This window comes from Bacteroides sp. AF39-11AC, from assembly GCF_003474285.1.
GTDB lineage: Bacteria > Bacteroidota > Bacteroidia > Bacteroidales > Bacteroidaceae > Bacteroides.
In genome coordinates, this window is sequence record NZ_QROH01000001.1 from 1 (window position 1) to 115343 (window position 115343).

General features: G+C 42.4%; 68 protein-coding genes (1 of these 68 running past the window's edge). 40 read left to right on the forward strand and 28 right to left on the reverse strand.

What is annotated here, in order from left to right:
- Positions 1-182 precede the first annotated feature (182 nt).
- Both ybeY and DW036_RS00010 read right to left on the reverse strand, forming a co-directional pair.
- Complete coding sequence (ybeY, locus tag DW036_RS00005; protein ID WP_118216236.1) at positions 183-593, reverse strand: rRNA maturation RNase YbeY; 411 nt, start codon at positions 591-593, stop codon at positions 183-185.
- 26 nt (positions 594-619) lie between these two features.
- Complete coding sequence (locus DW036_RS00010) at positions 620-1852, reverse strand: nucleoside recognition domain-containing protein (RefSeq protein ID WP_118460308.1); 1233 nt, start codon at positions 1850-1852, stop codon at positions 620-622.
- A gap of 202 nt (positions 1853-2054) precedes the next feature.
- On the opposite strand from DW036_RS00010, the gene DW036_RS00015 reads away from it, so the two are divergent.
- The 7 genes from DW036_RS00015 (at position 2055) to DW036_RS00045 (ending at position 16724) form a co-directional block, all read left to right on the forward strand.
- Positions 2055-4013: a sialate O-acetylesterase gene (locus DW036_RS00015; RefSeq protein WP_118460310.1), complete on the forward strand. Its 1959-nt coding sequence runs from the start codon at positions 2055-2057 to the stop codon at positions 4011-4013.
- Positions 4014-4283: 270 nt separating this feature from the next.
- Positions 4284-6278, forward strand: coding sequence for an ATP-binding protein (locus DW036_RS00020; RefSeq protein ID WP_118460312.1), 1995 nt, complete (start codon positions 4284-4286; stop codon positions 6276-6278).
- Between the two features lie 750 nt (positions 6279-7028).
- Positions 7029-8489 carry an IPT/TIG domain-containing protein gene (locus DW036_RS00025; RefSeq protein WP_118460314.1) on the forward strand — a complete coding sequence of 487 codons (1461 nt, stop codon included), beginning with the start codon at positions 7029-7031 and terminating at the stop codon, positions 8487-8489.
- Between the two features lie 25 nt (positions 8490-8514).
- Positions 8515-11601 (forward strand): TonB-dependent receptor, encoded by a 3087-nt coding sequence (locus DW036_RS00030; protein ID WP_118461111.1) that lies wholly within the window; start codon positions 8515-8517, stop codon positions 11599-11601.
- A 15-nt stretch (positions 11602-11616) separates the two neighbouring features.
- Positions 11617-13659, forward strand: a complete 2043-nt coding sequence (locus DW036_RS00035; RefSeq protein ID WP_118460316.1) for a RagB/SusD family nutrient uptake outer membrane protein — start codon at positions 11617-11619, stop codon at positions 13657-13659.
- A 22-nt stretch (positions 13660-13681) separates the two neighbouring features.
- Positions 13682-14680, forward strand: a complete 999-nt coding sequence (locus DW036_RS00040; RefSeq protein WP_118461113.1) for a DUF4973 domain-containing protein — start codon at positions 13682-13684, stop codon at positions 14678-14680.
- Between the two features lie 97 nt (positions 14681-14777).
- A complete protein-coding gene (locus tag DW036_RS00045; RefSeq protein ID WP_233560198.1) occupies positions 14778-16724 on the forward strand; it encodes a family 43 glycosylhydrolase in 1947 nt (648 codons plus the stop codon).
- 144 nt (positions 16725-16868) lie between these two features.
- On the opposite strand, the gene DW036_RS00050 is transcribed toward DW036_RS00045, so the two are convergent.
- Positions 16869-20903, reverse strand: coding sequence for a hybrid sensor histidine kinase/response regulator transcription factor (locus tag DW036_RS00050; protein WP_118460318.1), 4035 nt, complete (start codon positions 20901-20903; stop codon positions 16869-16871).
- A gap of 396 nt (positions 20904-21299) precedes the next feature.
- Here DW036_RS00050 and DW036_RS00055 point away from each other — a divergent pair, with 396 nt between their 5' ends.
- From DW036_RS00055 to DW036_RS00075, 5 genes are all read left to right on the forward strand, one after another.
- On the forward strand, positions 21300-22268 hold the full coding sequence (locus DW036_RS00055) for a family 43 glycosylhydrolase (protein WP_118460320.1): 969 nt from the start codon (positions 21300-21302) through the stop codon (positions 22266-22268).
- Between the two features lie 28 nt (positions 22269-22296).
- Positions 22297-23844: a glycoside hydrolase 43 family protein gene (locus DW036_RS00060; protein ID WP_118460321.1), complete on the forward strand. Its 1548-nt coding sequence runs from the start codon at positions 22297-22299 to the stop codon at positions 23842-23844.
- An 11-nt stretch (positions 23845-23855) separates the two neighbouring features.
- Positions 23856-24986: an aldose epimerase family protein gene (locus DW036_RS00065; RefSeq protein ID WP_118460323.1), complete on the forward strand. Its 1131-nt coding sequence runs from the start codon at positions 23856-23858 to the stop codon at positions 24984-24986.
- Positions 24987-25017: 31 nt separating this feature from the next.
- Positions 25018-25995: a glycoside hydrolase family 43 protein gene (locus DW036_RS00070; RefSeq protein WP_118460325.1), complete on the forward strand. Its 978-nt coding sequence runs from the start codon at positions 25018-25020 to the stop codon at positions 25993-25995.
- A gap of 112 nt (positions 25996-26107) precedes the next feature.
- Positions 26108-26818, forward strand: coding sequence for a DNA alkylation repair protein (locus DW036_RS00075; RefSeq protein ID WP_118460327.1), 711 nt, complete (start codon positions 26108-26110; stop codon positions 26816-26818).
- Here the strand turns inward: DW036_RS00075 and DW036_RS00080 are convergent.
- Positions 26805-27440 (reverse strand): DUF6266 family protein, encoded by a 636-nt coding sequence (locus tag DW036_RS00080; protein ID WP_118460329.1) that lies wholly within the window; start codon positions 27438-27440, stop codon positions 26805-26807. The two genes, DW036_RS00075 and DW036_RS00080, sit on opposite strands and share 14 nt — an antisense overlap.
- Before the next feature lie 764 nt (positions 27441-28204).
- On the opposite strand from DW036_RS00080, the gene DW036_RS00085 reads away from it, so the two are divergent.
- From DW036_RS00085 to DW036_RS00110, 6 genes are all read left to right on the forward strand, one after another.
- Positions 28205-29434, forward strand: coding sequence for an ATP-binding protein (locus DW036_RS00085; protein WP_118461117.1), 1230 nt, complete (start codon positions 28205-28207; stop codon positions 29432-29434).
- 123 nt (positions 29435-29557) lie between these two features.
- Complete coding sequence (ruvB, locus tag DW036_RS00090) at positions 29558-30589, forward strand: Holliday junction branch migration DNA helicase RuvB (RefSeq protein WP_118221457.1); 1032 nt, start codon at positions 29558-29560, stop codon at positions 30587-30589.
- A 29-nt stretch (positions 30590-30618) separates the two neighbouring features.
- Positions 30619-30978: a four helix bundle protein gene (locus tag DW036_RS00095; protein WP_118460331.1), complete on the forward strand. Its 360-nt coding sequence runs from the start codon at positions 30619-30621 to the stop codon at positions 30976-30978.
- A 26-nt stretch (positions 30979-31004) separates the two neighbouring features.
- Positions 31005-32450, forward strand: a complete 1446-nt coding sequence (locus DW036_RS00100) for a lipopolysaccharide biosynthesis protein (RefSeq protein WP_118460333.1) — start codon at positions 31005-31007, stop codon at positions 32448-32450.
- Between the two features lie 54 nt (positions 32451-32504).
- Positions 32505-33875 carry a TIGR00341 family protein gene (locus tag DW036_RS00105; protein WP_118460335.1) on the forward strand — a complete coding sequence of 457 codons (1371 nt, stop codon included), beginning with the start codon at positions 32505-32507 and terminating at the stop codon, positions 33873-33875.
- A gap of 16 nt (positions 33876-33891) precedes the next feature.
- The gene (locus DW036_RS00110; RefSeq protein WP_118460337.1) at positions 33892-36027 is read left to right on the forward strand and encodes a S46 family peptidase; all 2136 of its coding nucleotides are present in this window, start codon (positions 33892-33894) and stop codon (positions 36025-36027) included.
- A gap of 33 nt (positions 36028-36060) precedes the next feature.
- Here DW036_RS00110 and DW036_RS00115 read toward each other — a convergent pair whose 3' ends face one another.
- Entirely contained in the window at positions 36061-38373 is a 2313-nt protein-coding gene (locus DW036_RS00115) for a TonB-dependent receptor (RefSeq protein ID WP_118460339.1), read from the reverse strand.
- A 280-nt stretch (positions 38374-38653) separates the two neighbouring features.
- Between DW036_RS00115 and DW036_RS00120 the strand changes: the two genes are divergently transcribed.
- Positions 38654-40321 carry a tetratricopeptide repeat protein gene (locus DW036_RS00120; protein ID WP_118460341.1) on the forward strand — a complete coding sequence of 556 codons (1668 nt, stop codon included), beginning with the start codon at positions 38654-38656 and terminating at the stop codon, positions 40319-40321.
- A gap of 51 nt (positions 40322-40372) precedes the next feature.
- Here the strand turns inward: DW036_RS00120 and ahpF are convergent, their stop codons facing one another.
- The 3 genes from ahpF to DW036_RS00135 form a co-directional block, all read right to left on the reverse strand.
- On the reverse strand, positions 40373-41932 hold the full coding sequence (ahpF, locus tag DW036_RS00125; RefSeq protein WP_118460343.1) for an alkyl hydroperoxide reductase subunit F: 1560 nt from the start codon (positions 41930-41932) through the stop codon (positions 40373-40375).
- A gap of 90 nt (positions 41933-42022) precedes the next feature.
- Positions 42023-42589, reverse strand: a complete 567-nt coding sequence (gene ahpC, locus DW036_RS00130; RefSeq protein WP_007211096.1) for an alkyl hydroperoxide reductase subunit C — start codon at positions 42587-42589, stop codon at positions 42023-42025.
- Between the two features lie 119 nt (positions 42590-42708).
- On the reverse strand, positions 42709-43635 hold the full coding sequence (locus DW036_RS00135) for a hydrogen peroxide-inducible genes activator (RefSeq protein ID WP_118460345.1): 927 nt from the start codon (positions 43633-43635) through the stop codon (positions 42709-42711).
- 140 nt (positions 43636-43775) lie between these two features.
- Here DW036_RS00135 and DW036_RS00140 point away from each other — a divergent pair, with 140 nt between their 5' ends.
- Entirely contained in the window at positions 43776-44267 is a 492-nt protein-coding gene (locus tag DW036_RS00140; protein ID WP_118460347.1) for a Dps family protein, read from the forward strand.
- A gap of 259 nt (positions 44268-44526) precedes the next feature.
- Entirely contained in the window at positions 44527-46758 is a 2232-nt protein-coding gene (locus DW036_RS00145) for a GH92 family glycosyl hydrolase (RefSeq protein ID WP_187374533.1), read from the forward strand.
- Positions 46759-47238: 480 nt separating this feature from the next.
- On the opposite strand, the gene DW036_RS00150 is transcribed toward DW036_RS00145, so the two are convergent.
- Together DW036_RS00150 and DW036_RS00155 are read right to left on the reverse strand one after the other, a co-directional pair.
- Positions 47239-50808, reverse strand: a complete 3570-nt coding sequence (locus tag DW036_RS00150; RefSeq protein ID WP_118460351.1) for a glycoside hydrolase family 2 TIM barrel-domain containing protein — start codon at positions 50806-50808, stop codon at positions 47239-47241.
- A gap of 10 nt (positions 50809-50818) precedes the next feature.
- Entirely contained in the window at positions 50819-52273 is a 1455-nt protein-coding gene (locus DW036_RS00155) for an alpha-L-fucosidase (RefSeq protein ID WP_118460353.1), read from the reverse strand.
- 375 nt (positions 52274-52648) lie between these two features.
- Between DW036_RS00155 and DW036_RS00160 the strand changes: the two genes are divergently transcribed.
- The 3 genes from DW036_RS00160 to DW036_RS00170 are packed head-to-tail and all read left to right on the forward strand — an operon-like array spanning position 52649 to position 58514.
- The gene (locus DW036_RS00160; RefSeq protein WP_118460355.1) at positions 52649-55831 is read left to right on the forward strand and encodes a TonB-dependent receptor; all 3183 of its coding nucleotides are present in this window, start codon (positions 52649-52651) and stop codon (positions 55829-55831) included.
- A gap of 14 nt (positions 55832-55845) precedes the next feature.
- The gene (locus DW036_RS00165) at positions 55846-57531 is read left to right on the forward strand and encodes a RagB/SusD family nutrient uptake outer membrane protein (protein ID WP_118460357.1); all 1686 of its coding nucleotides are present in this window, start codon (positions 55846-55848) and stop codon (positions 57529-57531) included.
- A 26-nt stretch (positions 57532-57557) separates the two neighbouring features.
- The gene (locus tag DW036_RS00170; protein ID WP_187374534.1) at positions 57558-58514 is read left to right on the forward strand and encodes a discoidin domain-containing protein; all 957 of its coding nucleotides are present in this window, start codon (positions 57558-57560) and stop codon (positions 58512-58514) included.
- A 105-nt stretch (positions 58515-58619) separates the two neighbouring features.
- On the opposite strand, the gene DW036_RS00175 is transcribed toward DW036_RS00170, so the two are convergent.
- The 6 genes from DW036_RS00175 to DW036_RS00200 form a co-directional block, all read right to left on the reverse strand.
- Positions 58620-61247, reverse strand: a complete 2628-nt coding sequence (locus DW036_RS00175) for a hypothetical protein (RefSeq protein WP_147401424.1) — start codon at positions 61245-61247, stop codon at positions 58620-58622.
- Positions 61248-61364: 117 nt separating this feature from the next.
- The gene (locus DW036_RS00180) at positions 61365-62231 is read right to left on the reverse strand and encodes a DMT family transporter (protein WP_118460363.1); all 867 of its coding nucleotides are present in this window, start codon (positions 62229-62231) and stop codon (positions 61365-61367) included.
- Positions 62232-62311: 80 nt separating this feature from the next.
- Positions 62312-64267: a DEAD/DEAH box helicase gene (locus tag DW036_RS00185; protein WP_118460365.1), complete on the reverse strand. Its 1956-nt coding sequence runs from the start codon at positions 64265-64267 to the stop codon at positions 62312-62314.
- 151 nt (positions 64268-64418) lie between these two features.
- Positions 64419-65489: a tyrosine-protein phosphatase gene (locus DW036_RS00190; protein WP_118460367.1), complete on the reverse strand. Its 1071-nt coding sequence runs from the start codon at positions 65487-65489 to the stop codon at positions 64419-64421.
- Between the two features lie 102 nt (positions 65490-65591).
- Complete coding sequence (locus DW036_RS00195; RefSeq protein ID WP_118221477.1) at positions 65592-66521, reverse strand: carbohydrate kinase; 930 nt, start codon at positions 66519-66521, stop codon at positions 65592-65594.
- On the reverse strand, positions 66509-67114 hold the full coding sequence (locus DW036_RS00200; RefSeq protein WP_021967858.1) for an SIS domain-containing protein: 606 nt from the start codon (positions 67112-67114) through the stop codon (positions 66509-66511). The genes DW036_RS00195 and DW036_RS00200 overlap by 13 nt, the downstream gene beginning before the upstream one ends.
- Before the next feature lie 166 nt (positions 67115-67280).
- Between DW036_RS00200 and DW036_RS00205 the strand changes: the two genes are divergently transcribed.
- The 3 genes from DW036_RS00205 (at position 67281) to DW036_RS00220 (ending at position 74195) form a co-directional block, all read left to right on the forward strand.
- Positions 67281-68528 carry a pitrilysin family protein gene (locus DW036_RS00205; protein ID WP_118460368.1) on the forward strand — a complete coding sequence of 416 codons (1248 nt, stop codon included), beginning with the start codon at positions 67281-67283 and terminating at the stop codon, positions 68526-68528.
- Positions 68529-69120: 592 nt separating this feature from the next.
- On the forward strand, positions 69121-72339 hold the full coding sequence (locus DW036_RS00215) for a TonB-dependent receptor (RefSeq protein WP_118460370.1): 3219 nt from the start codon (positions 69121-69123) through the stop codon (positions 72337-72339).
- Between the two features lie 11 nt (positions 72340-72350).
- Entirely contained in the window at positions 72351-74195 is a 1845-nt protein-coding gene (locus DW036_RS00220) for a RagB/SusD family nutrient uptake outer membrane protein (protein ID WP_118221480.1), read from the forward strand.
- 66 nt (positions 74196-74261) lie between these two features.
- On the opposite strand, the gene DW036_RS00225 is transcribed toward DW036_RS00220, so the two are convergent.
- On the reverse strand, positions 74262-78278 hold the full coding sequence (locus tag DW036_RS00225) for an ATP-binding protein (protein ID WP_118460372.1): 4017 nt from the start codon (positions 78276-78278) through the stop codon (positions 74262-74264).
- A gap of 133 nt (positions 78279-78411) precedes the next feature.
- On the opposite strand from DW036_RS00225, the gene DW036_RS00230 reads away from it, so the two are divergent.
- Positions 78412-79953 carry an arylsulfatase gene (locus DW036_RS00230; RefSeq protein WP_118221482.1) on the forward strand — a complete coding sequence of 514 codons (1542 nt, stop codon included), beginning with the start codon at positions 78412-78414 and terminating at the stop codon, positions 79951-79953.
- Between the two features lie 122 nt (positions 79954-80075).
- Here DW036_RS00230 and DW036_RS00235 read toward each other — a convergent pair whose 3' ends face one another.
- From DW036_RS00235 to DW036_RS00250, 4 genes are all read right to left on the reverse strand, one after another.
- On the reverse strand, positions 80076-80981 hold the full coding sequence (locus DW036_RS00235) for an alkaline phosphatase (protein ID WP_118460374.1): 906 nt from the start codon (positions 80979-80981) through the stop codon (positions 80076-80078).
- 182 nt (positions 80982-81163) lie between these two features.
- The gene (locus tag DW036_RS00240) at positions 81164-81907 is read right to left on the reverse strand and encodes a DUF6266 family protein (protein WP_118460376.1); all 744 of its coding nucleotides are present in this window, start codon (positions 81905-81907) and stop codon (positions 81164-81166) included.
- Positions 81908-82514: 607 nt separating this feature from the next.
- Positions 82515-83102 carry an epoxyqueuosine reductase QueH gene (locus tag DW036_RS00245; RefSeq protein ID WP_118461119.1) on the reverse strand — a complete coding sequence of 196 codons (588 nt, stop codon included), beginning with the start codon at positions 83100-83102 and terminating at the stop codon, positions 82515-82517.
- A gap of 27 nt (positions 83103-83129) precedes the next feature.
- Positions 83130-84314 carry a DUF5009 domain-containing protein gene (locus tag DW036_RS00250; RefSeq protein ID WP_118461121.1) on the reverse strand — a complete coding sequence of 395 codons (1185 nt, stop codon included), beginning with the start codon at positions 84312-84314 and terminating at the stop codon, positions 83130-83132.
- A 63-nt stretch (positions 84315-84377) separates the two neighbouring features.
- Here DW036_RS00250 and DW036_RS00255 point away from each other — a divergent pair, with 63 nt between their 5' ends.
- The 11 genes from DW036_RS00255 (at position 84378) to DW036_RS00310 (ending at position 102895) form a co-directional block, all read left to right on the forward strand.
- Entirely contained in the window at positions 84378-85970 is a 1593-nt protein-coding gene (locus tag DW036_RS00255) for a DUF6377 domain-containing protein (protein ID WP_118460378.1), read from the forward strand.
- Positions 85971-86157: 187 nt separating this feature from the next.
- Entirely contained in the window at positions 86158-87633 is a 1476-nt protein-coding gene (locus DW036_RS00260) for a glycoside hydrolase family 30 beta sandwich domain-containing protein (protein ID WP_118460380.1), read from the forward strand.
- 20 nt (positions 87634-87653) lie between these two features.
- Complete coding sequence (locus DW036_RS00265) at positions 87654-88901, forward strand: glycoside hydrolase family 5 protein (RefSeq protein WP_118460382.1); 1248 nt, start codon at positions 87654-87656, stop codon at positions 88899-88901.
- Positions 88902-88928: 27 nt separating this feature from the next.
- Complete coding sequence (locus tag DW036_RS00270) at positions 88929-91151, forward strand: glycoside hydrolase family 3 C-terminal domain-containing protein (protein ID WP_118460384.1); 2223 nt, start codon at positions 88929-88931, stop codon at positions 91149-91151.
- A gap of 621 nt (positions 91152-91772) precedes the next feature.
- Entirely contained in the window at positions 91773-92342 is a 570-nt protein-coding gene (locus DW036_RS00280) for a DUF3575 domain-containing protein (protein ID WP_118221499.1), read from the forward strand.
- Positions 92343-92352: 10 nt separating this feature from the next.
- Positions 92353-93870, forward strand: a complete 1518-nt coding sequence (locus DW036_RS00285; RefSeq protein ID WP_118221500.1) for a DUF3868 domain-containing protein — start codon at positions 92353-92355, stop codon at positions 93868-93870.
- Positions 93871-93907: 37 nt separating this feature from the next.
- Positions 93908-95614, forward strand: a complete 1707-nt coding sequence (locus tag DW036_RS00290; RefSeq protein ID WP_118460387.1) for an Mfa1 family fimbria major subunit — start codon at positions 93908-93910, stop codon at positions 95612-95614.
- 272 nt (positions 95615-95886) lie between these two features.
- Positions 95887-96885: a FimB/Mfa2 family fimbrial subunit gene (locus tag DW036_RS00295; protein WP_118460389.1), complete on the forward strand. Its 999-nt coding sequence runs from the start codon at positions 95887-95889 to the stop codon at positions 96883-96885.
- A 2-nt stretch (positions 96886-96887) separates the two neighbouring features.
- The gene (locus tag DW036_RS00300) at positions 96888-97991 is read left to right on the forward strand and encodes a hypothetical protein (RefSeq protein ID WP_118221503.1); all 1104 of its coding nucleotides are present in this window, start codon (positions 96888-96890) and stop codon (positions 97989-97991) included.
- A gap of 43 nt (positions 97992-98034) precedes the next feature.
- Positions 98035-99642 carry a fimbrillin family protein gene (locus DW036_RS00305; protein ID WP_118221504.1) on the forward strand — a complete coding sequence of 536 codons (1608 nt, stop codon included), beginning with the start codon at positions 98035-98037 and terminating at the stop codon, positions 99640-99642.
- Between the two features lie 43 nt (positions 99643-99685).
- Entirely contained in the window at positions 99686-102895 is a 3210-nt protein-coding gene (locus DW036_RS00310; RefSeq protein WP_118460391.1) for a fimbrial protein, read from the forward strand.
- A gap of 59 nt (positions 102896-102954) precedes the next feature.
- Here DW036_RS00310 and DW036_RS00315 read toward each other — a convergent pair whose 3' ends face one another.
- Together DW036_RS00315 and DW036_RS00320 are read right to left on the reverse strand one after the other, a co-directional pair.
- Positions 102955-103917 carry a hypothetical protein gene (locus tag DW036_RS00315; RefSeq protein WP_118460393.1) on the reverse strand — a complete coding sequence of 321 codons (963 nt, stop codon included), beginning with the start codon at positions 103915-103917 and terminating at the stop codon, positions 102955-102957.
- 239 nt (positions 103918-104156) lie between these two features.
- Positions 104157-105116 carry a hypothetical protein gene (locus DW036_RS00320; RefSeq protein ID WP_118221507.1) on the reverse strand — a complete coding sequence of 320 codons (960 nt, stop codon included), beginning with the start codon at positions 105114-105116 and terminating at the stop codon, positions 104157-104159.
- A gap of 254 nt (positions 105117-105370) precedes the next feature.
- Between DW036_RS00320 and DW036_RS00325 the strand changes: the two genes are divergently transcribed.
- On the forward strand, positions 105371-105826 hold the full coding sequence (locus DW036_RS00325) for a DUF4469 domain-containing protein (RefSeq protein WP_229096667.1): 456 nt from the start codon (positions 105371-105373) through the stop codon (positions 105824-105826).
- A 114-nt stretch (positions 105827-105940) separates the two neighbouring features.
- Here DW036_RS00325 and uxuA read toward each other — a convergent pair whose 3' ends face one another.
- From uxuA to DW036_RS00350, 5 genes are all read right to left on the reverse strand, one after another.
- Positions 105941-107116: a mannonate dehydratase gene (gene uxuA, locus DW036_RS00330; RefSeq protein WP_118221508.1), complete on the reverse strand. Its 1176-nt coding sequence runs from the start codon at positions 107114-107116 to the stop codon at positions 105941-105943.
- A 164-nt stretch (positions 107117-107280) separates the two neighbouring features.
- Positions 107281-108090 carry an SDR family oxidoreductase gene (locus DW036_RS00335; protein WP_118221509.1) on the reverse strand — a complete coding sequence of 270 codons (810 nt, stop codon included), beginning with the start codon at positions 108088-108090 and terminating at the stop codon, positions 107281-107283.
- A 116-nt stretch (positions 108091-108206) separates the two neighbouring features.
- Complete coding sequence (locus DW036_RS00340) at positions 108207-110540, reverse strand: alginate lyase family protein (protein ID WP_118460395.1); 2334 nt, start codon at positions 110538-110540, stop codon at positions 108207-108209.
- Between the two features lie 18 nt (positions 110541-110558).
- The gene (locus tag DW036_RS00345; RefSeq protein ID WP_118460397.1) at positions 110559-113234 is read right to left on the reverse strand and encodes a glycoside hydrolase family 2 TIM barrel-domain containing protein; all 2676 of its coding nucleotides are present in this window, start codon (positions 113232-113234) and stop codon (positions 110559-110561) included.
- A 179-nt stretch (positions 113235-113413) separates the two neighbouring features.
- Positions 113414-115343: the 3' portion of a glycosyl hydrolase family 28-related protein gene (locus DW036_RS00350; protein ID WP_118460398.1), read on the reverse strand. The gene runs 1049 nt beyond the window's last position; the window shows 1930 of its 2979 coding nt (coding positions 1050-2979); the start codon falls outside the window, past its right edge; the stop codon is at positions 113414-113416.

Consider the following 115343-nt stretch of genomic DNA (forward strand, 5'->3'; position numbering starts at 1 on the left):
CCGGGTTGGACAGTTGCTTCGCTGTGGGAACTATTTTCACCAGGACGTGCAGAGAAGTTCTTATTGAAATAGAATTTTGATTCAATATAAAAAACATCTCCGTTTATTCAGAACACATTATCTGATTAAACGGAGATGTTTTTTATGTTATATCCTGATACAGGAATGCTGTCTTGATCTTTTTATCGCATAGCCAGAGCCTTGTTTTCTGCTTCTTCCATTATTTCACGTTCTCCAGGACCTTTGTCATTAATCCCGCATAGGTGCAATATGCCATGAATAATAACGCGGTGTAGTTCTGTTTCGTAATCGCTGCCGAACTGCTCCGCATTTGTGCGTACCGTATCAAGGCTAATAAATAAATCTCCACTAAGACGATTGCCTTCACAATAGTCGAAAGTGATAATATCTGTGTAATAGTCATGTTGCAGATATTGACGGTTTACTTCAAGTATCTTTTCATCGGAACAGAAAATATAGGCGATTTCACCGACTCTTTTTTCATAAGTTGCGGCAACGGCCTTAATCCATTCCGTTGTTTTGCTTTTTTTGATGGCGGGCATTTCTACACCGTCTGTCTGATAAGAAACCATATCAATTAAAAATTAAGAATTAAAAATCAAAAGAAGAATATGTAACTGATGATAATGGCGGCAAGGATACCTGCCAAGTCCGCTATTAGTCCGCAGGTGACAGCATTGCGTGTTTTGGTGATACCCACACTGCCGAAATAAACAGCCAGAATATAAAACGTAGTGTCTGAGGCACCACGGGCCACACAACTCATACGTCCTACGAAAGAGTCCGCACCATATTCTTTCATAGTATCGATCATTAATCCGTTGGCTCCACTACCACTCAGCGATTTCATCAGAGCAGTTGGCAAAGCACCTACAAAGCTGGTATCTACGCCGAACAATCCCACTACATAGCCGATGCCGCTTACTAACATGTCCATTGCACCGGAAGTTCGGAATACGGCAATACCCACCAGAAATGCTACCAAATAAGGAATGATGCGAACGGCAGTGGTAAATCCTTCTTTGGCGCCTTCCACAAAAGCGTCATATACATTTATTTTCTTCCATAATCCCCATACAATGAAGAGTAGGATGATACTGAATAGAATAATATTGGCAATCAATGTGGAATATGTGCCGATTTCTTCCCGACCGAGTCGCATAAACAGGTAAATCAATCCGGCAAAGAAAAGGCTGATACAACCAATGAGAATAAGGATAGGCTTGTTAATAAGGTTAATGCGTTGTGCTATACTGACCGCAATTACTCCTACAAGAGTGGAGATAGCAGACGTTATCAGTATTGGGATAAATATATCAGTAGGTTGTGTAGCACCCATCTGCGCACGATACATCATAATGCTGATCGGAATTAGTATCAATCCGGAAGTGTTGAGCACCAGGAACATGACCATTGGATTAGTCGCCGTATCCTTTTGGGGGTTCAGTTCTTGCAGTTCTTTCATAGCTTTCAATCCCATTGGGGTAGCAGCATTATCGAGCCCCAGCATGTTGGCTGACAGGTTCATAAAGATAGAACCCATAGCAGGATGTCCTTTCGGTATTTCGGGGAAGAGGCGACAGAAAACAGGGCTTAACCAGCGGGACAACGCATTAATCATACCACTTTGCTCACCAATCTTCATAATACCCAACCAGAGTGAAAGAATACCAGTCAGCCCCAAAGATATTTCGAAAGCCGTTTTTGAGGAAGTAAATGTAGAGTTGACAAGCTCCGTAAAAATTTCAGTGTTGCCCATAAACAGAAGTTTGATGAGTGCCACAATGAAAGCAATTACAAAGAATGCTACCCAAATGTAATTTAAAACCATAAAATAACGCGTTGATTTTTATGCAAAAGTAGGAATATCTTTCCATTCAGCATGATAAATGGAAAGATTATTGCATTTATTAGGGCAATAACGCTATTTCAAATATGAAATTCTGGTTATCTTTGCTTTCTGACATTGAAGCGGTTGTATATTATGAAACGGCTGTTTGCAATGCCTCTGTTTAAATCAATAATTAAATAATATGAGAAACAAATGTATTTTATTTGCAGCTTTGCTGATGTTATCCGGTGCAATCTCTGCCAAGGTTGTATTGCCACCGATGTTCTCAGATAATATGGTACTGCAGCAACAGGCGGATGCTCCTGTCTGGGGCGAAGCTAAGCCGATGAAAACGGTGAAAGTAACAACTTCCTGGGATGGAAAGACGTATGAGACACAGGCTAACAAAGAAGGTAAATGGAAACTTTCTGTCCGCACACCTGAGGCGGGTGGCCCCTATGAACTTACGCTGACCGATGGACAGAAACTGGTATTAAAAAATGTAATGATTGGTGAAGTCTGGATATGTTCCGGACAATCCAATATGGAAATGCCTTTGGAAGGTTGGGGAAAGATTATGGATTACAAAAAAGAGATTGTAGCGGCCGATCATCCTAATATCCGTTTATTACATGTAGAACATGTGACGAGTACACAACCAGAGTTCGATATCAAAGTCCGTGATAATGGCTGGCAGGTATGTTCGCCACAAACTATTCCTAACTTCTCGGCTACTGCTTACTTTTTCGGTCGTGAAATCTCAGAAAAACAGAATGTGCCTGTGGGATTGATTCATACTTCCTGGGGAGGAACAAATGTCGAATCCTGGATAAGTGGAAAAGTGTTGCAAGAGATGCCGGACTTTAGCAATGTAGTGGAGGAAGTCCGCGCTATGCCTGATAAAACTGCGATGAAAACGGAATATCTGAAAACTCTGGAAGCTTGGAATAATCGTGTGGATGAAGGCTTTTCTACCGGAAAACCGGTACGGGCAGAAGTCTCTTTGGATGATAGTAACTGGGCAAAAATGAAATTTCCCGGCATGGTGGAGGAACAAGGGCTTAATGGCTTTGACGGACTAATCTGGCTCCGCCGGACCGTTGATATACCTGCATCCTGGGCAGGTAAAAAGGTTCAAATGATTTTAGGAACTATCGATGATAATGATATTACGTATTGGAATGGTCAGGAAGTTGGACGTACTACTGGTTATACTATTCAGCGCAATTATACCATCCCTGGTAAATTAGTCAAAGCTGGACCACTCAGTCTGGCTATTCGTATTGTAGATACAGGTGGTGGTTGCGGCATGCCGAACGATCTTTATCTTCGTTCTGCCAATGGAGAGCAAATCAGCCTCGCAGGAGAGTGGAAATACCAAGTGGCGGCTGATGCCCGTAAAGAGGGGATGCCTCCGAAAGACATGTCTGAAAATCCTAATCTGCCAACATCTTTGTATAATGCTATGATCCATCCATTAGTACCTTACGGTATTCGTGGTGCTATCTGGTATCAGGGAGAAAACAACGCTTCACGTGCTTACCAGTACCGTGAACTTTTCCCGTTAGTCATTGAGAACTGGCGTAAAGATTGGACCCAGGATTTTCCGTTCTACTTTGTACAGTTAGCCAATTTTAAACCTGTATCTCCGGAGCCAGTTGATTCTGATTGGGCGGAACTTCGCGAAGCGCAAACCCGTACATTATCTGTGGCAAATACGGGTATGGCCGTAATCATAGATAAAGGTGAAGCAAATGATATTCATCCCAAAGATAAACAGGCAGTTGGTCATCGTTTGGCATTGATAGCCCGTGCCAAGACGTACGGAGAGCAAATACCTTATTCAGGTCCTATGTACCACTCCTATGAGGTAGATAGAGATAAGATTATCCTTTCCTTTGACCATACTGAAGGTGGTTTAAAGAGTGGTGATGGAAAAGCATTGCAAGGCTTTTCTATTGCTGGACGCGATCATAAGTTCCACTGGGCAAAAGCAGAAATACAAGGCGATAAGATTGTGGTAAGTTCTCCGGAAGTATCATACCCCGTTGCTGTTCGCTATGCATGGGCCGATAATCCGGTTTGTAATTTGTATAATGGTGCAGGTCTTCCTGCTTCGCCTTTCCGTACAGATGACTGGAAAGGAGTGACACAGAAATAATTTATTCGTTTGGTATAATAGAAACTCCGCTTATTGTCAATTGTAAATTATTGATAATAAGCGGAGTTCCTGTTAATACAGTTTGTTTATAGATACTATGAAAGTGAATTGTAATCCACTAACTAGCGTTTTATGTCTAAAAAATGTTTATTATATGCAATAAAAAGATAAAAATCGTCAATTCCCATGCTTTGCAGGATAGGGGGATATTTTATTTCATGCATAAAATATATCTTTATCATCCTATAATATACAACAGACAAATAGCTTATGATGAAAAAAACGATTCTTGCCTGTGTTTTTCTGCAATTGGTTTTAGGAACTGTCTTTGCCCAAACGGTGGATTCTACCCATATCAAAAACATGCATGCTTATTACAAAAAGCATTTTAGTGATCCGACTGATCCCATAGTGCTGACGGCATCGGATACACTGTTGGATATGGCTATCAGATGCAATGATACAGTAATGTCTAAAATAGCTTTGGGAGCTAAGTTAGACTATTATTATTATGGTCAAGGTGAGAATCGTACAGATAGTGTTATAGCTGGAGTCAATCGTTTAAAGAGATTTGCTCAGAGTGTTGGAAACGCTGAACTTTACTATTGGGCATGGGCTGCCAGACTGGTTAATTATTATATTATACAGGGAGAATATAATATTGCTCTTCTCGAAGCTGAAAAGATGTTGCAGGAGGCAAAAGAGGAGGGAAAGCAAGAAAGTATTGCTGAATGTTATTATGCATTAGCCAATGTCTATGCGGCGAAAGGTTTAATGAAAAAATCTCAGGAATTCATGCTTAAGGAGATAGATATTTTTGAGAATACCGATGTCGTAAGATATAATATATCCTGTCAGTACAGTGATGCCGCAAAAATATACATTGATCTGGGTGAAGAAGAAAAAGCTCCCGAATTACTTAAAAAAGCACTTAAGGCAGTCAAGTCTCCCTATCATGAAGTGACGGCAAACTTGGTTTATGTATCACTTTATCTTGCGCAGGGGGATACAGTGGCTGCCCGCCAAGCATTAGAGAAGTGTAGGCAAATGTATGCGAATGAGCCTTCTCTGAAACGCCATATACACTATTTGTATGATGTGGAAATTGATTATAACTGGAAAGTCGGTAATTACCAAAAAGCTCTTAGCGTACTGGATGAGCGGGATACTGAGTTAAAGAGGAAAAATAATTTAGCCACCTTAATGCAGCTGAGAAAAACAAAGGCGGATATTCTTTGGGATATGAACCGTAAGGAAGAGGCTGCCGGATTATACCGTGATTTTCTCTTGGAACAAAAGAAGGAGAAAGAAAGAAACGAAGAGGTTGCTACCGGTGAATTTGCTACTATGTTGAATCTGCAACAACTTACTGCTGAAAAGGGACGGTTGGAAAAGATTTCTCAAAAGAAGCAACTTCAAAATACCCGCATTATTCTTTTCTCTGTCATTGGAATTCTGTGTGTCGTTGTTGTCTTCTTATGGCAACAGAGAAAACTCAATGCCAAATTAGAGAAATCAAGGGATAAGTTGGATGAAAAGAATCGTATATTGATTGAAGCCAAAGAAGAACTGCGCAAAGCCAAGGAGGTTGCAGAACAGAGTAATTGGCTGAAAACAATGTTTATTCAGAATATGTCCCATGAAATTCGTACTCCCCTGAACTCCATTGTCGGATTCTCCGGAGTATTAGTCGATATGCTTGATGATAAAGAAGACATCGGGCAATATGTGGCATTGATAGAGAGTAACAGTAAGTTGTTGCTAAAGCTGGTAGGTGATATTCTTGACATTTCTATTCTTGATAGTGAGGTTGAAATTAAACACAATGCAGTTGATGTCAATGCTTGTTGCCAGGCCTCAATAGATGCGGCGGAAACTTTGTTCTCTTCGGATATAAAACTTATTTTTAAACCGACCTGTGATGAACTGATTATAAACAGTAATTATAATTATATAGTTCAGGTACTTGATAACCTGCTGAGTAATGCATCGAAATTCACTCATGAAGGTTCTGTCACATTGACTTATGAGACAAGGAAAGAAACGAACCAATTGATTTTTACGGTTACGGATACCGGAATAGGTATTCCCATTGACGAGCAAGAACATGTGTTTGAACGTTTTGTTAAGCTGGATAACTTTAGTCAGGGAGCTGGACTGGGCTTATCCATTTGCCGTATCGTTGCAGAAAGGTTGGGTGGTTTTCTGATTATAGATAAAGAATATACCCAAGGTACCCGTTTTATTTTCTGTGTATCGATGTAAAAGCTAAAATGAAAAAAAGATATTTGTATCTATGGCATCTATAACTACCAGTAAGCGTACTGTCATTCCTACTTCCTAATACTTTTCACCGATTTTCCAGATGATTAGTATGACTTATCAATATCCGCATTTTTATATTCTTTCAGAATACTGCAATATATCAAAACTTTATTCTAATCCTAAATTGATATCAACATGATAGGATATATAATAATGTTGTCACCAGAAAATTGGTGTCTGTCACGTCTTAATCCCATTAGAATAGCACCTCTTTAAGAGTAATTTGCCAGAAAATAACATTATTCTTCTATCTGATATATGAATCTCAATTTTGGGTGATAAATGCTAATATCTGGTCGAATAATATTATCAGATGCCATGTTGCATCTCCTATTTTTGTATCTGAACTAACGAAAACAAGATTATAGATTTATAGCGGTTGATCGTTTTCGGAAGTGTATTTCTACTTGATAACATTGCTTGTTTAAAAGTGAAATTTGAGGTAAGAGTTGGTATTGGTCAAGATTGTGATAGAGTAGGTAATAAGAGATTGTAGGGATAGTTTTGATATAATGAGGTTGTGTCAGAAATGTATGATATCGGCGGCACAGCCTCATTTTCTAACAGAATGAAACAATGGTACGGGACAGATTTACTATGCTGAGTCATATTAAAAAATAATTTGAAAAAAGAATTACCTGGTTGATAAACTATAATTCAAATTTATGTGAAACTTTAAATCTTTAAAAAATGAGACAAGTTAGAAAAAAGAAAAACATTGTGCAATTGTTTTTGCTACTGTCCTTGATTTTCTGCTCTTGTAGTTCTAATGAGGACGAGGGAGTGACTGCTTCTTATGACGCAAGTAAGCCGATAGAAATTAAGGATTTCACTCCTAAAAAAGGTGGTGGACAGATGCAAATGATTATTTATGGTAGTAATTTTGGTACGGATCCCAAACTTATTTCAGTAAAAGTAGGTGGGAAAGATGCGATTGTTATCAGCGCTAAAGGGACGAGTCTTTACTGTGTGACGCCTAACAAATGCTATGAAGGTACAGTAGAAGTATCCATACGAGAGTCAAAAGCTTCTGCTAAAGAGAAATTTATTTATGAACGGCAGAAAGTAGTGACTACTGTATATGGTCATAAGGATGAGCGTGGAAATTATGATGTCGCTGATGGTACTTTTGCTGAGTCTTTTGAAAAGAATCATGGACTATTAAATCCTACCTGGCTTTCTTTTGATCCCAACAGTGATAATAAGATATTGTATCTGGCACAGGATGGACAACCGATGCGTATTATTGATTTGGAGAATAAGAGAATCAGTACGGGCTTAACTAATACTGGTACTACTCTTACACGTATGCGTACCATTGCATGGACTGCCAAAGGCGATACAATGGTTATAGCTAATGATGGTGGTGGTCCGAATGACAGGGACGAGAATTTTGCAAGTACAGTTTTTGTTACCCGTGAAAATAATTTCCAAAAAGATGTGCAGGTATTAGCCATCGGTAAGCAATGTAACGGAGCTGCATTACACCCTGTTAATCAGGAACTGTATTACAATAACTTCAGCCGGGGAAATTTATATCGTTATGATTTTCTTACCTATGGAGCAGGTGTAGAGGCCTCCACCTTGAACCGTGAGTTTATTTGTACGATTCAAGATAGTAACTGGGAGTTCAATATTACGATGCATCCAAGTGGCAATTATGCTTATCTGGTTGTGAAGAACCAACACTATATCATGCGTATGAATTATAATTGGGAGTCAAAAACCTTCGGTACACCTTATTTGATTTGCGGTGGAGTTTCGCAGGCTGGTTGGCTGGATGGGGTAGGCGCGAGTGCCCGCTTGTCTTCTCCCTATCAGGGAATATTTGTGAAAAATCAGGCTTATGTAGCTGAAGGTAAAGAGGATCAATATGATTTCTATTTCTGCGATAGAGATAACCATGCAATTCGTGTTCTGACTCCGGAAGGTATTGTAACCACTTTTGCCGGGCGTGGTAGTACGAGTGTAGATGGAAAGCCGGAAGGATATATTAATGGAGCTATCCGTGCGGATGCCCGTTTCAATAAACCGGTTTCATTGGCTTACGATGAGAAAAATGATGTTTTCTATATTGGAGAGACCGGAAACAATCTTTTGCGTAAGATCGCTTTGGAAGAGTTGGAAGAAGAACCGGAAGAAGGAAAATAATTTTGTTCAGATTAATGTAGATAATATGAAAAACTTTATAATAATGATAGCCTTGCTATTTGTTTTCTCGATAGGAATCTATGCGCAGAATACTATAGAAGTAACAGGTATAGTAACGGACTCGAACAAGGAACCACTGATCGGTGTGAATGTAGCTGTAAAAGATATGCCTGGTCTGGGTACAATTACCGATGTAAATGGTAGATATAAAATCAAAATGGAGCCTTACCACCGTTTGGTCTTCTCTTATATAGGTTTTGATAAAGAAGAGGTATTGATTAAAGAGCAGAATGTAGCTAATGTAGTAATGAAAGAAGCATCGGACAATGTTCTGGATGAAGTTGTTATTACAGGCACGGGTGCACAGAAGAAGTTGACTGTAACCGGGGCCATCACTACAGTGAACGTACAGTCATTGCAACAGACGTCTACCGGTAACCTGACAAATGCATTAGCAGGTAATGTGGCTGGTGTGATGGCAATGCAAACTACCGGACAGCCAGGTAAAAATACATCCGAATTCTGGATCCGTGGTATTTCTACGTTTGGTGCCAGCACTTCTGCTTTGGTATTGGTGGATGGTTTTGAGCGCGATATGGATGATGTCAACATTGAAGATATTGAAACGTTTTCAGTATTGAAAGATGCTTCAGCAACCGCTATTTATGGTAGCCGTGGTGCAAACGGTGTTGTATTAATAACCACCAAACATGGTAAAGGCGGTAAGATTAATATCGATGCAAAAGTAGAGACCTCTTACAATGCCCGTACACTCACTCCGAGTTTTGCCGACGGATACACGTATGCGAATATGATGAATGAAGCCCGTACTACCCGTAATCTACAACCTATTTATGATGATACGGAGTTGGAAATCTTACGTTTAGGACTTGATCCTGACCTGTATCCTAATGTGGACTGGATGGATGTCTTGATGAAAGACGGTGCTATGACTTATCGTGCGAACTTAAACATGAATGGTGGTGGTTCTACTGCACGCTACTTTATTTCTATGAGTTATGTACAGGAAGGTGGTATGTTCAAGACAGATGATACTTTGAAGAAAGAGTATGATACTAACTGTAACGCCAATACATGGAACTACCGTTTGAATACGGATATTGATATAACCCGTAAAACTTTGCTAAAAGTCGGTGTATCCGGTTCTTTGAAGAAGTATAATGAATCCGGTTTCTCGAGTGATGCATGGCAGTCTTTGATGTATCAGAGTCCTATTAATATTCCTGTGATGTATTCCAATGGTTATGTTCCTGCTTATGGAACCGGTATTCAGGCGAATCCTTGGGTACTTGCCACGCAGACTGGCTATAAGGAATTTTGGGAAAACACCATTCAGACCAATATTACACTGGAACAGAATCTGGATTTCCTTACGAAAGGTCTAAGGTTTGTAGCTCGTTTTGGTTTTGATACTTGGAATAAGAATAATATCGAACGTATAAAGTGGCCGGAACAGTGGAGAGTACAACGCAGACGTGATGACAATGGTAATCTGGTATTCGACCGTATTTCTCCAGAATCGCCTATGTTTCAGAAAAGTAGTGCAGAAGGTAACCGAAAGGAAGTTTTTGAGGCTGAACTACATTATGACCGCACATTTAAGGGACATCATTTGGGCGGAATTGTGAAACTGAATCAGGACTCAAGAGTATTTACTGTAAATGTTGGAGACGATTTGAAGAATGGTATTGCCCGTCGGCATTTGGGACTATCCGGACGTGTCAACTATAACTGGAACTATCGCTACTTCGTTGATTTCAACTTCGGTTATAATGGATCGGAAAACTTTGCTGATGGACATCGCTTTGGTTTCTTTCCGGCTACATCTGTTGCGTGGAATATTGCTGAAGAGTCTATCATCAAGAAGAATCTGCCATGGTTGAGTATGTTTAAGGTACGCTACTCTTATGGCAAGGTGGGAAATGATGTTCTGAAAATCGGCAATAATGAATTCCGTTTCCCGTATCTCTATACTATTGGTGATTCTAAAGAAGGATATCAATGGGCAGATTTTAACTATGACAAAGCATATACCAGTAAACTTTATACAGTGCTGGCTTCTAATGATGCTACCTGGGAAATTGCTACCAAGCATGATTTGGGAGTAGACCTGGCATTATTCAACGATAAGTTCACGGCCAGTATTGACTACTTCCACGAACAACGTGATGGAATATGGTTGGAGCGTAAATTCTTACCTTACATGGCAGGAATCACTGCATGGCCTCATGCCAATGTAGGTGCTGTTCTTTCTGAAGGTTTTGACGGTCATTTTGCTTTCAAACACAGATTGGATAAAGTATTCCTGACCATTCGTGGTAACTTTACTTATAGTAAGAATACAATCCAGGAAAAGGATGAAGAATATCATGTTTATCCATATAAAATGGAGAAAGGGTATCGTGTGAATCAGGCAAGAGGTTTGGTGTCTTTAGGTCTGTTCAAAGACTATGATGATATCCGTAACAGTCCGACACAAACATTCGGTACCGTGCAGCCGGGTGATATCAAGTATAAGGACGTTAATGGTGATGGCATCATTGATGCAAATGATGAAGTACCTATTGGTGCGACTACCCGCCCTAACCTGATGTATGGTTTCGGTGTTGCTGCTAATTGGAAAGGTCTGGATGTGAATGTACATTTCCAGGGTACAGGCAAGTCTTCATTCTTCGTGGAAGGTGCTACGGTATATGCTTTCAGTCAAGGTGAATGGGGTAATATTCTCTCTCAGGTAGCTTCTTCTAACCGTTGGGTCTCTGCTGATATTTCCGGTGATCCGGCGACGGAGAATCCGAATGCGTCTTATCCACGTTTGAGTTTTGGAGGGAATGATAATAACTACCGCCATTCTACATATTGGCTGCGTGATGGTTCTTATTTACGTCTGAAAACGGTAGAACTCGGTTATACTTTGCCCAAGGAGATTGCTAATAAAATTCACTTCAATAATATTCGTTTTTATTTCAGAGGTACCAACTTGCTGACTTTCTCAAAGTTCAAATGGTGGGATCCGGAATTAGCGAGTTCAACCGGCACGCAATATCCGTTGACTAAAGCATTCTCCTTAGGATTATCTGTTAACTTATAAATTAAAATCGTATATATGAAAAAGAAATATACTTTAATGTCCGCTCTTTGTGTTTTGGCCTTTACACTGGCCTCTTGTGCGGATGTCTTGGATGCTGACCATTATTTTGAAGACCGAATGACGATTGAAGAAGTCTTTACAGACAGAGACTATTCGGAGCAGTGGCTGGCAAATGCATACTATTATCTGACTATAAATAATACTGATGTCTCCAGTAAGAAATACAATCCGTTTTGTTTTGCAGATGACATGTATTACGGCGATACCGACGACCGTTACAAACGATTGAAAAACGGTGATTATGATGAGAATTTTCTGCAAGGTAGTTGGATTGATGCTTATAAAGGTATCCGCCAGGCCTCTATCTTTGTTTTGAATATTGATATGAATGAACAGATGACTCCTGAAGAACGTGCTGATTATAAAGCTCAGGCTCGCTTTGTACGAGCTTACTTCTATTGGTTACTGTTACGCAAATATGGTCCTGTGCCTTTGATTCCGGATGAAGGTATTGATTATACGAAGGAATATGATGATCTGGGACTTCCTCGTAATTCATATGATGAATGTGTGGAGTATATTAGTAATGAAATGCTGTTGGCAGCTAAGGACCTTCCGTTGTCACGAAGCGCATTATACATTGCACGTCCGACACGTGGCGCAGCACTGGCTACTCGTGCTAAGGCATTGCTATACGCCGCCAGCCCCATCAACAATCCGCGTCCGGGTGATCAGGAGAAGTTTGCTGATATGGTGAATTGGGATGGCAAACATCTGATTGCGCAGGAATATGATGATAAGAAGTGGGCTATTGCAGCCGCCGCTGCCCGCGATGTGATAGAATTAGGGCAATATGATTTGTATCATGCAGGAGTACGTCGACCGGAAAGTGCAATGTCGGGATTCCCTGCAACGATTACTCCACCGGATGACGGTGATTTCTCTAATAACCTGTGGCCGAATGGCTGGAAAGATATTGATCCGTTTGAATCTTATCGCGCTATTTTCAATGGTTCGCTGGCTGCTTCCGATAATCCGGAATTGATTTTCACCCGTGGACAAAATCTCAAAGAAGAAAGCGTATCGCAGATGGTATTATATCAGTTGCCTCCTCTTGGTAATGGATTCAATACACACGGCATTACGCAGAAGCAATGTGATGCTTACTATATGAACGATGGTACAGACTGTCCGGGAAAAGATATGGAAATAGGTCGTGGAAATGGCAGTAAGCGTGCGGAAGGTTTTGTAACTCGGGAAGAAGAAACACAAAAGAAATATCCGGAACTGGATGTACATGAAGAAGGAGTTTCCAAACAGTATGTACAACGTGAGCCTCGTTTTTATGCATCGGTTGCTTTCAATGGTTCTACCTGGTACTTTCTGAACAGATCCCAGCAACATGAAAAGAATTTGCAAGTATTCTATTATCGTGGTTCTGGTAATGGCTATACTAATACATCTTATTGGCTACGTACAGGTATTGGTGTGAAGAAGTTTGTCCATCCTAATGATTGCCATTGGGGGAATGACCCATTAGTTACACAATATATACAGAAGAAGGTGGATCCGGCAATTCGTTATGCGGACATTCTGTTGATGTATGCTGAGGCTTTGAATGAAGTAGACGGAACTTATAATATACCCTCTTGGGATGGTGCTAAGAGCTATGCTATAAAACGCGATATTGATGAAATGAAGAGAGGTACTCGTCCGGTTCGTTGTCGTGCAGGGCTTCCTGATTTCAAGGACTACGGAAGCAAAGATGCAATGCGAGCTAATATCAAGCGTGAACGCCAGGTCGAATTAATGGGTGAAGGACAACGCTATTATGACTTGCGTCGTTGGAAAGATGCGGAGATAGAAGAGTCATTGCCTATTTATGGCTGTAACACACTGTTGACTGTCGATCAAAGAGAATTGTTCCATATACCGGTAGAGGTCGCTTCATTACCTACCAACTTTTCACGCAAAATGTACTTCTGGCCTATCAGTCATCAGGAGTTGAAACGTAACAAGAAGCTGGTACAGAACCCTGGCTGGACATATAATGAATAAATTTTTAAATAAGAGATACATTATGAAGAAAATATATATTTGTATTGTGATGCTTGCTGCTGTTTTGCTGGGAACTTCTTGTAACGACGAGTGGACAGATGAACTGTATCAACAATATATTTCATTTAAAGCGCCTATAGGTGCTAATGGGGTAACTGATATTTATGTCAGATACAAAGAGAACGGTAAGGTGACTTATAAATTGCCGATAATTGTTAGTGGTAATACAGACAATGTAGCTAACCGTGAAGTTCATATCGCAGTAGATTCGGATACATTGAAAGTCTTGAATGATGCACGTTTCGGACGTGAAGATCTTTATTTCAAAGAGTTACAGAAAAGTAACTATAGTTTTCCGGAGGTAGTGAATATTCCTAAAGGCGTGAATACCGTTACTGCTGATATCGATTTTTCATTGGGTGGTATAGATTTGGTAAATAAATGGTTACTACCTTTGACAATTGTGGATAACCCATCATACAATTATGACAAGAATCCTCGTAAAAATTTTGCGAAAGCATTATTACGTGTATTGCCTTTCAATGATTATTCCGGTAATTACAGTACTACTACGATGCAGGTGTTCATAAAGAAAGCTGATGGCACCTATGACATTAAAGATGCTATGGTGAAAAGTAGTCGTACAGCTTATGTCGTAGATGATAATAGGGTCTTTTTCTATGCCGGATTGGTAGAAGAAGACCTGATTGATCGTGCAGCCTATAAAGTGTATTTTGAATTTGGAACAGGTAATGATAAAAGTCTGAACTTGCATGCGGCTAATGAAAAAATTAAGTTTAAGCCATCCAAAGAAGCGTTTTTCTATTCTATCACAGAAAAGATGGATGATGAGAAACCGTATTTGCTACATCGTTACGTGACATTTGACATTGAATATGATTTTGTTGACTATACTTCTGCACCTGGAGTAGAAATTCCATATAAGGTAAAAGGTAGTTTGACACTTGAACGTAGAATCAATACTCAGATTCCGGATGAAGATCAGGCTATTGAATGGTAATAGGATAAGTATATGAAAGAGACAGGAAGGTGTCTGAAATCAATTTATTAATTTTTAAATGAGTTCTCTATAAGTAGAGAGCACAAATTATTTACATATGAAAAAACTGTATTTTATTTCATCTTTCCTGCTTCTTTCCATAGCTCTTTCGGAAGGGATGGTAGCGCAAGAAAATGGTGAGCGGGTAAACGTCGAAGAAGCCCTCCGGGTGGTCTGCTATACACGTACGGAGATACCTCCAAAGTTAGGCAACGCACTTCATTTGGGCTATAGCGAGGATGGACGGCATTATGTGGCATTGAACAACGATGCCTGTGTTATGGCTCTTCGTAAGGTAGATAATGAACCCGGACTTTCTGAGGAACAAAAGATACCAGGGGTGATGAAGACCCTTACGGCTCCCTATTTGTTCCGAATGAAAGAGGGAGGGTTTGGTGTTGTGGCACTCCGTACCGATAAAAACGGTATGTCCGATCCTTCAGCTACCGGTTCTTTCCTCTTCATCAAGAGCCGGGATCTAGTACATTATGAACCGGAGCAATTGTGTCACTTGCCGGTCAGCGAGGCATTGGAGGCGATTTCCTGCGAATTTGATGGGACTGCGGGGAAGTATCGCATACGGTGGGTGATAAAAGGGAAAACCTTTCAGAGTTATACAGTAGACTTTTTCCATTTCTCTCCGGTAAAAGTGGCTTCCCAACTGGATGGAGCGCAGGAAAAGATTACTGGTGACTGGTACAACTTTCGTGACGCCTGTTTCGGTAATTCACTTGTACTAACCGCAGAAGAAGGTAAATTTTTGAAAAACAAACTGGGAAGAATCGTCAATGTAGATGTCTTACCGCTGGAAATGTCCGTTCCGGTTTCTCCTTCTATTGTTTCTGACATTCGGAAGAAGCGGGCGACCTTGCTCTATAATGATGGAAGCCGGGCAGAGAAACGGGTGATATGGAATGAAGAGGATTTGAAATGTCTTGCTTCGGCAACTCCCGGCGTCTATACCGTCCGTGGAAAGATATTCCAATATTCATTCAACTATCCGATATCGATGTCGAATCGTGCCGATCCAAATATCTTGTACTATCAAGGTAAATACTACCTGGTGTCTACTTACGATGTAGAGTGGAACCGTATCCCTATCCGCTGCTCGGACACTTTAGACGGCCTGACGGATGCTAACCATCGTTGGCAAGAAACTGTGTTGATCCAAGGGGAAGGACCTCATTGGGCACCGGAATTGCATGTCATCGGCTCGCGTCTTTATATGTTGTTTGCTATTATCAAAGGAGACAAAGGTGTTCAGGCTTATATGATGCAACTGAAAGAAAACGGTAACCCGATGAAACCGGAAGACTGGAGCGCTCCTATCCGCGTGGTGAAATCAGATGGAAACCCTATTTATAGTGATGGAAACACAGGCGGGTTATCACTGGATATGACTTATTTTGAGGATGGTGGAAAGTCTTATGTTTGCTGGTCGGATCGGAAGAAGTTCTTCGTAAATGGAAAAGATGTAGATCCAGGACCTGTACTATGCATTGCCACTGTTGATCCGAAAGAACCCTGGAAGCTCACAAGTGCTCCGTCTGTCATCGGTTCGGAAGCCTATAGCTGGTCATTCTGCATTAGGCCCTTGCAGCTTGCCGAGGGTCCTTTTGTACTGGAAAGTAAAGATGACAACATCTATATGGTATATTCCGGCGGAGGTGTTACCGGAGGTAATTATGAGGTCGGTATGCTCACAGCCCGCAAAGGTAGCAACCTGCTGTACCCGGCATCTTGGAGCAATTCGCCACATTCCTGGATGAACAACGGTTCACCGGTTTCTCAGGTTGGACCGGGACATAATTCATTTGTTAAAGATGAGTATGGGGATTTGTACAATGTCTATCACAGTGGTCATCGACCACGCCATACCAGTGTGTGCCCCGTTCACTTCCGTTTCGATGGCTCACCTGTCATTGATATGGCACCCTACGAAGAGGTGAATCCTAATCTCAAACAAGTGGAGATGAACGTTCGTGTGATTTCATCTTCAAAATGAAGTAATAATAACTCATTAAGCTTCTTTTAAACGAAAAATATTGGGTGAGTTGTCTAAAAAGCTCAGATAGAACCATACTTAGACATAAGCTATGACAAGCTCGCCCAATATTTAAGTTTATAAATAGCGACCTTTCTTTCACTTTTATTGTGGTGGGAGGGCTCCATGATTTTTCATGAAATCCTTTGGTAATATTCCGAATTGCTTTTGGAAAATCTTAGAGAAGTAAGACAAAGAACGAATCCCTATAAGCATACATATTTCGCTAACCTGATAATTGCCTTCTGATAATAATTCTGCAGCTCTTTTTAATCGTATTATACGTATAAAGTCACCGGGAGTCATATCTGTCATTCCTTTCACTTTTCTATGCAGGCTGGTGCGGCTCATGTACATCTCTTCAGCTAAGTTATCTACATTGAAATTCTCATTTTCTATATTCTGTTTGATGATGTCCGTCATTTTATTCAGGAAATCTTTATCGGCTTTATTCTGTGCCATGGTGCTGGTAGCAATGTAGGGACTATTGGCAAAATTCTGTCTGAGTTTTATTCTGCTTTCCAGTAAGTTTTCTATTTGTACCAATAGGTATGGCATGGCAAACGGTTTCTCGATATAGGCATCGGCTCCGATTTTCAATCCTTCAATCTTATTGTCTAAAGTTGTTTTGGCCGTTAGCATGATAAATGGTATGTGGCATGTTTCCAGATTTGTTTTAATTATCTTGCAAAATTCCAAACCATCCATCAGGGGCATCATGACGTCTGAAATGATGAGGCTGATGATTTCAGTCTTCAATATTTCCAAAGCTTCTATTCCATTTCCCGCTTTGAATACTTGGTAATACTTGCTCAATTGGTTAGTAAGGAATATTTGTAATTCTTCATTGTCCTCCACGATGAGTACGGTTCCTTTAGTAGCGGATGAGGTCTTTGACATCAGAAATAATTCATCATCTTCTGCTTTGATATTCTCTTCTATCGATGGGGTGGTGTCGATGATCTGTGTATCGTTAGAAATGTTAGTGGGTATTTGTACCACGAATGAAGTATCTTCTGCCTCTGCGTCAAGGTATAGCATTCCATTGTGTAGTTGCACCAGTGAAGTTGCCAGTGTGAGCCCGATTCCAGAACCCGGTTGTGCAGGTTGGCTGGCATCTCTTATCTGGAAGAAGGCTTCAAAAATGTTTTCTCTCATGTCTTCCGGAATCGGTTTTCCATCGTTTTTTACTGTTATCCGGAAACTGCTTGTTTCTTCATCGACCGAGAGTATGACTTTGATGTAGGAGGCAGAATATTTGATGGCATTATTAAAGAGGTTACTGCACACTTTTGTGATAGCCTCTTCATCGACAGAGGCAACAATGTTCTGTTCGGGACATTCTAACGTCATGTCCAGATGCCTTTGTCTGGCAGCCGGCATAAAGCGATTATAGGTATTAATCACTATGCTATTTATGCTTTTCACTTTTAGTGATAAAGTGAATACTTTTGATTCGATTTTCCGGAAATCGAGCAATTGGTTAACCAAAACCAATAGCCGGTCTGTATTTCTTTCCATCGTTGTTAAGTTCTCTTTTACTTCCTGCTCGTTAAGTCGGGAGTTCAAAATATAGTCGAGTGGTGCCTTTATCAGCGTAATCGGCGTACGTATCTCATGTGCGATGTTCGTAAAGAAGTCTATCTTTGCCTTATAAATTTCTTCTTTTCTCATTTGTTCCTGGTGTGCCATCTTTTCTTCTACCTGCTTCTTCTTTCTATTGGTATACAATCGCAGAATGACGAAAAGGATACAGCTTATAATGAAGATATATAATGCATAAGCCCAAGATGTTTGCCACAATGGAGGAATTATGCTAATCTTGATTTGGGTTTCTTCCTTGTTCCATTGATGACCGTCTTTGGAATATTTGATGCGGAAAGTGTAATTGCCCGGTGGTATACTGTTGTAGGATATCCGGCTAATGTTATCTATATAAATCCATTTAGGATCGACCCCTTCCAGTTTATAGGCATATTTTTCGTTCCTTTCGGTCGAATAGTTTAATGAAGAGAAACTGAAGCTGAAAGTAGCTTGGTCGTAGTTAAGCCGGATAGCTTCTGCGTAGGGCATTGCCTTATCCATAATTCGGTGAATACTATCTACCTTGACTTCCTTATTGAAAACATAAAAGCCGGTCAGAACAACAGAATATTTATTCTTGTTAGGTCGGAAGTTTTTGGGGTTGAATGCGACGAATCCGTTTATACTTCCAAAATAGAGTGTACCATCCTGAGTTTTGATTCCTGAGTTATAGTTAAACTGTTTGCTTTGTAGCCCATTGGTTAGGTTATAGAGGGCTTCTACTGTCATGGTTTGCGGATTAAAATCTACCAATCCGTTATTGGTACTTAGCCAGAGGTGATGATTGTCATCTTCCAGAATAGTATAAATAACGTTGCTGGGTAGTCCATGTTGAGTTGTGACGCGGGTAAAACTTTCGGTGGTATCATCGTATCGGCAGAAACCGCCATCTTCAGATCCAAACCATAAATATTGTTTACTATCCTCAAAGATACAAGTGACACGGTCGTAACAGAGGCTGTATGGATTCTCTTCGTCGTATCGGAATTCTTTAATCTTTCCGTCTTTAGGATTATATCTGATTGCCCCTCTGTTATAAGTCGTAAACCAGATGTAGCCATTCTTGTCCTCTAATATATCGCTGATAAATGTTCCTCTAATTCCTTCAAATATCTTAAAACCGTCAACCTCTGGTATATAAGTGTATATGCCACTACTTGAACATATCCATACTGTATTTCTCTTATCGGTATAGATGGCAAATATATCATTATTATCAATAGAATTGGGGTGGTCACTTTTTTCGTAGTGTTTGTGCTGTTTGGTTTTCAAGTCCAATACATCGATTCCTTTACTGAAAGTACCGATCCATAGTTTATCCTGTGACAGATTCAGGCACTGAATATTTGTGAAAGAAATACTCAATGGTTTACTTTCGGGAGATATGTGAGTGAAAGTACCGTTACTTACGTCATAATAGTTCAACCCATTATCCTCTGTAGCTATCCATAAATTGCCGTGTTCATCGCTGACAAACTCCCTGACCCGATTGCCACTAACAGAATTCTTATACGCTATGGGATAGAAATTCTCAAAATAAGAGTAATGCGGTGGAATATAATCTACGCCGCCGAAATAACTTCCTATCCATATTCCACCTTCTCTATCCTTGAAAATAGAATATATGGCATTGTCCGAAAGGGACTGGTCGTTAAATTCTTCATGGGCGATGTGCTGTGTAATGTCACCTTTCAGGATGTATATACCGCTTTCCGTACCAATCCAGTATTCTGACTCGGTTATTTGTTTGATATCCCTGACGAATAGGTTCGAATCTATAATCTTCGGATCGATATTCTCGTTGACACTTACTTTTCTTGAGGCACCTGTGGTTTTATTTATTACATAAAGTCCATTGTTCATGGTGCCTAAAAGGATAGAGTCATTCTTGTAGTCACTGATAACAGTCGGTGTATTGCTGTTCTTATGGATAAAAGTAATCTTGTCTGTTTCGGCATCATAGCTGAAAATACCGGTTCTTGGGAAACCAATATATGCCAGTCCCTCATTGTTAATGTATAGCGCGGAAGGGTTGTGCGCATGATGTGTTCTGAACTTATCACTTATCCTGTATAGTTTGTTTTCTTTTATCTGATAGAGGAATAAATCTGGTCCTGCTAGAATCCACGCCCTGTTGTTTTCTTTATCGATAATGATCTTACTGACACTGCCTTCGATTCCCTCCTGATTTTCCGTTTTGGCCTTGAAACCGGAGAAATTCTCAGTAAAGGGATTATAAAGAAAGATCCCTTTATCAGTAGCAACCCAAAGAGTCTTGTCCGAGTTTTCGGCGATGGAGTAGATCATACTGTTTTTTAGATCTTTGGACGTACTGCCTCTCTGATAGATTTTGAAGTCATATCCGTCGAACCGGTTTAATCCGTTTTTAGTTCCTAACCAGATAAAGCCTTTGCTATCCTGGAAAATACTCATAATAGTATTCTGGGATAATTTAGAATTAATGTTATAATGCTTGAAGTAGTAAGTGGTCTGTTGCGAAACTGCATTCTCAAGATAAAGTACTGAGAACAGTAGTATAAATGTGATGTACTTCATAGATATAAGTTTTTTTGTTACGCAAATCTATAGAAATTAAGCCATATATTTAATGATTCGAATGGATTTAATGTGTTGAAATTCTGGGCATAATGAATTATGAGAGAAAAAAGCTAAAAAGGACAGAATAGAGCTTTTATAGAAAAGGATAATATTGATAATTAATTTGATAAAACAGAGCGAAAGGGTAAAAAAGTGCTATTTTTTGACGTTAAAGTGTTAGCCGTTTAGCTAAAAAACTGCATACATTTGCGATATCAACCAGGTAAGATTTTATAAGTTTATTTTTTAGGAAGTAATTTTTAGGTGAAATAAAAAAGAAAGTATTTTTGAAAATTACCCGATGGAATAAATATGATTTTTTATGAGATAGATTAATTGAAAATCTTTATACGTATGAGAAAAAGCATTTTATTACTTCTGTTACTTGCTGTTCCTGTTCTGTTACAGGCGCAAATGATGTATGGGGATACTACCCGGATAGGTATCCCTTTTAGTAAAGATCCTCATGTTGTTAACTTTAAAGGGAGATATCTGATGTATTATTCGATTCCTCCTTATAAAGACAATCCTGCTTCCGGTTGGAATATAGGCATTGCTGAAAGTCATGATCTTATTCGCTGGAATAAGGTAGGTGAGATCACTCCGGTACCTGGAGAGGATTATGAAAAGAATGGGTTATGTGCTCCCGGAGCCTTGGTCAAGGATGGGAAAGTGAATCTGTTTTATCAGACTTATGGGAATGGAGCGAAAGATGCTATTTGTCATGCCGTATCTGAAGATGGGATTAACTTTAAGCGAAATCCGACCAATCCTATTTTTCGTCCTGATGGAGACTGGAATTGCGGGCGTGCCATTGATGCGGAGGTTTGCGAGTTCAAAGGTAAATACTATTTGTATTTTGCCACGCGTGACAAAGACTTTAAGATTCAGATGCAAGGAGTTGCCGTAGCGCCTGGAGATACAGATTTCAGTCGGGATGCCTGGAAACTTGCAATAGATGAGGCAATACTATATCCCGAACTGACTTGGGAAGGAGAATGTATTGAAGGCGCTTCCATAGCGAAGAAAAATGGGAAACTTTTCATGTTTTATGCTGGAGCATACAACAATGCCCCCCAGCAGGTAGGAGTTGCTGTCAGCAAAGACGGTATACATTGGGAACGTTTGTTCGACAAACCTTTCATGCCCAATGGCAAACCGGGTGAATGGAATTCTTGTGAATCCGGTCATCCTCATTTGTTTACTGACCTTGACGGACGAACTTATCTGTTTTATCAAGGTAATAATGACTATGGTAAAACGTGGCTCATAACCAATGTGGAGGTTTTCTGGAAGAAGGGGAAACCTTATCTGAAGAAGTGAAATAATCAATATTAAAAAACAAGGACGAATGAAGAAAGTATGCATATGGTTGATTTGCACAATACTGTTTGTAATAGCTGGTTGTGCAAATACAAAAAAGAAAACGGAAGCTGAAAAAGAGGTGGATACATTTACGAACCCTTTAATCTTTGCTGATGTACCCGATGTGGATGTAATACGTGTAGGCAGCGATTATTATATGATAAGTACCACCGCTCACATGTCGCCCGGAGCGCCTATCATGCATTCCAAAGATATGGTGAATTGGAAGATTATCAGCTATGTATTTGATGAAATCAATGAAAGTCCCAAAAATAACCTGGAAGGAGGAAACATTTATAGCCGTGGGCAGTGGGCGGCCTCTTTACGCTACCATGATGGCCTTTTCTATGTATTCTTTGGTACAGGCAATAAATCATATATCTATACAGCAAAAGATCCTGCCGGTAAATGGGAAAAGAAGCTTGTAATTGATGAGTATTTACATGATGCTTCCATGTTGTTTGATGATGACGGCAGCATTTATCTGGCCTATGGAGCACGTCATATCCGTATTATCGAGTTTAATAAAGACTTGTCGGGCATTAATCGTGAAGGACTGAACGTGGAAGTGATTCCTGCAGAACCTAAAGGATTGCTGGAAGGGGTACATTTCTATAAGTTTAATAATAAGTATTATATGACATTTATCTGGTGGCCTGAAGGCGGTATTCGCACACAGCTCTGCTTCCGTTCTGATAAGGTGGCCGGACCTTATGAAATGAAAATAATTCTCTCTGATGATATGGGATATCCCAATCACGGTGTGGCACAAGGCTGTTTCATTGATACTGAAGATGGTAAATGGTACGGTATGCTTTTCCAGGATCATGAGGCAGTAGGACGTGTTCCTGTGCTGATGCCTTGCCGTTGGGAAGATGGCTGGCTGATGCTGGGAGATGAAAATGGTAAAGTACCTCAGGTGATGGAGAAGCCGGTAAAAGGCTATAATGAAAAGACGGAACTGGTAGTGAGCGATGAATTCAAGGGTAAGAAATTAGGGTTGACCTGGCAGTGGAATCATAACCCTGATAATGCACTCTGGTCACTGGCTGAACGTCCCGGATATCTGCGCTTGAAAACAGGAAAAGTGGTTAATAATATTTTTGATGCACGTAATACCTTAACCCAGCGCACAGAAGGTCCGAAGTGCAGTGGAGTAGTGGCATTGGAACTCTCTCACATGAAAGATGGTGACCGTGCCGGTTTGGCTGCTTTCTGTTCTGAACCGGGAACTCTGACTGTGGTTCAGGAAAATGGAAAGAAGTTCCTGATTATGACCGACCGTGGTGTTGAAAAGGCGCGTGTAGAACTGAAGAAGGATAAAGTTTACCTAAAGATGGATTGTGATTTTACGACCGATGATGCCGTATTTTCTTATAGTCTGAATGATAAACAGTGGGAACAATTAGGTGGGAAGTTCCACATGATTTTCAGTATGGCCCACTTTACGGGCAATAAGTTTGCTATCTTTAATTATGCTACAAAAAATGCCGGTGGATACGTAGATATTGACTTTTTCCGTTATGATAAATAATACGACAGACTATGAAGATATTAGTTCTTTGGATGTGTGTAGTCTTACTGGTTGCATGCACTACTGGCCAGAAAGAAGACTTGACGGCATCGGGCCTGAAACGAAGCCATTTTCAGACGGAAGTAAGCGGAAAGAAAACAGATCTGTTCGTTCTGAAAAATAAGAATGGCATGGAGGTATGCGTCACCAACTTCGGAGGACGTATCGTTTCTGTGCTGGTTCCGGATAAAGAAGGAATGATGCGTGATGTAGTATTAGGATTCGATTCGATACAGGATTATCTGAGATTCCCTTCTGACCTGGGTGCAACCATAGGCCGCTATGCCAATCGTATCAATCAGGGAAGGTTTGTTCTGGATGGTACAGAATATCAGTTGCCGCAAAATAATTACGGACATTGTCTGCATGGCGGTCCGAGAGGATTTCAATATCGTGTTTTCGATGGCCTTCAAAAGAGCGATCAGGAATTACAGTTGGCTTATCTGGCAAAAGATGGTGAGGAAGGGTTTCCCGGTAACCTGAATTGCAAGGTAACCATGACGTTGACGGATGACAACTCTATTCATATTCAATATGAGGCTGATACGGATAAACCGACCATCATTAATATGACTAACCACTCTTACTTCAACCTTGACGGCGATCCTTCCAAGAACAATTCGGATTATCTGTTGACTGTAGATGCTGACTATTACACTCCGGTGGACAGCACGTTTATGACCACTGGTGAACTGGCAGCAGTAGACGGAACACCTATGGACTTCAGAACTCCTGCAGCGATTGGCAGTCGCATGAACCTGGATTTCGAACAATTGAGAAACGGACATGGCTTTGATCATAATTGGGTGCTGAATACAGAAGAAGATATCACTCGTTCCTGTGCTACACTTGAATCTCCTGCAACAGGTATTATACTGGATGTTTATACCAATGAACCGGGTATTCAGGTTTATAGTGGAAACTTCCTGGATGGAACACTAACCGGAAAGAAAGGTATAGTATATAATTTCCGTGCAGCAGTCTGCCTGGAGACGGATAAATATCCCGATACTCCCAATAAATCTGATTGGCCGTCGGCTATATTAAGACCGGGTGAGAAGTATAATACACAATGTATTTATAAATTCTCCGTGCGCAAATAAATTATTATGTACTTTTGACAAAATAGGAATCATGAAAGATATGAGATTTATAGGCTATATTATTTTGAGCATGCTTGCAGGAGTGTATACTGTTAAAGCGCAAACCGTCCCGAAGGCTCAGGAAGGGGAACAAGTGCTTTTTGCCGATCCTTTCATCTTTTATTACGATGGACTCTATTATGCCTATGGAACTTCTTCCTTTGATGGCATTGAAGCCCTGGTATCTACAGATCTGGAGCATTGGGAAGTGCCGGGAGGAGCTAAACGCCATTTGGCCCTGCACAAAGAAGATGTTTATGGTGAGACCTGGTTTTGGGCTCCTGAAGTCTACCAGGTGAATGGAAGGTTTTATATGTACTATTCGGGTGACGAACGTATTTGTGTGGCTATGTCCGATTCTCCGTTGGGGCCTTTTAAGCAAGTGGAGAAAAAGCCGATGTTCAATGAGAAAGCAATAGACCATACACTCTTCATAGATGACGATGGCAAAGCTTACCTTTTCTTTGTCCGTTTTAACGATGGATTGAATGTATGGGTCGCTGAACTCGAAAAAGACTTGGTAACTTTGAAAGAGAAAACACTGCATCCTTGTATTAAAACGACTCAACCTTGGGAAAAGACGTGCGGAGGTGTTAATGAGGGACCTTTTGTTATAAAACATGAGGGACGTTATTATATGACTTACTCGGCCAATAGCTTTGAATGCCAGGACTATGGAATAGGTTGTGCCACTGCTACTGATATTATGGGGATATGGATAAAGTATGGTGAGAACCCGTTGCTGCAGAATGAGAAAGGCTTGGTAGGAATAGGGCATAATGCACTTTTTACTGATAAAGATGGTAAGCTGCGCATTGTTTATCATGCTCATAAAGACAAGAAAAATATTCATCCCCGGGCCATGTATATTGGTGATGTTTACTTCAAAAAAGTAAGAGGGGTAGATCGGTTGCGGATAAGTAAAGAACGTATTGTACCCAGAATATCCCGCATCGGTTCAAATCAATGATAAGGTCTCTGCTCCCCGAAAAATGAATTGCATGAATTACGCAAATCTTCTTTATGTTTTATGAAGTAAAGAGTATCTTTGCGTAATTCATGCAATTCTTTTTTTATAATTTATGGAAAGCAAGCAGACAGCAAAGGAAATCCAGCAAGAACTGGAGCAATACATTGATCCTGTAAAGCGGGAATATCTTCCTAATTTCTTCAAAACCGGAAAGGGACAATACGGAGAAGGTGATAAGTTCCTGGGTATCGTAGTTCCTAACACCCGTATGGTGGCGAAGCGTCATAAAGATGCACCGTTCGAGGTAATGGTAGAATTGTTGCAAAGTGAATGGCACGAATGCCGCCTGTGTGCCTTGCTGATGTTGGTAGAACGCTTTAAAAAATGCGATGAAAAGGGCAAAAAAGAAATATTCAACTTTTATCTGACGCAGACTGCCCGCATCAATAACTGGGATTTGGTTGATCTATCCGCTCCGGGCATTGTGGGCGAATATCTGAAAGATAAGCCTCGTGATGTTCTCTATCGTTTGGCCGATAGCGATCTACTTTGGGATCAGCGCATAGCAGTGGTCTCTACCTATACATTAATCAAAAACGACGATTTCATCGAGATTATAGCTCTCTCTGAACACTTCTTGCACACTCGCCATGATCTGATGCAAAAGGCTGTAGGCTGGATGCTGCGGGAAATGGGGAAGCGGGACAAGGACTTATTGGTGCAGTTTCTTGAAAAGCATTGTAAAGTGATGCCCCGCACGACATTGCGCTATGCGATAGAAAAATTTCCGGAAGAAGAACGAAAAGAATTTATGAAGCGGTAATAGGCAGACATATACTGTTGGCCACACTTTCATCGTTTGCGCTGCAAAAACCCAGGTAGGCAATCAAAGTATCATCCTTCCAGTCTTTAGGAAGTTCCAGTTCGGCGTTGCCATCCGAGCGCATAGCTGCTGATGTATCATAAACAGCCATGGTTTTCTCTTTGTTGTATACTAATAGCATGGCTGCATCCGTAGTCATGGCATTCCCTTGTTCGCTATTGTCCTCCCAGGTGAAGAGAGCTTTGCTGTCTTCGGTGCTGACTGTTACATTGGATGCTTGTGTCAGGCTTCCATGTGACACCAATACTTTGTTATAGTCAATTACTAATCCCTGCTCACTGTCTGCCAAGGCATTTTTCATCACATAAGACATGGCGGCGTTGAAAGCAGTCTGCCTTTCCGCAAATTCCCGGTATCCGATGCGTAGAAAAGGAGTGATTGTTCTGAGAAAGTTGAGTGCTACCTGAAATTTGCTGCGTTGTCCCTGTTGTTTTTCGGTGCGTGGATTGGTCATGTTGGCAGGGCGGGTACGCATATAAGGTATCCCTTTCCATGTACATCCTACCAGATTTCCTACTTTTCCTGTGAATCCGCCGAAAGCTCCTTGTTTGATTTTTCCCATGATAGTTTAATTTTTAATAATTCATATTTTGTTGTTTGCGAAGGGAGAGAGAAGTCTGGGCATGGCTTTTCTGATTCTTCATGCATTGCTTTTTGAAAAGTGTTGCACTGCAAAGGTATGAATAAACTTTTTCTTTTAGCCTTTGATTTTGACGGTTTGTTTTCATGAATTTTAAATATATGTGGAACATTCTCAAAATGTGGTACTTCGTCATAATTAAGGCTGGTCTCGGACTTAGTTGTGTCTTACCTTCTCCTTGTATATAAGAAGGAGTAGGTAGGGAGTAGGTAGGGGGAAAGTAAGGAGAAGGTAGGGAGTAGGTCAGTAGCTATTATATTTTCCTGCAGTTTGTGAAGTTATCAAGCTTTGCGTGCGGAGGTTTTTTCTTATGCAGGGTATTTTATCTTGATACAGTAATGTTGTTTGTGAAAAGAGTTAACTTATAGGGATAATCTCAAAATAAATTAGTTATTTTGCAGAAAACAAAAAGTTGCGGTATGAAGTCACTGTACATCAAGAACTACAAGAATCTTAAGTAAAAAACTAAGCCTCATTGGGGATAAAGACTACATGAGGAAATATTCCTTGTGCAGTCTTTTTTCATGATGTGTGATTGCATGTGAGCCGCAAAGGCAGAGTTTCTTTTCAGCATGAACAAGCGGAGAAGGACGGAATGATGAAGCGAGGAAAGAAATTAAGTGAAAAAATAGATAGGGTTCATCAGTTTGTACTATCTTTGCTCAATAGAACCAAAATATGGAGACATGGATTGCGAGAAGCAGACAACCGAATATAAGAGTCTTCTGAAAATCAGGACAGGAGATAAAGGATTCAAAGACTTATCCGTGACCTGTGTTGCTTTGGCAAATGCACAAGGCGGAAGAATTTTTATAGGCTACGATGACAAGAAGACAGAGAACTATCACCTGGTTGATGAAGGTTATTTGACGAATTTAGGTGTTCTTTGGTTAGGTACGGCAAAGCAGAGAAGTTCTATCTGTTATCCTGCTACGGTTCAGTATATTGTTTATGATGTGCTTGAGCGAAAAGTACGAAAAGAAGAATGGCATGATAATCGGTTGAATCCTAAAGAGCTGCTTCTTGATATAGAACAGAAGGCTGTTGAGTTGACTTATTCGTATGAGTTTCCGAATGGTTTGTTTCGTAAACAAATACGGCATTATCATCCTAAGTTGGTACGAGAGTTGTTGGTCAATGCTTTAGCTCATAAATCATATACCATTTCCAGTGACATAATGATTAAAGTTTTTTCTGACAGATTAGAAATCTCTAATCCGGGAGGGTTGCCATTGGGTATAACAAAAAATAATATTTTGCATGCCAAGCATCGGCGTAATCCTAATATGATAGAGCTACTGAGCGCTTTGGAAATGATGGAAGGTGAAGGATCCGGTTATGATTTGATTTATGAACTGAATGCTATGGAAGCAAAGGATCCGCCTATGATAGAATCTTCGTACAATGAAGTTACAGTGATTCAAAATGCGGAGATTATAGATACGGAGCTGCTTCCTTTGCTGGACTTTGTTTTGCAGAATTATCAGTTGACGCAAAAGGCATTTACAGCTTTTGGTATCATAGCCCGTGAGAAGAAGGTGCTCAGTACGCGGCTTTCTGCCATACTTCAGCTTCAAGAAGAAGACCGTTTGCGTAGCTATACAGATAAGTTGTTGAAAGATAATATTATCGGAAGGACTGGTGCGAAGAAAGGTACTCAGTTTTTTGTGAATCCCCAGTTAATAAAGAATGCAAAGGTAAATTTGAAGACAACTCTGAAAACAGTAGAACCTTATGTGCTGAGAACTCTAATAATGGAAGACTTGAGAGTACATCCTAAAAGCAAGATTTCGGAGATTGCGGGCCGGTTGCCGGAAGTCGATTTACAGGAGTTGAGAAAGATGGTTTATTCGATGGTGGATGTGGAATTGATAACAGAAGGGGCCCGTACTGATAGACGTTATGCACTGAAATAAGTGGTAAAAAAAAAAAGGAAAAAAAAAGAAATAGAAAAATAAAAGGTTTAAGTGGTTGATTTTCAGCTTTAATATTGTTTTCTATTCTTTTTCTAAAAAGATAAGAAAAGAAATAAATATAGAATGGAACGAGAAGATTTTGATATACGTGATAATCAATTGACCAGTAGGGAACGTGATTTTGAAAACGCACTTCGTCCGTTGTCCTTTGAAGACTTCAGCGGACAGGATAAGGTGGTGGATAATCTGCGTATCTTCGTTAAAGCAGCCCGCCTGCGTGGCGAAGCGCTGGATCATGTATTGCTGCATGGACCTCCGGGATTGGGTAAAACGACACTTTCCAATATTATTGCGAATGAGCTGGGAGTGGGCTTTAAGGTAACTTCCGGTCCGGTGCTTGATAAGCCGGGCGATTTGGCGGGGGTGCTTACCAGTCTGGAACCGAATGATGTGCTGTTTATCGATGAAATTCACCGCCTTTCTCCGGTGGTGGAGGAGTATCTGTACTCCGCAATGGAGGATTACCGCATTGATATTATGATAGATAAAGGCCCGTCTGCACGGAGTATTCAGATTGATCTGAATCCGTTTACGATGGTGGGGGCTACTACCCGTAGCGGTTTGCTGACTGCGCCTTTGCGTGCCCGCTTCGGTATTAATTTGCATTTGGAGTATTACGATGATGATGTGCTGAGTGGTATTATTCGCCGTTCGGCAGGGATATTGAATGTTCCTTGCTCTACAAGGGCTGCATCGGAGATTGCTTCCCGTAGCCGTGGAACGCCGCGTATTGCGAATGCATTGCTGCGTCGCGTGCGGGATTTTGCACAGGTGAAAGGTTCGGGGAGCATTGATACGGAGATTGCCAATTTTGCTTTGGAAGCACTGAATATCGATAAGTATGGTCTCGATGAAATCGACAATAAGATACTTTGTACCATTATCGATAAATTTAAAGGCGGTCCGGTAGGGCTTACTACCATTGCTACGGCATTGGGTGAAGATGCCGGAACCTTAGAAGAGGTGTATGAACCGTTTCTGATTAAAGAGGGTTTCTTAAAACGTACCCCCCGCGGACGTGAAGTGACTGAACTGGCTTATAAGCATTTAGGACGTAGCCTTTACAATAGTCAGCGTACGTTGTTTAGTGATTAACGTTTAGTGATTAGTGATTAGTGATTAGTATGGAGTATCGAAATGGAGTTTTGAAGGATAAAAGCAAAGCTTTTGCTATCCGTATTATAAAGCTTTATCAGTATTTATCGGAAATGAAAAAAGAATATGTAATTTCTAAACAGTTATTACGGTCTGGAACTGCGATAGGAGCTATGCAACGTGAGGGAGAATATGCTGAAAGTAAACTTGATTTTATTCATAAATATGCTATTGCACAAAAAGAATGTAGTGAGTCGATTTACTGGTTAGAATTATTGTATGAAACCTCATACTTGAATATAGAGGAATATAATAGTATCTATGCAAATGCAGAAGAATTAATGAAATTATTAACGACTAGCATAAAGACAGCCAAGTCTCATTGCTAATCACTAAACGTTAATCATTAAATAAAGTGGCGGGATTAAAGAGTTTAGCAAAAGAAACTGCTATTTACGGGGTAAGTAGTATTGTAGGACGTTTCCTCAATTATCTGCTGGTACCTGTATATACGATAGCCTTGCCTGCATCATCGGGTGGTTATGGTGTGGTTACGAATATATATGCCTGGGTGGCATTGATGCTGGTATTGCTGACGTGCGGCATGGAAACGGGATTTTTCCGTTTTGCCAATAAAGGGCAAGATGATCCGATGCGGGTATATTCCACCACCTTGTTGAGCGTAAGTATTGGCTCAGTGATATTCGTTGTTTTGGGATTGTTGTTTTTGGAACCTATTGCCGGATGGTTAGAATACGGAGAGCATCCTTGGTATATAGGTATGATGATGATTGTGGTAGCAATGGATGCTATTCAAAGTATTCCATTCGCTTATCTGCGTTATAAGAAACGCCCCATTAAGTTTGCTGCATTGAAGTTGTTGTTTATCTTCCTCAATATTGCTCTCAATCTTTTCTATTACGTCGTTCTGAAAGGGAATGATGTAGGTTATGCTTTCCTCTTCAATCTGATATGTACTTCTGTTGTCATGTTGTGCATGATACCGGAACTGAGGGGATTTACCTATATACTGGATAGAGAATTACTGAAACGGATGCTTCGTTACTCTTTGCCATTGGTGATACTGGGTGTGGCAGGTATCTTGAATCAGGTGGCCGATAAGATTATTTTTCCCTTTGTTTATCCTGATGAGGCTGAGGCTACCGTACAACTCGGTATTTATGGAGCTGCCAGTAAGATTGCCATGATTATGGCCATGTTTACTCAGGCATTCCGCTTTGCTTATGAACCTTTTGTATTTGGTAAGAGCAAGGAGAAAGACAGTCGTGAGATGTATGCCCAGGCTATGAAGTTCTTTATCATCTTTACTTTACTCGCCTTTCTGGCAGTAATGTTCTATCTGGACATTCTGCGCCATATCATCGGGCGTGATTATTGGGACGGATTACGGGTAGTACCTATCGTTATGGCAGCGGAAATCTTTATGGGCATTTATTTCAACCTGTCTTTCTGGTACAAATTGATTGATGAAACCCGTTGGGGAGCTTACTTCTCATTGACAGGCTGTACCATCTTGATATTGATGAATGTCTTCCTGATTCCGAAGTATGGCTATATTGCTTGTGCCTGGGCTGGATTTACAGGATATGGCGTTGCTATGTTGCTTTCTTACTTTGTGGGTCAGAAGAAATATCCGATACAGTATGATTTGAAAGCAATTGGTATGTATGTGCTTCTTGCTGCTGTGCTTTATCTCGCTGCCGAATATGTGCCGATAGACAATATCTACCTGCGTATGGCATACCGTACAGTTCTGCTGATACTGTTTATCGCTTACGTTGTGAAGCGTGATTTGCCGCTGAACCAAATACCAATTCTGAACCGTATCATAAGAAATTAGAATAGTCCGCATGGCAAATTGTAAATTGTAAATCGTCAAATTGTAAATGATATGATGGAAACACCTGAACAAAACCGAAATGTTTTTGCCGTTAAAAAGTTCCTGAGCGAGTATCTTGATCTGAGAAAAGACAAGGACAATGAGCTGGAAACAGTAGACTCCATCCGCAAAGGAGTAGAGTTTAAAGGGGCTAACCTGTGGATTTTGATCTTTGCCATTTTTATGGCATCATTAGGACTGAATGTTAATTCCACAGCCGTAATTATCGGTGCCATGTTGATTTCTCCACTGATGGGACCCATCATGGGTGTGGGACTTTCTGTCGGTCTGAATGACTTTGAATTGATGAAACGTTCACTGAAGAGCTTTCTGATAACTACTCTGTTCAGTGTAACTACAGCTACTGTATTCTTTCTTGTAAGCCCTGTTGCCGAAGGACAGTCGGAGCTTCTGGCACGTACTTCACCTACGATTTATGACGTATTCATCGCATTGATGGGTGGTCTTGCCGGTGTGGTTGCCCTATCTACCAAGGAGAAAGGAAACGTAATTCCCGGTGTTGCCATTGCCACGGCTTTGATGCCCCCTCTCTGTACGGCAGGTTACGGGTTGGCAACGGGTAACTTGGTTTATTTCCTCGGAGCATTTTATCTCTATTTCATTAATTCGGTATTTATCAGCCTTGCTACCTTCCTGGGAGTGCGTGTGATGCACTTCCAACGTAAAGAGTTTGTGGATAAGAAGCGGGAGAAGAAAGTACGCCAATACATTATACTCATTGCTGTGCTGACCATGTGTCCGGCTGTTTACTTGACGGTAGGTATCATTCAGAGTACTTTCTATGAGAGTGCTGCCAACCGGTTTGTTGCCGAGCAGCTTTCTTTTGAGAATACACAGGTATTGGATAAAAAAATCCATTATCATGGTAGCAAGGACAATGAGATACGCGTGGTGCTGATCGGACAAGAAGTTCCTGAGGCTTCGATTGCCATTGCCCGTAGCAAGATGAAGGATTATAAGTTAGGTGAAACAAAGCTGATTGTTCTTCAGGGAATGAATAACGAAGCAGTGGATATTTCTTCTATCCGGGCTATGGTGATGGAAGACTTCTATAAGAACAGTGAAGAACGACTGGTGGAACAAACAAAGAAGATTACGGTGCTGGAACAGAGCCTGGCAAGATATAAGTCTTTCGATGAATTGGGCAAAAAGATTGTTCCGGAACTAAAAGTTCTCTATCCATCAGTGAAAACAGTTTCTATCTCTCATGCCATAGAACTGACGGTTGATTCGGTACGGACAGATACCATTACACTTGCCGTACTGAAGTTTGGCAAGCATCCCGACGCCCACGAGAAACAGAAAATCACCGAATGGCTGAAAGCACGTACGGGAGCGAAACAACTAAGACTGATTGCAGAATAATTTAATACGAAATAGAATGAAGCTAAAGTATATCCTGATTGTTGCTTGCAGCCTCTTCACGTTGACGGGACAGGCGGACGAAGGTATGTGGATGCTGGGAAACCTGAATAAACAGACCCGTAAAACGATGAAAGAACTCGGCCTGCAAATGCCTGCCGATAAACTATATAATCCGAAGAAACCCTCATTGAAAGATGCAGTAGTCAGCTTCGGAGGATTTTGTTCCGGTGTGGTAGTGTCGGAAGACGGGTTGGTGTTTACCAATCATCACTGCGGCTTCAGCAGTGTGCAGCAACATTCGTCGGTGGAGCATGATTACCTGAAAGATGGTTTCGTAGCCCGTAGCCGTGCAGAGGAATTGCCTAATCCGGAGCTTTATGTTCGTTTTCTGCTTCGTACGGAAGATGTAACCAAGCGTGTGCTGGGAGCCGTTAAACCTTCGATGAACGAGATGGAACGTTCCAGTGCGGTAGACTCTATGATGATGGTAATAGGCGGTGAGGTATCCCTGAAAGACTCCACTTTGCTTGGCGTGGTAGATGCTTATTATGGAGGCAATGAGTTCTGGCTCTCCGTTTACCGCGATTTCAATGATGTGCGGCTGGTGTTTGCACCTCCTTCCTCTGTCGGCAAGTTCGGCTGGGATACGGATAACTGGGTGTGGCCCCGGCATACAGGAGATTTCTGTGTATTTCGTATTTATGCAGATCGCAAGAACCGGCCTGCCGATTACTCTCCTGATAACGTCCCGTATCATCCTGAATATGTAGCTCCGATTTCACTGGATGGCTATAAGGAGGGCTCTTTCTGTATGACGATAGGTTATCCGGGAAGTACGGAACGTTATCTTTCTTCATTCGGCATCGAGGAAATGATGAATAACTCCAATCAGGCGCAGATTGATATTCGTGGTGTGAAACAAGCCATCTGGAAACGTGAAATGGACAGTAAAGACAGCATACGCATTAAGTATGCTTCCAAATACGATGAAAGCTCCAATTACTGGAAGAACAGTATCGGGGTCAACCGTGCCATCCGTAAGCTGGGAATCCTGGAGAAGAAGCGTGAAATGGAGCAGGAAATCCGTCGGTGGATACAGCAGAACCCGGAAGAACGTGAGAAGCTTCTTCAACTGTTTACGGATTTGGAACTGAACTACAAGAACCGCCGGGAGGTAAACCGTGCACAGGCCTACTTTATCGAGTCTTTCCTGTATGGACCGGAATTAGTGCAGCTTGCACTGAAGATTCTAAACTTCGACTTTGAAGGGGAACAGAAAACAGTTATTGCCGCCTTGAAGGATATCGTTGAGCAATACTCTAATTTGGACCTGGATATAGACAAGGAAGTCTTTACGGCACTGTTGAAGGAGTATCGCTCAAAAGTGGATACCACTTTCCTGCCGGAAATCTACCATACTATCGCACAGAAGTATAATGGGGATGAGAAAGCTTTCGTAGATAGTCTTTATGCAAGTTCTGAGTTGACCACTCCCCGTGGTTTGAAACGCTTTCTTGAACGGGATACTACCTATCAGATTTTCGATGATCCGGCTATCTCGTTGGGCATTGATATGCTGACGATGTTGTTCGATATGAATATGCAGATGCAGGCGCCTACTACGGAGATCATCCGTGGGGAACGTTTGCTGAACGGGGTTATCCGTCGGATGTATATATCTCGTAATTTCTATCCGGATGCTAATTCCACTATGCGATTGAGCTTTGGGACGGTATGCGGATATACTCCGTTTGACGGAGCGGAATATGATTATTATACAACGACAAAGGGTGTTCTGGAGAAAGTGAAAGCTCACGTAGATGATGTTGATTTTGCAGTACAGCCGGAGGTACTTTCATTGCTCTCTTCGGACAATTTCGGAAGATATGCCGATGAAAAGGGCGAAATGAAGGTGTGCTTCATCTCTAATAATGACATTACGGGTGGCAATAGTGGTAGTGCGATGTTCAATTCGAAAGGTGAATTGCTGGGGTTGGCTTTCGATGGAAACTGGGAAGCTATGGGCAGTGATATTCTTTATGAACCGAAGATGCAGCGTACCATCGGGGTGGACGTGCGCTATATATTGTTTATGATTGAGAAATACGGGAAAGCAGGGAACCTGATTCAGGAATTGAATATTCTCAATTAGTGGACGGGTCCCTGCTTTTCGTGAGGGAGACAATTACTTGCTTCCGGACAAGATTCCAGTATCGGTATCTCTGTTGTTGATTCTTCTACCTTGGCTGTTGCGCTTCTTTCCGAAGTCAAGGCTGAAGGATGCATTTACCATGAACAAAAGCCTTAAGTTCTTGGAATACGCTAACTGGCGGTAGGGAGCCGACTTTGATAAATTTTCTATTTCCTGTTCATATTTCTTGGTGAACGGATTCAGTACCCCGGCAGAAAGGCTCCATTTCTCCGTATTATATCCTGCCATGATGGTGTGCAGTTTTTCCTCTTTAGTCAACGTTTCGCCCCACAGAGTGTGGTTGCTGGTATTCATTTCTGCCATCAGTACCCAGTTTTTGTACATTGCCATCAGGCTGCCTCGCAGTCCTGCATTGGTGTGTGTATGCGTGTAGGTGTTGCCATAGCTGATATAGCGGTTCAGGAACGGAGTGATTTTAATGGAGATATACTCTTTGTAAGGTCGTATTTGTATAGCTGTCTCCAGATTGATCCGGTGGAAACCTTTATGATTCTCGGTAGTGCGGACAAAATACCCGTCTTCGTAGTAGGTATTTTCCATAATCGGCTTATTGTCATAGCTATATCTTCCAAATAAATCGACAGATACATACTTGCTGTGCCAACTGGCAGATAGTGTATTGGCATAGAATGTAACAGACTTTAAGTCGGGATTTCCTTTGCGTATCTGATACTTATCCATTGCTTGCGAGATGTCGTTCAGGTCGGAGAGGGAAGGAGCATAGCCCGACATGTATCCGTTGTATCTGAAAAACCACTTCCCGTTTATAGAATACGATAGGCTTAAAGAGGGCTTGACTATATACTTCTCGGAAGAATACTGCTCCTGGCTGTTATAAGTTCTCATAGCTCCAATCCCTACAGTGTAGTTCAGTGCTTTTATCTTGGATTGATATTCGGTAAATAAGTAAGTTTCGGCCGTATTCATCGTGATTCTATTTTCTATATTGCCCGAATATCTATTTTGCAAATAGGCCTGTGTATGCTTGATACCTCCGGTAAACTTACCCGTATTGAATTGTTTTTCGTAGATACCTTCTCCAATGATGGAGTACTTCTCACCTTTGGTTTCCGAATAGATATCCGTATCGTTGTTGTCATTATTAAGTGCTTTCTGCATAAAAGTCCGTTCATTCTTGCTATCCAGATAAGAAGCCACTACATCCGCATAGATTGTCTGTTTGTTTTTCAGATTTCTCTGGTAATAGATATCCAAAGAAGGGATAAGTACTTTGGAGGCGGAAAGGTCGGATATGGAGTAGGAGGTGTCTCCTTCATACAATGTACTGATTCTGTCCGACATGGAACTGGGGGTATCACTGTATTGGTTTCTGAGAGCAATGTTGAGAAGTTGCTTGTCATTATCCTGATAGCTGTAATTGAGGTTGAAGTTAAGGTTATCATACTTTACTTTAGTAGGTTCTCCTACTTCTCTATTCTCTTGATAAGCCTCCGGGAAGTGGAAACTTTCATAGTTTTCACGCGTCCACTTCAGATCTCTCTGTCCCCAATATACGGTAGTGCTGAGTTCAGACTTGTTGAAGTGGTATTTGGCTGCGAGGTTATGTTCGCCGTATCCCGTATCGGATACTCCGTTGGTGAGATCAGCAGAGATATTTCCTCCCGATTCCCTTCTCTTTACAATGTAGTTCAATACGGCACCTGCATTTCCGTAGCGTGCGCCGGGATTGTCTATATACTCGATGCGGATCACATCTGCCGGGCGGATGGAAATTATTTCAGCTTGAGTCACTTCTACACCGTTAATCCTAAGTTGTACATTGTCTCCTCCGGGAATCGTGATGCTGTTGTCTATCGGATTGATTAGGATGCGCGACAGTTGTAGATTTCTCAGTAAGGAAACTCCGTTGGAAGCGGCTTTAGTCTGCATTTCGGTCGGGAGGATAATTTGCCGGTCGGTCTTTTTGATGATGGGGCTCGCTGTGACGGTAACGCCTTCCAACATTACATTATCGGGTGACAGGGGCAGTTCTCCCAAATTCAGATTGGCTTGCAGGTTATGGATGGAGAGGCAGGAATTCTCGTATCCGACGCATGAGATGCATAAGATATAATCTCCATTATTTACCTCTTTCAGTAAGAAATAGCCGTCGTTGTCTGTGGCAGCTCCAGTGATGAATGCCGAGTCTTGAGTCATCAGGCTGACATTGGCATACTCGATGTTCTGATTGTTACTCTCATCGATGATTTTCCCTGTGATTTTGTTTGCAGCCATCAGGGAGGTGCATAGGAATAATACTCCTAAAATGATACTTAATCTTTTCATTTTTCTTATTATTTTTAGTGATTATTTCTGTTCTTTGAACATGACAAAGGTAGAGCGATAGAAACAGAAAAGTAGTTTATATGCGGCACTAAATAAACTGCAATGACTTTTGCAACTATTTGAAAATTAAAGGGTTTTGAACTATGTTTTATGAAAAAGTTTATATCTTCCCATTTCAGGTTTATATATAAAGAAAAGTGCAAAAAAAGGGAGACCGTAACTTCCGTTAATTGATAAATATCTATCTTTGCAAAGACTTAAAGCAAGAAGGAAAAACGGCATGAAAGCATTGAAACATGGTTTGATAGGTTGGGTATGCGTGTTGGCATTGGCAGCATGTGCAGAAGCCCTGCCATCGCAACGCATCCAGATAGAAAAGGCGGAGCAGATGTTACAGCAGAATGCAGAGGAGGCGATTGCTCTGCTTCGGTCGGTGAAAGATCCCGAAATATTGCCGGATTCATTGCGGGCACGGTTTGCATTGGCTATGGGGCAAGCCCACTATAATGCGCATTGGGTGATGAATGAAGACTCTTTGCTGTTATACGCTCTGGATTATTATGGAAGACCGGATGTGGGTGACACATTGCGCTTGCTGCGTACCTACAAACTGGCGGCGCATTACTTCTACGATAGCGAGAGATATAAAGAAGCCACTGAGATGATGGTTGAAGGAAATCGCATTGCAGCCCTGCGCGGCGATACGGCTGCCCGTCTTGATTTGCTGCGGTCTGTAGAGAATATAGGGGAAGGTAATGATGATTTTGAAGGTCTGATACGCCTACAGAAGCAATTGATAGCTATAGAGCCTGATTCCACCCGACAATATAATAACTACAACAGCCTGGCGATATCGTACTACTGTGCAAATCAGAATGATTCTGCGCTGCTGGCTCTCCGTAAAGCTACTGAATGCCTGTATACCTCCACAGACTCTTTGAAGGCATTGTACTATGTGATGCGCAACTATGCTGATATACTGAGCGATTCCGGAAAGAATCGGGAAGCCATCAATTTGCAGCGCCATAGTTTACAAGAATATAAAGAAACGAAACATCCTTTCGAGTCCTTATCTTATTATGCTCTTTCGCGTTATTTTCTGAATATGGGTCAGATGGATTCCGCTCGCTACTATATACAAATGGGAGATAGCGTGCGTTCACCCTACATTGACCAGGACTTGTCGTTGGCTAACTTTTATCTGGTACAGAAAACGTTGATGAATTATACGGATAGCCGCTCTTTTACAATTCGGGATGTGGCGTTCTTCTCAAACCGGCTGTATAACAACTTTATCCGTGACCAGCGGGTGATAGCCCAAAAAGGAAAGGTACAACTGTTACTGCAACAGCAGAATATGAATCTCCAATTGGAAAAGCAGAAAGAACGAACCTTTTTTGTCGGATTGGTGGCTCTCTGTATTTTGTTGTTGCTGGCTGTTGCCTGGTATTTGCAGAGAAGAAAGCATTTGCTTGTAGAGAAAGAAGAAGAATTGGAAGCCTTGCGCCGTTTGTTGAATGAGACGGAAGGCGATGAAAGCGGCAATAATGATAAGTTTGTCAAGAAGATGCTGCTTCAGCAGTTAGGTCTGATACGTATTGTGGCTACGAATCCCAGTTCCGATCATCAGGAGCTATTGGTACAGATGGGACGGATAGCCAATAAAGATGTAGCGGTAGATGATTTGCTGGTTTGGAGTGATTTATATAAGACTATTGATATGGTGCATGATGGCTTTTATACCCGTATCAGTCAGAAGTATGGAAATATCCTGAATGAAAAGGAACTGCAACTCTGCTGTTTGTTGAAGTCGGACTTTTCAACGAAAGAGATTAGTGTGGTTATTCAGCAAAGCATACGGACGGTGTATCAACGTAAGACGGTTATACGGCAGAAATTGGGTATGGAAGAAAAAGAGGATATTGCTGAATTTCTTTCTAGGAGATAGGTACGCGGACGACGTGTTCGTCCACCTAATCCGTATCGTCCGCGTACCTATTTATGCAATTCCCCGGATGCGGTCATCAAATGCCGACAGTGCCGCCTTTGCACCTTCACCCATTGCAATTACTATCTGTTTGTAGGGAACGTTCGAAACATCTCCTGCCGCATAAACTCCCGGAAGCGTGGTGCGGCAAAAAGCATCGATCTTGATTTCGCCTATCGGAGTCGTTTCCAGCATGTCACGGAAAGGAGCGCTATTGGCTGCCAGACCAATCTGTACGAAGATGCCATCCAATGGAAAATCCCGTTCTTCGCCACTTACGCGATCTTTGACGCGGATACCTGTTACCTTATCTCCGTTTCCCACTACTTTCGTAGTCTGTGAGGAAGTGAATATTTCAACATTTGGCAGACTTTGAGCTTTCTCCTGTAGCACCTGATCAGCTCTGAGACTATCCGCAAATTCAAAGACAGTCACTTTCCGGCAGATACCTGCCAAGTCGATGGCTGCTTCTATACCGGAGTTTCCGCCACCGATAACGGCTACGTCTTTTCCCTGATAGAACGGCCCGTCGCAATGCGGACAAAAAGCAACTCCTCTGCCTATGTATTCCGTTTCACCTTCCACATTCAGTTTGCGCCAGCTTGCACCGGTAGCAATAATTACACTGGGAGATATGAATACTTCACCGCCCACTACTGAAATCCTTTTTTCTTTTCCTTGAAGTTCCGCCTTCTCTATCTTACGGTCTTCAAACAAGTCGATGGGATAATGATTGATATGGCTTCTTAAATTGTCTGCCAACTGTGCACCTGTAGTCTGTGGCACGGAAATCAGATTCTCGATTCCTACGGTTTCCTTTACCTGACCACCGATCTTTTCAGCTACAATGGCTACCCGTAATCCCTTGCGGGCTGAATAAATCGCAGCTGAGGCACCTGCCGGCCCACCGCCTAATACAAGGACATCATAAGTCCGTGAGATAGGTTCTGCATTTCCCACAGGTTCGGAGCCGAACATTTCTTCCAGCTTCTGCAGAAGTTCGCCTAAAGTGCCGCGTCCTACATGAAGCAATTTACCGTTGGCATAGACGGACGGTACACCTTGTATTTTCAGTGCATCCACTTCTTTTTGGAAAAGGGCACCGTCTATCATTTCATGTGTGACCTGCCCGTTCAGCAAAGCCATTATATTCAGGGCCTGCACCACATCGGGGCAGTTGGTACATGTCAATGATACATAAGTCTGCAATGAAATGGGCCCTTTCAACGCCTGAATGCGTCGGCTGATGGCTTCATCAGGAAGATTTTTCCCCTTTCCATCTGCATTCAGTACTGCCAGAAGCAAAGATGTGAATTCATGACCGTTCGGTATTCCGCGGAATTTGACACCGGTTTCTTTCCCGTTTTTCAGCAAAGAGAATTCCAGCTTCGGTTCTTCGGTTTCAGTAACCTCACAGGAGAGTTTATCGGAACATCCTGCTACATCTTTCAGCAACTCTGTCAGCTCCTGCGCGCTTTCGTGCCGTGGATGGCAGGTGATATGAAAAGTGTACTGCGCTTCCAGGTTTTGGAAGACGCTGCGTACTTGGTTTAAAATGCTTGTTTCTAACATAACAGTATTATACTAATGTAAGATAAAAGAGGTCCCCTCTATGTGTGCAATGGATAAAGGGGACCTCGCTAATAAAAAAGGGATGTGAACTTAAATTTTACCAACCAAATCTATACTTGGTTTCAGTGTTTCGCCGCCTTTCTTCCATTTTGCGGGACATACTTCACCGTCGTGTGTTGCAACGAACTGTGCTGCTTCTACCTTGCGGAGAAGTTCGTCGGCATTACGTCCGATGTTATTGTCCTGTATTTCGGCAATCTTGATTTTGCCTTCGGGGTTCACGACAAATGTGCCGCGGTAAGCCATACCTTCTTCTTCAATCATTACGCCGAATGCACGTGTCAGCACGCCTGTAGGGTCTGCCAGCATCGGATACTTGATCTTACGGATACTTTCGGATGCATCGTGCCATGCTTTGTGCACGAAGTGAGAGTCGGTACTTACCGAGTATACCTCTACACCCATTGCCTGGAATTGCTCGTATTTTTCAGCGATGTCCACCAGTTCGGTAGGGCACACAAACGTAAAGTCTGCGGGATAGAAGAAGAAAATAGCCCACTTGCCTTTTACGTCTTCGTTAGTTACTGTTTTGAAACTTCCGTTCTGGAATGCCTGAACTTTGAATTCAGGAAGCTGAGAATTGATAATTGGTTCCATAATCTTTTTTGTTTTAAAAGGTTTAGTACTTTGTTTTTTCGATGATGCAAAAATATAGCATCTTTTGCCGATAGAACAAAAAAAACGATTGAAAAGATTTATGGGCCGATAGACGAAATCTATACAACGCACTGAGTTGCCCGCAGGGACAGCATTTCGCGGGGTACAGACGCTTGTATTTCTTTTGTGAGTACCTCCAATAAAGTGGTTCGTATGAAGTGCTCGTTGGTGATGAGAATGATCTGCCGGGTAGGAGTAGGAATGGCAAAGGGGCGCACCAACTCTTTCTGTGTATCGTTGAGCTGATCGATGGCAAGTTCGGGAATGAAGGTAACGCCTTTACCGCTTTCCACCATGCGCATGAATGTCTCCATGCTACCCAGATGATAAGCGATCTGGCTGGCTTGCGCCGCCTTCATCTGGCAGAAGCGGACTAACTGGTCGCGGAAGCAATGTCCCTCGTCAAGCATCCAAAGCTGTTCGTCGCTGAGATCGGAGGTGCGGATAATCTTATTTTCGAACAGTTTGCTTTCGCGCGCGATATAAGCATAGAATTGTTCGTAGAATAAAGGTATCTGGCGGAAGTCATCCTTTTCAGGCAGGGTGGCGATAATGCCGGCATCTATGTCTCCTTTCATAAGAGCCTGTTTGATGTCCTTCGTCTTCATCTCCGTTACGCGGATATCCAGTTTAGGATATTTCTTCATCAGTTGCGGAAAGAAGCGGGGCAACAGATAAGGAGCGATGGTGGGGAGTATACCTAACTTAAAGACACCCGACAAGGAGTGCTTCTCTTCTTCAATAATATCCTTTATATGGCCTGCCTGTTCCAATACGATACGGGCTTGCTCTATTACAAGTTGTCCGACGGGAGTAGGGCAGATGGGCTGTTGGTTGCGGTCGAATATCTTGGTGTCCAGCTCGTCTTCCAGTTTCTGTATCATGGCACTCAGGGTGGGTTGAGTTACACGGCAATGTTCCGCAGCTTTGGCGAAATGGCGGAACTGATTAACGGCAAGAATGTATTCCAGTTGTTGTAAAGTCATGATGAATAAGGGGTTTGAACGGGTTATATAGATTCTGTCTATGCAAAGATAGAAATTATCTGTTTGACAAGCATGGGTTTCCGCCTTATCTTTGTCTCAGAAAAAAGAAAAACAGTATAAATTATTAAAACCATAAAATTATGAAGACTTTAAATTACATCAAGTTAAATGAATCGGGAGTAGCTAACGTAGTATCTGCATTGCATCAACTTTTGGCAGATTTCCAGGTATATTACACGAATCTGCGCGGTTTCCACTGGAACATCAAGGGACATGGTTTCTTCGTATTGCACGAGAAGTTTGAAAGTATGTATGACGACGCAGCCGAGAAGGTGGACGAAATTGCAGAACGTATTCTGATGTTGGGTGGTGTACCCGAAAACAAGTTCAGCGAATACCTGAAAGTTGCAAAGGTCAAAGAAGTATCTGACGTGGCTTGCGGCAGCGATGCGGTCAGCAATATTCTTGAAACTTACGGATACCTCATTGGTGAGGAAAGAAAGATCATTGAACTGGCTAATGAAGCAGGCGACGACGTTACTGCCGACCTGATGACAGGCTATCTGAAAGAACAGGAAAAGATGGTTTGGATGCTGGTTGCTTTCAGCACAAAAGGATGCACAAACAAATAATATATAGGTTTAGGTGATAAATGATGGAAAGGTGATAGAGTGGTGGAAAAACTGCTTTATCACCTTATCTTATATGTATAAGTTCCGATGGATTGTATCTATTTGTGTAGGATTAATGATTCTTTTCGTGAATTAATCTATGCTTAACCCATAGTTAAGCGATTACTTAACCTTCCTCTACTTACTTTAGCAGTGAAATTTTGATTATGGGTGTTCCAGACAGACACTTGAATACTTAAATAAAATCTTTTTACTGCTTATGAAAAAGTTGATTAACTTCTTTATTCTTTGTTTTTTGCTCGTATCGTGTGGGCAAAAGACGCAACCCCAGTTGTCATTGACATCTTTTGTAAATCCCTTGATGGGAACATCTTCTACATTCGCATTCTCGCATGGTAATACATATCCGGCAGTAGCCGTACCTTGGGGAATGAATTTTTGGAGTCCTCAAACTGGGGAAAATGGTAGCGGCTGGATGTATACGTACACTGACAGCCTGATAAGAGGGTTCCGCCAAACACACCAACCCAGTCCGTGGATTAACGATTATGGTACGTTTTCCATCATGCCTCTATTGGGTGATGTTGTTATGGATAATAAGAGTCGTGGGGTGAACTTCCGTCATGAAAATGAGAAAGCAGCTCCGGATTGCTATCAGGTGAAATTTGATAACGGCGTTACTACGGCCTTCTCAGCAACTTCCCGTGCTGCTGTATTCGAGGTTACTTATCCTTCTGAAGAAGGACAATACATTGTGATTGATGCGTACCAGCATGGAGGAAATGTGGCTTTGGATGCAGGACAGAATTGTATTTATGGAACTACCCGTTACAATAATGGTGGAGTTCCCGATAATTTCGGTAATCACTTCATTGTGGAATTTGATAAACCTATCGTAGAATCAGGAACGGATGAGAATGCTTGTGCTTATGCTGGATTTCGTTTGAAGGTAGGGGAAAAGTTGACTATTCGTGTAGCTTCTTCTTTCATTAGCCATGAACAAGCACGTTTGAATTTGGATCGTGAGGTCGGGGGGCGTTCTTTGGCGGAAGTCTCAGCAGATGCAAAGAAAGTATGGGATGAACAAATGGGGCGTATCAAAGTAGAAGGAGGTACAGATGAACAGAAGAAAACATTTTATTCCTGTTTGTATCGCACACTCTTGTTTCCACGTGAGTTCTATGAGTTTGATAGAGATGATAAGCCTGTTTATTACAGTCCTTATGACGGACAAGTACATGATGGATATATGTACACTGACAATGGTTTTTGGGATACTTTCCGTGCTGTACATCCGTTGTTTACGTTAGTTTATCCTGAAGTAAGCGAACGAATTATGCAATCGATTGTGAATGCATACAACGAAAGCGGTTTCATGCCTGAGTGGGCAAGTCCCGGTCATCGTGGTTGCATGATAGGAAACAATTCGATCTCTTTGCTTACTGATGCATGGATGAAAGGTATAAGGACATTCGATAAGGATAAAGCACTGGAAGCCATGCTGCATCAGACGCAGGCATGTAGTGAAGAAATCTCCTCTGTGGGGCGTGATGGTTATGCTGAGTATGATCGCTTGGGTTACATTCCTTATCCCGAAGTGCACGAGGCGACTGCTAAAACTCTGGAATATGCTTATGCTGACTGGTGTTTGGCACGTTTTGCAGAAGAGACGGGAAATCAGGAAATTGCCGTAGCCTATTATAAAAAGGCTCAGAACTATCGTAATCTTTTCTATCCGGAGAAAGGTTTCATCTGGGCAAAAGATGCTAATGGCAAGTGGCGCGATAATTTTGATGCAACCGAATGGGGAGGTCCTTTCACAGAAGGCTGTTCCTGGCACTGGACCTGGAGTGTATTTCATGATCCGGAAGGTTTGTCATCCCTGTTAGGTGGTCATGAACTGATGGCAGCCCGTCTTGACTCTATGTTTACTGCTCCCAATACTTTCAATTACGGTACGTATGGTTTCGTGATTCATGAGATAGCCGAAATGGTTGCTTTGAATATGGGACAATATGCCCATGGTAATCAACCTGTACAACATGCCATTTATTTATATAATTATGTTGGTCAACCCTGGAAAACTCAGTATCATACTCGCAATGTCATGAATAAACTCTATAATTCGGGACCGGAAGGTTACTGCGGTGACGAAGATAACGGACAAACTTCGGCTTGGTATGTGTTTACAGCACTCGGTTTTTATCCGGTGTGTCCCGGTACATCGGAATATGTCTTGGGTAGTCCGCTATTTCCGAAGGCTACTCTTACATTGCCTGGAGAGAAAATATTTACAATCTATGCTGAAGGTGTATCAGATGCTAATTGTTATATTCGTTCGGCTGAATTAAATGCTAAAGGGTTTACTCGTAATTATCTAAAACATGAAGAGTTGGTAGGCGGTGGAGAATTCCGTCTGGTTATGGATAGTGTTCCTAATATAGAAAGAGGAATACATCTGGAAGATTTTCCGTATTCTTACAGTAAATGATGCTCTGAAATGGCAATCTTGTCAAGAGCAGATTTCTATATTATTAACTGTTGATGAAAGAATCTCATAGTTATTAGTGTAAATAATACTCTTTTGAAACAGACCATCTGTTTGCCCTGAACGCACCCTGTATTTCATGCAGACAGATGGTCTGTTTGCCTCAGATAGATGGTGTAAATGCCACACCTTAGTTCCCTGAATGCCACACTTGGCTAACCCAAATGCCACATATTCCTACTGTTGAGGTATGGCATTTTAATAGTTGAGGTATGGCATTCGGGGAACTAAAGTGTGGCATTTGAAATACCATGGAATGGATAGGTACAAAAAGAGGAGAAGCTATGCCCCTCCTCTTATGCTAATCTAAATTTGAATCAGAATTAAGATTACGAATACAAATATACTACATTGAAAAAGTGAAGTCAAGTATTTCTGCTTTTTTTATATTGAGTATATTGATTTCTTCTTTAAGAATCTGATTTATTTAACTTCTTCAATGCGGAAAGCGTATGTATATACGCTATCTTTTTTAATCTCATACTTCGGACGTGGACTTGGTCCGCAACTGGCATTGCCCAGTCCGCGTTGTACACAATCCAGATTTAATACAACTTCGGAACGACGGATATTTCCAAGATCATGAGCATATTTCACTTGCCATAATTCGCGGTCGGTGTAATGCTGGGCAGAGAAGTCAATAGTACCCTCCGGAGTGATCTTAATACCTTTCCCATGGTTGTTGGTCAATGTCAACCAGCGTGAATCGCATCGTTCTCCCATGCTCTGTGTACGTGTATAGTATTCGCGCATATCTTCTACGGTGGTAGAATATAATCCTACGTAGGCTGCATTCTTGCGGTCTTGGTAGTTCTCAATAGGACCACGCCCAAACCAAGTGATCTTATCCAAAGCAGGGTTAAGACTGGTTTGTAAAGCAAGGCGGGGCAGATTAAAGTCGGTTCCGGTTTTAAAACTGGCCTTTATATCAATGGCACCATTTCCATGGATAGTGTAGGTTATGGTATGGGGGACATTAACTTTTCCTATGATAGCCTCCAATTCTGCAATTACAGTTACAGACTTCTTATCTTCGGCCTGTTTCCATGTGAAATCCTGAAGTTTGATTTGTGTGTTGGTCCAATTGCGGGGATCGTTGTTGATGGAACGATACCAGCTAAATTCGGGACCTTGCTGCCGATGCAATACTTCTTGTGCACCATAGCGCAAGCCGATCATTTGTCCGGTAGCCATATCAAATGAAACTCCGCAAGCATTGTTTTCGAAGCGTACGTAGCGACGCTCTTCTTCGTAAGCCTTTAGTATTTCGTTACCCGGAGTATCGGCTGTAATTTCAGAAGGCTTATTTATCTTTTCGTTGAGAGCAAACTGTTCGGTTGCTACTATATGGCCTGCAGGGGCCCACACACAGTCATGCTTCAGCTTCACTTCAAAATTTACAAAGTACTCTGCATTTGGATCAGTTAGGTAGCGCTCCATTGGAACATGAATGGTACGGCGCTCATTCGGTTTTCCATCAGGTAATCCGAACTCTTCTTCTTTAATTACCTTGCCGTCTTTTTCAAGGGTATAGTGCAGATTGAAGTGCGTCATGTTATGAACTGTATAACGGTTATGCAGTTCTACGCTGTTTTTATCATTCATCTTGAATGAGATGTATTGATACACTTTCTTTACTTCCAGAAGCTTGGGAGTAATGCGACGGTCTGCTGTGACGAGGCCATTGCAGCAAAAATCATTGTCATTGGGGCTATCTCCGAAACTACCTCCAAAGTAAAGATGATCTTTAGCTTCACCAGGCTTGTTAAGTGCCTGATCTACCCAGTCCCAAATACAACCACCGATCATGCGGTCAGAATGATATTCAATATAGTCCCAGTATTCTTCCAGATTCCCTACAGCATTTCCCATGGCATGGGCATATTCGCACAAGAAGTACGGTTTGTTTCGTGGCTCCTTGTCCTGTGCTATCATACTTTCAATAGAAGGATACATGCGCGAGTCTATGTCTGCTAGGTCGTTCATGCCCTCATAGTGGATAGGACGGTCGTCAATCGCTCTGGCTGCTTTGTATTCGGCTACTGCATTGCAACCTCCACCGGACTCATTTCCTAATGACCAGAAGATTACAGAAGGATGATTCTTGTCACGTTCCACCATACGTACCATGCGATCGACGAATGCTGCTTCCCATGTAGGATTATCGGTTAATGACATATTGCCATGGCATTCTTGGTCGGCTTCGTCCATAACGTATAGTCCGTAGTAATCAAATAGCCCGTACATTTTGGGATCATTAGGATAATGACTTGTACGGATGGTATTTAAGTTATGACGTTTGAATAAAAGAATGTCTTCGATCATACTTTCTACAGGGACTGCCTTTCCGTATTGCGGATGAATGTCGTGGCGGTTGGCTCCTTTAAATAGGGTCAGCATGCCATTAATATATACCTTGTTGTTACGGATTTCTATACGGCGGAAACCATATTGCTGTGTAGTAGCTTCAGTTACTTTTCCTTGTTCATCCAGCAATTCCACATTGACGGTATACAGATAAGGGGTCTCTGCATTCCATAGTTTGGGGTCACGAATGCTTCCTTTACTGTTTATGATAACTTCTTTTCCTGCAGCCAAGGTACCGGTTTCCGTGGTGAATTGTTTGAGATTTCTTCCCGTTTCATCGAGTAAGGAGATACGTACGGATGCATTTCTGATAGTTTTCCCATGGTTCTTGATCTTGCTTTTCACATGTAGCTCAGCTTTATCGTAGCGGGTGCTGAGAACCGAGGTCAGATGCAGGTCACGCAATTGTACTTTGGGACTGGCTACAAGATAGACATCACGATGGATCCCACTCAGGCGAAACATATCCTGATCTTCCAGATAGCTACCGTCCGACCAACGATATACTTCTACTGCTACTTGATTTTTACCCGGATGTACATAACGAGTGATATTGAAGCGTGCGTCATTGTTGGCTCCCTGGCTATATCCTACTTTTTTCCCGTTAATCCACAGATACATGGCACTATATACGCCATCGAAATGAATGAATACTTCCTTGTCTGACCAGTCAGCAGGTAAGGTGAATTCATGGCGATAAGATCCGACAGCGTTAGGCTCTTTCTCTACCGTGTAGCCGCGTTGCCCCTGTATGAAAGGAGGGTTGTTGCGGAATGGATAAGTGATATTGGTATAAATGGGTGTCCCGTAGCCGTGCATTTCCCAATTGGAGGGGACAGGAATTTCAGCCCATGTTGAAACATCATAGTCTGTCTTATAGAAATCTTTCGGGCGATCTTCAGGTTGCTTCACCCAGTTGAATTTCCAATTACCGTTCAGTAACATATAACGGCTGGAACGGGTACGTTTCCAAGGGCGACGGTAAGCAGGATCTGCTTGCATTTCTTCCATATTGGCAAAAGGGATGAATGTAGCATGTCCGTCTTCTTTATTAATGGCAAAAATGTTTTGGTTCTCCCAGTCATTATCACTATGGGTTTTCAATGGATCGATCTTAACTTTCACGTTTGATTTGACCAGAATCCATTGCTGATTGGCTTGATGGACGTCGGGCTTCAATTGGAAAACAGGTTCGCCTACCGGACTGGCATCTGAGAACCCCAGATTATATCCACTTGCTACACTGGTGAAGATATAGCTTCCATTGGCCTGCCGATTTGCTTTCCATCGCTGGTTTGAATTACTTAGATCGCTACTCCATTGCAAGATGCTTCGTTCTACAGCTCCATCTCCACCGTTATCAATGGCCTGCTGAGAAAGAGGACTGACTATGCAATAAATATCATTTTCTATGGGGATGAATTGCCATATTTGCGATCCCTTACCGGGGACACGCTTAGAGATGAATATTTTGGAACCGGCATCCACGCTTTCCTGATTATCCATGGCAAGACCATTCAACGTATGTATCTCATATGTTTGCTCTGTATCTATGGTCTGTGCTGTGGCGCAAAGGTTACAGAAGGCAAGCATACCGGACAGTATTATGTTCTTTATGTTATACATGATTGTTTCTTTATTTGAGTATTTCAGCTTGTTTATACACTCCGAAACTGTGGATAGCGGGGCAAGCACGTCCGTCTTCAATGCGAAGGCGTACGTATTTGGCTGTTATCGGAGCAAACCGTACAATCCATTTGTATCCGATGCATTGTTTGCCTGTAGCTTCTGGAATAGATGTCCAGTCTTTACCATTGTTGGAGTACTCCACGCTCCAGCGGGAGGTGCGATGCCCCAGTTCTATTACTTCCTCTGCCATGAGACAGTCGAAAGTCGTGGAACGAGGCAGGGTGAAAGTAATATCACTCTTCACGTTCCCATCGCGTCCAGCATAGTAAGTTTGCTTATCATTATCTATCAGATATCTGGCATCGAACTTACCGCCACGATTATTAGTAGCACTGACACGGCTGCCTGCTAACAGGTTTTTATCAAAAGTCTCATGGATACCTTGGTTCAGTAAGGCAATATGCAATGAATCTTTTGAATGGAGTAATCCTCTGCGGTCGGGTGGGAGGTTAAGTAACAGTACGCTGTTATGTCCCACTGAGGTACAATAGATATCCCACAACTCTTTTACAGTCTTTACCCGGTTATCTTCTTCCTCATGATAGAACCAGCTGGGACGGATGGATACGTCCGTTTCCGCAGGTACATAAGCATTTCCATTGTATATACCTTCATTCAGTGCTTGGTAGTAGGCTGCCTCGTCACGAATGGCAATAGAGTCTGTAGTTGCCCAGCAAGGATCGCCTGCTTTTCCGGCTTCATTACCCATCCAGCGTACATCAGCGAAAGGATATGAATTCTTTGTGCCGAAGATTACACAGTCAGGTTGTTTCTCGCGTACTATTTTATACCAATGGGTATAGAGAGGAGTAGTAAGCTCATCAGCTCCTGCACCGTCCCACCAGGTCTCCCATATTTTGCCGTAATCACTCATTAATTCTTCCAGCTGTGCCGCATAATAGTACTTGTATTTCTCCGTTGTATAATCCGGTCGTAGGTGTTCGTGACGGTCATGCGGGCCGAGGTAAATACCTGCCTTGATGCCGTATTCTTCACAGGCATCTACAAATTCGCGTACGACGTCACCTTTCCCACCTTTCCAAGTGGAATTCTTTACGCAGTAGTCTGTATATTTGCTTGGCCAAAGACAAAAACCATCGGCGTGTTTAGCAGTGAGGATAGCTGCTGGGATGCCGGCTGACTTCAGGGTTTGCATCCATTGCTCGCAATCTAACGCAGTGGGGTTGAATATAGCTGTGGAGGCTTTTCCGTCTCCTTCGTTGACAAAGTCTTCGAAAGTGTTGATACCGAAATGGAAGAAAGCAATCATTTCACGATTGTACCATTCTATCTGGCGGGCACTGGGAGTCAAACCACAAGGTTCGGGCGCTTTTTGCGCTGTAACCGATACGGTGGCTGCCGCGGTAAATCCGGCAGCGAGAAATAGTTTTTTTAATTTCATGGTCGTTTAATTAATAAATATAAGAAATAGATATGTGTGTTTTAGAACCGTAGGCAAAATTAAAAAAAGGAAGTTAGTAATTGGATTAAATGAGGGTTAGTGCGAATATTAATAGCAAAGTTTCTTTGTTAATCGCAAATTAAAGCTTCTTTTCTCAAGACGTGATGCTATCTTTTGTAAAGTTAGTATTTACGATCTTAATTTATATCGGATGAATGGCGGTTAATAAAAAAATGATAGGGTTAACGCTGCTATTAATCATTGTTTAATCATCTCCTTAAGATAAGCTTAATAGATTTGCTGATGTTTTGGAACCTTAGCAGGAATCTGTATCCTGCACATATTTTTAATAATACTAAAATTAAAAACACATTTATGAAAAGACTTGGAGTTGTAGAAAAAGCCGTCAGGGCTTCCGGACTTATAGTCCTTCTCGCCGGTATGAGCTTTCAGCCATGCCTTGCTTCACAAAGTGTTGCTATGTCAGTTGATAAGGTCAACGCTACGCAGCAGAATATCCTTATTAAGGGAAAGATCATAGATAAAAGTGGTGAAAGTCTCCCCGGAGCTACTGTACGGATTACTGGAAAAAATCAGGGAGCGATAACTGATTTCGATGGTAATTTTACGATTGAAGCGACAAAAGGTGATAAACTGGAAATCTCATTTATCGGATATATCAGTAAGATAATTGTTGTAGGTAGCCAGAATAATTTGGTGATTACTCTGGACGAGGACAGTAAAACTTTGGATGAAGTAGTAGTGGTGGGGTATGGTACACAGAAAAAAGTGAATCTGACAGGTGCGGTAGCCAGTGTCTCATCCGATGTATTGGAGAGTCGTCCTATTACGAATTTAAGCCAAGGATTGCAAGGTATGATTGGTAATCTGAATATCTCGGCAGACAATGGTTCCCCCGGCAAAGGATATGGGTTCAATGTACGTGGTACTACTTCTATAAACTCTGCCGGGCCGTTAGTGCTGGTCGATGGTGTTCAGATGGACCCTAATTTGATTAATCCTGCTGATGTGGAAAGCGTATCTGTACTGAAAGATGCGGCTTCTGCCTCTATCTATGGAACACAGGCTGCTTATGGTGTAGTATTGATTACAACGAAAAAAGGAAAAGACCAAAGTGCAAAAGTCTCCTTCTCCAGTAACTGGTCATTAAACAGTCCGACAAGAATTCCTGAATATATGGATTCGTGGACTTTTGCTAACTTCCATAATCTGACTAACCGTAATTCGGGAGGTGGCGATTATTATGATCAGAACTATATGGATCATATTTATGCTTACTATACTGATCCGAAACATAACCTGCCGGTGTTTATTGATCCCTCAAACCCCGATAAGTATTTGTATTGTGGTAATACGGACTGGATTGAAGAAACTCGTAAGACTACAACCTTGATGCAACAATATACGTTGTCTATTAATGGAGGTACGGGGAAGACCAATTATTATGGTTCGGTAGGCTTCATGGATCAGGAAGGACAATTGAAACATTATGATGATGAATATCGCCGTTTCAATGTAGCTCTGAATGTGAATTCGGAAATAAGGAAATGGTTACAAATAGGTATGAAAATCAACTATAACAATACGATGCATGATACTCCTTATGGGCATAACAGTAATGATATGGAGGCTGCTTTTTATGGTGCCGATCTTCGTCCCTTCATGCCTGTGTACCACCCGGATGGAAATTACTCCGGACAAGGTAGCTGGACAAATATGGTAGCTACTCAAGCTCTTTCCGGTAGTCGTGTTCATAAAGAAAATGACTTGTGGCTTACTGGAAGTATGAAAATTAATCCTCTGAAAGGATGGAATATTAATCTGGATTATACTTTCAATATGTATATGTTGAATAAGAAGTATCATGGAAAGGAAATTATAGAACATTATGCCAATCCTGATGTAACTACCATCTTCCCACATATAACTCCCAGTACTGTAAAGTATACTTCGGATGATAATTATTATCAGGTCTTTAATTTCTATAGTGATTATGACCGTAGTTTCGGTAAACACAATCTGAAGTTACTGGCAGGTTATAATTACGAACGTAAAGATTATCGTTGGTTTGATGCTGAACGTCAGAATCTGATTAGTCAGGATATAGCCTCTCTGGGTATGGCATATGGTGAAAAGTATAACGGTAGCGGTGAGCATGCATGGGCAACTATGGGATATTTTGCACGTATCAATTACAATTATGATGAGCGCTACCTGTTAGAGTTGAATGGACGCTATGACGGCTCTTCTAAATTTCCGAAAGATAATCGGTTTGCTTTCTTCCCATCTTTCTCATTAGCATGGCGTATATCTAATGAAGCTTTTTTTGAAGGAGCTAAGAAATATGTGGATGAATTGAAACTTCGTGCCTCTTACGGCTCTTTAGGTAATCAGTCGGTAGGCGGTGACTATCCTTACATCTCAACGATGGGAGCCAACGGTGAAATGGGATATTTGGTGGATGGCAAAAAAATAGCCAGTGTAACTCCCGGTGGTATTGTGAGTCCTATTCTAACTTGGGAAACTGTCCGTCAAATGGACTTTGGCTTAGATTGGGTTGCATTGAATAATCGTTTATATGGAACTTTCGATTGGTATCAGCGTATGACGTATGACATGGTGACGAATGGCGTTCCATTACCTGCTGTATTAGGTACAGGTGCCCCACAAGCTAATACAGCTGATCTGAAGACTACTGGTTGGGAATTAAATATTGGTTGGAGAGATCGTCTTGAAAGTGGTTTTTCCTATGATGTGAGTCTGGTATTATCTGATTATAAAGCCAAAATCACCAAGTTTAATAATCCTGAAAAACTGTTATTCAGTGGTGATGATGCGCAGAATTATGTTGGTAAAAGATGGGGGGAAATCTGGGGATTTGTGACTGAAGGTTTGTTCCAAAGTAAGGAAGAAGTAGCTGCTCATGCTGACCAATCTGAAATTTACGGCGGTGAATGGTATCCAGGAGATGTGAAGTATAAAGATTTGGATGGTGATAATAAAATATCATACGGTAAGAATACAGCTGACGATCCGGGCGATCGTAAGGTAATTGGAAATAGTGAACCTCGTTATTGTTATGGTATCCGGGCAGATGCACAGTGGAAAGGTTTTGACCTAAGTATATTCTTCCAGGGAGTCGGAAAGAAAGATGTAGTATTGGGAGGTAATCAGTTCTGGGGTTTTGGTAATGAATGGCATGTTCCATTTCCACATACCTTGGATAGTTGGACAGAAGATAACCGTGATGCTTACTTCCCCCGTTCTACTTATGACAATGTTACAGGAAACCGTGTGACTCAAACCCGGTATTTGCAAGATGCTTCCTATCTTCGTCTGAAGAATTTGACTTTAGGTTATACATTGCCGAAATCACTGTTGGGAAAATGGAAAATAGATAATATACGTGTGTACATAAGCGGACAGAATTTATTAACATTTGATCATCTTTTTGACATTTATGATCCGGAAACCGTCAGCGTCAGTACGTATCCGTTACAAAAATCTATTTCATTCGGTTTAAATATAACACTTTAAATATCAGAGAACTCATGAAGACAAGAAATATATTTATGATTGCAGCATTGTTTTGTGTACCGGTATTTACCTCATGCGCAGATATGTTGGATTTATATCCGGAAGATTCTGTTTCGGATGAAAACTTCTGGAAGAATGAACAAGACCTTGAGCTTTTTGCCAATGGTTTCTATGGAATCTTGCCCGGAGCACAAGGCCCCGGAGCTGATGACCAGTCAGACTGCTATGTAAATGAAAAACCGAATACCTGGTTATTTAACCAGGAAACGATTCCCACATCGGGAGGTGGCTGGAGCAGTGGTGACTGGGGGAATATCCGTTCTGCCAATTATTTCATGGCACGCTATACACGTGTATCCGGGAATGAGGAAAATATAAATCGTCAGGTAGCGGTAGTACGTTTTTTCCGTGCATGGGAGTACTTTTATAAGATGAGGCGTTTTGGCGATGTTCCTTGGTATGAAACTGAATTGAATATAGATTCAGAAGAACTTTACAAAGGACGTGACAACCGCAAGGATGTTTTTGTGCATGTTCTGGAAGACCTCGATTTTGCAATTGAACATTTACAGGAGGCCAGCTCTGTTGCTACAGGGCGCATGCACAAAGCTGCAGCTTTGGCATTCAAGTCAAGAGTGTGTTTGTACGAGGCTTCTTATCGTAAATATCATGGATTGGGAGATTTTGAAAGCTTGTTCCGTGAAGCTGCTGATGCTGCTTGGAAAATAATCGATAGTGGGAAATATGAAATCTGGAGTAATGAAAAACCGGAAACGGATTATTATAATTTATTCATTCAGGAAGATCTCTCGGGTAACAGCGAATGTATTATGCCCCGTGTTTATGAAGCTAAACTATTGATGCATAATAATACTCGCCAGATGGAAGAGTCTTATACGGGAATGAGTCGGGCCATGTTTGAGCAATATCTGTGTGCCGACGGCTTACCTACAGCTGTTAGTCCAACGTATGGTAGCGAGGCCAGTATGCCTGTTAATGAACTTGCTAAACGTGATCCACGTCTAGCTCAAAGTATAGATAATCCTAATTTGCCTTATAAATTATTGGCTGATGGCACTCCCTCTTTTAATGCATTACCATCATTGGATACTAAATACTGTACTACCGGTTACCATGTAATGAAATACCATTCACCGGATCCGGACCAATGGAATATCGGTCTGTCTACTCTTGATGTTTTCATATTCCGTTATGCAGAAGTTTTGTTGAATTATGCTGAGGCTAAAGCAGAATTAGGTGAATGTGACCAAGAGGTATTGGATATCACTATTAATGAGTTGCGTGACCGGGTGGAAATGCCTCATTTGACAAAAGAAGTAGGTTTTGAAGACCCAAACTGGCCGGACTATGGATACGAACTAACACCGCTTCTGTATGAGATTCGTCGTGAACGTGCAGTGGAATTATTAGGAGAGGGTTTTCGTTGGGATGATATTGTACGCTGGAAAGCCGGTAAGCTATTGGAGAATCCGAAAACAATGTTGGGTATGAAAGTTTCAAGCCAGATGAAAGAAGCTTATGGTGATTTCTCACGTAGCTTGAATGAAGAAGGATACATGATTGTTTATCCTGATAAGCAGACTCGAAAATGGGATGATAAACTTTATCTACATCCTTTGCCAATAGATCAGACTACAATGAATCCGAATCTGTTGCCTAATAATCCGGGATGGAAATAATATAAATCTTTAAAATGAACAGAAAAATGAAACGAAATATATTCCAATTGATATGTTGGTCGCTGGGCGTGTTGTTGTTTTTGTCTGCTTGTAGTGATAATGACGGCAGTGATACTATCTATATTCCTAATGCAGGAGCATTGGTGAAGGTTAACTTCTATATTGAAGATGAACCCTATGTTGAAACTTTTACTGTAAAAGTGACTGCAAAGCATTATCCTGATTTGAATCCGACCGGATTGTCTACCGATGCAACCATATATTTGGAAGCTGATCCTGATAAAGTGGCCGAATATAATGCAACTAAAGGTACTAACTATCCAGTACTTCCGTCCAGTGCTTATACAGTTGCTTCATCGACAGTGGTTAAGGCTGGTAAAGTGGAATCTGAACCAATTAGTATCACAATTAATTCCAAAGGAAACATAGAACCGTTTACCGAATATTTATTGCCGGTTAGCATTGTTTCTGCCGAGGGTGTGGCGACGGACCACTGCTGCCAAACAGTCTATTTTCTCTGCCGTGGTGCTATGGATGCCAGCAATATGGAATTGCTCGACCGTACAGGATGGACTGTGTTAGCAGCTTCGTCTGAAGAACCGAAAGAAGGAGATTGGGGAAATGGTGGATTAAAGGAAGCATGTATAGACGGCACCATAAATACATTCTGGAGTACAGCTTGGGAGCAGAGCCATCCGCAACCACCTCATTGGATAACATTTGATTTAGGACAATCCACTTATATCCAGGGTTTCACTATCCAAGCGCGTAAAGAAGGAGCTGACGGGCCGAAGGTTGTTGTACTCGAGGTTAGTGATGATGGCCAAAGTTGGACGAATGTTGGTGAGTTTAAGGATATTCCGGCGGCCGGAGAATATCGTTCATTCTTACCTCAGGCCGCTACTGGGCGTTTTGTAAAATTAACCATCACTGCAGTTAATGGCGGACCTCATGTTACTGTGAGTGAATTTAATTTATTCTGATATACTTATATGAAGTTATAATAGATTGTTTTCAGTGTAGACAAGGCGGATATGAGGATATGAAAGGGAAACCTGGAGTATCCTGCCATATCCGCCTTATTTATATCATAATCTGATATTGTCGGTACTGACGTCATCGAAAGTTATAGGATAGTCTTCATCCATAACCTTCCGGTATTCTTTTGTAAAAGTGCCATAAAGTTGTATAGCCTTGTCCGATCTACTTTGTCTACGATAAGTGCATACGGCATAAGTCATAGCCATATCAGATAACGGATCTATGGCAAATAGGATATTGCAGATACGTATTGTAGCAGAATTTCTTCCGCTTTTGTAGAATGTATATATTTGCTCCGATAACAGTGAAATTGTGAATGATTCTGTCTGTTGTTTCGGATAATCGAATAAACTGTCTTCGATGGTATTCAGGAATTTCCCTTTTGCAAGAATGTTATGTAATTCGGTCGTTTCACTCTCCGCCTGAGGTGCACGTTTCATTCCCTCTGTTAATGAGAAGAAACGTTGGTAGTCGCAATAACACTCATCTGCAAGTATCAATTTGAAGTAACCTTTCTGGTGGGTAAGTTCAATACCTTCCAGCTCTTGCAAGGTTTTGCGGAGGTGGTTCATTGTTACATTTTTGAGATTTTTTATTTTATCATCGGGTTTGTCAGGCCAAAAAAGACTGTTCATATCAGAAGACAATACTCCGTCTTTAGTTATGCTGTTTATCAGTATATAGATGAATATATATCTTATCTTAGGACTGAACATATAGGTCATATCCCGCCCATTCTTGTCTGTGACTGTAAAGGTGCCAAAGAGAGAAATACAATTTTTGCGTGTGGTGATTGTATCTGTTAGGAATGTCTCTTCTATTTTCTCTTCCTCGGTGACTTTGGTTGGGACGGAGACTACTGGTGATGCAGCTTCCGCTTCAAGAGAAGCACTTTCCAAAGGTGAAGTTTTGTTTTTTCTTTTAAGTTGCCTTTTGGCAGATCGTTGTCGTTTTATGATAATGAAACTACTCCAAATTACTATAAAGCACAATATGAGGAGAAGGTACATCCAGATAGTTGATTTACCGAATTCACCGGTCTGTTTATCATAGAACTTCACAGCAGCCAGTGATGCAGGAGGATTTGAAAGTGAGTAAATGCGTGTAGCAGATTGCCCGTATTTTTCAAATTCCTGAATGACACAATAGAACTCTCCCAGTTCCTTGTTGAAATATAGGTTAGCATTAGTTGCTATCTCTTCAGAAGTAAGGGGAATGCTATCCCCTAAGGCCTCATAGCTACCATCAGATATGGAGAGGCGATAGAGTTGCAATTGGGTTTCGGGTTTATACTCCGGATAAGCCAGTAAATAGATGTATTTCTCATCTTCAGAAAGTATCATATCCCTTGTAGGAACACGATTTGTCCGGGGAGCTTTATGTTCCCACAATTTCTTGACTTGTAGTGTCTCGAAGTCTAATTGGTAAAAATCATAATAATATTGGATTCCTACATTTTGATCACCGGTTTCATTACCCTTTCCACCATAGATATAAGCGCGTTTGTAATCAGGGCTCATCACTATGCCGGCAAAGAAGCGGGGCGGTATTTCATCTCCTGTAAAACGGAGGGTATCCCAGCGTTCCTGCAATAGATCATAGGTTATGAAAGTATTGTAGTACCGGCGATTACCATATCCCCCAAAGAAGAGGAACTGTTGCTTTTGTGGATTGAAAAGTCCACTATGATGATGCATTTGAAGGGTAATGCTGTTCTGGTTAACTATTTCCCATGTTTTGGCTTTCGGATCCATTTCTGCAACAAAGGTTTCTGTTCCGTTTAATTCATAGGCGTAGATATTTCCTTTGGTTTCATCATAGAAATTCATCCCCAAACGAATTGGAAAAGTCGTTTCTTTTGATGCGTAGGGAAGTTTTTCTGATGTGTGTTTATGAATATTATAGGTGGTGATAGAGTCTTGGCTATATATAAAAAATTCCTGTTTCCCCGGCGTAAATACAAATCCTGATGGCGTGGAAGAGTAGGATTGAAATAAGGGTTTCCAGTAATACGAATGGTTTATGAGCCAAATGGGGTTGGTTACATGACCAACAATTTTTCCCTTGCTGTCGTGGACTTCTTCTCCCTTACTTTCGTTTAAAGGAAAATGCCAAGTTTCTTCACCATTGCTTATTGTCAGGTTGCGAATAGAGAAGGAGGCGGTGTCCAGAATGTGATTACATATCCCAAAGAAAAGTTGGGGAGTAAATGTCTTTTTACTCAATCCAATATCTTCAAGGATTGCTTTATCATCTCCTATGCTGATTTCAGCCCGATTATTTGTTATATCCATTGTGAGTGAAATGAGCATCCATTTGCCATGCAGTTTATCCTGAGGGTGCTGATAGGTGTAATAGATTTGTTTCCCATCTTGGGCAAACATAAAACTTCCTTGCTTAGTATCATATACATAGGTCAGGTTGAAAGCTTCTTTTCCATTGGCATCTTTCAGATAAAAGATATATCCGGGACTTTCTATATTTTGTGATGCATATTCAAAGGAAATCTTAAACTTACCGGTTGCAGCAGGAGCATTCTCATCAGTGAAGACAGAAAAGGAGGAACGTTCAGAGATTCGCTTTTCATTTCCGTAAAATTGTAATCCTTGCGAATATCCTTCGTTAGTAATGCAAAGCAATAAAAATAATAGTATATAAAAGTTGTGCTTCTTCATATATAGACATAAAAATAGGGTGCTTTGATATGCTGGACAAAATTATGAAAAAAAGTGAGAGAAGCTGTCTGATTATCAGAAATAGTTTCGATTTATACTCCTAAATGAAGGATATGATTATCGTTTCAGTATGATAACCGTAACCGCCGAAATAATCAGTATAATTCCTAGAGCAATACTTTGAGTGAAAGGTTCTCCAAAGACGAGAATTCCCACACAAACAGCAGTTACAGGCTCCATGGCTCCCAACACAGAGGTGAGCGTGGAGCCTATGTTTTTAATAGCGCGTACCAGCGCAAGATTGGAAATAACAGTCGGTACTAATGCCAGCATTACCAGGTTTCCAAAAGTTATCCGGTCCGGGATGGGTTGTACGCCGACGCCTGTTGCTGTCATCCCGATGAAAAGGAGGATTCCGCCAAACAGAAAAACATAAAATGTCATTTTCAGCCCTTTCATTTCAAGAGATTTTAGTTGGCTGACAGTAACTAGATAGAGAGCATAACCCAATGCAGAGAGTAAAACAATAAAAATACCCCATAAAGTAACAGTTCCCGTAGTGTCGCCATGCGAGAGGAAGAAAACACCGCTTACTGCTAAAAGAATTGCCGCTATACGCCAGATGGATTTCTTTTCGCGGAAGAAAATCATCATGATAAGTGTAGTCAGTACAGGATACATGAAGTGAATGGTAGTAGCTACTCCGCTCGACATGAATTTGTATCCCCAGAATAGAAATACAGCGGAACAATCGTACAGAAATGCCAGTAGTAAAAGTGGAAGTATCTCTTTCCTGCAGATGCGGAAAGATTGTTTATCGAGTAACAGGATACCTGCCAATGCCAGCATGGCAAAGAAAAAACGGTAAAGCAGAATGGACCAGAACTGCATGCCTTGATGCATGGCAGGAATGGTGAACAGTGGAATAAGCCCGAAGCTCGCCGAAGAAAGAAGTCCATATAAGAATCCGTTTACTTTATTCACGTTAATAAGTGATTAGTGGTTAGTGATAAGTGACTAGCAGTTGTACTAATCACTCATCACTAACCACTAATCACTATGAATCATTTCTTCTTGGGTGCCCTTCTTGCCCAGCCTTCTTCACTGAAGTCAGGTTCTTTATCGCGGAATTCTTTGTTATCCTGAAAGAACTGTCTCCAGTCATCCTTCTTGCCGCGTGCTTGGGAGTATCCACGGTCTTCGCGACTTGGCTTGCTTTTCTTTTTGTCAGCCGGAGCACTCTCAGATTTACTTCTGTTATTTCTGGGAGCATCGCTACGCTTTTCATCTTTGAAGCTACGCTTCTTGCCATCAAACTCCTTTTTTCCGTAACTGCTTCCTTCGCTTTTACGTCTGCCTTTAGGAGCTTCCTTGCCTTCTTCACCTGCAATTTCTACAGATACCTTACGACCGTTCCAGTTGGCTCGGTTCAGGGCTTTTACCACGTTGTTGGCTTCTTTTTCATCCACTTCAAAGAATGAAAAGTTCTTCATCAGGTCAATGCGTCCCAATTCCACCCGTCCACGGGTATTGCCATTCAACAATCCTATCAGTTCATTGGGGAAGAAATTATCCATCTTACCCAAATTGATGAATAAGCGGGTAAATCCAGGCTCTGCTTTGCGGCTGCTACTTCTGCGGTCGCTGGTACGTTCGTTGCCACTTTTGCTGTTGCGTTCGCCACGGCTATCGGTAGGCATTTCTATTTCTTCGCGATTGCGGTAGTATTCTGAGAAACGGTTGAACTCGTGGGAAACCATACGTTTAATAAGGTCTTCCTTGCTCAACCAGTCCAGTTTACGGTATATTTCAGGCATAAAGTCAGCCATATCTTCTTCGTTCACTTTCACCTTTTCCAGGTCGTCGATCACTTTCAGAAGCTGTTTCTCGCAAATCTGTTTGCCGGTAGGCATTTCACCAATAATAAACTTCTTGCTGATGATACGTTCTATTTCGCGCATCTTACCTTTCTCGCGCAAGTTGATGATGGCGATAGAAGTACCGGTTTTTCCAGCGCGTCCTGTACGTCCGCTGCGGTGAGTGTAACTTTCGGTATCATCCGGCAGGCCATAGTTGATGACATGTGTCAAGTCGTCTACGTCCAGTCCGCGGGCAGCAACATCCGTGGCAACCAGGATTTGTATGTTGCGAATGCGGAACTTCTGCATGACGGTATCGCGTTGTGCCTGACTTAATTCACCGTGCAGTGAATCAGCATTGTAACCGTCTTGCATCAGCTTGTCGGCAATTTCCTGTGTTTCTTTGCGCGTACGGCAGAAAATGATACCGTATATCTGCGGATAATAGTCTACAATACGTTTCAAGGCCGCGTATTTATCTTTGGCATGAACGGTGAAGACTACATGCTTCACGTTGCTTGTACTTTCATTTTTCCGTCCGATAGTGATTTCTTTGGCGTCACGTAAGTACTTCTTTGAAATACGTGCAATCTCCGGGCTCATAGTGGCGGAGAATAATAACGTATTACGCTCCTGGGGCACATCGGCAAGAATAGCGTTAATACTGTCCGTGAATCCCATGTTCAGCATTTCGTCCGCTTCGTCCATCACTACATTCTGGATAGTGGTGAGCGATACAGTCTTACGTTCCATCAGGTCGAGTAGTCGTCCCGGGGTGGCAACGATGATATGTACACCTTGTTTCAGGGCACGTATCTGGCTATCTATGGATGAACCACCATATACGGGCAATACCCGCAATCCGGTGATGTATTTGGAATAGTCATTCAAATCACCTGCAATCTGCAAGCAAAGTTCGCGTGTAGGGCAAAGTATAAGGGATTGTGGAATCCGGTTCTTTACATTAATTTTCTGGATAAGTGGCAGGCCGAATGCGGCGGTTTTCCCCGTTCCTGTTTGTGCAAGTGCTACAACATCATTATTTTCTCCTAAAAGGTAAGGAATCACTTCCTCTTGTACCGGCATGGGACACTCATATCCCATTTCTTCAATGGCGCGGCGTATCTCCGGCGACAGACCGAGCTCTTCAAAATTCTTCATTAAATCTTTGTATATCTTTATATTCGGGCACAAAGATAGAACAAATTTAGTGATTAGTGATTAGTTATCAGCGATAAAATTAAATATCAGGCTTATTTTTTTGTCAATGATTTAAGTTTCGTATGTAGTCTGACAAACTACATGCGAAACATCACTGATTGTCTTTCACCAGCAAAATACTTTGCAACTTCTTAATTTCTTCTTTCTTGAGTCCGATAGCCCTTTCCAGATAGGTATCCACATCGCCGTACCGACGTTCTATTTCTTCTTTGGCAGCATTCAGGAAATCTTCTCTGGCTGAATAAACAGTTGTGATGGCTTCTTGTGAACGTGCAGGCAGATTATAGGCATAACGTGAAGCACTGGGAATATTGAAATAATCATTGCTGAGGCGATAATCTTCCATGATAATATCACTGTTCACACCAAGAGAAGCGAGTATCAGTGCCGAAGCAATGCCGGTGCGTCCCTTACCGGAGGAACAATGAATGACGACAGGATAGTTAGCACTGTCCAACAGGATATCGAATATTTGTCGATATTCATGATGGTAATTCATCACTAGTTCGCGATTCATCCGTTCCACCATGCGGTAGACGGTGTCACTTTTTATCTTTTGTTCCTGAATACCTTTCAGAATATCTTCCATATCTCCCGTTTTTATGGGAATATGCACGGCATTGAATCCTTCTTGTAATGGGGTATGTCCTTTTAACTCTGATTCGGAGCGCAGGTCTACAATAGTCTTGATGCCTATATTCTTTAGCTCCCTGCGCGAGTAACATTCCAGACTGTCTATTTGCGCCGACCGGTAGAGCATGCCCCAACGCAATCGTTTCTGGGTAGGATATGATGGATATCCTCCCAAGTCGCGGAAGTTTTGTATACCAGGAATATTGACATTGCGGGTAGCAATCTTTACACGGTATTTATCATTAAATACGAGGGTGTAGTAATACCGTCTGGTAGGATCTGTGGTAACAATCGTCATTCGTTGGTCGGCAATATTTGCCATGGCTACCGGGGAATCTTCGGGAATATGGTTCGGATCGGTAGAGGCGTATACCTTTACGTTTCCTTTGATAAGAGGAGCTATTTCCCATTTAACGATACTATTTCCAACGTTGTTTTCTTCACAAACAACGGAAATATGAGGAGCTGTGCCGCTACAAGCCGGTAGCAGCAATACACATGTTAGCAAGTTCAACAGATTTCTATACATAGTTTTTTTGTCTGAGCGTATACTGCAAAGATATGTATTCTGCTGACTTTTGTTACTTCAAGGCGCAGAGTTTCACAGAGTTTTTTCTCCTTTAACGGGGATTTAGTTAATGGGAGGCAACTGTCGGGCAAACTCCGGTGATATGGAATTGTTAAAACTCCGGCATACATCTGCCGAGAACTCGATGCCGCAACGGATAATCTTGTCCCAGGTGGCTTCGTCTATTTGTCCCAAATCACAGTGGCGTACATTGTACTTCAGCAGGCCATAGATGATACCGGCATTGAAGTTATCACCCGCTCCAATAGTACTGACTGCCTCCAACGGCGGAATAGCATACTCCTTGGTAATGCTTTTCGTACGCAGTGAAATCTCTTTGGCTCCGGCAGTACAAAGAAAGTTAGAGCAATAGAAGCGAATCTTATCTTTGTAGACCTTGTCCACTTCCTTTTGATTATACATATAGAAGAAGTCTTCTATAGAACCGCGTACAATGTCGGCATATTCCAGATTCTCGATGATGGTTGATGTCAGTTTAATGGCTTCGTCTTTATGCGAGGAGCGGAAGTTAGGGTCATAATAGACAATTGCTTTCTTCTCACGTGCCTGCTCCAACAGATCCTGAACCTTATCGCGTAGCACCGGATTCAAGGCGAAGTATGAACCGAAAACTACGATGTCGTCTTCTTCCAGTTTGGGGAAGACTACATCCAGCCGCTGCTTGGGATAATCCTTATAGAAAATATATTCCGCATCACCATGTTCGTTCAGGTAAGCCAGTGATACGGGAGATTTGCCATCGGGGAACACATTGACATATTCGGTAGACATGCCGCTATCTTGCATGAATTGCAGAATTGTGTTGCCCACCCGGTCGTTTCCCGTTTCGCTGATGAAGCTCACAGGTACGCCAGTCCGTGCCAATGACACGATGCCGTTAAATACTGAGCCACCCGGTACAGCTGCTGTCGGCTGCCCGTTGCGGAAAATGATGTCAAGGATAGTTTCTCCTATACCGATTACTTTTCGCATAATTTTCTTGATTTTTCACCCAAATACCCACCGTGATGACGTTTGGAGTAGTCTCCAATCGTAAAGCCTGTCTGTTGCATTACCTGTACTACAAGAATATCACCGATAACGGTCATTACAGTAGTCGAGGTGGTGGGAGTCATTCCCAGAGCACAGACTTCCTTGGGTTTTCCTGTACTGAGACATACATCAGACTCATGAGCCAACGGACTATCCGGATTTCCGGTAATAACAATAAATTTAAGCTCTGGGTTCAAATTATGAGCTAATTGTGTGAGTTCTACGATTTCGCGTGTTTTGCCAGAGTTAGAGATCAATAGCAGTAAATCGTTTTCCTGCAAGATGCCCAAGTCGCCGTGTTGAGCTTCGCTGGGATGCAGAAATACGGAAGGGATTCCGGTAGAACAGAACGTAGTTGCGATGTTCATGGCAATCTGTCCTGCTTTTCCCATACCCGAAGTTACCAGTTTCCCTTTCCGCCGGTGAATTTGTTCCACGATAAGTTCTACTGCACGCTCGTAAGCGTCTGTCACGGGGATGTTTAGAACAGCTTGTGCCTCTTTCTGCAAAAGCTCTTGAATGGATTCAATCATTATACTATTTTTGTTAGTAGTTAGGTTATAGCCTACAAATATCTGCAATTTTCCATAAATGGCAATAAGTTTTATTGTATTTCAGCATAACTTTTTCATGCAAGCATGAAAATTCTGCATTCAATTTGCACTATCTTTGCGCCTTCAATCAGTTTTGAACGTAAGAATGAAGAAGTTAGCACTTTTCCCTTTACCGGGACATAACGAATATACACTTGCCAACGGTTTGCGTATTATCCATCAACCGGCCTATTCCAATGTAGCTTATTGTGGTTTTGCTGTTGATGCCGGAACCCGTGATGAGCTTGAGAATGAACAAGGCATGGCGCACTTTGTGGAACATCTTATATTTAAAGGTACACAGAAGCGGAAAGCCTGGCATATTCTCAATCGTATGGAGAATGTGGGTGGTGACCTGAATGCTTACACCAATAAAGAAGAGACGGTTATCTATTCTGCTTTCCTTACCGAGCACTTCGGCCGGGCTTTTGAATTGCTGGCGGATATTGTATTTCACTCCACCTTTCCGCAACGTGAGATTGAGAAGGAAACGGAGGTAATCATTGATGAAATCCAGTCTTACGAAGACACGCCTTCCGAACTTATTTTCGATGACTTCGAGGATTTGATCTTCCGCGGACATCCGTTGGGACGTAATATTCTGGGGAATCCTGAGTTGCTGAAAACCTTCCGGAGTGAAGATGCTGCTGCTTTCACTTCCCGCTTTTACCATCCGGGTAATATGGTTTTCTTTGTTTGGGGCAATTTGGATTTCAAGCAAGTCATCCGTTGGGCAGAGAAACTTTTGGTAGATGTTCCTGCCGTATCGGTGGATAACCGTCGTATGCCTCCTCCTTTTTATATGCCCGAGAAGCTCACTATACATAAAGATACGCATCAGGCCCATGTCATGATTGGTAGCCGTGGATACAATGCCTATGATGATAAACGTACAGCCCTTTATCTGCTGAACAATATTCTTGGAGGCCCCGGCATGAATAGTCGTCTGAACGTTTCTCTGCGTGAACGCCGGGGATTAGTTTATAATGTGGAGTCCAATCTGACTTCTTATACGGATACAGGCGTCTTCTGCACTTATTTCGGATGCGATCCTGAAGATGTGGATACATGTATGCGGTTGGTTATGAAGGAACTTAAAAGCCTGCGTGATAACAAGATGACTTCCCAGCAACTGGCTGCTGCCAAGAAGCAACTCATCGGACAGATAGGTGTAGCTTCGGATAATAATGAGAACAATGCCCTCGGTATGGCAAAGACCTTCCTGCATTATCATAAATATGAAACCTCCGAAGCGGTTTATCAACGTATTGAACAACTTACTCCGGAGATTCTATTGGAAGTGGCGAATGAAATGTTTGCGGAAGATTATCTGTCGACGTTAATCTATCGCTGAGTATCCTTTATTGATTGGCATAAGGCAACGTCTGCAACCGCAACTCCATAAACTGGTCGTAGATGCAATAACCTTTGTCGGATTTGAATACATATTCCTTGTTTATTAATGTTTTTAGAGCCGTGTTTATGCTACTGGTATCACTATGGGTATAGGTTGCACGGTGTTATTCTATTCATAAGCAAAAGTTTATGTGTAGCATAAAAAGTGCAGCACTTTTTGTGCTACATAAATTACGCAATAACTTCCGCCTTCTGTAAATGTCTCAGGGTGAATTATGAGAATTCGTATGAACCTGACTTTTTTCTTTTCTACTGAAAGCAACACTATTGTTGTCTGTAGCTATCCCTTCTCTTGTATTTTAGACAATATGTTCCCATAGGTCTTTGGTGGTAAAATCTTCCGAAATATTACTGCTCAGTTGTTTGTTTTGTACAAAAAAAAGGCCTCTGGTGATTTAATGGAAAATATGAGCATATGCGATGGAAAATAAGTGTATCTCCATAAAGGTATGCTCTGTACTTTTACTTCCCGAAATGCGAAAATAGAAAACGTTATCCTAATCTAATTTAACAACTAATTTGATCTATTTATGAAAAGAAAAACATTTCCTGATTTCTCAAGAAGGACTTTGCTTTGTGCACTTTGCGTGTTGTCGAGTGCTGGTATAGTGGCAGGTCCTGTGAGTGGCGGAAGCCTTCCTACTGTTGATGCTGTACAAATGGTAGCTCAAAATGGTAAGACAGTGAAAGGTGTTGTAACAGACAATCTTGGTCCGGTTCCAGGTGCTAACGTCTTTGTGAAGGGAACTACAAATGGTGTGATTACTGATGTTGACGGTAACTTTACTCTTTCTAATGTTCCGGAGAATGCGATTTTGCAGATTTCCTTTATCGGTTATGTCACGCAAGAAATCAAGGTGAACGGTAAGACTACTTTTAGAGTTTTAATGGTTGAAGATGCTAAGGCTTTGGAAGAAGTTGTGGTAGTAGGTTATGGTGCACAGAAAAAGGTGAATTTGACCGGGGCTATCGGACAAATCGATTCTAAGGTTTTGGAATCACGCCCTATTACAAGTACCTCCAGTGCCTTGCAGGGAACAATTCCTAATTTGCAGATAACAAATACCAGTGGTGAACCCGGACAAAATGCGTCGTTGAATGTGCGTGGTACTACTTCTATCAATGGTGGTAGCCCTTTGGTGCTGGTAGATGGTGTAGAAATGAGCCTTGACTTGGTGAATCCCAATGATATTGCGAATGTAACAGTATTGAAGGATGCTGCTGCATCTGCCATTTATGGTGTACGTGCTGCTTTTGGTGTAGTATTGGTAACAACCAAAAGTCCTTCAAAAGCAGAAAAAGTAACGGTTAGCTATAGTGGAAACTTCTCTTTTGCTAAGCCGTCTATTATGCCGGAGTTTATTGAAAGCCAGTCACAGTACGCCGAGTGGATGAATGAAGCTTGCGTGGCCGGTGGGGTTGCAACGAAATTCAAGACAGAGAGCATAGAGAAGATGAGAGCCTATGAGGCAAATCCTGCCGGTAATCCTGAATATGAAGTTATTGATGGGACTCTGTACTATTATGGCTATTCTGATTTTAAGGAACTGATGGTTAAGAATGTGACTCCCACGCAACGCCATAATCTGAACATCTCAGGTGGTAATGAAAAGACACGCTTTTATACTTCTGTAGGATACTTGAATCAAGATGGACTTTATAAGGTTGGGGATGATAACTTTAAGCAGCTGAATACCCGTTTGAATGTAGAAAATCAGACGACGAAATGGCTAAAGTTAGGTTTCAAGGCACTGTATAATTATAGTACACAAGACAAACCTTTTACCTATGATAGCAAAGATGTTTGGAAGCGTGTCGTTTATTCTACTCCTACAGAGTTTATTTCTTCTTGGAAGAAAGATTCACGTTATCCGGAGTTAGATAAATATGAGGGTATGTATATGGAAAATAATGCATATTCACTGCTTAAGGACGGTGGAAGAAATAAATATGACAAGCATGATATCTGGTTGACAGCGAGTGCTGATCTTAATATTCTGAAAGGATGGAAAGCTCATGTTGACTTTAATTATAATCTGAATTATAAGAAAGCCTCTGAGCATTCTAAACCAATCAAATTCTTCGATGGTTCCTTTAATGAGACCTATGGTCGTACAAGTACAAATTATTATAAGATGAGTAATTATAACACAAGTTACTACTCTTTCAATGCTTATACGGATTATGAAAACACATTTGCAGAGAAGCATTATCTGAAGGCGATGATAGGTTTCAACCAAGAATTAACAAAATATTCCACCTTCAGTGGGCAGCGCAATGATATTCTGAATGAAAACCTGCCTTCATTGAGTCTTGGTTCAGGCACACATACAGTATCACAGGATGGTTACGAATGGGCTTTACGTGGAGCTTTTTTCCGTGTGAACTATATCTATAATGATCGCTATTTGTTTGAGGTAAACGGACGTTATGATGGTACTTCACGTTTTCCGTCGGACAATCGTTTTGTGTTCTTACCTTCATTTTCCGGTGCATGGCGCATTAGTGAGGAGGGATTCATGAAGAATACCCGCTCTTGGTTGGATAACTTGAAACTTCGTGCTACTTATGGTATTTTAGGTAATCAGATGATTTCTTCCAGCGACTGGAGTGGAAATACTAAATATTATCCATACATTCCTTTTATGAGTAATAGTACTTCTCAGTATTGGCTTTTTGGTGATGAATATGCTACCACAATCAATCCGGGCAACCTGATAAGTTCAGACCTGACATGGGAGAAAGTTACGACAGTCAATGTCGGCTTGGATGCTACCTTCCTGAATCAACGTCTGGATATGAGTTTCGATTACTATGTTCGTACTACTTCAGATATGTTGATTAAGGCTACTTATCCCGATGTACTGGGTACTACAGCACCTCCTGCAAACTCTGCTGAGCTGAAAACCCGTGGTTGGGAACTTTCCATCAATTGGAGAGACCGGATTGGGAAGAATTTTGGCTATGAGTTAGGTTTTGTATTGTCGGATTCTCAAGCAGAAGTAACAAAATACAATAATCCTACCGGAGCTATCAGCACTTATTATGAGGGGCACAAGATTGGTGAAATCTGGGGATATAAGACAGAGGGATTGTTTCAAAGTGATGAAGAAGCCGCTGCCTGGTATGATCAAAGTGACATTAAGAACGTAGAGTGGGGAGCTGGTGACATTAAGTTTAAGAATTTGAATGATGATGAAAAGATTGATGACGGCAATGGTACTTTAGATAATCACGGAGATATGGTGATTATTGGTAATACTACTCCACGTTATCAGTATGGTATTACCGCTAATCTGACTTATAAAGATTTTTATCTGAATATTTTTATGCAAGGAGTTGGCAAACGTGATTTCTGGCCGGGTGACGAATCTTTCTGGCCGGCTGCTACACAATATTACAATGCGCAGAAATGGCATATAGAGGATTCCTGGACTCCGAATAATCCGAATGCTTATTTCCCCATTGCGCGTGCGACGGACGCCAGGAACAGAGGGGTGAAGACAGATCGTTATTTGCAGAATGCTTCTTATTTAAGAATGAAGAATCTGACATTCGGATGGAATCTGCCGAAGCAATGGATCAGTAAAGTGTTCTTGTCAGGTGCATCGGTTTATGTCAGTGGTGAAAATTTGTTCGAGTTTACCAAAGTTAAAGGCCCGTATGACCCTGAGGCAGCTCGTGGAAATGGTACAATGCTTTATCCCTTTATGAGAACTTATTCATTTGGAATTAATCTAACCTTTTAAAAAACAGGACAATGAAAAACTTTATACGAGAATGTTTGGTGTTGAGTGCAGTCGTTTTATCAATGACTGCATGTAACGATTCCTTTTTGGAACGTACCCCTACCAATGACTTAAATGATGCGGCTTATTGGAATACATCTTCTGATTTGGAGGCATATACCAATGGTATTTACAATGAAGCGGCAAGCAATGGTACTTATAAATTCATGGTGGGTTTCCATAGTGACGCTTATTCTGTAAAGGTCGTAGGACCTTATACAATAGAAGCTATGTCTGATAATTTTGCTACAATGGATGCTTCCCAGACTTGGGCGTCTGCCGTAGCTGCCGGCATTGAAAATCAACCGAGTGGAAATCCTAATTATGGCAGTTGGTCATGGACGTTGTTACGTCGTATCAATGTATTTATGGCCAATTATGAACGTGCAACGGAAGTTACGGAAAGTGTGAGGAACCGTTATGCCGGTGAGGCTCTTTTCTTCCGTGCATGGTTCTACCTTTATATGGTTCAGACTTATGGTGATGTACCGTTGATAACCAAGCCTTTAGAAACAGATTCCGAAGAGTTGTATGGTGAACGTACTCCGCGCAAAGAGGTTATGAAACAAGTGCTGACAGACATTAATAATGCTTGCTCATTTCTACCCGAAGAAAATTGGGGCGATAATCGTTTGACTAAAGGTGCTGCATTGGCATTAAAGGCTCGTATCGGACTGTATGAAGGTACGTACCGTAAATATCATAATCTGGGTGATGAAGCAGAATTCCTGAATGCTTGCGTAAGTGCTTGTGAAGAATTGATGGGAATGGGATATAAGATTCATGATACAGGTAATCCGTCAAGCGACTATACAGCTTTATTCACTACTGATGATTTATCAAGTAACGAGGAAGTAATATTCTATAGAAAATATGCCGATGGTCTGAAACGTCATCGTATATGTGGCTATACAGTTAATCTTCGTAATGGCGGTACCAAAGATTTTGTGGATGATTTCCTCTGCATTGATGCAGATGGAGTGGCGAGAGCTGTAGCCCTGAGTCGGGATTATAGTAACGATACTCCAGAATTGGAATTTACGAATCGTGACCCGCGTTTGAGTCAGACTTTTCTTGCTCCGGGAAATGACGCTGCAAAGGCTTTGTTTATAGATAATGCACATGCCAACCGTACATTCCCCCGTATTGGAAATATGCAAGGATGGCCTACGCTTACAGGCTATCATCCTATCAAATATTATATCCGTGAACAGGATAAAAAGGGCTTTAATGCAGAGACGCATGATTATCCGTTGTTCCGTTATGCAGAAGTCTTGTTAAATTATGCGGAGGCGAAAGCGGAATTGGGGGGATGTGATCAAGCGGTATTGGATAAAACGATTAATGTATTACGTGATCGTGTGGATATGCCTCATTTGACAGTAAACCCGGAAATGGATCCCAAATATGCAGATAGTAATCTTTCATCTCTCATTATAGAGATTCGTCGCGAACGTCGTGTGGAGCTTAGTTTTGAGTATTTGCGTTATCAGGACTTGATGCGTTGGGCATGGGGTGAAAAGCTGAAAGACCGTGTTCTGGGTATGCGCTTGGAAGATGCTGACTTTGATGATCCCCGTTATGAAGGGGTTATTTCCAAAGGAGGAACAGAAAACGCCGGTCAGAATCCTGTTTACGTATTCAAAGATGCGGATGGCAAGCAGTATATCGATGCTTATGAAAAAACGAACTATGCAACTAATCGCCGTACATTTGATCCGAAAAAGGATTATCTGCGTCCCATTCCGTCTTCTGCGATCAGCAAGAATACGAATCTTGGACAAAATTACGGTTGGACTACCGGACTTAAAGAATAATGATGTATACACACAATTTCGACTGAATCTAATTCTCTTCAATCAGGCTCCTCTTTATGGAGGAGCCTATTCTTCTTTCCTTCTTACTTTCAGCGGTGGCAATCCGAAGAATGATTTGAAACATTTACTGAAATAGCGTGCTGAAGAGAAGCCCAGCATGATGGAAATCTCTGAAATATTCAGTTCGGGGCGATTCTTGAGTAATGACATCGCTTCGTCTAATTTTACTTTCAGAATGAATTCGTTAGGTGTCAGGCCGATTATCTGTCTGAATCGCATATATAACTTACTGCGCCCCATGCAAAGATCGGCTGCCAGCATATTCACATCAAAATTAGGATTGTCAAAGTGCTTTCTGATAATATCTACGCTCTTTTTCAGAAGTTCTTTATCATAGGTATTGGAAGGGGGGATGGATTCTGTGATCTGCACTGTCGACACATTGGAATAGTGTGCAATAATCTGCTGCTTGTTACGAATCAGATTACTGCAACGTGCCAATAGTATTTTAACATTGAATGGCTTGGTAACATAATCGTCGGCACCAAACATATATCCCTCTACTATAAAATCTACAGAGTTCTGTGCTGTAAGGAGCACAATAGGAATGTGGGAAAGTTCTACATTGTTTTTTAGTTTGTAACACATTTCTTTTCCTGACATTTCCGGCATCATTACGTCACTTACAATAATATCAGGTTGGATACGCTCTGCGGCAATTAGCCCTTCACGTCCGTTGCGGGCTGTATGCACTTTATAAAAAGTGCTGAACATATCGTTGAGCATCTCTAATAAATCCTCATTGTCTTCTACCAGCAACAGAATCGGTTTATGGGTATCTATTCCGGTTTCAATCGGTATTCGGAACTCGGTGGTTCTTTGAAGAAGGTCGGTTGGTGAATCTATAAAATAGATTGCATCAGCTTGTTGCGGGTCTGCGGCAATATCTTCTTTATTGAAATGTTGGTTGCCTAAAAGTAATGACAATGTGAAATCACTTCCCTGATTTACTGTACTTTTTATTTCTATTTTACCATGATGGGCATCCATGATGCCCTTTGCCAGAGCCAATCCGATTCCAGTGCCGAGGCTGAAAGATGAAGGGGTGGAGTCTGCCTGATAGAATCTGTCGAAGATTTTAAGGATGGCCTCCTCCGGTATTCCCGAACCGTCGTCACTGACAGTAATAAATACCTGAGTGGAGTTATGGCGTAAGCTGATGGTAATATTTCCTCCTTCCTTGGTATACTTGAAAGCATTGGAAAGCAGGTTGAATATGACTTTCTGTAATTGTGCCGGGTCAAACCAGGCGTTGACAACTTTTTCCGTATGCTTGAAATTATAGTTGATATTTTTCATTTGGGCATACTCGTAGAAGCTATTATATATTTCATGTAAGAAAGGTACCAAGTCACGTTCTTTTACTTTAAGTTTCAGATAACCTTGTTCTTGTTTGCGAAAATCCAGTAATTCAGTGATTAGATTACGCATGTGCCATGCGTTTTTATATATCCGCAATATCCGCTTGTAGAAAAATGGTTCCAGTTTATCTATTTGCATGATAGCCTCTAACTGCCCGATGATCAGTGTGAGTGGAGTACGAAATTCATGAGAAATATTAGTGAAAAAGCGCAGTTTAGCCTGATTGAGTTCTTCTATGTGTTCTTTTTCCTTCTTCTCGTTTTCAAGGGAAGCTTGTAGCCGAGCCTGGCGTAATTTGAAGTGGAGGAACAGGCTCAAAACTCCCGCCAATACTAATGCATAGAGGACATAGGCATATGGGTTGGCATAGAAAGGTGCGGAAACATGTATCTTGAGAGTTATTTCTTCTGCGTTGGCTGAGTCAAGCTCTACGGGACGAACACGCAAAGTATAGTTTCCGGGAGGGATATTGGTGTAGGTGATGGAATTGTTTGAAGTTTGTATCCAGTGCTTATCTAGATTTTCGAGACAATACTCAAATAAGTTGTCTCGTTCTGATAGGTAACGGAATGTACTGAATGTAACAGTAACATGATTTTGATTGTGTTTCAGTTGGATCTCAGAAGTTCGGGCAAGGATTTGTTTCAGAATGCCGGTAACATCATCTGGCAGGACCTCTTGATTGAGTATCAGTAGTTTTTCGAAATAGAGCTTCTCTTTATCGGGAGAATTGTATAGATCTTCTTCCGGTAAAGAGGCTAATCCGTTGATACCACCTATATACATAGTACCATTACGGCTGATATATAGGGTAGAACCCTGGCTATAGTTCTGCTGAAATATGTGGTAGGTTTCTTCTACAACCTCTGTTTGGGTATTGAATATAGATAAACCTCTATTATGGAGTAACAATAATCTATGATTAAGAGGTGATTCCTGAATGTAATAACAATAATTGTTAGGCAAGGAACCATTTTGGGTATTATAGACTTTGAATGAATTATTTTCCGGCTGATACTTGAATAGCCCGGAACCTATCGTTCCGAAATATACTTCTCTGTTACTATTTTCAGAGATGTGCACTACTTTGAATTTTCCGATGGAAAATGGATTGTTGGCATTTGTTTCATATTTTTCTATTCTGCCCGAGGGGAGGTGTACACATATCAATCCTCCCACTGACAAGGCTAACCAAAGGTGGTCCTGGCTGTCAATGAAGAATGTTTCATAAGTAAATTCTTTTTCCAGCACTTCCTTTATGAGAGGAAGCTTGGAGAATGAAGAAAACTTTTCAGTTTGCAGATTCATAAAGAACAACCCTTTCTGACTTAGTATAGCAAGCCCTTCCTTGTATCTTTGTATCCTGTTAATGATATTACCGGCAAGTTGTAGGAATTCAGGAGTCCTTCTGAATGTGTTGTTGCGAATGTCGAATATTGACAAACCACCTGTATGAGTGCCTATGTATAGGCGTTCGGTAGACTGGTCATAGTAGATTGCCTTGAGATTATTGTTTCCTACACTCTGCGGATCACCTTCCTGATGGGTATAACGAACGAACTTTCTTGTGGCAGGATCCAGCTTATTAAGTCCTCCCCCTTCGGTACATATCCACAGGTAACCATTATCATCTTCAGTCATCCTGCCTACAAATGGGAAACTGAGACAGTCTTTATGCTCAAGTGATGCTGCATAGAACTGTTTATTAAAGTGATGTGGAATGAAAACATTGGCTCCGCCATAATAAGTACCTACCCATACATTATTGCGGACATCTTTATAAAGAGAGAGTACTGAGTTATGACTGAGGCTGTTAGGATTGTAATCTTGATGAGTATAATGGCTCCATTCGTTGGTGGTAGGATTATAGCAATCCAATCCTCTGAATGTTCCTATCCATATACAGCCAATATTGTCTTCTATAACACAGCGTACCTGATTATTCGAAAGCCCTTCTTGGCCGGGTTGGTGGGTAAACAAGGAAATGTCTCCTTTTGTATTTATGCGATATAGCCCGTCCCAAGTACCTACCCACAAGTTGTGGGAGCGATCTCTGAATATGCATCTTCCTTTGTCAAAGCTCATAATTATCTTTGCCGGTTCATGAGAGGAAGTATCGAAGTGTAACAGATGACTATGGGTGATGGCCCATACGTTTTCAGTGTCTGCGAATATTCCCCTTCCTTCCCCTAAATCGGTAGGGAAGGATACGAACAGTTTCAGATCTTCTTCCTCAGGAAGATATGTATAGATGGCATTACTGCAAATCACCCATAGTTTGTCGCTTTGGCAGAAGATCCCTTTTACATCGTTTTTCCGTAGACAAACAAATTGCTCCTTGTAGATATTGAAAACGATAAGATCATTACCGGATCGGATATAGATATGTCCTTGTTTGTCACCACATAAATCATTTATTTCGTTACTGGTTAAATTTTGCCTGTATTGGGAGGGTTGATATACTTTTATTTCTTTGCCATTGTAACGGTTTAACCCTTCGGAAGAACCAAACCACATTGCACCCATTTCATCCTGATAAATAGAATAGATACAAATTTGAGAAAGTCCGTCACGTATTCCCAAATGTTTAAAGTATAGCTCTTTGGAAAGTGCCGTGAAGCTCGTAAAGATAGAAAGCAATAGTATCAGTGCATTTTTCATATTTCTAAGAAGTAGTTAGGTGTTTTTAAGATATTGCAAAGGTAATAATTAATAATATGTTTGTCTTGTATTCCTGTAAAAAAATGTATATTTGCTATTTAATTTTAGTAAACATAATCTTAAATAAAACAATATGAAACAACATTCTTTCTGGAGTGTTTCACTCCTAACAGTCACCGGGACTTTGGTAACGAGTCAACAAGCATTATCACAACAACCGCACATCATTCTAATCATTTCAGACCAGCATCGTGGCGATGCTATGCATTGCATGGGCAATCCTTCGGTGATAACGCCGAATATGGATGCATTGGCAGCGGATGGAACTCTGTTTACGAATGCTTATTCTTCTACGCCAAGCAGTACGCCTGCGCGGTCAGGGTTGCTAACAGGGCTTTCGCCGTGGCATCACGGAATGTTAGGGTACGGGAGAGTCGGAAGTCATTATCGGTATGAAATGCCACAAATGTTACGGGATCTTCATTATTATACTTTCGGTATAGGCAAAATGCACTGGTTTCCTCAGAAGGCACTGCATGGCTTCCATGGTACACTGGTGGATGAAAGTGGCAGGGTAGAATCCGATAATTTTATCAGTGATTATCGCCTTTGGTTTCAACTGCAGGCTCCGGGCTTAAATCCTGATTCTACCGGTGTGGGGTGGAATGAGCATGGTGCAAAAGCTTATCAACTGCCGGAAAACCTGCACCCTACAGCTTGGACAGGTAAAACTGCTTGTGAGATGATACGGAATTATAAAAAAGGGAACCAACAGCCATTATTTCTTAAAATTTCTTTTGCCCGTCCTCATAGTCCGTACGATCCTCCCAAACGTTTGGTGGATTTATATAAGGATAAGGATGTGCCGGCTCCGTTTGTGGGGGAATGGTGTAAAGATAAAGATTATGCTGTCCGTCAGGATGCGAAGTTGGCGGATAAGGATGCCGCTTTCGGAAACTTTGGTGAAGAATATGCCAAGAACTCCCGGCGTTATTATTATGCGAATGTTACCTTTATTGATGAAGAAATAGGTAAAGTAGTTCAGGCGCTGAAAGAGCAGGGAATGTATGATAATGCATTGATTTGTTATATCTCTGACCATGGAGATATGCTGGGTGATCATTATCATTGGCGTAAAACGTATCCTTATGAGGGTTCATCCCATATACCTTATATTGTGAAATGGCCTTCCAAATGTGGCTTTTCGAAAGGTAACAGGGTTGAAGAACCGGTAGAATTGCGTGATCTGTTACCTACATTTCTTGAAATGGCGGAAGGTTCGGTTCCGGCTGATATGGATGGGCAATCCCTGGTGAATCTGATAAATGGAAATACAGAAAAATGGCGTAAGTATATAGATTTGGAACATTCTACTTGCTATAGCCCTGATAACTATTGGTGTGCCTTGACTGATGGTAAAATGAAATATATCTGGCGTTTCCATACCGGCGAAGAAGAATTGTTCGACCTGTCGATGGATCCGCATGAATTGAAGAATGTTGCAAAAGAAAAGAGATATCGTTCCCAATTGCTGCTCATGCGTGCAGCCATGGTGCGTCATCTGTCGGAGAGGGGAGAGGAGTTTGTAAAAGATGGACAACTTCAAGTTTTGAAACATACAGTTCTTTACAGTCCGCTTTTCCCTGATGAGAATCCGGTGGATACGGGGATTTGATATAGTTTTGTTTTTTGCTTTGTCATTTCGGATTTGCCGGAAGATCTCCTCTCCTCATAATAAAGAGAGGGGAGCTTCCGGCTGTATCCAGTATAGCAAGTGGCTGTTTGCTATATCATTTTTTATTTAAATACCTGCTTCATCGGTCTTCCTATCCAAACTTGTGGTTGTTTCAGTCCGAAGATGTAGGCGATAGTAGAAGCAACGTCATATTGCATCATACTTTCGTGGAATTCACCGCTCTTCTTCACATTCTTACCGGAGATGATGAAAGGCGTCTGCATCTCGTTCATGGTTTTGCCGCCATGTCCTTTTTCAATGCCACCGTGGTCGGCAGTGACGATAAAGATAGTTTCTTTCAGCATGCCGGCATCTTTTACGGCTTGAATAATACGGGCTACATAGGTATCCAGTTCTTTCAGCTTGGCGTAATACTCAGGAGTGTCGTGTCCGGCTTGGTGTCCTACGTGGTCAGGATTATCAAAACAGACGGCGAGTAGGGCTGGCTGTTTCTCTTTGATATAAGTTTCCGCCATTGTGCACAGAGCCTCGGGATGCTTGTTGTAATCGGGAGCCTGCGCATAGTGGCTCAAAGAAAGTGTATCCACCAGATATTTGATACCGTCCCATTCGTACAGGCAACCGATTTCGGCTTCGGGCTGTGCATCGCGCAATAATTGGAAGATAGTGGGGAAAATACCATGTTGATTGAGTTCGCGCGAAGGTAATTCAGGTGTTTTAGATCCCCATTGTGTGTACCCGTGCAGTTCAGGACCGGCTCCCATAAACATGGAAGCCCAGTTGATGGCACTTGAAGAGGGGAGTGCGGACCGTTTTTCGAGCGTATAGGCTCCGTCAGCCATCAGTTGCTTGATAGTAGGAATATCTGCCTTGGGAACACTATAGGCTCCCCAGCCATCCAAACCGATTAATACGACGTGTTTTGCTTTTCCTTTAGCGTTACAAGGAGTGACAACCAACAGCACTGCAAGGATAGAGAGTGCCAATGTGATAGTAAATTTCTTCATGTTTTTCTACTTTTTACGTTAACTGCTGGCAAAGTTACGGAAATTATTACGCTGTATCTACCAGTTTTATACGCGAAAGATGCCTCTATTGTCCGTGTATTCCGATTATTATGAATATGATTATTGTATTTATAATAATCTAAAGTTGCATGATTATGGACAGAATGTGGTATCATCTGAAATTACCCACTTCTATACGATTTGTCTTGAAAGCCCTTTTGGGAAAAAGAATGGTTAATGAGGTTTCTAAGGAATATGGCATTATCTGGTGTTGTTGCTTTTGACATTCTTTCAGTCATTGTTACAGTCAGGCGAATGCTGTTGGCTACACAACTTCCGTCGGCACTGCAAAAGCTGAGATAAGCAATCAGTTCATCGTTCTGCCAGTCAGCCGGAAGTTGCAGCACGGCGTGACAATCGGAACGTAGGGCGGCTTCCGTATTGTAAACGGCTGTTTCTTTATTTTTGTTATACACCAGTAGCATGGCTATATCCGTATCTTCTGCATTTCCCATGCCACTATTGTCCTGCCAGTTAAAGTACATTTTATCCTCATTCTGTGTAGCTGTTCCCTCGAATACGGGCATCAGGGTTCCCATGGAAACCAATGCCCGGTTGAAGTCAATCGAGATTTCTTTCCCGTTGCCCGTCACGGCTCTTTTCAGTGTATAGGACATGGCAGCATTGAATGCGGATTTTTCCTGTGTAAATTCCTTATAGCCGATACGAATAAAAGGTTTTATGGCTTTCAGGAAACTGAATGCCGTGGCAAACTTACCTCTCTGTTCCTGCTGTTTCGGCGTGCGCGGATTGCTGACTTTAGCCGCCCGTGCACGTATGTAGTATTTTGATTTCCAGTGAAATCCTACTATCGGTCCCACTTTGCCGGAGAAGCCTCCGAGTATGCCTTGATTGATAATTCCCATGATGTCGCATTTTAAATTGGTTATTCTGTTTCTGGCGTAAAGGTATACATTTATATCTCTTTCCGCCAAATGATTTTAGCGGTTTGGCTTCATGAATGTGATTTTTGCGTCCGTTTGCAGCGATTTGCTTGATTGGCTATTCTTGCTTGGGATTGATGGTTTAAAATATCTGCTTCTTATCTGGGATACACTTGCTCCGTATCAAATCCATACTTTCTCCACATAGAAGTACCTCTGAGTGGAGATTGTACGGAGCAAGTATAGCCCGGATGTGGTTCGGATGAGGAAAAGAAGGGAAGGTATTGTGAAGAGAGATATTTATTGATCTTCTTCTCTTGAATAAAGTCTGTACTAATTCTGTTTGCTTGTGACTTGTAACAGTAATCTTGTAATTTTGCTTGTGATTTGCAACAAATAAACGTTTGTTTTGCTTGTGATTTGCAACATAGCGGTCAGGGTATGGTCCGGTAATTATTCTGTGGATGAAGTAAAGACAAATTCAGGTAAGATATTCCGTCTGGTGAATCTTCCTTTTTATTATGTAGGGATATTGCCGAAAGTTTTGAAAAGATTGTCGTGAAACCTCCTGTTTTAACTTTCAGCTTGTCTATAAAGAACCTTTTTCTTCAAGTCTTCGCATACTGAATTCGCAACCGCAATATTGCTGGTTATAGAAATCATGCTCTTTGAGAAGCTGGTTTCGTCGGTCTTGTAATCCTCCTTTTCGCCAGTTTTGTTCCCAAAAAGTGGTTCCGGGGTAAAGGGCGGCGGCTCTACGTCCCGCTTCGTTTATTTGATCGAGGCTTTTCCAGCGGGAAGAGGCGAGTGTAGTGGTGAACAGGGTGAAACCGTGCTCGGAGGCATAACGGGCAGTTTCAGTCAGACGAAGGTTGAAACATTTCAGGCAACGGCCCCCTCGTTCGGGCTCATCCTCCATTCCTTGCATGGAGGTGCGCCAGAATGAGTAATCGTAGTCGCCATCTATAAAGTCAAGTCCTAACCCCTGAACATAACGGATAGCCTCGGCTTTCCGTATTTCATATTCGGCCTGAGGGTAGATATTGGGGTTGTAATAAAACACGGTGGGGCGGATGCCGTTGGCAAGCAGGCATTCGATAATGGCAGAAGAACAAGGTGCGCAACAAGAGTGGAGCAGCACCTTGTCTTCATGGTTAGGAGTTTGAAGCTTTAACATCATCTTTTCGTCTTTTTAGGTACGTATTTATACCTTCAGTTTTATTTTAGCCTTCACCAGCAGTCCGGTCAGTTGAACGATGATGAGGGAGAATATGAGTGATCTTAATAGACCCGGAGCACCTGCATTCAAGAACTCGGGGTAGTGCCAGCCCAACAATTGCTGTGCGGCGTACCATATATATGGAATGATATAACACGTAAGCGTGGCAGTCCCGGCAGGTTTGATAATATCGAACCAGGGTGTTTTACCTTTTACATCCGTCAGCCAATAGAACAGGCCGAACAATGGGAAAAATGCAGCAAGGCAATAGAACAGCCAGCTCGGAGTGGCCTGTATCTTTGAGATAATCCAGTGGGGGTGCGAGCAAAGTGCAGCAATGAGCATAATGGCACCTAAGGTACAAAGGATAACAATGAATTTACGCGGATGTTCCCGGTCGGCATATTTCTGCATCAACAGGGAAGTGAGTACCCCCGACATGCCGAATGCATGCAGCGTCCAGTCACTGGGGATGAAAGGCAAAAGGATGATGCGTAAACCATATTCCTGTGGGATCAGATTAGAGTGACTGATTACCGCAAGGAGCATGACGACCAGCCATGCTATGACATTCTTACGCAAACTTTCGCGGGTAAACAGATAAATACCGGCACATACGACATACGTCCAGCCGATAAGTCCCAGGATGCCCCACCAACCTTGATGGAAAGGTTTCCCGTTTAAATCTTTATATAGAACGAGGAATGCCAACAAGGCAACGCCAAGCACTTTCATTGCGATGAATAGGTGCTTTTTTGACCCTTCAGCTTTCGGATAAACGGCCCAGACCAGGAAAAAGCCGATAACCATCAGGATGCAGAACCACTGGTGGGAAATGCCACCTGCTATGCCACCCGAATTAAGTGAAAATAGCCCCATAGCGATGAGTGCCACCGTACGCCAGAAGATATGGGCAATGACCTGAAGTGTAGTATCTCCTTTTCGGTAACGGTTCTGGATAGCAAAAGAGACAGACATGCCCATGCAAAACAGGAATGCGGGAAAAATGGTGTCGGAGAATCCCATCATGTCTTCGTTGATGTCGGCATGTTCGAGCCAGTGGGGGATGTTCTTCAGACCGGGGATGTCATTCACGAAGAGCATGAGAAACATGGTGAGTGCGCGGAATACATCAACCGCAGCCACTCGTTGAGGTGCTAAGTTTTTCATTTTAGAATACATTTGGGGGTTAATGCTGCAAATATAGGAAACTAATTTTTTATATTTGTCCCCATGAAGGTAAAACTGCTGATATTTCTCGGACTGGCTTTAGTGGGCATTCATGGAATGTCTGCTCCGGTTGATGTCCCTGCAATGGATGGATGGCCTGCTGCCTTGGATGAGGCTATCGGTGCACATCAGGAATATGTGGCAGTGAGGGAAGCTCGCATTGAAGCTTTGAGGCAGCAATTATCGCAGACAGACACGGAGACGCCGGAATATTTCCGTCTGAATGGAGAAATGTTTCAGGAATACAAGGCATATATATGCGATTCAGCCCTTCTTTATCTGGGCCGCAACTTGCGCTGGGCACAGCGCCACGGTGAACAGGAAGCGGCAGATGAAACCCGTATCCGGCGGGCGCACCTCATGTCTTCGGCAGGTATGTATAAGGAAGCCTCTGAGGATTTGGAACAGATAAATTCCTCCGGGCTCTCGTCCCGTCTGTTGCCCGATTATTACGAAGATTATCGTCATTTGTACGGTGAATTGGGGACATATACGCAAGATGCTTTCCGGCGTAACCGCTATTATGGTTTGTCTGCCGGTTATGAAGATTCATTGATGCAGGTGCTTTCACCTGTCTTCGCCCTTTATCCGGAACGCAAAGAGATGCAGGCAGCTGCTGCCGGTAGGTGGGAGGAAGCTTTGAAGATAAACGATGACCGCCTGGCAAGTGTACGCCCCGATACTCCGGAGTATGCGTTGGTAACGTATCACCGTTCTTTGCTGTATCATCGTCTGGGGGACCTGGAGAAAGCAAAATATTATCTGGCTTTGTCCGCTTTGACGGATATCCGCCTTGCGATTACAGACCATGCCTCCCTGTGGACTTTGGCACAAATACTCTATGAGGAAGGAGACATTGAACGTGCTTATCGCTATATCCGTTTTTCGTGGAATGAAACCAATCATTACAATGCCCGTAGCCGCAGTTTGCAGACAGCCGGCATTCTGTCGCTTATAGATCTTACCTATCAGGCTATGCAGGAGAAACAGAATGAACGTCTTCGTTTTTATCTTTGGATGATCAGTATTCTATCTCTGCTGTTGGTCGTGGCTGTTGTCTGGATTTACAGGCAGATGAAGCATCTCTCTGTTGCCCGGGCTCATTTGGAGCAGGCGAATGAACAGTTGCAAATGTCTAATCATATCAAAGAAGAATATATCGGGCGCTTCCTGAAACTCTGTTCTACCTACATTGACCGACTGGATGCTTACCGGCGCATGGTGAACAAGAAGCTTACCGGCGGGCAGATGGAAGAACTTCTGAAAATGGTACGTTCACGAGATGTGCTTGATACGGATCTGAAAGAATTATATGAGAACTTTGATACAGCTTTTCTACACCTTTTCCCTGATTTTGTAGGAAAATTCAATGAACTGCTTCAACCGGAGGAACGGATCATACTCCGCAAAGGCGAACTTTTGAATACGGAATTACGTATTTTTGCTTTAATCCGGTTGGGCATTGACGATAGTTCGCAGATTGCCGAATTTCTCCGTTACTCCGTCAATACAATCTATAATTACCGTGCTAAAGTGAAAAACAAAGCTTGCGTTTCGCGTGATGACTTTGAAACATGCATTATGAAGATACGTTAAGCATACGTCATTGCCTTATTTTCTATCCACTTTTTTACTTTCCTCATTGAATTTTATCTCGTTGTTTTTTAGTGAGTTATCTTTGTTATATGTTTCGTCTTATCCACATATTCATAATGTGGAGGTACGTAATGCCTTTATCTTGCCTACCTTTGGGGAAGATTAATTAACCCTTGAAAAACATACCATGAATTTGAAATTATCTCTTTTATTAGGATGCTGTTTGTTTGTTGCTATTACAGCCTATGCCGGGACTTCCGGTTCATTAGGTGAGGACGCTCCGGGAAAAAACAAAGCAGAAGTTTACATTACGACTGCTGACCGGCAGCAAAGTTTTAACCACACTACTCAAAAGCTTTCCAAAGTCCCTACATCTGAGTCCGTAATCACTATAAATCCTACGGTACGGTATCAGGAGATGGACGGTTTCGGAGCTGCTGTTACAGGTTCTACCTGCTATAATCTGATGCAGATGACACCGACCGATCGTGCGAAATTCCTGGCTGAAACGTTTTCTGATAAAGACGGGCTGGGATTTAGTTATATCCGCATTTCTATTGGTTGTTCCGACTTCTCACTGAGCGAGTATACCTGTTGCGATACAAAAGGAATTGAGAATTTTGCTCTGCAAACGGAAGAGAAGGAATATGTAATACCTATTTTAAAAGATATTCTGGCTCTTAATCCCACTATCAAAATATTGGGTTCTCCGTGGACATGCCCCAAGTGGATGAAGGTGAATAACCTGGAAGAAAGGAAACCATTTGATTCCTGGACAAGCGGTCAGCTAAATCCGGATTACTATTCCGATTATGCCACTTACTTTGTGAAGTGGATACAGGCATTCCGTGAAGAAGGTATTGAAATCTACTCCGTCACTCCACAGAATGAACCGTTGAATAGGGGCAATTCCGCTTCTTTGTTCATGGGTTGGAAGGAAGAACAGGCTTTTGTACGCGATGCCCTCGGTCCTGCTTTCAAGGCTGCCGGACTGGATACGAAGATTTATGCTTTCGACCATAATTACAACTATGATAATATGGCCGATCAGCAGGAGTATCCCGTTAAAATGTATGATGATGAGGTGGCTGCTGCCTTCCTTACCGGAGCTGCTTACCACAACTATGGCGGCAGACGTGAGGAATTGAATAACATTCAGCAGAAACGTCCCGATAAAGAACTTATTTTTACGGAAACTTCTATCGGTATGTGGAATGACGGACGCAACCTGGAAAAGCGTTTGATGGAGGATATGCGCGAGGTGGCTCTTGGTACGGTAAACAATTGGTGTAAAGGCGTCATTGTCTGGAATCTGATGCTGGACGATGAACGTGGTCCCTGGCGTGAAGGTGGTTGTAAAACTTGCTACGGAGCTGTTGATATTAATCGTGGGGACTATAAGACGATGACTTATAATTCTCATTATTATATTATCGGGCATCTGTCGTCCGTAGTAAAACCGGGTGCAGTTCGTGTGGAAAGTAAAGGTGTTGACGGGAAAGGATTAATGTACTCTGCCTTTGAAAATCCCGATGGAACTGTTGCTTTTGTACTTTTGAACGAGGAAAATGAGGAAACTCGCCTGACTGTAACGGATGGAAAGAATTATGTAGATTGTGTGGTGCCTGCCAAAGCAGTGGCCTCTTATCGCTGGAAGAAATAATCTTATAGTATTAAAATACCATGTTGAAATCGATTTTAGTGGGTACATCCCTTTTAGCAGCTTCTCTGGTGTTGGGGAGTTGTGGTGAAAAGGCAGAAAAAATACAGGATTCTGCTGCGTTTATAACTATTCAGGGGCAAGACCTGATAAAGCCTGATGGTACGAAACTCTTTATCATGGGTACCAATCTGGGCAATTGGCTGAATCCGGAAGGTTATATGTTTAAGTTCAATAAAACGAACTCTCCCCGGTTTATCAATGAGATGTTCTGTCAGTTAGTGGGACCTGACTTTACTGCTGAGTTCTGGAAAGCATTCAAAGACAATTATATCACTCGTGAGGATATTCAGTTTATTAAGAATACAGGTGCGAATACCATCCGTCTTCCGTTCCATTATAAGCTTTTTACGGATGAGGACTTTATGGGGCTGACTGCCGGTCAGGATGGCTTTGCCCGTGTAGACAGTGTTGTGGAATGGTGTCGTGAAGCCGATCTTTATCTGATTCTCGATATGCACGATGCTCCGGGCGGACAAACGGGTGATAATATAGATGATAGTTACGGGTATCCCTGGTTGTTTGAAAGTGAAACCAGCCAACAATTGTACTGCGATATTTGGCGTCAGATTGCAGACCGGTATAAGAATGAGCCGGTAATTCTCGGTTATGAACTTTTCAATGAACCTATCGCTCCGTATTTCCCGAATATGGAAGAATTGAACGGTAAACTGGAAGATATTTATAAGAAAGGCGTAGCTGCTATCCGTGAAGTGGACAATAACCATATTATTCTGTTGGGTGGTGCTCAGTGGAACGGTAACTTCAAGCCGTTCAAGGATTCTAAGTTTGACGATAAAATAATGTATACTTGCCATCGTTATGGAGGTGATCCTACTAAAGATGCTATTCAAGCCATAATAAACTTCCGCGACAGTGTGAACTTACCGATGTATATGGGTGAGATAGGACATAACACGGACGAATGGCAGGCTGCCTTTTGCCAGACGATGCGTGACAATAATATCGGTTATACCTTCTGGCCATATAAGAAGATGGATGGTTCCAGCTTTGTAGGCATCACTCCGCCGGAAAATTGGGCGAATATCCTTTACTTCTCCGAATCTCCACGCACATCTTATAAAGAAATCCGGGATGCCCGTCCCGACCAGATGATGGCACGCAAGGCAATGATGGATTTCCTTGAGGCTTGTAAGCTGAAGAACTGTGTGGTGCAGGAGGGATATATCCAGTCGTTAGGCATGAAATAATCATTAATAAACTAATTATTTATCCATATGAAAAAAGTATTATTTGGTTTGGCATTCACTGTTGCTCTTCCACTCTTGGCGCAGCAGAAACCTGTATATCTGGATGCTACCAAACCTATTGAAGAAAGAGTAGAAGATGCGTTGAAAAGGCTGACTTTGGAAGAAAAGGTAGCTATGGTACATGCGCAAAGTAAATTCAGCAGTGCAGGAGTGCCCCGTTTAGGCATTCCGGAAAACTGGATGACGGATGGTCCTCATGGTATCCGTCCCGAAGTGCTTTGGGATGAGTGGGATCAGGCAGGATGGACCAATGACTCTTGTGTGGCATATCCGGCATTGACTTGTCTGGCTGCTACATGGAATCCTGATATGGCCTTGCTTTACGGAAAAAGTATCGGTGAAGAGGCACGTTATCGCAACAAGAATGTCCTTTTGGGTCCCGGTGTCAACATTTACCGTACTCCGCTGAATGGACGTAACTTTGAGTATATGGGCGAAGACCCGTATTTGGCTTCCCGTATGGTGGTTCCTTATGTACAGGGTGTGCAGCAAAATGGTGTAGCTGCCTGTGTAAAGCACTATGCGTTGAATAATCAGGAAATCAACCGTCACACCACCAATGTTATTGTGGACGACCGTGCTCTTTATGAAATCTATCTGCCCGCTTTCAAGGCTGCAGTTCAGGAAGGTAAGACATGGGCCATCATGGGGGCATACAATCTTTATAAAGGACAGCATGCTTGTCATAATCAGTATTTACTGAATGATATTCTGAAAGGTGAATGGGGCTTCGACGGTGTTGTTGTCTCTGACTGGGGTGGTGTACATGATACGGATCAGTCTATTACGAATGGTCTTGACATGGAATTCGGTAGTTGGACGGATGGTCTTGCCAATGGCAGTAGTAATGCTTATGATAACTATTATCTGGCTATGCCTTATTTGGAACGCATTAAATCCGGGAAAGTGGGTACGAAGGAGCTGGATGATAAGGTGCGTCGTATTTTGCGCCTGAGTTTCCGTACAACAATGGATGTGAACCGTCCTTTGGGTTCCATGCTTTCTCCTGAACATTATGAGGCTGCCCGCCGCATTGGTGAAGAGGGAATTGTGCTGCTGCAAAACAAGGGTTCTCTGTTACCTATCGACCTGAATAAAGCAAAGAAAATTGCTGTTATCGGTGAGAATGCTGTGAAGATGATGACCGTAGGCGGTGGTAGTTCTTCTTTGAAAGTGCAGCGTGAGTTATCTCCGTTGGATGGCATTAAGAAGCGTGTAGGCGATAAAGCAGAAGTGGTTTATGCTCGTGGTTACGTGGGAGATGCACGTGGTGAATATAATGGCGTAGTAACCGGTCAGAATTTGAAAGACGACCGTACACCGGAAGAATTGATTGCCGAAGCTGTAAAGGTAGCCGCAGATGCGGACTATGTGATCTTTATCGGCGGATTGAATAAGAGTAATAACCAGGATTGTGAAGATACGGATCGTGCCGGTCTTGGTCTGCCTTACGGACAGGATGCTGTTATCACGGCTTTGGCAAAGGCAAATAAGAACCTGGTAGTTGTTAATATTTCCGGTAATGCTGTAGCTATGCCTTGGATTACAGAAGTTCCTTCTGTGATGCAAGCCTGGTTCTTGGGTTCGGAAGCCGGAAATTCTATTGCTGCTGTACTGATGGGGGATGCCAATCCTTCCGGTAAACTGCCTTTTACTTTCCCTGCACGTTTGGAAGATGTTCCGGCTCACAGTGTGGGTGAGTATTTTGCTGAACGTAGCAAGAAAGTAGTGGATATGAAGTACAATGAAGGTATCTTTGTCGGCTATCGCTGGGCAGACAAGCAGAAGAAGGTGAAGCCGCTGTTCCCATTCGGACACGGACTGTCTTATACAACTTTTGTTTATGGAAAGCCAGCTGCCGATAAGAAAGTAATGTCTGCCGATGATCAGATCAGCTTTACTGTAACCGTGAAGAATACAGGTGATCGTGAAGGGCAGGAAGTGGTACAACTGTATATCAGTGACAAGAAATCTTCTTTACCTCGTCCTGTTAAGGAACTGAAAGGTTTCAAGAAAGTGAAACTGGCTCCGGGAGAAGAGAAAGAGGTTACATTTACTGTAGATAAGGAAGCTTTGAGTTACTTTGACGATGCCCAACATGCTTGGGTAGCCGAGCCAGGTAAATTTGAGGCTGTGATAGCTGCTTCGGCGGCAGATATAAAAGGTATAGTGTCGTTTGAATTGAAATAGGTCATTTCATTAGTTATTATCAAAGATTATATTTGGAAAGGCGTAGCCGTGAGGCTGCGCCTTTTTGTGTATAATGGAAATATCCTTTTCTTTGTAAGAAGAAGTGCTAAACGGTTTGTTTTATAATAAAGGTAAGAATATAAAGCATATAATGTAGTAATTAATACAAATTTGGTTTCTATGAAAATTAATATCTTTTCTCTTGCTGTGTGGGCGAGAATAGCATGTAGGGGTGATTAAAAATGTTAAGTTGTATATCTTGTTGTGTTAAACTTGTATTTAATGGTTATTTGGTTCTCTTTCATATATTAAATAGTTTGAATTAATTTCTTTGGAAAGTTTCGGATATTGAAACCTGAAAAAAGAAAATATTCGTAATACGAAATAGTGTATCGAAAAATACTCTTTTTTTTTATTTCAGTCATTTTTATCTTACTCAATGGCATAATTGGTTGTATGCCCTTCTTTTTAGTGCCTATAACAGAACTTGATACGATTTCCAATCTTCTTTATTTCAGCGATATTTGCATCTGAGATTTTATGCTTTTTTCGGCATGTTTTATTATGCTGAAAAGGGCATGAAATCTGGGAATGACTTATAAAAATAAAAACTAGAAATAAATGAAGAAAATACTAGTATGCATACTATTCATATTGGGATTATTGCCGACTGAAAGTAAAGCTCAGAAGATTGTTGTGAAAAGCAACCTTCTTTATGATGCTACCACTACTATGAACCTTGGTCTGGAAGTAGCTTTGGCTCGTAAGTGGACGTTGGATATCCCCGTCAATTATAATCCATGGAAGTTTGATGATACTCGTTTGAAACACTGGGGCATACAGCCGGAGTTTCGCTACTGGTTCTGCGAAAGCTTCAACCGTACGTTCATCGGGGTACACGGGCATTATGCCGATTTCAATGTGGGTGGATGGCCCGACTGGCCGTTTGTCAGCGATAACATGCAGAACATGCGCTATCAGGGACATCTGTATGGAGGCGGCATTTCGATAGGGCACTCATGGATATTGAGGAAACGCTGGAGTATAGAGGCTTCTATCGGTCTGGGGTATGCGCGTATGGTATATGAGAAGTATCCCTGTGCAACGTGTGGCACTAAACTGAAAGATACCGGCAAGAACTACCTGGGTCCTACTAAAGCGAGTGTGTCACTTATTTACGTAATTAAATAGAATGAGAAGGATGAAAAGAAATATGCAATTCATCATATTGGTGCTGACTGCCTTATGCCTGAATCTGAACGGAGTCATGGCTCAGGAACGCTCTTATGAGGGGACTATCACTATAGAACCTGTACGATTGGAGCAACTAGGGGAAACTATCTATATAGATATTGATATTGTGATGGATAATGTGAAGGTGAAATCATCTCATGGGATAGACTTTATCCCGCAGTTGGTTTCTCCTGCCGCTACCTACGACCTTCCGCGGGTTTCCATCAAGGGGAAAAACGAGTATCTGGTTTATGAACGCAGGCTGGCATTGATGAGCGCTAAGGCGAAGAAGAGTTATAAGGCGCCTTATCTGATAGAGAAAAATCAGAAGAAGAAGAGCGGTGTTATTCGCTACAGATATACGTTGCCTTACGAGGCTTGGATGGCGAATGCCCGGCTGAACGTGCAGCGCGACGAGTGTGGCTGCGGCGAGAGCACACTGATGAACGTGGAGTATACTTTTGATAAGGTTACACTCGAACGTATGCTGGTGCCGTACATTGTGACTCCGGCTCTGACTTATATTGAGCCTATGGTGGAAGAAATAAAGAGCCGGGATGTGCAAGCGGAATGTTTTCTGGATTTTGAGGTGAATAAGGTAAACATTCGTCACGAATATATGAATAATCCTCAGGAGTTGGCAAAGATTCGTGCAATGATTGATGATCTGAAGTCTGATGCCAATGTGAAGGTGAAGCGTCTGGATATCATTGGTTATGCTTCTCCCGAAGGAACTCTGGAAGCGAATAGGCGTTTGTCCGAAGGTCGTGCCATGGCATTGCGCAATTATCTGGCTGCCCGCTATGACTTCCCGCGCGACCAGTATTATATCATCTTCGGTGGTGAAAACTGGGACGGGCTGGTAAAGGCGCTCGATACGTTTGAGATGGATTATAAAGAAGAGGTGCTGGATATCATCACGAATATTCCCATTGAAAAAGGAAGGGAGGCAAAGTTGATGCAACTTCATGCAGGTGTGCCTTACCGGTTTATGCTGGAGCATATATTTCCGGGGTTGCGTGTAGCGATCTGCAGGGTGGGTTACGACGTCAGGAATTTCGATCTGGAAGAAGCGAAAGAAGTGATAAAGAAACGTCCGCAGAATCTGAGTTTGAATGAGATGTTCATGGTGGCCAATACCTATCCGAAAGGTTCTCAGGAGTTTATCGACATTTTCGAAACAGCTGTCCGTATCTATCCGGAAAGTGAGATAGCCAATATGAATGCCGCTGCCGCCGCTCTTTCACGCAAAGATCTGGTTTCTGCGGAACGCTATCTGGAAAGGGTAAAGTCGGAAGACTATTCGCCCGAATATAACAATGCAATGGGAGTATTACTATTAATGAAAGGAGATTATGAGTTATCGGGAAAGTATTTGAAGGCTGCCGAACAGTCGGGGCTGGATGCAGCTAAGGGAAATCTGGAAGAATTGGCTAAGAAAAAGGCTAATGCTGCCGAGATAAAGAGGAGGAATAAAAATGAGTGAATTATATATGTATTAATTTCTAATAAATGTTTGTTTTATGCTAAAGATTAAATCTATTTTAGTTTCGTTGCTGGCCATTGCGGCATTGGCAAGTTGTTCGAAAGAGAATGACGAAAACCCCGAAGTTGATGGGGGAAAGGACTACGATGTAGCTTATGTGTCAATCAGTATGACTAATCCTAAAACGACAGGGACACGCGCTTCTGCGGAACAGCCGTCTTTGCCGGCGGAGAGCTTGATTAAAGAGCTCTATGTGATTACATTCAATTCGAGTAAGGCGGTGACTAAGGACGCAGATGCAACCAAGTATGTCACAGTATTGGGGGCAGGTACTTTCGGGACGAATAGTGGAGTTACCACTCCAAATACTCCGATTAAGGTGGGTACGGATACTAAGTACCTGCTTGTTGTTGCCAATCCGGGTGCCGTATTAAAGGATCGTCTGGATAATATTACAGCGGGTGCAACGTATGCTACCATCAATGCTATGATTACAGTTCCTACAAAGACTAACCAGCCCAGCAATGCTTATCTTGTAGAGGAGGTGGTGCATACCGATGGTTGTGCAATGATTAATGCCGGATTCTTCGATGATTCCGATGCAGACCCTGCCAATCATGCATGGAAAGATGAATGCCTGCTCGATGTATCGGACAAGATTGTTTTGGCCAAAGACTATAAGACGGAAGCCCAAGCTCTGAATGCAGCGAAAGGTAATCCGGCTACTCTTGAGATAGAACGTCTTGCAGCCAAGTTGGAGGTTATGGTTGGTAGTCCATTAGAAGTTGGACCTTTTGAAGATATAACAGACAGAAGTCTTGGACAGTTTGATTTTGGAAATTGGACTGTTGACTATTACAACTCTCTGTTGTTTCCGTTTGCAAAGAAGACTACAACAGAGTCGTCTCATACTTCTCCCGGATTCTACAAAAGTAACTTCTATACAATCGATCCTAACTTTACGACTGCGGGTGGAAGTGAATATCTTACGGGCCTTGTTAAAAATGTGCTTGATGCCGCTACTCGCGAACCTAAAGTAGAATGGGTTAATAAAAGTACAACTGCTGGTGAGAACTACAGATACTGCATCGAGAATACGATGGATGAAGGATTTCAGAAGTTTGGTGCGGCTACGCGTCTGGTGCTTAAAGGCAAGTATGCGCCTTGGCCGACCGGTGAGTTTAATTTAGGAGATGACTGGTACCGCCTTCCTAACGGAACTAACTCTGTAAACTTCAAGAGCTTTACTGATTTGCTGGCTGCCTATACATCTGCTGTAGCTAAACCGGAGGCTAACAGAACCGCCCAGGAAAAACTTTTGGTTTCGGCATGTGAACTGTTCTATACCCAGATACAACCTGCACTTACCGTCAATGATCCGGGTGACTTTGCTTCTCTTAGTCAAGCTATTCTTGATGCCAACAATATTGCGAATGGCGGTGAACTGACTAAAGAAGAAGGTTGTATCTATTGGTACCCAAAGAGTCTCAACTATTACTATTATGAGATTCGTCATGACAATGCAGCCAATGATCACATGGAGTATGGAAAATATGGTGTAGTACGTAATAACTATTACACGCTTACACTGACAAAGGTGAATGGTAACGGTACACCGTGGTACCCTGGCGGTGGTCCCGAAGATCCGGATGAAGAAGAAGATATAGATAAGTTGGGTGCTTATCTCCACTTTGAGATTAAAGTTGCTCCGTGGATATACTGGACTACCAATTTCGAGATCTAAATATACTCTTTACTTTAAAGAAAACAGGGCAGTGCGGACTGCCTGCCCTGTACTTTTTTTAATAGATATCCCGTGCGGACAGACCGCCGGAAAAAGTAAAAACAAGCCGGTGACAGGCTTCCCAAAAACAGCACTGAAATATCCCGGCGCACCCGAAATGCATGAAATGCGGAGCGCGCCCCCTAAAGAGGAAATAACCGGAGACTGATAAGACATAGTCTCTGACAATATAAACGGCAACCCGATGAGGTTGCCCCATAAAAGAAAAAGATATGTTCGGAAAAACTAAATCGCTGTTCCTTATCGTTGCCTCGATGCTATGTATGGCTTCGTGCGACAGTATACGCGAAGACCTGCCCCGGTGCGAACTTTGGTTGGAATTTGCATTCGCCTACAATATGGAATATGCGGATGCCTTCAATCCGCAGGTTAAATCGGTGGATGTACTTGTGTTCGGCAGCGATGATAAATTGCTCTTTTCTAAAAGAGCCGAGGTTGCCGCGCTGGTTGGTGGAAACCGGATGTCGCTGACTGATGAACTCGATTTCGGAAACTATAAGGTACTGACTGTCGGCAGTCTGTCCGGCAGGTTCCGGCTTTCGGACAGCGCAGGTAATGAACTGGTGCCGGGAACAACCACCCTCCAACAGGTCATTGTAATCCTGAAACGGGAGACGGACGTTGTAGATTTCGAGTTCCAGCACCTTTACTTCGGAGAAGTTGTGGAAGTGGATCACCTGCCATCCAATACCAGCCATAAAGTTTATCCGGTGAATCTGATACGCGACACCAATCGGTTTAATATCGCGTTGATGGGACAGGGGGAAGATGAAGCGGATGGAACGCAATATACGTTTGAAATTCAGGTACCGGAAAATGCGGCTTATTCCTGGGAAAACGAGCCTACAGGACAAGGACCGGTTACTTATGTGCCTTACCATACAGGTCCGGGTGAGATACCCGATGTGATTGTGTCCGCACGCCTGAACACTCTGCGTCTGCTTAACAGAAACGGATGGGATTATAAGTTCATTATAAAGAATGCAGATACCGGCGCCGAAGTGTGGAGCTACAATCTGATGACACTGTTGAGTATTGCCCGGCCGACTTCCCGTTACGATGGGACGGAACTTCCCTTCCAGGAATACCTTGACAGGCAGAGTGAATGGAACTTGATATTTACTGTTGTTGAAAACCCCGGAGGAGGATTCCTTCAGATCGGTCTGGTTGTGGGCACTTGGATTTACTGGCTCCACGGGATTGAAGTTTAAGAATGAGAAAGAAACTATTACATATCATTTGTCTGGCATCCACTATTCTTTTGTTCTCATGCAGCAGAGATGCAGCTGATGAGTTGCCTATTCTTACCCGAGCGCAACTTAGCATCAACCTGATGAACAATGGGGATACGGATCAACAGGAGGAGATAAGCTCCATGCGGTTTATCGTATTCGGCAGCACGCCCGGTGGTGTGAGGCTGGATGTGAATGAACACATCCTGTTGGGTACTCCGGAGAAAGCTACCGATATAGACGCGCAGCTTCTCAAGGTGACTTCCAGCAATGATATTCTGGTCGTAGTTATTGCCAACGAACCGCAGAGTCTTACAAGTAAACTCGATGGTATTGCCAGTCTTTGGACGTTGCAAGATATGCTCTATGACATCTCTGACATACTGAATAGTGGCGGACAGATAATTTCTATGACCGGAATGCCCATGATAGGAGTAGTTCGGGATATATCTATAGCGCCTGATGAAACCCAAAAAGTAGAAATGGTTATCGAACGTGCCGTAGCCCGGGTCGATGTCTTTCTCGAAGCTATAGACGGTGGAGCGGTGACCGGATATACTGCCGGAAGCACCAGTGTCACCTTGCACAATCTCTCCCACGACAGTTATTTCGTAATGGGAAATGTGGACAACGGCACGCGTGATAATGCCGACTCTTCAAAAAACTATGGGAAAGTGAAGGAAAACGTGCCGGAAAAAGATTTATTGACAGACACCTGGACAGCGGCAACATCGGAAAAGTGGGCGTATTCATCGGCTGCCGGAGCTAAAAACCGGAAGTTGCTTTGCTCGTTCTATACTGCCGAACGCATATTCAAGTCAGATTATTCCGACCGGCTGGCTGTCAGTATGGCTAATGTCCCGAAAGGTCCTTCAGATATCACCGGGATAACTGAAAAAGTGATTGAGACCATAACGAAGGTTGATGATAAAGGTGGCTCGACGGCGCAGCCTTTTACGGAGATCCGACGGAACAACGTGTATCAGATAACGGCACGTGTAGGGAAAATCGGTATTCAGATACTGACGGTAACGGTAGAAGATTGGGGTGAAAAGCAGGATATTGATCTGGATCTGGATATGTGATACCTTTCACCGGTTGTTTTTTTAATTTCAGAAAAGAAGTAAGATGATAAAGATTATAAATGATATCAGGATGATTATAACAACGGCTATTCTTTCGGCTGTCCTCTTTTCGTGTATCGGAGAAGAGATGACGTGTGATAAGGAATTGATTGTTGTGCAGCGTATCGGAGAAGGCGGCAATGTTGACACTCGTGGTACGGTTATCTCTTCGAATACTGATCTGAAAGGAGAAACATTCGGCCTTTTCGGCTCACTGACTCCCAATGCTTCCGTTCCCCAACAATACTTCAATGCAAACGCCAGGGTAAATGCTGACCTGACGGCTACAATCTCGCCATTGCAATACTGGCCCGGGTTGCAAAGTGCAAGTATGAAATTCTTCTCCTGGTATCCGTTCAGTGATGCGAATGCGCCCACTACGGATTTCTCTAATCCGGGACAAATGGTATTGAACTATACAGCCAATGCAGTGGCATCCGGTCACGTCGATGTGTTGGCAGCCGTATCAGGGCCTGCGTGGGGTGAAGGTGTGAATATACATTTTTATCACACACTGACCAAAGTCACCTTTACATTCAAAAAGGTGGCTCCGGCACCCGATGTGGTGGCTATCGAGAAAATAGAATTCCGAAATGTGGGGACGAGCGGGAAACTGACCGTAGCCGATATACCGGCCGCCACTACAGAACATAACAAACCCGACTTTATCTGGAGTGATGTCACAACCGGAAACATCACTTCTATTCCCGTTGGCAATAAGATGGTTACTGATGAGGCTACTCTGATTGGCGACACATTCCTCATGTTGCCGACCGATGCATTCCCGGAAACGGCTAAGATCATTATCACCACCAATTGTGGTGAGCGGGAATTCCTGCTCAAAGATATTGTCGATGCAAAGCCGCATGCTTGGGAGTCGGGCGAATACATCAACTATAACATTACGGTATCGAACGAGAACTATCAGTTTACAGCCACCCCGCTTGAGTGGACGGATAGTCCGGTAAATGTGATTTTCGATAAACAGTATTATCTCAGATTGTCTCAGAACAAGGTGCTGACGGCCCGTAATGCCGCCACTGTCAATATAGAGGTGAAAACGAACTATGATGCGAATCCGTACACGGGGTATCCGGTTGGTGCACTGTTGGATGATAACGGCATGGAGACGTGGGCAACGGTTCATATGAACCAGGTATCTGTTTCGGAAGGGGTATATACATATAATATCAATGTCGTGATGCCCGAATTTAATTCCGGAGTCGGAACTGAACGGTGGACGGGGTTTTATATTGATGCAGGTAATCTGCGTCATAGAGTATCTCTACGGCAATGGGGTGGGGACGGTGTGTGGATGACTGCGGCGGTACAACTGGATAGCAATGACAGTGGTACCGGGAATATGCAACGCCGCAAGATTGTGTTTACCTCGGGTAGCCCTGATTGGTGGGGTTGGAAGATATCCCAGGTGGAGGATCCCAATAAGATACTGCTTAATAGCGAAACGATGGTAGAAGCAAGTGGTGTGAGTGGCGATGCGGTTTACTTCTACTTCACGGCTGACGCAGCGTCCGGTAAAACGGCTACCCTTACACTGGTCAATACGAATGGCGACAATCCGCCTGTAAAGGTGACGTTGATTGCGCCATAGCGATAAGTGTATGTAGTATATTTTTAAGAAAGGAAATGAAAAGATGACATATAGGACTTTAATATTTAAAAAAAATTTTCGCTTGTTGACGTTGCTGGCGGCTGTATGGCTAACCGGATGTATGCAGGAAGAGTTTGATGCAATTCCCCCGACAGCAGAGAAGGGTGTCCGGTTTAGCCTTACGGTTCCCGATGTGGGGGTTCCGTCCGTATCTTCGCGCACAATGAGCGGAGCAGGAGCAGCCAAAAAGGAAGATGAAGTGAAGACAGTGGATATCCTTGTTTTCGATATGTCGAAATCGCCTGCGGTATTTTTGGAGTGGACGGAGGGGACAGATATGACACAGGATCTGACTAATAATATTGCTACGGTAGATTTTTCTGCCATGCTTTCTCCCACTACCGGATCGGTCTGTATTGTGGTTGTGGCGAACAAAAAACTCAGCAGTATTGTGCCGGGCTTTGAGAAGGGGACGACCACTAAGCCCGAGGCGATGGAGGCAATGACTCATACCCTGACCGGTAAATGGCCGGCTGATGGATCCACTTCCGGTGGTTATATGCCGATTCCCATGTACGGAGAGAAAGAGGTGGCGAAGCTCGATCCCTCGATGAATCCGATAACCGGTATCAGCATGAAACGTATGCTGGCACGTATCGATATCCGTAATTCTGCATCTAACTTTACGGTAGAGGAAGTTTTTCTTGCCAATTACAATACAACTGGATATGTCGCTCCGATTTGGGATGCGGACGGACAGATCATTACTTCCCCGTCAGGTGATGGACTGAATATTCCTGCCGACAATGGCAAGCAGGTAGGAAAGGCACTCGTGCTCAGCTATCCTGTAGACGGCAATACTCCATATGATGGAGAAATTTATACATTTGAGGCTGCCGCGGTGGCAGATGCCGGTGAAGCGTCACAAGATGGAAATTCGAGCCGTAAGGATGCTGTCTGTTTAATTGTGAAAGGGAAGATCGGTAGTGGAGAATCTACTTTCTACCGGGTAGATTTTACCCGGACTGGGGAGGTCGGTGAACTGGTAGGGTATCTGCCCCTGAAGCGAAATTATAAATACGTTGTCAGCATTACGCAGGCTTTGGGTGCCGGCTATGCAAGTATTGGTGAAGCACTGGATTCCTACACGGTGATGTCCAATCTGAAATTCAGGGTGATACACTATAACCGTGACAAAGTGAAGGATGTGGTTTATAATGGGCAGTATATGCTCGGAGTGGGAGAATCAGAGGTCACTACGACCCAGTATCAGAATAATAATTATGCTATAGATGTCTTTACCGATAGTCCCGGTGGCTGGAAGGCTTCTGTTACGGAGGGTAGCGACTGGCTCACATTTGAAGGGGCGGCGACTACGGCATCGGGCATTGCCAATGAGGACACAAAACTCACGCTGAGGCTTCCTTATTATAAGAACGAAATTATCGGTGGTACCCGTACGGCAACCGTTACGCTGGTAGCAGGGCGGCTGACACATGAGATCAAGGTGACGCAGAAAACGATAGACCCGGGGATTATCAAGTTTGTCGACGCATACGGAAACGTATTGGAGAATGGTCTCTTTTTTCCGATTAGAAACCCTGACGGTGATGATCTTCCCATCGAGCCGCAGACGATGTATGTGATGTTTTCCATGGACAGACTAACTGCACAGCTTCAACAGAAGAGTGGTGCAACAGTGATCCAGTACCCCACTGATGGTTGGATTCCGCTATTGTCAAGAGACAATTGGATGTCGTTCAGTGAAAGAGTACAGGCATTCACCGTGCAGCCCAATCCGAGAAGAGTGGGTGATGGCAGTACTGTAAATGGTACTGGCTGGTGGTGGCGCCAGGATTATATAAAATTCAATTTGTACGATAAAGAGGGCTATTTTGATCAGGTACAATTTCCCATCAGTCAGGGGGAACTGGAATTTTCTATCAGATTTTATCCTACTACTATCAACAGTCGAACCTATAAGATGCATCTGGGTGCGGAACAGTATGTGCAATTGTTTACCAATAATAACTGGGAAATTATGGAGGTGGAAGAACTGGACCTCATCGGTGATGATGGGACCGGATTGATCCGCCCTGATGCGGATAATGATATTATTGCAGGTACAAAGAATGCAGACCCCAAAATGTATCAACAGTCTGTTGTAGATGTAGGCGATGATGGTAAAGGAAATGATGTGGTGAACCGGGGATACGATTTCAGGTTAAAGCTCCATGCCGGTAAATGGAAAGAGGGGAAAAGCGGGATGATAAGAGTTACATTCAGAAATGTGATGCATACTGTTAATGATGACTATTATCCGTTCTATCGCACGATTGACTTGCAAATGGTATCTGAAGTCAAATCTTATACAACTGACGGACAACCTCTTTTTTACCTTTACCCGATTCGGTTCGATAACCGGAAGTACACTTCGGAAGCTGGTAACAAGGGACGTCAGGGAAATGCCGCCGATGCGGAAGCAATATGCGGGAGTGTGGGTGATGGTTGGCGCCTGCCTACTGCCAGCGAGTTGTTGATGTCATATGTATACATAAATGCTTTGGGAGGTAATGCATTGGATAACAGCTACTATAACGGTCAGAATATATATGGATGGTATCAAAATTGGACTGGCAACTACTGGTCTTCATCCTATTATACAGCTGCGGGTCCGGCTACCCGGTTCTCATTAGAAATCTCGACAGGCTATCCTTATTCTGAGCCTGCCGATGACACTAAGTATTTTCGTTGCGTAAGAGATAATAACAAGAGTGGAACGAAGTATCCTTATCTTATCAAATCTGCTGATGGAGTTACTGTTGTTTCCCGTGATGCTAATGGAGGTGTGGATCCGTCGATGCTACTCGCTTCTGGTGATAGTCCGGGTACAACGAATAAGGTTGCACCGAAATTCCAGATAGAAAATGCCAGCAGTGGCACCAAAACCTGGGAGGAAGCGAAGAATATATGTGAAGCTAAAGGGGGTAACTGGCGTTTACCCACTCAGCGTGAAATGTATCTGGTTCTTAGCTTGGGGGCTTCTGTTTTAGGAAATGATAATCAAGGTTTTGGCAGTTCTTCAGCTTGGACCGGGAATGGCTTTCAGGAGATTAGCGGTGTACACTGGACCTTGACTAATCGCGATGCTAATTATTGGGTAGTGGGAGAAAATAGTGGAATATTTGGTGCATGGCCTCAGGGAGGAACTGTGAGCTGGCCCAAATACCGCTGTGTGAGAACTGTGAATTAAGTCGGTTCTAAAAAAGTCCGTCTCAGGATGATGCAGACATCATCCTGAGACGGACTTTTTTAGAGCATATCTATAATATTCTTCTGCTTCTCTATAAATTCTATTCGCTGCGCCTCTCCGCTACCCGAAATCAGTGTAGAGTGCCTCCTCAAAGACTGTATCCAGTTCTTTTGTATCTGACAAATCTGCGGGCTTTGAGAATCCATGGAGCTGATGGAGTATACCCTGAACAGGCTGATCTGGAAATCCTTGTCGGCAACATACGTATAAGTCGCTTCAAAATCAATGTTCGACAAGTAGATATATAACTCATGGCCCTCACTAAACTCTCCTTTTACGGATAACTGTTCCAATTCTATAAGCAACTGTTGCAGTTCATTCTTCAGGTACATGACATCCGAGGTGGATATCAAGTTCAGTCCGGCAAAGTACTTTATCTCTTTGACAAAAGACAGGAAGACATTGCTGTCCCAAATAAAGTAAGTCTTTTCAGACTTTCTCAATCCCTCGCACAACTTCTTATGCGAGGCAACTATTTTTTCGGGCACATTCATTTCACTCAGAGAATTGGGTGTATTAACCTTCCCGTGCTGATAAATCCACCGGCACAGACGGAACTTCGACAGATACTCATAGGATGAGTAGAGAGTAAAGGGAATGGTATTGGTTGCAGAATACACTTCTGTGTTTCCGTCTGGTTTCAAGAAACCGAAGATCCGCAGATAACGCTCTATAATTTCATAGTAACTCTCGAACAGATTGGGGGAATGCAGCAGGTTCACGTCGAAAGTGACCCGGTTGGTGAGGTGATTGCCGATAATCTGGTCGATGGAAATACCCAGGTTATGAGAGATAACGGCTATTTCATCAAAAGTGAATGCAACTTCTCCGCGAAGCCGGCGATAGACTGCCTCTTTCCCCATATATAATGTATCTGTCAGATAATTGGCTAAGTTTTGCCCTTGGGGAATTCTCTCTTTCATTTTATTAATCAACTCTTTTACAATATAATTCTTTGTCATGACTTTCTTCTTCTTTTATTAATAATCAATACCATAGATGGATTTTGTAACATATGCAAATATATAGTTTGTTTATGGAACTTTTGCATCTGAAAGCGTGTGTGGAAAACAAGGATATTTTCTATTTGAAAAGAATATAATGCGAAATAGTTGATAGACGAAAAAAACAGATAGAAGTACTATCTGTTTGCGAAATTAGATAATTAAATATTGAATAATTACGGCATTCGGAAAAATAGCTATAGTGTGCCGATAATTTCCCGCTGTTGCTTAAAGAACTGAATGCGTTGCATTTCGCCACTTTCCGATATCAGCGTAGAGAATTTCTTCAACGATTGAATCCACTCTTTCAGACCGCGGAACATTTCACTATCCTGCGTGCTGATGGAATTGATGGAATAGATCCGGATCAGGCTGAGCTGTACGGTGTTTGTATCCAGATAACTGTAGGTAGCCTCGAAGTTGATGTTTGAGATATAGATTCTGATGTCATTTCCCATTTGGCTCTTTCCCCGGGTCGCCAATTCTTCAAGGTCATCTGCCACCCTGAATAGTTCTTCTTTAAGCAGGTTCTTATCTTCGTCGGAGATGAGATGGATGTCGCAGAAGTACTGGATGTCATTGATCAGATGACTGAAAATCATATTGTCCCAGATATAATCTACAGAATGGATATGATTTATCGCATTGGCATACTCCTTCTGTTTGTCCACTATCTTCTGCGGGATTTCCATTTCTTCGAAATGCTTGCACTTTATGTTGTCATTCTGGTACATCCATTTGAATAACCGGAATTTGGAGAGCATGTTATAGTTCAGTGAAAGGGTCAGCGGAATGATGTTGGATGAAGTTCCGATTTCCGAGTACTCTTCTTCCTTTGCTTTCCGGAATAACTCTACCTGTTTCTCCAGAATCGAATAGTAAGTTTCGAAAGGCTGGCTGCTATCCACTATATTCATGTCGAAAACGGCATTGTCCTGGAAGCTTACGCCTATCATTTTATCCAGCGATATACCCAGTTTCCGGGATATAACGGCTGCTTCGGCCAAGGTAAAGGGTACTTCGCCCCGGAGCCGCCGGTAAATAGCTTCTTTACCTATATAAAGAATGTCCATTAAAGCATTGGCAAGATTGTCTTTGGATGGGAGTTTCTCTCTGGCGGCATTAACTAATCCTGTGTTTAACTCGTTTGTTATCATAATCTTCTGTGTGAGTTAGAGGTTTGTCTATTGTCTATTTAACACTTTTGGCGGGTTACTTGTTTCGATAATCGTAATATTTCTTTTTTTTTGCACCCTATTTCCGAAAAAAGTGTTTGGGTGAATAGGGAGCATCATACATAGAAAGTCTGAAAGCTTGATCTTTCTTTTTCTTGCCACAAAAGTATATGCATTCTGGTGTAATTTTGTGGTGTAGTCTAAGAGACTCTTATAACTAACTAAAAAGGAATAGAATGGTGAGGAAAGATAGAAAAAAGATAGTGGCTGAGTTGCATCATAATAAACAGGAAGGAAATGAATATCCGGTAATTCTCGGAGAGAATGTTCCTGTTATTAAGGAGATATATGATCCGTTGACAGGTTTGCGTGACGGTACTATTACTCCTAATGCTCCGGTAGTCATTACAGGTGAGAACCTGTGTCTGTCTTCACTTGGAACCATTTACCTGGGGCTTTCTCCCGTCTCCGATAAGGGCACATTGATACATGTTAAAAGAGTGTTTAAGTATACTGACACAGAGGTGTTGGTGATCCTGCCCACATTGGAGCCGGGAGAATATTCTCCGGTAATGATGATTCACGCAGGCGGAAAGGTTGATTTTACCTATACCCTGCCAACAAAATTGAAGGTGCTTGATGAGAGATATGTAAGTCTCTTTGCCAGAAGGAGCTGTAGTGATTTAATATAAGCTCTCTATTTTGATTTAAGTTCTCTATGAAATGAGCGAAGGGTATGCCGGAGATGTGCTTTTCTCCTTAGGCATACCCTTATTATTTTAGTCTAAACTATGTGGTTTTGGAATCTATTCTTTGAAGATAGATTTTGCTATACCCATTTCCAAACCTCTTAATTCCGCTAATCCGCGCAGACGACCGATGCAGGAGTATCCTGGATTGGTTTTCTTCTTCAGGTCGTCTACCATCTGGTGTCCGTGGTCGGGACGCATAGGGATGGATACTTGTCTTTTTTGCTGCAGTTCGAGGAAAGCTTTCATGACGTGATACATATCTACATCACCTTCCAGATGGTTGGCTTCATAGAAGTTACCTTCTGCATCACGCTGTGTGCTGCGGAAGTGTACGAAGTTGATGCGGTCACCGAACTGTTTCATCATGCCTTCCAGATCGTTGGAACTGCTGACCCCGAGGGAACCGGTACAGAGGCAAAGACCATTGCTCTTATTAGGAACGGCGTCAATCAATGCCTGGAAATCGGCAGCGCTGCTCATGATACGCGGCAGTCCAAGGATGGAGCAAGGAGGATCGTCCGGATGGATAACCAACTCTACACCGGCTTCATCGGCAACGGGAGTGATTTCTTGTAGGAAGTAAATCAGGTTGGCACGTAACTTTTCCGGAGTGATGTCTTTATAACGATCAAGCTCTTGCTGGAATTGTTCCAGTGTGAAGCTCTCTTCCGAACCGGGTAGTCCGGCAATCATGTTGCGAACGAGCAGTTGTTTGTCGGCATCCGTCATTTGTTCGAAGCGGGCTTTTGCCTTTGCTTTTTCTTCGTCGGTGTAGTCGTTTTCTGCACCGGGACGCTTTAACAAGAAAAGGTCGAAAGCAATGAAAGCGGCACGTTCGAAGCGCAGGGCGCGGCTACCATCAGGCAGTTCATAGGCGAGATCGGTACGCGTCCAGTCCAGTACGGGCATGAAGTTGTAGGTTACGATGTTCACGCCACACTTGCCGAGGTTGCGCAGGCTTTCTTTATAGTTATCAATGTATTTCTGGAATTCTCCCGTCTGGGTTTTGATATGCTCATGTACAGGTACGCTTTCTACTACTGACCAGCGCAGACCGACAGCTTCGATCATTTCTTTGCGTTTCATGATCTCTTCTACTGTCCATACTTCGCCATTGGGGATGTGGTGCAGGGCGTTCACGATACCGGTTGCTCCGGCTTGTTTGATGTCCCACAGGCTGACCGGATCGTTAGGACCGTACCAGCGCCAGGTTTGTTCACATAATATCATAATGAATGGGCTTGATTTATTAATTTGTACTATGTTGATAAATAGATGTTTATGAAGCAAATATAGAACACTTGTGTTTTACGTGTACCACACAAGTGTTTGGGTTGAGCCATACAAGTGTTTCATTTGTACCACTATAGTGTTCCATATTCACTTTGTAAATGTTAGATAGAGAAAGCGTCAAAACCACCGTCTACTACTGACAAAGCACCTGTTACGAAGCTGGAAGCATCGCTGATAAGATAGTGGATGGTTCCGAACAATTCTTCCGGTTCGGCAAAGCGGCCGCATGGGGTGTGGGCAATGATAGTCTTTGCACGGTCAGTATAAGATCCGTCCGGATTAGTCAGCAGAGCACGGTTCTGGTTTGTCAGCAGGAAGCCCGGAACGATGGCGTTTACACGAAGTTCAGGACTGAATTTGGTAGCCAGTTCCGTAGCCATATAACGGGTGTAGTTAGCAATGGCAGCTTTGGCAGAACCATATCCTACCACACGCGTGAGAGGGCGCAGGGCCGATTCGGAGCAGAAGTTAACGATAACGCCTTTTTTATTCTTTGCCATCACGTCTACGAATGCCATTGTAGGCAATACCGTACCGAAAAGGTTCAGATCTACTACTTTTCTGAAAGCATCTACTTCCAAGTCAAGAATGGTTTTATCCGGAGCAATAGTAGCGCCGGCCATATTTCCACCTGCAGCATTCAACAATATATCAATGGTGCCGAAACGTTCCAGGATAGCTTTCTTGTTTTCTTCCAATATTTCTTTGTTCAGGACGTCTGTTACCAAGAACATAGCCTCTGTCTTCTGGTTTAGTTCAGCCTCCAGCTCCTTACCGATTTCTTCTACACGGTCAAGGATTACGATTTTGGCACCTTGTTCTGCAAGATAGTTAGCAATACTTTTACCCAGGATACCGCAACCGCCGGTAACGATAATCACTTTGTCTTTAATGTCGAATAAGTTTTTCATGTCTTTTCATTTATAAGTTTATTCTAAATCTCTGTGCTACAAAAGTAGTGGAAAAGTAGTTCGTTTACTATAACAAACGTCTCAAAAAGGTGAACTCCTATATCAAAAAGTATTAATTATTGCTTAAAAACGTCTTTTCTGGCTAATGCTTCCAGATAATAATAGTCTGCATAATTGAGAGGAACATCTATTTCATCACCTCCAGGATGGTGTCCGGTAGAGTGGAGTAACAGGAAGCCATAGCTTGTTTCCGGTTCGGCTTGGTAATGTTTGTTGAGGCTATCTACGATCTTGTCGGCAATGCCTTGATAACGGTTGCTATCTTCTGTTGAAACATAGGTCTGGAGTTCATACAGGGCTGAAGCCATGATGGCAGCGGCAGAGGCATCGCGGGGAACGTTGGGAATACCGGGCGCTTTCATGTCCCAGTAAGGAATAAAGTCTTCCGGCAAGTTCGGTAGGCCGAAAAAGAAGTCTGCAATATGGCGTGCCTGTTGTAGGTAAGCCGGATCCTTTGTGAAACGATAGCACATGGTATATCCGTATAATCCCCATGCTTGTCCACGGCTCCAGAAAGAATCATCGGCATAACCTTGTGCAGTCTGTTTGGCACGCACTTCGCCTGTTTCAGGGTCGTAATCTACTACATGATATGAAGAGTAATCCGGACGGAAGTGATTTTTCATGGTAGTATTGGCATGGTTTACTGCAATTTTCCAGTAAATGGAATCGCCGGTTTCCTGAGTAGCCCAAAATAGCATTTCCAGGTTCATCAGGTTGTCGATGATAACGGGATATTTCCATTTGTCACGGTTATGATCCCATGAACGAATGCTCTTTACTTTGTCATTGTAGCGGGTAATCAGGGTTTTGGCACTTTGTAACACTACATCCTTATAAGAACGTTCACCTGTTAACTGGTAAGCTTTCCCGAAACTGTTATTCATCATGAAACCCAGGTCGTGAGTACCTTTGTGCCATTTAGCCTCTTCTATCATCCAAGTATTGCTGATAGCTTCCTGACGCCAAAAATCATCGTTTGTATAAGCATATACTTGCCATAATGAACCGGGGAAGAAGCCCGAACACCAGTCGTGCGGATGTATCATTCGCAGTGAACCGTCTTTGTTGATACTCCGGGGCGTTACGCGGTGCTTGCATTGATTGTCAGCTTCTTTTCTGCCCTTATTTGCACATTTTATGGCAAATTGCAGTTGTCCACAGGCAAAGGCATATGCATTGTCTATATCATCAGGTTTTACCCACAATAGATTGAAACGGTCTTTCCAATCAATGGTGCGATGTGCTCTATAAAGTTTCAGATAGTCTGTACGTTCCGGATTTAACAGGAAAACACGGTACAGGTCTTTGCAGAATTCCTGCTGTTTGTAATCCCATTCGCTGATTTGTTGGTAGGGCCATTCTTTTACATCTTTGCCAACGTATGGGGCTAAGAAGTCCATTGCCTTGTAGAAATTGCGACCGTCCGTTGATGTAGCGTTATCAATCGAAATGCCAATCTTCTGAGCCATAAGAAAAATATCGATGAAATGGGACAGATTGAACTGTGAATAGCCGAATGCAAGGGTACGGCGCAACTCATGTGGTTGCCTGCCATCCGGCTCGATCTGAGTGAAGATACGTCTTTGGGGGATAGCATTGATGACTTCTTGTGCCACTTTCACATTCCCTGCATATAGGGCGAAAGCGATAACTTGTGCATCATGTGCTGTACTGTGGTTATTAGCCTGATTAGCTTCTTCCTGTCCTTGCGGACTATTCAGTATCCATGTCAGCAGTTTGCCGAACCATGCTTTCAGTTGTTTACTGTCTTTGGGTGTGAAGGCTTTCGATTTTTCCAATAGTTGTACGGCATCCAGCATCTCAACGAACGAATAAGTATCGATAATGCCATAACAGCGCCCTTTGTTGTTATGGTGTCCCGGTATCATCTGGGCATATTCCAGATTCGGGTTCATGCGCGTATCTTTATTGAAGAACCACGCCCGGATCAGTTCAGTTGCCTTTTGGGCATACTTCTCGTCATTGCTGAAATACCAGGCAAGTGCAAGAGTGGTAACACGTTGGGCAGTTGCTCCGAGACGGTTCCGGTCCAGTTTGTTCAGCTCCGGGTTCGACTCGCCGTCACGGTTGATGTAGGGTAAACCGTCAGGCTTCGAGGGATCGGGCCAATAATAGCGTGCCTGGCTCATATAATCGTGCTTATCTCCGCTACCGGGCGTCTTTTCTTTCATCACAACGGATAGAGGTTGTACATCCAGCAACTTATCTGCTTCTGCCACCAACTCTTGATATGTGGTAGAAAAGTAGGGTTGGTGTAATGATTGTTTTACTCTTTGCAGATGTGCTCCATTCCAAATGGATTGTGCCTGAATATGGCCTACTGCAAGTAATAAACAGATAATAACTAAGTTAATTCTGACTCTCATGGTGTTTTTGTTTTGAAGTTAATAAAGTTTCCTGAGTTTTATACCGTTCAGAAAGCTTTTTCCATTCCGAACAGGGAAGAGTATTTCAATTTTATTCCGAAAGTTTGTAATATTGTATCTTTTCCGCAGAGCATGAAAATAATCGTTTTCGCTACAAGGGGAAAAACTTTCTTCGATAGTTTGATCATTGATTATTATGTCGAATCTGTTTTCACGGTTTTCCACATCAGAATTACGACCTAATTGGTAAACTGTTGTCGCATTCTCACGGAATATATCTGTAAAAAGAAATTCTATTTCATAAACTCCGTTGGGAACATCGAAACGGTAGCCTTCAATTCCGTTGCGAAGAGTCTGAAATAGAGGCCCGTCACTGGTATTCTTTATTTGTATCTGACTGCTTTTACTTTCTCCGCCAATATATCCCCAGCCGTTTTCAGTATAAGGCTGATCGGGCAACCAGGTGAGATTACTTTCATCGGAAGTATAGAAACAATCACTTCCTACATTGATGGCAAGTTCTAAGTCCCGTAGATTTGTTTCATTTAAATTAGCAGGGATAGGGGTAAAGTTTAAGCGGATTCCGTCTTCTACAAAAGAGATATCTTGGACGGCTTTTTTATTTTCTGCTTTAGCAAAGATAAAGTGTTCTTTTTGGCGGAATGGCACCTCAAATGTTACTGCAAAATTCTTGGTTTTCTGTTTGCCCAAAGACTTTCCATCTATAAAAAGCTCTACCTCAGGAAGATTAGTATATACTTTAACCGGTAATATGACCGACTCTTTCCCATGCTGTACACCGGCACGATGTGTCCAGTCGCGGCTGGCGATATGTAATACTGGAATGTCTTGACGCCAGGCAGCTTTATAATAATAGTATACATCTTTAGGAGTACGGTCTGAATATACCAATCCTTTATTATTGATCCGTGGCATAGACTCATCACGCAATGCGGAAGAGAAATCGATGAAATTCCAGTGTGTTCCACCACAGATGTAAGATGTTTCCTCCAGTACAGGCAGGTAATGCTCCAGATACTTCTGCTGGTATTCGATACTGAAATCAAATGCATGAGGTTGTAGCGAATGTAAGCGCTTGTCAGATCCTGCACCGTATTCGCTGACAATCATGGGGTGAGAAGGATACTTTTTGTGTTGTTCTTCCAGATACTGTTCGAATCCGGTGAGGTTACCTCCATACCAGCCTTGGTAAAGATTCCAACCGACAATATCGGTAATACTGCCTAAGCCAACTTCATTATAGCTATTGCTACCATGGAAGGCCATAGTGCTGACACGGGTTGTATCTTCTTCTTTTAACACTACTTCCAGGCGATTGGCCAGTGCCAGTGTTCGTTCCAGTATGGGCTTTAATTCTTCTTCTTTTTTATAGCGTCGTTGAGTGACGAGTAAGATTTCGTTCATATATCCCCAAGTGATGATTGAAGGATGGTTATAATGCTGGCGTATCATCTCCCGCAGATTGCGTTCGCAGTTCTCTGTATAGCCGGGAGTATCGGGTACAATGTCAATGATGGGTATTTCTTCCCAAGCTAACATACCGAGTTTATCGCACATTTCCAGTAAAGCATCATCTTGTGGATAGTGAGAGATACGGATGAAGTTGGCTCCCATTTCCTTCATCAATTTTATGTCGCGACGGTGCATCTCATCCGTTAGTGCCACCCCAATGGGTTTCTGGTCCTGGTGACGGCAAATACCGCGTAGTTTATAAGGTTTTCCGTTGAGGGAGAATCCTTTTTCACCATCAAAACTAAACCAGCGGAAACCGGTATAGTGGTTACTTTGGTCAAGAATCGTTTTAGTCTTTTTATCACGTAGAATACTTTCCACCCTGTAGAGGTGAGGTGTTTCCGGAGTCCATAACTGAGGAGTTAAGATTGGAGAGGTTTCAGAACGGAAAGAATACTGTTCTCCGGCCTTGATCTGTATGGACTGTTTCAGGCTCTGGGCAATGCTTCCGTCAGGGTGATATATGATGTGTTCCAGTTCGAGTGATGCTTTCCGGATAGCATCATTCTTTATATCTCCATGGATAAGTATTGTACCTTTTTCCTCGGATACTTGGGGGGTACTGATGAAAATTCCCTCCGAACCATAATTCGTCAGATGGAAATGTTGTTTCGGGACAGCTGTGAGCCATACATCCCGATATATGCCGCCAAAGAATGTAAAGTCACCTGAAATAGGAGGGATATCCTGACGGGCATTATCTACACAAACAGCAAGAGAATTGGGAGTATTCAATGAGCAAAATGGGGTAATATCGAATGTGCAGGTAGTATATCCTCCGGTATGTTCACCTACCTTTTCTCCATTGATATAAATGGTGGCAGCTTTACTGGCAGCATCCAGTTTTAGAAATATCTGTTTTTCTTTCCAACTTTGCGGTATCGATATTTGCCGGCGATACCAGCCTGTTCCCCGATAATAATCCTTTTCAGTGTAAGCATCCGTATTCCAGGTGTGTGGCAGATGGACGGATGTCCAGTTTGCATCATTGAAAGCACTATCTATTGCTGCAGGGCATTCTCCTTGTAGGAATTTCCAACTGTCATTGATGGTTTGACTTTCTCGCTGTGCCTGTACGGTTGTCAGGAATAATAGAGATAGGGCGGTAGTAGCTATCCTGTGGAAAGCTTTCTGTCTGGATGTGTTTTCTTTCTTTTTCATGGTAAGATAATTATATGTGATATAATTTTCAAAATTACTAAAAAAGGAGGCGGAAAATAAAGAAACTGATTATTTTCCGCTCCTTGCCCCCAATCACAATCAAGTCACAATCTTACTAATCCAACCTATCGAACTCTTATTAACCTTATTGCTAACTTAGTCTGAATGGGAAAAACTTGTTATTTTAATCTTACTTGATAAAGTGAGGATATGGCTGTAATATAGAGCTTATCCCCGCTTATCAATAAAGATGTCGGGCGTTCGGGCACCTCTATTGTTCCTATAGCTTTGCCTGTGGAATCAAAAATAGAGATATCTCCGTTTGCTACATATACATTGCCGGTTTGGTCTGTTACTACACTACGGTCACCTCCATCTGCGAATACATGACTACGTTGTAAGAAACCTTGGGTATCTGTTTCCGAATGAATAACTCGTTGGTGATACTCATCCAGTGTATAGATTGTTTCTCCCGGAACGGCTTCCACTATAGATGAACAACGGAACAGGTCTTCATAATATGGAATAATAGTTACTCCATCCGGGGCTACAAAGCATTGAGTTGGTTTTCTACCACCGTAATATTCATTTTGGGTAATAGTCCGGTTGGCTAAATAACATACTTTCTGAGGCTTCTGTACCTGTGACATATCTACTAAAGGAAGTACCTGAAAGCTATCATCTGCATTTTCAGGGCGGATTGAATAAAGCTTGGGAACGTAGGTGAATCCCCATAAGCCACCCGATCCACGCCATCCGAATAATGGCTGGTTGTCATTGCGTGTATCATCATTTTTATAACCGGGTTGAGATATGTATTTGGTGACAACAATCAGGTTGTCCTGCGTATCACAGGTCAGTGCCACTGCATTCCAGGGGAAATCGGTAATGGAAGTCACTTGCCCGCTTTTAATATCCAGTTTGTAGATACGTCGCATACGATATTCGCAGAAATAGATATTGCCTTGGCTGTCTTTAGTCAATCCGTCAATGAATTCAAAGCCGGTGACTATAATCTCAGCTTTTCCTATTTCATTGTTCAATGAGTATTTCCGGTTCTCTTTGCCGGTCAGTTGCAGTCGTGCCAATTCCCAGCGACGTGCTTCATGCCGACTATTTACATCATACAGGCTGGCATTGGAAGTAAATTTCACGCGGGCATGGGCATAATTATGCAGGTTGAGAAATTCAATGTCTTTGCAATTCCAGGTTCGTATAGCTGATGGATAAGACTTCAACATGCGTGATACACGGTAAGAGTAGAAATTAGCGAAAGTCAGGTTACGGCAATCAATCAAGTCCAATGGCTGTGTGTCGATACCTTCAGCTTCTACTTCAAACTGAAAATCATAGATTTTCCAGTTGGCAACGTTACGAAAGATTGCTTCATTACGTAAGTGATGTTCCAGAGACATTCCATAGATGCGTCCGGGCGTTTCGGTATGGCTCACATAAAGACCTGCCGAGCTATATTCATTAGCCGTCCATAAATCCCGGAAAGTACCTCCGCCTCCGTTGGTAATCCATAAACTCCAATGTTGGTTATCCCAGGCACGGGTTATCAGGTCATGAGTTTCCGGAGTTACAGGCATAGGCTTTTCTAATGGATTGGCTGCACTTTGCCCGTTATAGAAGAAGCGGTTCTTATCATGTCCGCTGAATTTTACATCGTATAAGTATGAACCTTCACCTGCCATCCATTTACAATTTACAGCCCGATAATTATATGCATCAGCGTTGAGGAAGATACCACATACGATATTAGTACCTCCTTTGGGAGCCGTTAACTGTGCCTGAGGTGCTCCAAAACCACTAAATGCAGGATTACCGCCTAGTGTTAACAGGATAGTGGTTCCGGGGTGTAGTCCGATTATATTTGTATTCGGCTCTAAAACTAATGGATCTTTGACCACATACCATCCTTGCGGAATATAGATATTCGTATATTTCTTTATGGCTTCCCGGAATATTTCCGTATCATCGCTAAATCCGTCTCCTTTGGCACCCAAATCCCGAATATTGACCCAATGATTCATTGTAGGGAGCATCGGGGTATCACTGGCATCCAGTGAAATAATATTCTTGATAGGTACGGTTTCAGCTTCGCGT

Bases quoted from the DNA above. Each gene is read 5' to 3' on its own strand.
- ybeY (WP_118216236.1), bottom strand. From the start codon at position 593: ATGGTTTCTTATCAGACAGACGGTGTAGAAATGCCCGCCATCAAAAAA.
- DW036_RS00010 (WP_118460308.1), bottom strand. From the start codon at position 1,852: ATGGTTTTAAATTACATTTGGGTAGCATTCTTTGTAATTGCTTTCATT.
- DW036_RS00015 (WP_118460310.1), top strand. From the start codon at position 2,055: ATGAGAAACAAATGTATTTTATTTGCAGCTTTGCTGATGTTATCCGGT.
- DW036_RS00020 (WP_118460312.1), top strand. From the start codon at position 4,284: ATGATGAAAAAAACGATTCTTGCCTGTGTTTTTCTGCAATTGGTTTTA.
- DW036_RS00025 (WP_118460314.1), top strand. From the start codon at position 7,029: ATGAGACAAGTTAGAAAAAAGAAAAACATTGTGCAATTGTTTTTGCTA.
- DW036_RS00030 (WP_118461111.1), top strand. From the start codon at position 8,515: ATGAAAAACTTTATAATAATGATAGCCTTGCTATTTGTTTTCTCGATA.
- DW036_RS00035 (WP_118460316.1), top strand. From the start codon at position 11,617: ATGAAAAAGAAATATACTTTAATGTCCGCTCTTTGTGTTTTGGCCTTT.
- DW036_RS00040 (WP_118461113.1), top strand. From the start codon at position 13,682: ATGAAGAAAATATATATTTGTATTGTGATGCTTGCTGCTGTTTTGCTG.
- DW036_RS00045 (WP_233560198.1), top strand. From the start codon at position 14,778: ATGAAAAAACTGTATTTTATTTCATCTTTCCTGCTTCTTTCCATAGCT.
- DW036_RS00050 (WP_118460318.1), bottom strand. From the start codon at position 20,903: ATGAAGTACATCACATTTATACTACTGTTCTCAGTACTTTATCTTGAG.
- DW036_RS00055 (WP_118460320.1), top strand. From the start codon at position 21,300: ATGAGAAAAAGCATTTTATTACTTCTGTTACTTGCTGTTCCTGTTCTG.
- DW036_RS00060 (WP_118460321.1), top strand. From the start codon at position 22,297: ATGAAGAAAGTATGCATATGGTTGATTTGCACAATACTGTTTGTAATA.
- DW036_RS00065 (WP_118460323.1), top strand. From the start codon at position 23,856: ATGAAGATATTAGTTCTTTGGATGTGTGTAGTCTTACTGGTTGCATGC.
- DW036_RS00070 (WP_118460325.1), top strand. From the start codon at position 25,018: ATGAAAGATATGAGATTTATAGGCTATATTATTTTGAGCATGCTTGCA.
- DW036_RS00075 (WP_118460327.1), top strand. From the start codon at position 26,108: ATGGAAAGCAAGCAGACAGCAAAGGAAATCCAGCAAGAACTGGAGCAA.
- DW036_RS00080 (WP_118460329.1), bottom strand. From the start codon at position 27,440: ATGGGAAAAATCAAACAAGGAGCTTTCGGCGGATTCACAGGAAAAGTA.
- DW036_RS00085 (WP_118461117.1), top strand. From the start codon at position 28,205: ATGGATTGCGAGAAGCAGACAACCGAATATAAGAGTCTTCTGAAAATC.
- ruvB (WP_118221457.1), top strand. From the start codon at position 29,558: ATGGAACGAGAAGATTTTGATATACGTGATAATCAATTGACCAGTAGG.
- DW036_RS00095 (WP_118460331.1), top strand. From the start codon at position 30,619: ATGGAGTATCGAAATGGAGTTTTGAAGGATAAAAGCAAAGCTTTTGCT.
- DW036_RS00105 (WP_118460335.1), top strand. From the start codon at position 32,505: ATGGAAACACCTGAACAAAACCGAAATGTTTTTGCCGTTAAAAAGTTC.
- DW036_RS00110 (WP_118460337.1), top strand. From the start codon at position 33,892: ATGAAGCTAAAGTATATCCTGATTGTTGCTTGCAGCCTCTTCACGTTG.
- DW036_RS00115 (WP_118460339.1), bottom strand. From the start codon at position 38,373: ATGAAAAGATTAAGTATCATTTTAGGAGTATTATTCCTATGCACCTCC.
- DW036_RS00120 (WP_118460341.1), top strand. From the start codon at position 38,654: ATGAAAGCATTGAAACATGGTTTGATAGGTTGGGTATGCGTGTTGGCA.
- ahpF (WP_118460343.1), bottom strand. From the start codon at position 41,932: ATGTTAGAAACAAGCATTTTAAACCAAGTACGCAGCGTCTTCCAAAAC.
- ahpC (WP_007211096.1), bottom strand. From the start codon at position 42,589: ATGGAACCAATTATCAATTCTCAGCTTCCTGAATTCAAAGTTCAGGCA.
- DW036_RS00135 (WP_118460345.1), bottom strand. From the start codon at position 43,635: ATGACTTTACAACAACTGGAATACATTCTTGCCGTTAATCAGTTCCGC.
- DW036_RS00140 (WP_118460347.1), top strand. From the start codon at position 43,776: ATGAAGACTTTAAATTACATCAAGTTAAATGAATCGGGAGTAGCTAAC.
- DW036_RS00145 (WP_187374533.1), top strand. From the start codon at position 44,527: ATGAAAAAGTTGATTAACTTCTTTATTCTTTGTTTTTTGCTCGTATCG.
- DW036_RS00150 (WP_118460351.1), bottom strand. From the start codon at position 50,808: ATGTATAACATAAAGAACATAATACTGTCCGGTATGCTTGCCTTCTGT.
- DW036_RS00155 (WP_118460353.1), bottom strand. From the start codon at position 52,273: ATGAAATTAAAAAAACTATTTCTCGCTGCCGGATTTACCGCGGCAGCC.
- DW036_RS00160 (WP_118460355.1), top strand. From the start codon at position 52,649: ATGAAAAGACTTGGAGTTGTAGAAAAAGCCGTCAGGGCTTCCGGACTT.
- DW036_RS00165 (WP_118460357.1), top strand. From the start codon at position 55,846: ATGAAGACAAGAAATATATTTATGATTGCAGCATTGTTTTGTGTACCG.
- DW036_RS00170 (WP_187374534.1), top strand. From the start codon at position 57,558: ATGAAACGAAATATATTCCAATTGATATGTTGGTCGCTGGGCGTGTTG.
- DW036_RS00175 (WP_147401424.1), bottom strand. From the start codon at position 61,247: ATGAAGAAGCACAACTTTTATATACTATTATTTTTATTGCTTTGCATT.
- DW036_RS00185 (WP_118460365.1), bottom strand. From the start codon at position 64,267: ATGAAGAATTTTGAAGAGCTCGGTCTGTCGCCGGAGATACGCCGCGCC.
- DW036_RS00190 (WP_118460367.1), bottom strand. From the start codon at position 65,489: ATGTATAGAAATCTGTTGAACTTGCTAACATGTGTATTGCTGCTACCG.
- DW036_RS00195 (WP_118221477.1), bottom strand. From the start codon at position 66,521: ATGCGAAAAGTAATCGGTATAGGAGAAACTATCCTTGACATCATTTTC.
- DW036_RS00200 (WP_021967858.1), bottom strand. From the start codon at position 67,114: ATGATTGAATCCATTCAAGAGCTTTTGCAGAAAGAGGCACAAGCTGTT.
- DW036_RS00205 (WP_118460368.1), top strand. From the start codon at position 67,281: ATGAAGAAGTTAGCACTTTTCCCTTTACCGGGACATAACGAATATACA.
- DW036_RS00215 (WP_118460370.1), top strand. From the start codon at position 69,121: ATGAAAAGAAAAACATTTCCTGATTTCTCAAGAAGGACTTTGCTTTGT.
- DW036_RS00220 (WP_118221480.1), top strand. From the start codon at position 72,351: ATGAAAAACTTTATACGAGAATGTTTGGTGTTGAGTGCAGTCGTTTTA.
- DW036_RS00225 (WP_118460372.1), bottom strand. From the start codon at position 78,278: ATGAAAAATGCACTGATACTATTGCTTTCTATCTTTACGAGCTTCACG.
- DW036_RS00230 (WP_118221482.1), top strand. From the start codon at position 78,412: ATGAAACAACATTCTTTCTGGAGTGTTTCACTCCTAACAGTCACCGGG.
- DW036_RS00235 (WP_118460374.1), bottom strand. From the start codon at position 80,981: ATGAAGAAATTTACTATCACATTGGCACTCTCTATCCTTGCAGTGCTG.
- DW036_RS00240 (WP_118460376.1), bottom strand. From the start codon at position 81,907: ATGGGAATTATCAATCAAGGCATACTCGGAGGCTTCTCCGGCAAAGTG.
- DW036_RS00245 (WP_118461119.1), bottom strand. From the start codon at position 83,102: ATGTTAAAGCTTCAAACTCCTAACCATGAAGACAAGGTGCTGCTCCAC.
- DW036_RS00250 (WP_118461121.1), bottom strand. From the start codon at position 84,314: ATGAAAAACTTAGCACCTCAACGAGTGGCTGCGGTTGATGTATTCCGC.
- DW036_RS00255 (WP_118460378.1), top strand. From the start codon at position 84,378: ATGAAGGTAAAACTGCTGATATTTCTCGGACTGGCTTTAGTGGGCATT.
- DW036_RS00260 (WP_118460380.1), top strand. From the start codon at position 86,158: ATGAATTTGAAATTATCTCTTTTATTAGGATGCTGTTTGTTTGTTGCT.
- DW036_RS00265 (WP_118460382.1), top strand. From the start codon at position 87,654: ATGTTGAAATCGATTTTAGTGGGTACATCCCTTTTAGCAGCTTCTCTG.
- DW036_RS00270 (WP_118460384.1), top strand. From the start codon at position 88,929: ATGAAAAAAGTATTATTTGGTTTGGCATTCACTGTTGCTCTTCCACTC.
- DW036_RS00280 (WP_118221499.1), top strand. From the start codon at position 91,773: ATGAAGAAAATACTAGTATGCATACTATTCATATTGGGATTATTGCCG.
- DW036_RS00285 (WP_118221500.1), top strand. From the start codon at position 92,353: ATGAAAAGAAATATGCAATTCATCATATTGGTGCTGACTGCCTTATGC.
- DW036_RS00290 (WP_118460387.1), top strand. From the start codon at position 93,908: ATGCTAAAGATTAAATCTATTTTAGTTTCGTTGCTGGCCATTGCGGCA.
- DW036_RS00295 (WP_118460389.1), top strand. From the start codon at position 95,887: ATGTTCGGAAAAACTAAATCGCTGTTCCTTATCGTTGCCTCGATGCTA.
- DW036_RS00300 (WP_118221503.1), top strand. From the start codon at position 96,888: ATGAGAAAGAAACTATTACATATCATTTGTCTGGCATCCACTATTCTT.
- DW036_RS00305 (WP_118221504.1), top strand. From the start codon at position 98,035: ATGATAAAGATTATAAATGATATCAGGATGATTATAACAACGGCTATT.
- DW036_RS00310 (WP_118460391.1), top strand. From the start codon at position 99,686: ATGACATATAGGACTTTAATATTTAAAAAAAATTTTCGCTTGTTGACG.
- DW036_RS00315 (WP_118460393.1), bottom strand. From the start codon at position 103,917: ATGACAAAGAATTATATTGTAAAAGAGTTGATTAATAAAATGAAAGAG.
- DW036_RS00320 (WP_118221507.1), bottom strand. From the start codon at position 105,116: ATGATAACAAACGAGTTAAACACAGGATTAGTTAATGCCGCCAGAGAG.
- DW036_RS00325 (WP_229096667.1), top strand. From the start codon at position 105,371: ATGGTGAGGAAAGATAGAAAAAAGATAGTGGCTGAGTTGCATCATAAT.
- uxuA (WP_118221508.1), bottom strand. From the start codon at position 107,116: ATGATATTATGTGAACAAACCTGGCGCTGGTACGGTCCTAACGATCCG.
- DW036_RS00335 (WP_118221509.1), bottom strand. From the start codon at position 108,090: ATGAAAAACTTATTCGACATTAAAGACAAAGTGATTATCGTTACCGGC.
- DW036_RS00340 (WP_118460395.1), bottom strand. From the start codon at position 110,540: ATGAGAGTCAGAATTAACTTAGTTATTATCTGTTTATTACTTGCAGTA.
- DW036_RS00345 (WP_118460397.1), bottom strand. From the start codon at position 113,234: ATGAAAAAGAAAGAAAACACATCCAGACAGAAAGCTTTCCACAGGATA.